Below are 115343 nucleotides of genomic sequence, written 5' to 3'. Positions count from 1 at the left end.
GACGCGCGCCGCCCGACCGGCGGCGAAGCCCGTGGCGATCCCCACCTGGCGGCTGTCGACGCACATGACCGGGATCGACGCCTCGCGCGCGGCGAGCTGCGCCGAGTCGAACGTGCCGGAGATCTCCGCGCTGAGGTGCACCGACACGACGGCGTCGAAGCCCTCCGCCGCGAGCCGCTCGTACACGGCGCCGAACTCGTCGGGCGTGGGCCGCGAGGTGCTGACCGGCACGAACTCCTTGAGCGCGGAGGCGACGTCGTCGGACGTCGCGTCGACACCCTCGGTGAACGTGGACGCGCCGATGACCAGCTTGAGCGGCACCACCGTGATGCCCTCGCGCTCCGCGTCGACAGGGTCCAGCGAGGCGGTGGAGTCGGTCACCACCGCGATGCGACGCCGGCTCCCGGCAGCGCCGCTCATACGACCACGTTCACGAGCTTGGGGGCCCGCACGATGACCTTGCGCACCTCGCGCCCGTCGATCGAGCGCTGCACGTTCTCCTCGGCCAGCGCCAGTGCGGTGAGCTCGTCGTCGGTGACGTCGGGCGAGACGTCGAGCTTGGCCCGCACCTTGCCCTGCACCTGCACGACGCACGTGACGGTGTCCGAGACGAGGAGCGCGGGGTCGGCCTGGGGGAAGGCGGCACGCGTGAGCGAGGTGTCGTGGCCCAGCAACGACCACAGCTCCTCGGCCACGTGCGGTGCGAACGGGGCCAGCATGAGCACGAGCGGCTCCAGCGCCGACCGGCTCGTCACCGAGGCCTTGGTCAGGTGGTTGGTCAGCTCGATCAGCTTGGCGATCCCCGTGTTGAAGCGCAGCGCGTCCATGTCGGCCGAGACGCCGTCGATGGTGCGGTGCAGCACGCGCAGGGTGTCGCGGTCCGGCTCGACGTCGTCGGCCTTGACGTCACCGGACTCCTCGTCGACGACCAGGCGCCACACCCGCTGGAGGAACCGCTGCGAGCCGACGACGGCGCGCGTCTCCCACGGTCGCGACTGGTCGAGCGGGCCCATGCTCATCTCGTAGACCCGGAACGTGTCGGCGCCGAACTCGTCGTACATCTCGTCGGGCGTGACGACGTTCTTCAGGCTCTTGCCCATCTTCCCGTACTCGCGGGAGACCGGGCTGCCCTCGTACGTGTAGGTGGTGGTGCCGTCGTCGGCCACGTGCTCGACCACCGCGTCGGCCGGCACGTAGGTCCCGCGCGCGTCGGTGAAGGCGTACGCCTGGATGTAGCCCTGGTTGAACAGCCGGTGGAACGGCTCCTCGCTGCTCACGTGCCCCAGGTCGAACAGCACCTTGTGCCAGAACCGGGCGTAGAGCAGGTGCAGCACCGCGTGCTCGACCCCGCCGACGTAGAGGTCGACACCGCCCGTGGACTTGGCGTCCGTGGGACCCATCCAGTAGGCCTCGTTGGCCGGGTCGACGAGGGCGTCGGCGTTGTGCGGGTCGAGGTAGCGCAGCTGGTACCAGCTGGAGCCGGCCCAGTTGGGCATGGTGTTGGTGTCGCGGCGGTACCGGCGCGGTCCGTCGCCCAGGTCGAGCTCGACGTCGAGCCAGTCGTGCGCGCGGCCGAGCGGGGGCTCGGGCTCGCTCGTGACGTCGTCGGGCTCGAACGTGCGCGGCGAGTAGTCGGGCACGTCGGGCAGCTCGACGGGCAGGAGGTGGTCGGGCACGGCGTGCGGGTGGCCGTCCTCGTCGAAGACGATCGGGAAGGGCTCGCCCCAGTAGCGCTGGCGCGAGAACAGCCAGTCGCGCAGCCGGTAGGTGGTGGTGCCGGTGCCTCGCCCCTTCTCCTCGAGCCAGGCGATGATGCGCGACTTCGCCTCCGCGACGCCCAGCCCGTCGAGGCTGACCTCGTCGTTGGCCGAGGCCGTGGCGACCCCGTCGCCGGTCCAGGGCAGGTCGTCCCCGCCGGTGACGACCCGAGGGGTCGGCAGGCCGAACGCCGTCGCGAACTCGAAGTCGCGCTCGTCGTGCGCCGGGACGGCCATGATGGCGCCCGTGCCGTAGCCCACGAGCACGTAGTCGGCCACGAAGACCGGCACACGCTCGCCGTTCACCGGGTTGACCGCGAAGGCGCCGGTGAAGACGCCCGTCTTGTCCTTGTTCTCCTGGCGCTCGACGTCGGTCTTGCGGGCCGCCGCGTGGCGGTACGCCGCCACGGCCTCCGACGGGGACGCCGCGCCGGCGGTCCACCGGGGGTCGGTGCCGTCGGGCCACTCGTCGGTCAGGATCGCGTCGACCAGCTCGTGCTCCGGCGCCAGCACCATGTAGGTGGCGCCGAACAGGGTGTCCGGCCGGGTCGTGAACACGCGGATCGTGGCGTTCTCGACCGCGGGGACGTCGAAGTCGACCTCGGCGCCGTGCGAACGACCGATCCAGTTGCGCTGCATGAGCTTGACCGGCTCCGGCCAGTCGACGCGCTCGAGGTCGTCGACGAGGCGGTCGGCGTACGCCGTGATGCGCATCTGCCACTGGCGCAGGTTGCGCTGGAAGACCGGGAAGTTGCCGCGCTCGCTGCGGCCCTCGGCCGTGACCTCCTCGTTGGAGAGCACGGTCCCGAGCGCCGGGCACCAGTTGACCGGCGACTCGCTGACGTACGCCAGACGGTGGGGATCGATGACGGCCGGGTCGTCGGTTCCCAGCTTCTCGCGCAGCTCGGAGATCGGCCGCGCCCGCCCGGCTTCCTCGTCGTACCAGGAGTCGAAGATCTGCAGGAAGATCCACTGCGTCCAGCGCACGAAGTCCGGGTCGATCGTGGCGAACGACCGGCGGGAGTCGTGGGCGAGCCCGAGCCGACGCAGCTGACGTCGCATGTTCGCGATGTTCGCGAGCGTGTTGGCCCTCGGGTGCTCACCGGTCTGGATGGCGTGCAGCTCGGCCGGCAGGCCGAAGGCGTCGTACCCGAGCGTGTGCAGCACGTTGCGGCCCTTCATCCGCTGGTGCCGGCCCACGACGTCGGTGGCGATGTAGCCGAGCGGGTGTCCCACGTGCAGGCCCGCGCCGGAGGGGTACGGGAACATGTCCATCAGGTAGTAGGTGGACTCCGAGACCGTCGTCTCCCCGGCCAGGTCGCCGACCGGGTTGGGCGCGTCGAAGGTGCCGTCGTCGGCCCACCGCTCCTGCCAACGTGCCTCGATCTCGGCGGCCAGCTCGGCGGTGTAGCGGTGCGACGTCACGGGACTGGACGTCGATGGGCGGTCGGTGGTGCTCACCGGACGATGCTACCGACGCACCGCCCACGGCCCGGCACCCGAGCCCGCCGTCGCCCGGGCCACGTCGACTCCTCGACGGTCCCGGCCGAGGCGGACCTCTTGACGCCGCGGTCGGGGGGTGGGCATTCTTTCTGCACACAGAGTGCAACTAGGCGCTCGTCGGGGGAAGGAAACCACCATGGAGCACGTCCGTCCACGCAGGGGTGCGGTCGCGACCGTCGTCGCACTCCTCGCCGTCCTGGCAGGCCTGCTGGCCACGCCGACGACCGCCATCGCGGCCGAGAACCCGTACGAGCGGGGGCCTGCGCCGACCACCGCGTCCGTCGAGGCCGCTCGCGGTCCGTACGCGACGTCCAGCACGACCGTCTCGTCGTTCGCCGCCCGCGGCTTCGGCGGCGGGACGATCTACTACCCGACCTCGACGGCGGACGGCACGTTCGGCGCCGTGGCCGTCTCACCCGGCTACACCGCAGCGCAGAGCTCGATCTCGTGGCTCGGCCCACGACTGGCGTCCCAGGGCTTCGTCGTCTTCACCATCGACACCAACAGCCGCTACGACCAGCCCGGCAGCCGGGCCGACCAGCTGGCGGCCGCCCTGGACTACCTGACCGAGAGCAGCACCGTCCGTTCCCGCGTCGACGCGTCGCGGCTCGCCGTCATGGGCCACTCGATGGGCGGCGGTGGAGCGATCGAGGCCGCCAACGACGACCCGAGCCTCAAGGCCGCCGTCGCGCTGACGCCCTGGCACCTGACCAAGACCTGGTCGCGCGTGAGCACACCGACGATGGTCGTCGGAGCCGAGAACGACAGCGTGGCCTCCACCCGGTCGCACGCCGTCCCGCTCTACTCCGGGATCCCGTCGAGCACGCCGAAGGCATACCTCGAGCTGCGGGGGGCGAGTCACTTCGCGCCGAACACCAGCAACACCACCATCGCGAAGTACTCCCTCGCCTGGCTGAAGCGCTGGGTCGACGACGACACGCGCTACACGCAGTTCATCGCCCCGGGTCCGGGGACGGGCACGGCGATCTCGGACTGGCGGCGCTCGGGCTACTGAGCATCGAGCACGAAGGACGTCGGCGAGGCCGCGGGTGCCACCACCAGGGGTGGGCACCCGCGGCCTTCCTCGTCGCGGCCCTGCCAGGCCCGGTCGCTACGCTCACCGCATGCGTCAACGCCTCGCCCGCTTCGTGATCCGTCGCATGGGTTACACGATGAAGGGGAAGACACCGCCCTCGGGGATCCTGGTCGGTGCCCCGCACACCTCGAACTGGGACTTCGTCACGATGCTGCTCGTCATGTGGCACGACGGCGCGCACCCGCGCGTCCTGGTCAAGAAGGAGCTGTTCAAGGGCCCGCTCGGCTGGCTGCTCAAGCGCCTGGGTGGGGTGCCGCTCGATCGCGACAACGCGGCCACGGTCGTCTCCGACCTGGCTGCCGAGGCCAGTTCCGGCGAACCCTTCCGGCTCGTGATCGCGGCCGAGGGAACCCGCTCCAGGAGCGAGTACTGGAAGTCGGGGTTCTACCGGCTCTCGCAGCAGACCGGCCTGCCGATCACGCTCGCGTTCTTCGACCCGCCGACGAAGACGATGGGCTACGGCCCGACGTTCAGCCCGAGCGGCGACGTCAAGGCCGACATGGACCTCGTGCGTGCCTTCTACGCCGACAAGCTCGGCATCAAGCCCGCCGACGCCACCGTCCCGCGCCTGCGCGAGGAGTAGGCCCTACGACCCGTCGGAGGTGCCGGCGGACTCGTCGGCGGGCGTCGGGACCACGAGTGGCTTGAGGCGCACCCAGGCGAGGAAGATCGCCGCGACCACGAGCATGCCGATCCCGGCCCAGAGGTTGATGTTGAGCCCGTCGCCCTTGGCCAGCTCCTCCTCCGTCGCCCGGAACAGACCGAGACAGGTGAGGATCAGCCCGTACAGGCCGAGCAGGCCGCCGATGAGGGTGCGGATGTCGAACGCGCCCGCGGTGTGCTTCTCGCTCATGCTTCGCTCCTACCGGAAGACCACGTTGAGGACGACGACGATGGCGAGCCCGATGCCCGCCAGCTTGACCGGCGACTGGTACCAGGGAAGCACGCCCTCGTCGGGGTCGACGAGGTCCTCCTTCGGCGTCAGCGAGTAGACGAGGCCCACCAGCTCCTTCTCGGGCCGGGCCGCGGTCACCATCGTCACGGCCACGCTGACCACGATGTCGACGGCGAACGCCGCTCCGGCCGCCACGAAGGACGCGCCCTGGCCCGACAGCCCGATCACGCCGAGGCTCATCGGCCCGAGGGCGTCCTCGCTGAGGACGGCCACCAGCACCGCTGCGCCAGTGCCGGCCACCAGTCCGGACCAGCCGGCCGCCGCCGACATCCGCTTCCAGAACATGCCGAGGATGAACGTGGCGAACAGCGGGGCGTTGAAGAACCCGAAGAGGGTCTGCAGGTAGTCCATCAGGTTGTCGTAGTTGGACGCGATCAGCGCGGTGCCGATGGCGGTCACCGTCGCGCCGACGGTCGCCAGTCGGCCGACCCGGAGGTAGTAGCCGTCCTCGCGGTCCTTGACCACGTACTGCTGCCACAGGTCGTAGCTGAAGACCGTGTTGAAGGCCGAGATGTTGGCCGCCATGCCCGCCATGAACGACGCGAGAAGGCCGGCCAGCGCGACGCCGAGCATGCCGTTGGGCAGCAGGTCGCGCATCAGCAGGAGGATCGCGTCGTTGTAGGTGGCGCCCTGGGCGTCTCCCCCGGCCTTCAGCGAGGCCAGCTCGGGCACCACGATCGCCGCGATGATGCCCGGGATGATGACGATGAACGGGATGAACATCTTCGGGAAGGCGCCGATGATCGGTGCCCGCCGCGCGGCCGACATCGACGACGAGGCCATCGCGCGCTGGACCTCCACGAAGTTCGTGGTCCAGTAGCCGAACGACAGCACGAAGCCGAGCCCGAGCACCAGGCCGACGACCGACCAGAACGGGTCGTCGATGCCGGTGAGGTCGGTGCCGGGCCACGACGACAGCTGCTCCGGGCCGGGCTGCACCTGGTCGACGATGCCCTGCCAGCCGCCCACCTTGTGCAGCGCGATGATCGTCAGCGGAACGAGCGCCGCGACGATGACGAAGAACTGCAGGACCTCGTTGTAGATCGCCGCCGAGAGGCCGCCGAGCGCGGTGTAGCTGAGCACGACGGCGGCTGCCGCGACGAGCGAGACCCACAGCGGCCAGCCGAGCAGCCGGTTCACGATCGTCGCCAGGAGGTAGAGGTTGATGCCGGCGATCAGCAGCTGGGCGATCGAGAAGCTGAGCGCGTTGACCAGGTGGGCGCCCGTGCCGAAGCGGCGGCGCATGAACTCGGGGACGCTGCGCACGCCGGAGCCGTAGTAGAACGGCATCATCACGACGCCGAGGAAGAGCATCGCGGGCACGGCGCCGATCCAGAAGTAGTGCACGGTCGCCATGCCGTACTCGGCGCCGTTGGCGCTCATGCCCATGATCTCGACCGCGCCGAGGTTGGCCGCGATGAACGCCAGCCCCGTCACCCAGGCGGGAAGCGACCTGCCGGAGAGGAAGAAGTCGATGCTCGTCGAGACCTGGCGCCGCGCCAGCACCCCGATGCCGAGCACGACGGCGAAGTAGATCGCCACGATCGTGTAGTCGAAGAAGTCCGCGTCGAGCCGGAACGAACCGTCCGCGGCCGCCAAGGATGGTCCTGCGAGTGCGTGCACCACTCCCCCTCTCATGGTTCATCCCTGCAACGAGATGGACCAGCAGCACCGTACGCCCGCCCGGGCTTGCGCGCGCGTCGGGGCCAGCCACCTCGGGCGACGACTCTCGACCGTGAACCGCTCCCCTGGGGTGGCGCGGTGCACGTTCCACCGTCCCAGCGCCGAGACGGTGGAGAACTCACCGGACGTCGTCGCTCGGTGGAGAAGTCACCGCTCGGGGGGCTAGCTGAGGGCGCAGTAGGCCTCGACCTTGGGGGTCGGGCCCGAGACGATGAGCTCGTCGCCGGTGGTGACGAAGGTGTCGGCCTTGGCGTAGGTGAAGTCCTCGCCACGAGTCTTGAGTCCGACGACCGTCACGCCGTACTTCTGCCGGACGTCGGAGTCCGTGAGCGTCCGGTCGACGGTGCACTCGGGGGCCCGCGTGCGCGCGATCGCGAAGCCGTCGTCGAACTCGATGAAGTCGGTCATGGTGCCGGTGACCAGGTGCGCCACCCGCTTGCCCATCTGCGACTCCGGACGGATCACGTGCGTGGCTCCGACCCGCTCGAGGATCGCCGCGTGCTTGCCGCTGATCGCCTTGGCCCACACCTCCGTGACCCCGAGGTCCAGCAGGCCGAGCACCGTGAGCACGCTCGCCTCGATGTCGGTGCCGATGCCCACGACGGCGACGCCGAACTGCTCGGCGCCGATCTGGCGCAACGCCTCGGTGTCGGTGGTGTCGGCCGCCACGACGTGGGTGAAGTCGCTCGCGTACCTCTGGACGATCTCGGGACGCTCGTCGACGGCCAGCACGTCGTGTCCGAGCTGCACCAACGATCGCGCCACGGCGGAGCCGAAGCGACCGAGCCCAAGGACGATGACGGGCGCGTTGGCGGGGGTGTCCTTTGCCTTAGCCAATGATCGGTTGCTCCTCGGGAAGGTGGTAGCGCGGCGCTCGCCGCCTCAGGATGAAGGCGGACGCAGCCGCAATGGTGCCCACTCGGCCCACGAACATCAAGACCGCGAGTACCAGCTTGGCACTGTCGGGCAGCTGTGGAGTGAGTCCGGTGCTGAGTCCGACCGTGGCGAACGCCGACGTGCACTCGAACAGGACCTGCTCGAACGAGAAGTCCGTGAGGATCATGACGAGCAGGGTCGTCGACATCACGAGCATCACCGAGATGAGCGCGATGCTCAGCGCGGTGCGCACGACCGCCGGCCCGACCGAGCGGTTGCCGACCGTCACCTCCGGGTCGCCGCGCAGCTCGGCGAGGATCACGAAGGCCAGCAGCAGGAAGGTGGTCACCTTGATGCCGCCGGCGGTGCTGGCACTGCCGCCACCGATGAACATGAGGATGGTGCCGATGGACAGGGTCTCCCCCGACACCGCACCCCAGTCGAAGCTGTTGAGCCCACCCGACCTCGGCATGATGCCGCCCTCGATGCCCGTCACGAGCTTGTCGTGCAGCGACATCGGAGCGAGGGTGTCCGGATTGGCCCACTCGAGGGCCAGGAAGGCCGCGGCGCCGAAGGCCAGCAGACCGATCGACCCCCAGACCGTGAGTCGCGTGTGGATGGTCCAGCGGGCGGGCGTCCGCCACTCCTTGAAGAGCTCGGCGAGCACCGGGAACCCCATGGCCCCCACGAACACGCCTACGCAGATCGGGATGATGACGAGGCCGTCGCCCGCGTAGCCGATCAGGCTGTCGCTGTTGAGGGAGAAGCCGGCGTTGTTGAACGCCATGACCGAGTCGAAGACGCCGTGCCACAGCGCCGTCGGCAGGTCGTCGAAGTAGGTCAGGCGGTACCGAACGGTCAGGAACGCCGCGATCGCACCCTGGAAGCCGAGCATCATCACCGCGACGCGGCGGAACAGGGGACGGACCTCGCCGATGTTGACGACGTGCATGTCGGCCTGCGCGACCAGACGGGTGCGCAGCCCCAGACGTCCGCCGATGAACAGGCCGAGCACCGTGGCCAGGGCGACGATGCCGAGGCCGCCGATCTCGACGAGGACGAGGATGATCGCCTGGCCGGCAGGGCTCCAGTAGGTCGACGTGTCGACGCTCGCCAGACCCGTGACGGTGACGGCCGACGCGGACGTGAAGAAGGCGTCGACGACGTCGGCACGCCCCTGTGCGCTGCGGGCGACCGGCATCAGCAGGAGGGCGGTGCCGAGGAGGATCAGGGCGAAGAACGTGAGTGGCAGCAGCCGCACTGGGTGCGCGATGGCAGCCGGGATCCTCGGACGTGGCACGCCACGACCGTACCCCTACCGGAGGCTTCGGGGGGCCGTACGTGGCTGCTACGGTCTCCTGATGCCTTCCAGCCCCTCTGCCGTCGTCGGCCGGTTGGCCCGAGTGGCCGTCTCGCGCTCCGGCGTGGCGCTCCTGCTGAGCCTCGCCCTCCCCGCCGTCGCCCTCCTGCTCGTGCTGGGCGCCGACTCCGTGGGCACCGAGCGGGTCGCGCTCGCCCTCGTGGCGGTCTCGCTCGTCGGCGAGTACCTGCTGCTCTCCGGCCCGCCGGCGGTGCGGACGGGCCTGCACCAGGCGTCGCTCGGCATCCCGGTCCGCTTCGTGGTGCGGCTCCTCGCCGTGCTCACGCTCCTGAACCTGCCCGACGACCGCACGGCCCACACGTCGACGGCCTTCGTCGGTCTCGCGATGCTGGTGGCCCTGTGCGGACGCGCCCTGCACCACGAGTACCGCCGGGTCGGCTCGCTGCGCCCCCTTCGCACCCGCAACATCCCGGGTGACCCGTCCATCGCGGTCGAGCCCCCGGCACGCGTGCTCGAGGTGTGCCTCGCCCAGGCGGCGGTGCTCGTCGTCGGACCCCTCGGCGCGCCCTTCTGGCTGGTCCTGCTCGTCGGCGTGCTCGCCGTCGCCGCCCTGGCCTACGTCACCGTTCCCGACGCCCGGACCTCGTGGCGGATGCGCCAGGCCAAGCGCGCGACGGGGTTCACCCCTGCCCTGCGCCAGGTGCAGGACTTCCTCGACGAGTACCAGCCCGAGGTGGTGCTGCACCTCAGCGGTCCGCTCGGCTCGGCCTACCAGGTCAACACCTGGCTCGAGTCGCTCGAGGCCCTCGACCGCCGGGTGCTCGTGGTGCTGCGCGACGCGCCGCTCTTCGACACCATCCGCGACACCGACCTGCCGACCCTGCAGCTGGCCAACGCCGGCGAGCTGCTCATGCTCGACTTCGCCAGCGTCAAGGTCGCCCTGTACCCGTCGAACACGGGCAACAACATCCACCTGCTGCGCCTGCCGCACATCATGAGTGCGTTCGTGGGCCACGGCGACAGCGACAAGTCGGCCTCGGCCAACCCGTTCTCGCGGGTCTACGACGAGCTGTGGGTGGCCGGGGAGGCCGGTGCCGACCGCTACCGCAAGTCCGGGCTCGGCATCCACGAGAGCCAGTTCCGGTTCGTCGGCCGCCCCCAGGTGCACTCCATCTCCTCGAGCCCGCGGGTGGGCGAGGAGGACGTGCCGACGATCCTGTACGCCCCCACCTGGGAGGGCGTGAACACCCTGCAGGAGTACTCGTCGATCTCCGCCGTCGGCGCGAGGATCGTCGAGGCCGTGCTCGGCTCCCCCACCCCGGCACGCCTCGTCTACAAGCCGCACCCCTTCACCGGCCAGCGCGACGCCAAGTACCGCGCCGTCGACGCCGCGATCGCGGCACGCGTCCGCGAGGCCGCCGCCTCCTCCGGCATCGACCACAAGGTGGTGCGCAGCGGTCCCATCGAGCCCTGGTTCAACCGCGCCACGGCACTGTTCACCGACGTCTCGAGCGTGGTCTCGGACTTCCTGGCCAGCGAGAAGCCGATCGCCGTGTTCAACCACACCGGGCACGGCGGCACCCCGCTCGACGAGACGACGTTCCGCGCCGAGTACCCCTCCGCGTCGGCCGCCACCATCGTGGGCCCCGACGGCTCGGGCATCGAGGAGCTCGTGCAGGTCGCCACCGGCCAGGTCCCCGACGCGCGCGCGGCCGAGCGGACCCGCCTCGCCACCTACCTCCTGGGGGCACCGGAGAAGCGCACCCTCGAGTCCTTCCGCGCCAGCGTCGAGGCGTTCATCGCCCGCGCGGAGGGCGAGCGCGAGCAGTACTTCGGCCAGACCCAGTCACATGACCCGAGCGACTCCGACGACAGCCTCGGCGACGTCGAGTAGGCAGCGTCAGGGCCTCCCGGTGGCGGGCGTCCCGGACGGTAGGGTGGCCCGGTGACCGAGGCACCCGACAAGATCGCGATCGCGATCGTCACGTTCAACCGGTCCGCGTTCCTCGCCGACCTCCTGCAGAGCGCCGCGGCGATGACGACGCCGGCGTGGCGCATCGTCGTCGTCGACAACGCCAGCACCGACGACACCCAGCAGGTGCTCGCCGACGCCCAGGCCTGGTTCCCCGACGGCGTGCTCGTGAACCGACTGCTCGACACGAACACGGGCGGCTCGGGCGGGTTCAGCGAAGGCACCCGCGTGGCGCTCGAGCTGGGGGCCGACTGGGTGTGGCTCATGGACGACGACGTCGAGATCCTGCCCGACGCGCTCGAGCGCTTCGCCCCCTGGATGGAGCGGTTCGGCTGCATCCACGGCCGGCGCTACGACTTCGACGGCTCACCCTTCTACTGGCAGGCCAAGTTCAACCAGTTCCTCGGCGTCCCGCTCCCCTACAGCGTCAAGGACTTCGACCGCGGCGGCTACGCCGTCACGAACTCGGGCACCTTCGAGGGGATGCTGGTCAGCGCCGACGTCGTGCGCCTCATCGGCCTGCCCGACCCGCGCTTCTTCATCTCCTGGGACGACGCCGCCTACGCCTGGCTGGCCGCCCAGCACACCACGGTCGTGTACGTCGACGAGTTCGTGCTCAAGCGCAAGCGGGAGCAGCAGCAGGTCAACCTGGGCATCCGGCACCTCAACGACGGCTCGCCCCTGTTCCGCTTCCACGTGATCCGCAACCGCGCCTACGTCGGCAAGTACTTCCGCGAGTACGGCAAGCTCAACCGCCTCGGCTTCGGCCTCGGCACCGCGCTGACCCTCGCCAAGGAGGTGTTCCGGCTCGTCGTCGTGCAGCACACCCTCAAGGGTGTCGGCGACCTCGTGCGGGGGTTCCGCGCCAACCGGGCGATCTGGCGCGACGACACGTGGCGGCCGATGGACCCGTCCGACGTCCCGCCGGCGCTCCCCCCGGCCACCGAGCCGGAGGTGCGGCGATGACCGACCTCGTGGTGGTGGGTGCGGGCTTCTTCGGGCTGACGGTCGCCGAGCGGATGGCCGAGCAGGGTCGCCAGGTGCACGTCATCGACCGCCGCGACCACATCGGCGGCAACGCGTACTCCGAGGCCGAGCCGCGGACCGGCATCGAGGTCCACCGGTACGGGGCGCACCTGTTCCACACCTCCAACGAGCGGGTGTGGGAGTACGTCAACCGGTTCACCGCGTTCACGCCCTACCAGCACCGCGTGTACTCCACGTACCGCGACGAGGTGTTCCCGCTGCCCATCAACCTGGGCACCATCAACCAGTTCACCCGCTCGTCGATGACCCCCTCCGAGGCGCGCGCCTGGGTGGTCGAGCACGCCGCCCGGCAGACCGGGACCCCGGCGAACCTCGAGGAGAAGGCGATCAGCCTGATCGGCGAGCCGCTGTACGAGGCGTTCATCAAGGGCTACACGGCCAAGCAGTGGCAGACCGACCCCACCGAGCTGGGTGCCGACATCATCAGCCGGCTGCCGGTCCGGTACACCTACGACAACCGGTACTTCAACGACACCCACGAGGGTCTGCCGGTCGACGGGTACACGGCCTGGCTGGAGCGGATGGCCGACCACCCGAACATCACGGTCACCCTCGACGTCGACTTCCTCGATCCCGCGTCGGTCGTCTCCAAGGACGCCACGGTGGGCCAGGTGCCGGTCGTCTACACCGGCCCCGTCGACCGCTACTTCGACGACGCGCACGGTCCGCTGTCGTGGCGCACCCTCGACTTCGAGACCGAGGTGCTCGGCGTCGGGGACTTCCAGGGCACGTCGGTGATGAACTACGCCGACGACGACGTCCCGTACACGCGCATCCTGGAGTTCCGGCACTTCCACCCCGAGCGCACGCACTACCCCGACGACGCCACGGTGATCGTCCGGGAGTTCTCGCGATTCGCCGACGGCGCCACCGACGAGCCGTACTACCCGGTCAACACGCCCGCCGACCGCGAACGTCTCCTCGCCTACCGCGCCCTGATGGCCGACGAGCCCGACGTGCACTTCGGTGGCCGTCTGGGCACCTACCAGTACCTCGACATGCACATGGCCATCGGCTCGGCGCTGTCGATGGTCGACAACGCGCTGACCCGATGACCCCCGCACGAACGCCGGGGTCCAGGTGAGCGCCGCACGGGCGGGTCTCGCGGTCCGCGTGCGGCTCTGGCTGATCGGCCGGATCCGACGCTCCCGGTTCCTGCCCACCGGCATGCCCGACAAGCGGGTCGACGTCGCCGCGCTCGAGCAGCCGCTCGCCGCAGACGTGATCGTCTTCCACCCCACGGGCCAGGACACGCTGTACCAGCTGCTGCCGTGGCTCTCGGCGTTCCGTGCCCTCGGCACCACGCACCCGGTCACCATCGTGTTCCGCGACTCCCGCACGGCCGCAGCCGTGCGCACCGCGCTGGCCGAGAGCGGCGACGACGCCGGCGTGACGTGCCTGACGCTCGCCACCTACGGGCAGCTGGACGCCATCCTGAGCCGCAGCCGGGTGCGGCTCGCGCTCTACGTGAACCACGACCCGATCAACTTCGAGTGCCTGCGCTTCACCTCGCTCGCCCACGTCTACCTCGGCCACGGCGACAGCGACAAGGGCGTGTCGGTCTCGAACCAGGTCAAGGCCTACGACCACTGCTTCCTCGCCGGCCGAGCCGCGCTGGAGCGCACGGCCACGCACGTGATGGACTACGACGCCGAGGAGCGCAGCATCCTCATCGGCCAGCCACAGCTCGACGGCTCCCCCGACGTGGTGCCGGCGCCGGACCCGGCCGGGCGACCCACGGTGCTGTACGCCCCCACGTGGGAGGCCTCGCAGCCGTCGGTGTCGTACGGATCGGTCGACGCCCTGGGCCTCGAGCTCGTCCGGGCCCTGCAGCCGACCTACCGCGTCGTCTACCGTCCGCACCCGCTCAACGGCGTGGTGCGGGCCGAGTACGGCGCGGCCGACGCGGCGGTCCGCGAGGCGGCCGACCGGGTCGACCTGCGCGTCCCGCTCGAGCAGTCCTTCGCCGACGCCGACCTGCTCGTCACCGACGTGTCGGCGGTGCCCCTCAACTGGCTCCCCACCGGCAAGCCGATGCTCGTGACCGTGCCGGGGGTGCCGACGCCGGCGAGCCGCATGCTGGAGCTGCTCCCCCGCGTCCGCCGCGGCGACGACCACGCCGCCCTCGTGGCGCACCACCTGGCGGACGACCCCACCCGCCAGGCGCGGACGGCCCTCGTGTCCCACTACCTGACCGACGTCACCCCGGGCGCTGCCACGCAGAGGTTCGTCGACGCGTGCGAGCAGGTCATGGCCCGACGCGACCGGCTCTGGGCCGAGAAGCAGGCCCTGGGCGCCACCGGCCCGTAGCGCGGGCTCGCTCAGCGGGCGAGGCCGACGCGACGCAGCAGGCGGGTCAGGTGCCACCGGCGACGGTTCACCCACTGCGCGGCCACGAGGAAGCGACGCTCCAGCTCGCGCAGCCGCCCCGGGTTCTCGGGGCTGAACGCGAAGTGGCGGTACATGAGCCGCCGCAGCCGGTTCATCCAGCCGGCCGGGACCTCCCGGTACGGCAGCAGGCCGAGCGTCGACCGCTGGTCGAGCAGCTCCTGCACCCGCGCGACCCACGTGTCGTCGTCGGGGTCGTGGAAGTAGTTGTCCGCGAGCCACGCCGGGTCGGGGTGGCGGAAGCGTCCGGCCACCAGCTCGTCCGAGCCGACCAGCAGGCCGCTGCCCTTCAGCACGACGTTGATCTGCGCGGCGCCCACCCCATAGTCGTCGAGGGCGATGACCGGGACGTCCGCGGCGACGGCCTCGAGCACCGCGGTGGAGCTCACGGTCACCAGACCCACGGCCCGGCGGAGCTGGGCGCGCATGGAGCCGCTCTCCACCACGAGGTTGCCCGGGAGGTCGTCACCTGCGGCCACCCGCTCGGCCATCAGGTCGGGGTAGGAGTCCTGCTCGTGGTGGGTCTGGGACTCGCCCTCCTGTGCCCGGACCTTCACCACCACCTCGAGGTGCGGATGGGCACGAGCGGTCTCCACGAGCCGGTCCAGCAGGTGCGCACGGTCACGGCGGCCCGACGGGACCTGGGCCTGGGCGGCGAAGACGATGCGGTCCCGCGGCACCTCCGACGGGTCCGCGCGCATCGCGTCCGCGCCCGCGACGACCGGGACACGGTCGATGAAGGGCATGGTCGCCAGCTCGAAGCCCAGCGGCACGGCCAGACGTCGGCTCGCGATGGCGAACTCGCGCAGCTCGCGTCTGCTGTGCACGACGAACACGTCGACCGAGCGCCGGAACCCCAGCCCGTAGGGCAGCACGGGCACGGCGATGCCGGCGAGCCCGCTCACCAGCACCGGTCGATCGGGCGTGTTCGCGACCAGGGAGACGGTGGCCTGCACCGTGTAGCCGCGGGCGGCGAGCAGCAGCACGTCGGGGCGCCACCGCTCGAGCAGCCGCTTCAGGTCCCCCAGCCCGACCACCTCGACGGTGTCGTCCTCGAACCGGGTGCCCTCCAGCGCGTCCGTCAGCTGACGCGGGCTGGGCAGGGCGCTGCTGCGCGCGACGACGAGCAGCGCCCCCCAGTCCTTCGGAAGCCGTCCTGCGAGGGCGGCGCCGTACTTGACGTAGGAGTCCGAGTCGGTGACGACCAGGACCCTCGGCCGCGGACGGTCGTCGACGTCCGCGGCCGTGCCGTCGGTGTGGGGGCGGGACCCCGTCACGCACCCACCGTCGACGTGTCCCGACGCAGTCGCTGCATCGGCTTGTGCTCGCCGGGCATGACCCGCTTCACGCCGTCGCCCATGGCCTTCTCGAGCACGCGGATGTCGCGCGTCAGGCTCATGAAGCCGTGCGGCTCCAGGCTGGCGGCCTGGTCCGAGCCCCACATCGTGCGGTCGAGCGTGATGTGCCGCTCGACCGCCACGGCACCGAGCGCCACCGCGGCGAGCGAGATCTGCAGGCCGCGCTCGTGGCCCGAGTAGCCGACCGGGACGCCGTAGCGCTCCGCGAGCACCGGGATGGTGCGCAGGTTGGCCTCCTCCGGGGGGAGGGGGTAGGTCGACGTGGCGTGCAGGACGATCAGCTTCTCCGTGCCGAGGATCTCCACGGCCGCGTCGATCTGCTCCAGCGTGCTCATGCCGGTCGACAGGATGATCGGCTTGCCGGTCGAGGCCAGCTCGCGCAGCAGCTCGTGGTCGGTCACCGAGGCCGAGGCGACCTTGTGCGTCGAGACGCCCATGTCCTCGAGGAACTGCACCGAGGGGACGTCCCACGGCGAGGCGAACCAGTCGACGCCCTGCGCCGCGGCGTGGGCCGCGATCTCGGTGTACTGCTCGGTCTCGAACTCGACCTTGTAGCGGTACTCGAGGTAGCTCATCTCGCCCCACGGCGTCTCGCGACGCGTGTGCTTCATGTCCTCGGGCGTCGCGATGTCGGGGGTGCGCTTCTGGAACTTGACCGCCTGCGCACCCGCGAGGGCAGCCACGTCGATGAGCTTCTTGGCGACGGCGACGTCGCCGTTGTGGTTGATGCCGATCTCTCCGATGACGTACGTCGGGCGGTGACGCCCCACGATCTCCTCACCGATCTGTACCCATTCACTCATGGTCGGGCCCTTCTTCTCCGTGGATGTTCGGATGGTCCTGCGTGATGCGATCGTGCGGGTCGGCGAGCACGCGGTCGGCGAGCTCGCGGACGGCTCCGTCGCCACCTCGGCGGCGGAGCACGTAGGGGGCCGCCACGCGGGCGGCGGAGTGGGCGCCGGCGGGCACGACCGGCCAGCCGACGGCGCGCAGGCACTCGACGTCGTTGACGTCGTTGCCGAGGTAGGCGACGTCGGCGAGCGGGATGTCCAGGTCGCGCGCCCAGGCGGTGAGGGCGGCGATCTTGTCGGTGCACCCGGTCACCGCGTCGACACCGAGCTTCTCGGCCCGGGCGCGGACGACCGGGTTGGTCTCGGTGGAGAGCACCAGCACCGGGATCCCGGCCTCGCGCAGACGTCCGATGCCCAGGCCGTCCGAACGGCTGACCACCACGGACTCGACACCGTGGGAGTCCAGACGGAGGCTGTCGTCGGTGTGCACGCCGTCGAAGTCCGTCACGACGGCGCGCGCACGCAGCGGGCACGAGGCCGGGTCGCTGTTCTCGGCCTCGCGCCTCGTGAACAGCTCCTCGGCCAGCCGCAGGTCGTGCTCGGTGTCGATCTCGAGCGCGTCGCGCGGGGAGACCTCCACCATCTCGAGGCGGCCGAAGAACCGGTGCCCGTGCTCGAGGAACCCGTGGGTCCGCATGGCGTAGAAGGCACCCGTCTCGGTGAACTCCGGGGCCCGGTCCTGGCGACGCTGGCGGCGACGCTTGTCGTGGTTCACGCCCTCGGGGCCGTCGGGCCCGAGCCGCCACACGTGCTGCTCGGTGCGGACCACGCTGAAGGCCACGTCCGAGCCACCGGTCGTCACGCAGGCCACGGCGCGGTCGACGTCGTCGGGGTCGATGAAGGGGCTGGTCGCCTGGACGAAGACCGTGACCTCGGGGACGGCGCCACGGGTGCCGAGAGCAGCGAGGGCGTGGCGCAGGGCCGACTCCGAGGACGCCTCGTCGCCGGCCAGCCGCGCCGGACGGTCGATCACGAGCGCGCCGGCCGCGCGGGCGGCGTAGGCGATCTCGTGGTCGTCGGTGGAGACGACCACCTGGTCGACCGACGACACGGCACGCAGCGACCGGACGGCACGCACGACCAGCGGCTCGCCACCGAGGGGCCGCAGGTTCTTGCGCGGCACGCCCTTGGAGCCACCGCGTGCGGGGATCACGGCCACCACGCCGCCGCGGCGCACGGCGGGACGCGACGAGGACGGGGTGGGGAGCGTCCCGACGCCGACGGACGTCGGGTCGAGGTTGCGCTCGAGGAGCTCGGTCATGTCGGTGACGCTAGGGAGGCCGTCCGTCCGTCAGGTGAACGCCACGGCACCCGCCGACGAACGTCGATCGACCACCTCGAGGGGTCCGTGGGCCACGAGTCGAACCGTGGACCAACAGTGGGTGAACCACCCCGCGCCACGGCTGGATCGCGCGAGGATCGTGGCTACCGTGGCGCCGTGAACGCCATGGAGCAGACCCGCCGGACGAGCCCGGCCGCCGCCACGACCGCCCGTGCGGAGGCGCCGGTGCGCGTGGTGGCGATCGCCGGGTTCGACTCGCAGCTCAAGTGGTCCGTGGGCATCTGCCGCGAGCTGGAGAGCCGCGGCGCGCAGGTCGAGGTGCTGGCGCCGCGAGGTCGCAGCGCGCTCTCGGACCAGCAGGTCCGCGACATCGGCTTCAGCGCGGTGCGCACGGTCGACTGGGACGACGTCGTCGAGGCGGCCGCCGCCGCGGACGTGGTGGTCTGTGCGCTGGCGGGACCGCTGGTCCGGCGGCTCACCATCGCGTTGGCCGAGCGCCCTCTGCAGCCCGGTCCGGTCGTCGTCGCCGGCTGGGTCGGGATCATCATCGAGAAGATCACGGCCGGCTACCTCGACCGCTGCGGCGCGGACGTCGTGGCGGTGAACGCTCGGCACGAGCTCGACCAGTTCCGCTTCACCGCCCAGCGGCTCGCCGTCCCGGACGAGAACCTCGTGCTGAGCGGCCTGCCCTTCCTCTCGTCGCGGCCTCGGCCCCAGCGGGACACGCCGGTGCGGACGGTGCTGTTCGCCGACCAGCCCACGGTGCCGTCCGGCGCCGGGGACCGCAGCTACCTGTACCGCCGGCTCGTCGAGCACGCCCGTCGACACCCCGACCGCGAGGTCCTGCTCAAGCCGCGACACCGCCTCGGCGAGGACACCTTCCACCGGATGCACCACCACCCGGAGCAGCTGCTGGCCGACGTCGACCTGCCGCCGAACTTCCGGATCGTCTACACCTCCATCCCCGAGCTGCTCCCCCGCACCGACCTGCTGCTCACGGTCTCCTCGACCGCGTGCCTCGAGGCGGTCGACGCGGGTTGTCGCGTCGCCCTGGTGCTCGACCTGGGCGTGCACGAGCGGCTGGGCAACCACGTCTTCCTCGACAGCGACCTGCTGCGCACGTTCGACCAGATCGACGACGACGACCTCGGCACGCCCGCCGCGGCCTGGGTCGACAGCTACTTCGGTGGCCGCACCTCGTCCTCGGCCGGCACGATCGTGGACCGGGTCGAGAAGCTGCTGGCCAGTGGCGAGCGGCCCTCGCGCCTGGTCCGCTCGTCACCGTACTTCCGCGCGGCCGTCGAGCTCGAGGCGGCACGTGCCGCCGGGTCGCTCACCCGGGCACCGGGCCCGTGGGCACGGCGTCGCCATCGGTACGGCGTCGTGCGGGGCACCGTGGTGCACGCCGGCACCCAGCTGCTCCCCCCGGCCCTCATGCGGCCGGTGCGGCACCTCTACCGGCGCGCCCTGGGTCGGGTCTGAGCGTCAGCTGCCGCCGCCGATGGCGGCCGGACCGTCCTCGCGGCGGATGTCGATGATGTGCCCGGTCTGCGGCGACAGGAGCACGTCGAGCGACCGCAGGGCGACGACCTCGGACTCCAGCAGGGTGCCCTCGGGCTCGGCCCCGAAGGCCTTGGTGCGCATGGGCGTGCCGGTGCGCTCGGGGTTCACGCAGTTCACCCGCACCTCACCGGCCCACTCGTCCGCGAGGGCCTGGGTGAGGTTCACGGTGGCGGCCTTCGCCGAGGAGTACAGGGAGTAGCCCTTGCGGCCGCGCGTGTACGACGACGACGTGAACAGCAGCAGCGAGCCGTGGTGCTTGGCCAGGTGCGGGTAGAACTCCTGGGCGATGAAGATCGGGGCGAGGTAGTTGATCTCGGTGGCGGCCCAGATGGTCTCCTCCGACGTCTCGGCGAGGTCGCCGATCGGCAGGACGCCGGCGGTGTTGACCACGAGGTCGATCCGGCCCGACTCGGCCAGCACCTTCTTCGCGGCCGCGGCGACGTCCTCACGACGGTCGACGTGGGTGTTCGTCGAGGACCGGGAGAACGTGTGCACCGTGGCGCCGTGCGCACGCGCCAGCGCGGCGATGTCGCCACCGATGCCGTAGGAGCCGCCGAAGACGACCATGACCTTCCCCGCCAGCGCCTCGCGGTACTGGTTCTCGTCGAGCTCGTCGGGCGCGTCGGCCGAGGCCAGCTGGAACAGCTTGTCGGCGATGTAGACGTCGATCGGCTCGGTGACCTTCATGTTGCGCTCGTGCCCGGCGACGACGGTGATCGGCACCTCCGGCAGGTAGCGCAGCACCACGGTGCAGTCGTCGGTGGCCGTGAAGTCGGGGTCCTGCCAGGCACGGTCGTAGGCGCGGCGGATGACGGAGGACCGGAAGGCCTGGGGCGTCTGGCCGCGGCGCAGCAGGTGGCGCGGGAGGACGTCCTCGATGCAGCCCGAGGTCGCGTCGACCTGCACCACGGTGTCGGCCGACGGGATGGCGGTGTCGACCGCCTCGTACTCCTGCAGGGCTGCCACGCAGTCGTCGATGATCGTCTGGGAGACGAGCGGGCGGACCGCGTCGTGGAACAGCACGTTGCACTCGTCGTCGCCCAGCGCGGCCAGCGCGCGGCTGGTGGTCTCGTTGCGGGTCTCGCCGCCCTCGAGGATCTGGGTCACCTTGTCGTAGCCGCCCGCGTCGACGATGGCGCGCACCGGGTCGAGGTGGCCGGGCGTCATGAGGATGACGATCTCGTCGATGTTCCTCGACGCCTGGAAGGCGGCGACGGTGTGCTCGAGGATCGTCTTCCCGGCGATCTTGATGAGCTGCTTGGGGATGGAGAGCCCCACCCGGGTCCCGGTTCCACCGGCGAGGATCACGGCCACGTTGCGCAGTTCGGTCACCCGAGGAAGGGTACCTGCGTTCATGTCGGCGTCGCCCACCGTCCTCCTGCCGCTCGCTCCGCTGCGCCAGGCTGGCCGCCATGAGCGTGCGTGCCCTCGTCCTGGCGGACACCGACTCCTACGTGAAGTGGGGTGCGACGCTCGCCGCGACCACGCCGTGGACGTCGCGCCTCGCCGTGCTCGACGGCCACGCCGCACCGAGCCGACGCCAGGTCGCCGACGCGGTCGCCGGCTCGGGGTTCGACGTCGAGCAGGTCACCTGGACCGACGCCGACGCCCTGCGCGAGCTGCTCACGGCCTGGCGCCCGGACGTGCTGGTCCTCGCCGTCCGCGCCCACGCCGTGCCACCGGTGCTGCGTCTGCTCGACGACGCCCCTGGCCGGCCGGTCGTGCTCACGGGCGTGGCCGGCGTCTGCGTCCCGGTGCAGTGGTACGACGTGAACCTGCGCCGCGGCGCCGACGTCTTCGTCGTGCACTCGCGCCGCGAGCGACGCGACCTGGTGGCGGTCGCCGCCCGGCACGACGTGCCGCACCGGGTGGCGCTGGCGACGCTGCCGTTCCTGCGCGTGGCCGCTTGCCGTCCGGTCGAGGTCGGGGCCGGTCGTGGCGCCGTGGCCGCGCCGCCCGCACCCGACGGGCCGGTGGTCTTCGCACCTCAGTCGCTCGTGCCGCACGACGACGCCGGGCGCGAGAGGGTCCTGCGCGGGCTCGCCACCGCCGTGAGGCCGGGGCGCGAGGTGCACGTGAAGGTGCGCTCGCGGGCCGGCGAGGTCGAGGCGCACCGCGGAGCCGGCGACTACGCCGCACTGCTCGCACGCCTGCACGCCGACGGCGCCACGCCTGAGGGACTGCGCGTGGTCGACGGCCCCATGAGCCAGCACCTGCGCGGCGCCTCGGGCTTCGTCACGGTCGGCTCCTCGGCGGCGCTCGAGGCCGTGGCCGCAGGCGTCCCCGCCGTCGTGCTCACCGACCTGGGCGTGGACGACGCTCACCTCAACAGCGTGTTCGTGGGGAGCGGGCTGCTGGGCACGCTCGCCGACGTCGCGCACGGTCGGTTCCGGAGCGTGGACCGCGGCTGGGCGCACGACAACTACTTCCACGACCCCGCTGCCGACGACTGGCAGACCCAGGTCGAGCACCTCCTGGCCGAGCGGGCCCGGCACGGGCTCCCTGCGCCCGCCCGCGTGCCCACCACGCTCGGCAACCGGGTGCGGGGCGTCTACTACCGGCTGGACGCCCTCGCGCCGTGGCGCGGCACGGCGCTCGAGCCGCTCGAGCGCCTGCTCCTGGCCGCGGCCCGCCGGCTCAACCGCGCCGTGCTGCACCTGCGCTGAGTGGCCTTGGGGGGCCGCGAGGGTGGCGGGAGGTAGGTGGCGCGCGCTTCCCGCGGAGGAGCGGTAGGTGGCACGCGGATACGAGCCCGCTTTCCGCGCGCCGCCTACCTCCGAGTTCCGAGATACGCGCGCCACCTACCGCCCACCCAGGCCGCAGCCCGAGAGCCGAGCCAGCGACGTCGCCGCCGCTCGGTCGAAGGCCCTTTCGGAGGCCACACCCAGCGCGAGCCGCAGCATCGCACCGGCAAGGTCGCGCGCCCCCAGCTGCAGCGCACCAGCAGGCCGCGACGGCCCCCTCAGCCGCCGGGCCGGATGATCGCCTCGTCCTGGCTGCTCTTCCAGCGCCGGAAGCCCTCCTCGGTCTCGCCCCGACGCCAGTACGCGGAGACCGAGAGGTCGGCCCGCTCCACCCGCTCGCGCACGTAGGGGCGCACGGTCTTGAGCAGACCTGACTCGCCGTGGACGAAGGCCTGGACACGGCCCTCGGGCCAGTCCCACGCGCGGACCGCGTCGTCGAGGAGCGAGGTGCTGCCGGCCGGGGCATCGCCGCGGTGCAGCCAGTGCACCGTGACCTCCCCCGCCGTGGGCAGGTCGATCTCGTCGCGGGCGTCGTCGACCTCGCAGAACAGCGTGGCCCGCGCACCCTCGGGCAGGTGCTCCAGCGTCACGGCCAGGGCAGGCAGGGCCGACTCGTCACCCACGAGCAGGTGGTGGTCGACGTCCTCGCGCGGCGAGTAGGCACCGCCGGGTCCGCGCACGTGGATCGTGGCCCCCGGTCGCACCTGCGCCGCCCACGGCCCGGCCACGCCCTCGTCGCCGTGCACGACGACGTCGATCCAGAGCTCGCGGGCCTCGAGGTCCAGGCGTCGCACCGTGTAGGTGCGCAGCACCGGCCACACCTCGTTCGGCAACGTCGCCCTGACGTCGTCGAGGTCGAGCGGATCGGGGTAGTCGACGCCGTCGGCCAGGAACACCAGCTTGACGTAGGAGTCGGCCCAGCCGGACCAGCGTCCGGCGAGCTCGTCGAAGCCCCGGGCGACCTCACCGTCACCGAGCACCAGCCGCTTCAGGTGGGGCGTGACCTCCCGGACGTCGAGCACGGTCAGGTGAGCGGGGCGCGACGTCGACACGATGGGTAGCCTAACCAGGTGAGCCACGAGACCCCGACGACCGCAGCCACCCCCTCCTCCGACGGCCCCTCTCCCCATGGCCCCTCTCCCCATGGCACAGCGCCTGCCATCGACACCGCCGCCTTCGACCCAGGCGTCCGCCCTCAGGACGACCTCTTCCGGCACGTGAACGGTCCGTGGCTCCGGGACGCGGCGATCGAGCCGGACCGCGCCACCGCCGGAGCGTTCGTGACCCTCGTCGACGAGGCCGAGAAGACCGTCCGGGGCATCGTCGAGGGCTGTCGCGACGCTCTCGACGGCGCCGGCCAGGACGGCGTCGACCACGATGGGGACTCCCGCAAGATCGGCGAGCTCTACGCCAGCTTCATGGACACCGACCGGATCGACGCCCTCGGCACCGAGCCGCTGCAGGAGGACTTCGCCCTGGTCGACGGGATCGCCGACGTCCCGACCTTCGTCCACGTGCTCGGGCGGCTCGAACGGTCCGGCGTCGGGAGCGTGCTGGGCATGTACATCGCTCCCGACCGCGGCAACCCCGACCGCTACGTCACGCACCTGGTGCAGAGCGGCATCGGCCTGCCCGACGAGTCCTACTACTCCGACGACGACTTCGCCGAGGTGCGCGAGGCCTACCTCTCCCACCTCGAGACGATGTTCACGCTCGGCGGGTTCGAGTCGCCGGCGGAGCGCGCGGCGCGGGTGCTCGACCTCGAGACCGCCATCGCGTCCCACCACTGGGACCGGGTGGCCTGCCGTGACGCGCAGAAGACCTACAACCTCATGGACCTCGACGCGCTGCAGACGCTGGTCGGTCCCCTGGACCTCGCCACGTGGTCCCAGGCCGCCGGCATCGGACGCGACGTGCTCGCGGAGGTCGTCGTGTCGCAGCCGTCGTTCCTCGAGGGCGTCGCCGGGCTCGTCACGGCCGACCGGCTGCCCGCCTGGCGCGACTGGCTGCGCTGGCAGGTCCTGCACGCCGCCGCGCCGTACCTGCCCGCGGCCTTCGTCGAGGAGAACTTCTCCTTCTACGGACGCACGCTGAGCGGGACCGACGAGCTGCGCCCGCGCTGGAAGCGTGGCGTCGGCTTCGTCGAGTCGGCCATGGGTGAGGCGATCGGCAAGATCTACGTCCGCACCGAGTACCCGCCGACGTCCAAGGACCGCATGGACGACCTCATCGAGCACCTCGTCGAGGCGTACCGGCGCAGCATCACCGCCCTGCCCTGGATGAGTGACACCACGAAGGCCGAGGCTCTCGAGAAGCTCGCGGCCTTCACCCCGAAGGTCGGCCACCCCGACGCCTTCAAGGACTACTCGGCGCTCGAGACCGACCCGACCGACCTGCTGGGCAACGCCCGACGTGGGCTGTCGGTGGCGATGGACCGCGAGCTGGCCAAGATCGGGCGACCGATCGACCGCGACGAGTGGTACATGACGCCGCAGACCGTGAACGCGTACTACAACCCCACCATGAACGAGATCGTCTTCCCTGCGGCCATCCTGCAGCCGCCGTTCTTCCACGCCGACGCCGACGACGCCGTCAACTACGGCGCCATCGGCGCGGTGATCGGGCACGAGATCGGGCACGGGTTCGACGACCAGGGCAGCCACTTCGACGGCACGGGGGCCCTGCGCAACTGGTGGACCGACGACGACCGGGTGGCCTTCGAGAAGCTCACGGCCGCCCTCGTCGAGCAGTACGCGGCGCTGTCGCCCGAGGGTGCCGACGGGCACACCGTCAACGGCGAGCTCACGATCGGCGAGAACATCGGCGACCTGGGTGGTCTCGGCATCGCCTACCAGGCGTACCGGATCGCCACCGGCGGTGAGGCACCCACGATCGACGGGCTGACGGGTGACCAGCGGTTCTTCATCTCGTGGGCCCAGGCCTGGCAGGCCAAGGTGCGACCGGCCGAGACGGTCCGCCGCCTCACCGTCGACCCGCACTCGCCGCCGGAGTTCCGCTGCAACCAGGTCGTGCGCAACATCGACGCCTTCCACGAGGCGTTCGGCGTCACGCCCGACGACGAGCTGTGGCTCGCGCCCGAGGACCGTGTGACCATCTGGGCGTCGTGACCGAGCAGGCGCGCCTGCAGCGCCGGATCCTGCGGACCCTCGTGGCCGTGCAGGTGGTCGGCGGCGTCGGCAACGGAGCCGGTCTGGCCGTGGGCGTGCTGCTCCTGCGGGAGGTCTCCGGCTCGTCGGGCTGGGCCGGGATGTCGACGGTCATGCTCACCCTGGGTGCGGCGCTCGCGACCGTCCCGCTCGCGACGCTGGCGGTCCGTGCCGGGCGCAGGCCGGCCCTGGCCACCGGCTGGTTCCTCGGTGCGGTCGGGGCCGCCGTGGTGGTGCTCGGTGCCGACGCCGACAGCCTGCCGCTCGTCCTGGTCGGACTGTTCCTCTGCGGTGTCAGCACGGCCTCCAACCTGCAGTCGCGCTTCGCGGCGGTCGACCGCGCCGAGCCGCGGCACGTCGGACGGTCCCTCGCGCTCGTCACGTGGGCCACGACCGTCGGCGCCGTGCTCGGGCCCAACCTGATCGGGCCGGGCACCACCACGGCTCGGGCCCTCGGCGTGCCCGACCTCGCCGGTCCCCTCGTCTTCTCGTGCGTGGCCTTCGCGGTGGCCGGCACCGTGGTCCTCGTGCTCCTGCGGCCCGACCCGCTGCCGCCGGCCCGGCGCGGCGGGATCGACGTCCCGGTGCCCCGGGTCCGCGCCGCCCTGCCGCACGTGCGGGGCGAGACGCGCACGGCCGTGGTCACCATCGCGCTCGCCCACGCCGTGATGGTGTCCGTCATGGCCCTCACCCCGGTCCACATGCAGGACCACGGTGCCGGGGTGGAGGTGATCGGATTGACCATCAGCCTGCACATCGCCGGCATGTACGCACTGTCACCGGTCATGGGGTGGCTGGCGGACCGCTGGGGTCCGGCTCGCACCATCCTCGCCGGTCAGCTCGTGCTGGTCGCCGCCGTCGTGGTCGCCGGGACGTCCGGTACCTCGGAGGTGCGGATCACGGTCGGCCTGGTGCTCCTGGGCCTGGGCTGGTCGGCCGCCACCATCGCCGGGGCGGCGCTGCTCACCCGGTCCACCGATCCCGCGGTGCGCCCGCTGGTGCAGGGGCTCGGCGACCTGACGATGAACTTGGCCGGGGCCGCGGGAGGCCTCCTGGCGGGCGTGCTCGTGGCGTGGCAGGGCTTCGGCACGCTCAACGCGGCCGCCGGCACGCTCGTGGTGCCCGTCGTGCTGCTGGTGGTCGCCGGACGGCGGGCCGCCCAGCAGGTCAGCGTCGGAACACGCTGAAGCGAATCCGGTCGACGACGCTCAGGACGCGGTCGTACCACCAGTCGGCCACGCGGTCGGCCACCGCGTAGCGGGCGTCCGCCGTCCGGTCCAGGACGGGCCAGAACAGGTCCGCCACGCGCTCCCCCAGCTCGGCCCACCGGTCGTCGCTCACGAACAGCCCCGTCACCGCGATGACCGCCAGCGACGACCACGGCGTGCCGAGCACCACGGCGAAGAGCAGGTTGACGACGATCGCGACGGTCGCCACCAGGTCGCGGCTCCCCCGCCGCAGCAGCATCGGTGCGAAGAACAGCTGCACGCCGAGCACGGTCCACGTGAGGACCGCCAGGAGGACGTCACCGTTGGAGATGAGGTCCGAGAGCCACGGGAACGGTCGGAACTCCGGCAGCTGCAGCGTCGTGTAGAGGGCGGTGCCGTCCTGCCAGGCGGGCTGGGAGACCTTGTCGAGGCCGCCGGCGAAGTACGCGAGGATCGTCTGGGTGCCCAGGCCCACCAGGCCGACGTTGTGCATCCCGGTGCGCAGCCACTCCGGCGCGACGTCGTCGCTGTCGCGCGGCTCGACCCGGTTCGCGTCGAGCGACCAGACCTCGGAGGTCCGCATGAGCAGCATCCACAGCAGCGCGAGCCGGACGAGGTTGTCGCCGATCGACCCCAGCACCGGGTTCTGCGCGGTGACGGCGATGAACCCGACGAGCACCACGATGGTCATCGCCTTGGCGTGCCATCCCAGCACGAGTCCCACGGCCCCCAGGATCACCGCCACGTAGATGGCGGTGAGCAGGTCACCGCTCACCCCGTCGAGCAGCGCGATCTCGGGGAACCGACTCACGGCGCGGGCGGGCTCGGCCCACGCGGAGGCGTCGCCGACCCACACCTGTCGGGTGGAGAAGTTCGTCAGCAGCAGCCCCAGCACGCACAGGCCGATGAGGATCCGTGCTGCCGCCACGGCGTGCAGGGCGTGGCGCTCCGACGTGAGCCACCGCTCCGCCGACCTGCGCGTGCTGCCGATCGCGTCCCTGACGCGCCAGATCGTGCTCATGCGTCCGCCAGGTAGGAGTCGAAGGCGGACTGTGCCTCGGCGGAACCGCGCACCGCACGTCGCCACCCGGCGTCGAACCACTCGAAGTCCACGGCGGTGATCCGTTCGGCGTCGCGCTGCTCGTGCGGCGGCACGATCCGGCGGCCCACCCGGTACTGGACCTGGACGACCCTCTGGTCGGAGTAGGCCTGGGTGTAGAGCGAGGCGAAGCGGGTCACCATCGTGTCGAGGTCCAGGTAGCCGCGCACGGCGTCGGCCGGCACTCCCGCACCCTGCAGGGCCCCGCGCAGCTCCGCGACGGGGCGGCCGGCGTAGGAACCGAGGACGACGCGACGACCGGACGATCCCAGACCGAACATCGCGTTGTTCAGGTTGGTGGCGAGCCGGCGGCCGGCGAGGTGCACGCGCGCGGGGGCGACGTCGTTGCGCGTCCGCGTCAGGTCGGCACGGGTGACGTCGAGCCAGGGGGTCTGTCTCACCTCGTCCTTCCCCACACGCACACGGGCCCGGACCCAGAGCGACTCGTCGACCCGCTGGGAGCTGGGCTCGAGCAGGTCCCACGACTGCCGGAAGTACGGGTCGACGTACCTGGCGAGCAAGGATCCTCCAGCCACCTCGCGGACCGGGCCCGACGGGGCGAGCCACAGGGCGAGCAGCACCGAGTGGACGAGAGCGAGCGAGGCGAGCACCAGGACGAGGGTCGTGCGCCAGTCGTGCCGAGGGACGTCGGCCCGCCGCGATCCGCCACTGCCACCTCCCTCCACCGACATGCCTTCCATCGTAGGTCGTGACAGACGCCTGCCCGGTGACCGAGACCGGTCACCGGGCAGGCGTCGTGCTACGTCGTCAGATCTTCAGACGACGACGCTCGTTGATCAGCACCGCGGCTCCGAAGAGCACCAGGCCGAGACCCAGCAGCCAGAACGGCAGCAGGTTCGGGGCACCGGTGGCCGGCAGCGTGGTCGTGACGTCGGCGTCGGCCTGCGCGTCAGCGTCCGCAGCAGCGTCGGCCTGGGCGTCGGAGTCGGCGTCGGCCACCGCGTCGGCGTCAGCGTCAGCGTCGGCGTCGGCGTCAGCGTCGGCATCGGCGTCGGCGTCGACGTCGGCCTGCGTGTCGGCGTCGTCGGCCTGCGTGGCCAGGGCGTTCGGGCCACAGCTCGTGCGAGCCAGGTCCAGGGCCACGGCCGGGTTGTCGCCGATGCCGAGCGCGGTCAGGCTCAGCGCGGTGACCTCGATCGCCTCGCCGTCGGCGTCGACGACCTGCTTGTTGATCGTGCCGTTCACGACGGGCTTCAGGGCCTCGCCCAGCTGGTTCAGCAGGCTGGTCTCGACGGCGTCGAGGATCGGCGTGACCAGCTGCTGCTGGACCGTGGCGACGAGAGCGGCCAGCGGGCCGAGAACGGCGCCGAGGCTGTCGTTGAGCGACTGCTCGAGCGTGGCGATGATGCCGTCGACCACACCGTTGACCAGGTCCTGGACACCGGGACCGACGAGCGCGGTGTTGGGCTCGCCCGCGCCGAGCTCGACCGGGATGATCACGTCGTTGCCCTCGGGCAGGTCGACGATCAGGTTGATGCTGGCGACCTGCGAGGTGCCGGTGGCGTCGGCGCCGGCCTCGGCGGTGCACTGGCTGGTGACGGCACCGATCTCGGCGCGGACGTCGATGACGCCGGTGACGGCGTCGAGGACGGGGTCGAGCGCGGCCTCCTGGATCGCGGTCAGCAGCGGCGTCAGGGCGGCCTCGAAGAGCGGGCCGGTGACCGGGTCGAGCCCGTCGAGGATCCCGTCGAGGATCGTGCCGGTGTTCACGGCACCGGGCGCGATGTCGGCGCCGATGGTCGAGAGGTCGATCGACGCGAGCGTCGGGATGGCGATGGGCGCGACGGCGGCCGCAGCCTCGGAGGTGCCCCGGTCGCCGTCCAGACCGGTGGAAGCCGTCTGGTCGAAGGCGCTGACGCCCTGCGTCGAGAGGCCGGTGCCGCACAGGCCCGTGCCGTTGCTGGGAGCACCCTCACCGGTCGAGACCGCAGCGCACTCCTGCGAGTCGACGATGCCGGTGATGCCGGAGGCGGTGACGGCGCTGGCGTTGGACTGCGCCACGGTCTCGTCGGCGCCGCTGGCGGAGAAAGAGACCGCGGTCGTGATGAGCAGGGTGCCCAACCCGAGCGCGAGGGTGTTTCTGCCGAGCTTGTTCATGTGGAAAGACTCCCGTGTCGCTGTTGTTGCGGCGCGAGAAGATTATTCCCTCGACGTGTGCCGCGTGCCAGTGACGACCACCACAGGCGGCCGCGGGCAACATCTTACGCAGATCTCAGGCAACCGTGGGTCTTCGGTCCCATCGGGCGGACGCTGAGACGCATCACACACCGATGGACTCGTCCTGCCCGCGAACCTCTCGGCCCCTGCGGTTCCGGGCCGTTCGGGCTCGCCACCAGCGTCCAGCACGCCGCCAGGAAGCGTCGCTCACGAGCATCATGTCGACTGCGATCATGACGAGCGAGAAGTACATGATCCCCATGAACACCCCGATCCCGAGGTGCATGCCGGTGACCACCACGAGGGCCAGGGCTCGCGTGCTGCGGTAGAGCAGCAGCACCGGGAAGAGCAGCTGCACGACGATCGCGGTCCAGGTGGCCAGCAGGACGATCGGCTCCGCGCTGGAGAACGGATGGATGAGGTCGCGCCACGGCGAGTAGGCCTCGGTCTGCAACGGGAAGTAGACCGCTCGCCCGCTCATCCACACGTCGCTCTGCACCTTCCACAGCGCCGAGCCGACGTAGACCATCACCACCTGGTGGATGATCAGGACGACCGCCAGGTTGTGCAGCGTCGTCGAGAGCCACGGCGGCACGATCGGTCGGACCGCCCCCCTGCGCCCACGCAGCCAGGCGTCGACGGAGAAGTGCCGGCCCGAGTCGGTGAAGCACGCGTACAGGAGGACCATGCGCAGGATGGCGTCACCCCCGGAGCCGACGAAGGGGTTGCTCACGTACAGCGACATCCACAGGAACAGGGTGAGGACGGCCGCACCGCGGGTCCACAGACCGACCATGAGGAGGAGGCCTGCCACCACGGTGAGCAGGTAGAGGAGGTCGAACGTCAGTCCGTCGGCCTGCTGGAAGATGCCGAGGACTCCCGGCCACGGCTTCGCGTCGCGCACCGACGACGTCCACGCCGCGCCGTCGCCCCACGTGTAGTGCCGATCGGGCCAGTTGACGAGCATCTGCGTCCAGACGATGAGGCCCAGCACGATGCGCGTCACCGCGAGTCCCCGAGTCGCGTGCGGACGGGCCGTGAGCCAGTCCCAGGCCCGGTCGAGCCCGCCCCCCACCCCGGCCGCCCTCATCGGTGCGACGCCCAGAAGTCGCGGATCGAGGCCCGCTCGGCCTCGTCGCCACGGAGAGGCTCGCGCCACCCGTTGATCCGCTGACGCACGGCGGGCCGCGCCCGCTCGCGGCCGTCCGCATCCTCGCCGCGAGCCTCCCAGGGCGTGACCCCCTGGCTGCGCGTCGCGTAGCGGACGGCGACCAGCCGGCTGTCCGGTCGCTGTGCCTCGAGTGCCTCGGTGGCGAGCCGGGTGGTGGCACGGTCGTACACGAGGTAGAGATCCACCTGGCTGTCGTCGAGCGCGTCGTCGGAGCCGGCACGCAGGTCCTGGGCGAGGCGCTGCCAGGACACGACGTCCTTCGGGTCCGCCACGTCCGCGACCTCGCGCTGGTCGGTGTCGAGGGTGCCGTACCTCGAGCCGAGCGGACCGTAGAGCTTGTTCGTGACGTAGCCCGCCCGCCCGCCGACGAGCCGGTGGCGCACGAGGTCGAGCTCGACGTCGGTCCAGTCGAGCCAGTCGGTGACCACGAGCTCGCCGTCCTGCTCGTAGGCGCCCTGGAACCGGACGGTGCGGTCGGCCGAGACCGGGTTGGGCGCGAAGAGCCGCCAGTTCTGGGCGAAGTAGGCGCCCAGGTAGGAGGTGGCCGGACGCGCGGCCTCGGAGTACGTGTTGGGCGGCAGCGCGGCGAGCGTCACCACGACGAGGTGGCCGGCTGCTGCGACGGCGACCAGGCCGACGACCACCAGACGCCACCACGGCGGGCGCGGTCGCGCGGTCGGCTCCTCTCGCTGCACCTGCACACGGTACTCGGACCCCGGTGTGGATGATGGACTCGTGCGCATCGAGACGGCCTCGCCCCACGACCCCGACGTCGCCGTCCTCCTCGACGAGCACCTCGCGCAGATGCGCGCCACCTCGCCTCCCGGCAGCGTCCACGCGCTTCCGCACGACGCTCTGGCGAGGGACGACGTCGTGCTCGTCGCGGCCAGACGTGCCGGGCCGGACCACGACGGGGACCGGTTGCTGGGCATCGGGGCCCTCAAGCGGCACGCTGGCGGCCTCGGGGAGCTGAAGGCCATGCGCACCACCGAGGATGCACGCGGCGCCGGTGTCGGCGCCGCCGTCCTGGACCATCTGGTCCGGGTCGCGCGTGCGCAGGGGTTGACCCGCGTGAGTCTCGAGACCGGGACCCAGCCCGCGTTCGAGCCGGCCCGCCGGCTCTACGCCCGGCGCGGGTTCGTCGAGTGCGGTCCCTTCGCGTCGTACGTCCTCGACCCGCACAGCGTCTTCATGACGCTCTCGCTCGACTGAGTCAGGACGCGTCGGGCTCCACGTCGAACGTCGCGTTGTAGCGGTGCAGCGAGTCCGCCACGGCCAGCAGGTCGCCCTCCTGCCACCCCGCGAAGCGCTCACCGAGCGCCGTCCGCCGGTCGACGTCGACGTCACGGATCCGTCGTCGACCCTCGTCGCTGGCCGACAGCAGCGTGGCCCGCCCGTCCTCCGGGTCGGGGGTGCGATCGACCAGACCGAGCTCCAGCAGGTGCTGGACGGACCGACTGACGGCGGCCTTGTCGAGCTCCAGGACCCCGCAGAGCGAGCTCCCTCGCACCGGTCCGTCCGCCTCGACCTGCGCCAGGACCAGGTAGCCGACGGGCTGCAGGTCCGGGTGCACCGAGTGGGCCCGCTCCACGACCGCACGGCGCGCCCGCCTCAGCAGCACACCCACCTCGAGCTCGACCAGCCGCAGCGCGCCCAGCGCGCCCGGCTGGGTGCCGCTGTCGTCGTGCGTCGAGGTGGGCGCGGCGGTCATCAGAGGCTCGCCACGGTGTCGGCGGGCTGCCCCTCGGACTCGAGCTCGTCCACGTCCTTCTCGATGGTGGTGCGCAGCGGCACCTCCTTGATGAACAGGATGCAGACCAGGGCCGCGACCGCGAAGGGCGTCGCCACCATGAAGATGTGGCCGAAGGCTTCCCCGAACGAGGCTTCGTAGAGGGTGCGGAACGGGCCCGGCAGCGCCGAGATGTCCGGGATGTGGCCGGTCGACTGCTGAGCGGCCTCGAGATCTGCACGGTCGAGCTGACCGGATGCCGTCAGCTGCTGGACACCGTCGCTGACGTTGCGCTTGACGTCGTGGCTGAGGATCGTCCCGAGCACCGCGACGCCCACCGATCCGCCCATCGAGCGGAAGAAGGCGACGACCGAGCTGGCGGCCCCCATGTCCTCGAGACGCGTGTTGTTCTGCACGGCCAGGACCAGGTTCTGCATGGTGGCACCGAGGCCGAGGCCCACGAGGGCCATGTACAGGCCGACGGTCCACAGCGGCGTCGAGCCGTCGATCGTGCCGAGCAGGGCGAAGCCGGCCGTCACGAGGACCATGCCGCCGACGAGCCAGCGCTTCCACACACCGGTGCGGCTGATGATGCGCCCGGAGGTGATGCTCGAGACGAGCAGGCCGCCGACCATGGCGATCGACATCAGCCCGGCCTCGGTCGGGGACATGCCGCGCGAGAACTGGAAGTACTGGCTCAGGTACACGGTGGCGCCGAACATCGCGATGCCGATCATCACGGAGGCGAGGGTGGCCAACGACGTGGTCCGGTCGCGGAAGAGACGCAGCGGGATGATCGGCTCGGTGGCGAAGCGCGCCTCGACGACGAGCGCGGCGGCGATGAGCACCGCGCCACCGACCACCAGGCCGGCCGACGTGGCCGACGCCCACGCGAAGCTGGAGCCGGCGAGCGAGACCCACACCAGCAGCAGGCTCACGCCGCCCATGATGAGGGTCGCTCCCGCGTAGTCGATCGAGACCTCGCGGCGGACCACGGGCAGGTGCAGGGTGCGCTGCAGCAGCACGAAGGCGGCGAGGGCGAAGGGCAGGCCGACGAAGAAGCAGCCGCGCCAGCCGAGCGGGCTGTCGACGATCAGTCCCCCGATGAGCGGGCCACTGACCGTGGCCAGCGCGAAGACGGCGCCGATGTAGCCGGAGTAGCGGCCCCGCTCACGCGGGGTGACCATCGAGGCGATGACGACCTGCACGAGTGCGGTCAGGCCGCCGACGCCGAGCCCCTGCAGGGCGCGCGCACCGATGAGGACGCCCATGCTGGGCGCGAACGCCGCCACGAGCGAGCCGGCCGAGAAGATCACCAGGGCGATCTGCACGAGCATCTTCTTGCTGAACAGGTCGGCCAGCTTGCCCCAGATCGGGGTGGTGGCGGTCATGGCCAGCAACGTGGCGACGACGACCCACGTGTAGCCGGTCTGGCTGCCCTCGAGGTCGGTGACGATGCGCGGCAGCGCGTTGGTGACCACGGTGCTCGACAGCATCGCGACGAACATCGCGAGCAGCAGGCCACTGAGGGCCTCGAGCACCTGGCGGTGGGTCATCTGGCCCGCGGCCTCGGCTGCGGGCGCCTGGGTGGTGGCACTGGGTTCGGACACGGGGGCTCGCTTCACGGGAGGACGGATTGGTTGACTCCGTCAACTATAGCGAGATGGTTGATCAGCGCAACCAATAGGCGACGTGAGGTGGCTCACCGCCGGGCCAGCCACTCCCCGAACTCCGGCCCCTCCCCCGTCGCGCCCGGGCGGCCGCGCAGCGCACCGGAGGCGATCCCCGTGCCGTAGGCGCCGGGCAGCGAGACCTGCACGACCCGGCCGCGGCGCCCGGTCGCCGCCAACCACTGCCGGGCGAGATCGGCGACCACCTCGTCGCGCGGTCCGACCAGGTCCGGCACCCGACCCTGCGGCCCGGCTTCTACGAGGTCGACCAGGCGCTCGGCCACGGTGTCCCCCGCCACGGGCCGGGCGAGGATCCGCGGCACGAGGGAGACGCTGCCGACGGAGGCGAAGCCCAGAGCCTGCTCGGCGAACTCGTGCACCTGCGTCGCCCTCTGGATCGTCCACGGGACAGGGCCGGTGGCCACCATCCGCTCCTGCGCGAGCTTGCCTGCGTAGTAGCCCGCGTCGATGTCGTCGATGCCGACCACCGAGAGCGCCACGTGGTGCCCCACGCCGGCCCGGGCCCCCGCGGTGAGCAGCCGGCGCGTCACGGTGGTCGTGAAGCGCACCGCCGCACCCGCCGAGAGGGTGACGACGTTGGTGAGGTCCAGCACGGCGTGGGCTCCTGCGAGGGCGTCGTCGAGACCGGCCCTGCTCCGCCGGAGGTCGTGACCGCTGCCTCGGGACAGCACCGTCACGTCGTGGCCCCGCCGGCGAGCACGCTCGACGACCACCCGTCCGATGACCCCCGTACCGCCTGCGACGACGACCTTCACGGCACCTCCTGCTCTCGGTGGACCGTACGCCCGCAGGGGTGCGCGGTGCCAGACCCCCGACCGACACCTCGATCGGCGATGATGTCGCCATGCTCATCGTCGGTCTGGTCCTCGTGGGGCTCGCCGCCCTGCTGCACGTCTACATCTTCTGGCTCGAGTCGTTCGCGTGGACCTCGGCCCGCGGGCGGGCGACCTTCGGCACGACCGTCGAGGAGGCTCAGGCGACGCGGGAGCTGGCCTACAACCAGGGCTTCTACAACCTGTTCCTGGCTCTCGTGGCGGGCGCAGGCGTGATCCTCGTGGCCGTCGACGAGACCGTCGTCGGGGCCACGATGGCGTTCGTCGGCGCGGGCTCGATGCTGGCCGCCGCTGCGGTGCTGCTGCTCTCGAGCCCGGACAAGGCCCGCGCCGCGGTCACCCAGGGAGCGCTACCTCTGCTCGGCGTCGTCGCCCTGGCCGTGGGCCTGGCCTGACGCCTCGACGGAGTACACCAGCCGCGCGAACTGCCCCACGGCCGTGGCGCTGCGCAGCCGCAGGCGGGACGACTCCACACGGCGCGGAAGCAGCGGGGCGCCGCTGCCGAGCGTGACCGGGGCGACGGAGACCGCGATCTCGTCGAGCGCGTCGGCCTCGAGGAACTGGGCGGCGAGGTCCCCTCCCCCGACGACCCACACGTCGCGGCCAGCCGCGGCCTCGCGGATCCGCGGCAGCACGTCGGCGACGGGACCACGCACCAGACGCACGTCGGCGCCGGCGGGCACGGGGAGGTCGCGGGTGGTGAACACGAAGGTGGGGCGGTCGCCGTGGAAGCCCTGCCACTTCTCCGGGTGCTCCAGCACGTCCTCGGTGCGCAGGAGCCACTCGTAGGTGCTGGACCCCTCCACCAGCACCGCCGCGTCGGCCGGCAGGAGCCCCTCCTCGGGCTGCTCGCCGCCGTCGACGGCGAACAGCCAGTCGAGGGAGTGCTGCTCGTCGGCGATCCAGCCGTCGAGGCTCGTGGCCGTGTCGTAGACGATGCGTCCCATGCGGTGAGCGTAGGCGCGAGCTCCGACAGGCCGGATCGACACGACGAGGGGCCCGGACCGTGGTGGTCCGAGCCCCTCGCGGGTCGTGCTCCTCGCTCAGCGCTGCACGTCGAAGCGGTCGGCCTCCATGACCTTGACCCAGGCCCCGACGAACTCGTCGACGAACGCGTCGGCACCGTCGTCGCTCGCGTAGACCTCGGCCACGGCGCGCAGCTCGGAGTTCGAGCCGAACACGAGGTCGGCGCGGCTCCCGGTCCAGCGCACCTCGCCGGAGGCGTCGCGACCCTCGTAGATGCCGGCCTCGGGATCGACCGACGTCCAGGTGACGTCCATGTCGAGCAGGTTCACGAAGAAGTCGTTCGTGAGCGTGCCCGGGCGGTCCGTCAGGACGCCCAGCGTGGACCGGTCGTAGGTGGCGCCGAGGGCGCGCAGACCGCCGACGAGGGCCGTCATCTGCGGGGCGCTGACGCCGAGCAGGTTCGCGCGGTCGACGAGCAGGTGCTCCGCCGGCAGCCGGTTGCCCTTGCCGAGGTAGTTGCGGAACCCGTCGGCACGCGGCTCCAGCCACTCGAAGGACTCGACGTCGGTGTGCTCGAGCGTGGCGTCGACGCGGCCCGGGGTGAACGGGACCGCGATCTCACGGCCGGCCGCCTTGGCGGCCTGCTCGATGCCGACGCCACCGGCGAGGACGATCAGGTCGGCCAGCGACACCGAGGTGCCGGAGTCCGCCTGGATGCCCTCGAGGACGCCGAGCACCCGACGCAGCTCGCCGGGGTTGTTGACCTCCCAGCCGATCTGCGGCTCGAGGCGCACGCGAGCGCCGTTGGCGCCGCCGCGCTTGTCGCTGCTGCGGAACGTCGAGGCCGAGGCCCACGCCGTGCTCACGAGGTCGGTCACGCTCAGGCCGGAGTCGGCGATGCGCTGCTTGAGGTCCGCGACCGCGGCCTCGTCGAGCGGCGCACCGGTGGCCTCGGGCAGCGGGTCCTGCCAGATGAGCGTCTCGGAGGGGACCTCCGGGCCGAGGTAGCGCTGGATCGGACCCATGTCACGGTGTGTCAGCTTGAACCAGGCCCGCGCGAAGGCGTCGGCGAACGCGGCCGGGTCGTCCTTGAAGCGGCGCGAGATCTTCTCGTACGCCGGGTCGACACGCAGCGCCAGGTCGGTGGTCAGCATCGTGGGCTTGCGGTTCGGACCACCGTGGGCGTCGGGGATGATCGCCTCGGCGTCCTTGGCGACCCACTGCGCCGCGCCGGCCGGGCTCTCGGAGAGCTCCCACTCGTAGCCGAACAGGATCTCCAGGTAGTCGTTCGTCCACTGCGTCGGCTTGGTGGTCCAGGTGACCTCCAGGCCCGACGTGATGGTGTCGTTGCCGTGGCCGGTGCCGAAGGAGTTCTTCCAGCCCAGGCCCTGCTGCTCGATGGGAGCGCCCTCGGGCTCCGCACCGACGTGGGCGTCGGGGTCGGCAGCACCGTGGGTCTTGCCGAAGGTGTGACCTCCCGCGATCAGGGCGACGGTCTCCTCGTCGTTCATCGCCATGCGACCGAACGTCTCGCGGATGTCGCGGGCCGACGCCATCGGGTCGGGGTTGCCGTTGGGGCCCTCGGGGTTGACGTAGATGAGGCCCATCTGGACGGCGGCCAGCGGCTTCTCGAGGTCGCGGTCGCCGGAGTAGCGCTCGTCACCGAGCCACGTGGTCTCCGGGCCCCAGTACACGTCGGCGTCGGGCTCCCACACGTCCTCGCGACCACCGGCGAAGCCGAAGGTCTCGAAGCCCATGGACTCCAGCGCCACGTTGCCGGTGAGGACCATGAGGTCCGCCCAGGAGAGGTTCTTGCCGTACTTCTTCTTGACCGGCCAGAGCAGACGGCGGGCCTTGTCGAGGTTGCCGTTGTCGGGCCAGCTGTTGAGCGGGGCGAAGCGCTGCTGACCGGCACCGGCGCCGCCGCGGCCGTCGTGCACGCGGTACGTGCCGGCACTGTGCCAGGCCATGCGGATCATGAGGCCGCCGTAGTGGCCGAAGTCGGCCGGCCACCAGTCCTGCGAGGTGGTGAGCACCTGCTCGATGTCGCGCTTGACCTCGGCGAGGTCGAGGGACTCGAAGGCGGCGGCGTAGTCGAAGTCCTCGCCGTGCGGGTTCGCGACGGCGGGGTTCTTCGCCAGGACCTTGAGGTTGACGCCCTCGGGCCACCAGACCTTGTTCGCGTCCTGGCGGGTGGGGTGGGGCAGTGACTCGTGCGCGACGGGGCAGCCGCCTCCGGCAGCGCCCTTGGCGTGGTCCGGCTCGTTCATCTCGCCGACTTCGGCGTCGGGCTTGTCGTGCTCGCTCACGTGGGTTCCTCTCACGGGGTTGGACAGGTCGGGCGGTCCGCGTCGATGACGCGGGAGTCAGGCGGTGCAGGAGGGGCAGGTGCCCCAGAAGATGACCTCGGCCTCGTCGATGACGAAGCCGTGGTCGGACGACGGGACGAGGCAGGGAGCCTCGCCCGTGGCGCAGTCGACGTCGGCGATGTCGCCGCAGCCGCGGCACACCACGTGGTGGTGGTTGTCACCCACGCGTCGCTCGTAGCGTGCGGTGTGGCCGTGCGGCTGGATGCGCCGGACGATCCCCACCTGGGTGAGGGCGGCCAGCGTGTCGTAGACCGCCTGGTGCGAGACGTCGGGGACGAGGGTCCGGGCGGCGTCGATGACGGTGGCGGTGTCGGCGTGCGGCGTCCGTTCGAGCGCGTCGAGGACGGCCACCCGGGGGCGCGTGACGCGCAGTCCCGCCTCCCTCAGGAGCTCGGGTGCCTCGATCGACGTCATGCCCCCGACTGTAGCCACTTTCTTGAACGAGTCAAGAAACGACGCGCGAACTTCAGGTGCGCGGCGCGGTGCTCACCGCCGCGCGCGGTCACGTTCGACGCGGGCCCGGTGCAGCGCCTGCATCTCGTCGGCGAGCTCGGGGGCGGGACCGTCGACCACGACTCCCGGCACCACCTGCTCGATGGGCAAGGTGGCCACAGGCGGGGCGGGCTCCCCCCATCCGTCGAGCCACTCGGTGAGCTGCGTGGCTCGCACCGCGACGACGATGCGTCCCAGCCCGACCCAGCCGTGAGCCGCGGAGCACATGGCACAGTGCTCCCCCGTCGTGTACGCGGTCGCGCCGGCTCGCTCAGCCGGCGCCAGGTGCGCCCCGGCCCACGTGGCGAGCGCGAGCTCCGGATGGCGTGTCGCGTCCCCCGCGCCCTCCTGGTTGCGCTCCTCCAGCAGCACGGTGCCGTCGGCGCCGACCAGCAGCGAGCCGAAGGGCATGTCGCCGTGCTCGAGCGCCTCGCGGGCGAGCTCGACGCAGCGGCGCAGGTGGGTGAGGTCCGTGTCGGTCAGCGTCATGCGGCCATCATCGGCCAGGACGTGCGTCCCCGCGCTTCGGGATCGACCCGCTCCACGCCGCGTCCCGCCTCCCCGCCGCGGCACTGGGCCGTCAGAGGTAGGTGGCCCGCGTATCCCGGCCCGTCCAGGTAGGCCCGCCGCGGATACACCGTGCGTATCCGCGGCACATCTACCGCCGCCCCCGCGGGTAGCGCGGCCTACCTACCCCCACGGCCCCGACCCGGGGATGCAGGTGCGTCCTCGGCTCGATCCTGATCCCGGGCCGCCAGCGGTAGGTGGCGCACCGAACGACGCAGTCAGAGGTAGGTGACGCACCTGTCGCGACCGTCGAAAGGTGCGACACCTACCTCCGACACCCACGAAACGTGCGACACCTACCTCTGACCGCCCAGGCCGCGACCCGAGAGCCCGACCGGTCCCCCTACCGGCTGCCCGGTCGGCCCTCTCGGGGCGCAGGCCCACGAGGGGCCGAGGATGCGCAGCCGCAGGTCATGTCCGGGTCAGCCGCCGCGGCAACGACGAAGACCCCCAGTCTCGAGGACTGGGGGCCTTCGCTCGTTCGAGTGGAGCACAGGAGACTCCGTCGCTCGCAGAGCTCGCTCCTCCCCGAATCGCCGGTCCCGATTCGAACGAGAGAAGGCCCCTGCCGGAACGAAGAAGACCCCCAGTCTCGAGGACTGGGGGCCTTCGCTCGTTCGAGTGGAGCATAGGAGATTCGAACTCCTGACCTCTTCCATGCCATGGAAGCGCGCTACCAACTGCGCCAATGCCCCTCGCGGGTGGTACCCGACCGGGTCGAGCACCGAGTGAACACTCTAGACCCTGCCGCGGAGCGACTCAAACCGGGGTCACTCGTCGTCGGACATGACCGGCTCGGGCAGCGTGCCGGCGTTCCACTCCGTGAGCCGCCAGCGCGTCCCGTGCGCCGGCGAGATCTGCTCGAGCGCGATCCAGGAGCAGTTCGAGAGCCCGGCGAACGTCCGCCACGTGGCCTCAGGGAAGCCCAGGAACGTGCAGGCCCCGACCCGCAGCACCGCGCCGTGCGCCACGACCACGAGCGTCTGCTCGTCCTCCAGCGACTCGAGCGCCTCGGTGAGCGCCTCCGACAGGCGCGCGCCGGCCTCGGCGTGCAGCTCCGCCTGCGGGAACCGCTCCTCGCGGTCCTCCAGCATCGCCTTCATGAGCTCGGGGAAGCGGTCCCACGACTCGCGCCACGTGAGGCCCTCGCGCTCGCCGAAGTTCATCTCGCGCAGACGCTCGTCGAGCTCGACGGGCACGCCGGTCACCCGCGACAGCTCCTCGGCCGTGTCGCGCGCCCGCTCGAGGTCGGAGCTGAGGATCCGCACCGGCCGGAGCGACGCGAGGCGTGCGGCGGCCGCACGCGCCTGCTCGCGTCCGACGTCGTCGAGCGACGTGTCGGTCTGTCCCTGCACCCGGCCCGCGACGTTCCACTCCGTGCGCCCGTGGCGCCAGAGCACGACCCGACGCGTCATGCCGACGTGAGGCTGATGGTCGGGCAGTCGCTCCACAGACGCTCGAGGGCGTAGAAGGCCCGCTCCTCGCTGTGCTGCACGTGCACCACGAGCTCGGCGAAGTCGATGAGCACCCACCGGCCCTCGCGCTCGCCCTCGCGCCGCACGGGCTTGGCGCCGAGCTCCAGCAGCTTCTCCTCGATGGCGTCCTTCACGGCTCGCACCTGCGGCTGGTTGCTCGCGCTGCACAGCAGGAAGACGTCGGTGATGTAGAGCTGCTCGGAGACGTCGAAGGCGAGGATCTCGGTGGCGAGCTTCTCGTCGGCGGCGGCGGCGGCGGCGCGGGCGAGCTCGATCGCCCGGTCGGACGCGGTCATGGGGAGTCCTCGGAGTCGGGGTCGGTTCCCGGGACGGCCCCTGGGGGCGCCTCGGGGGGCGGGGAGTAGAGACGGTGCTTGCCGATGTACTGGACCACGCCGTCGGGGACGAGGTACCAGACCGGCTCGCCCGACGTGACGCGCACACGGCAGTCGGTCGACGAGATGGCCAGCGCCGGGATCTCGACGAGCGTGATGCGCTCGACGGGGAGTCCCTCCAGCGTCTGCTCGTCCATCTCGTGCCCGGGGCGCGTGCAGCCGACGAAGTGGGCCAGCTCGAAGAGCTCCTCGTGGTCGCGCCAGGTGAGGATCGCCGCCATCGCGTCGGCGCCGGTGATGAAGTACAGGTCGGCGTCGGGCATGTCCGCGGCCAGGTCGCGGAGGGTGTCGATGGTGTAGGTGGGCCCGTCGCGGTCGATGTCGACCCGGCTGACCTCGAAGCGGGGGTTCGCCGCCGTGGCGATCACCGTCATGAGGTACCGGTGCTCGGCGGTCGAGACCTCACGGTCGGCCTTCTGCCAGGGACGACCGGTCGGCACGAAGACGACCTCGTCGAGGTCGAACCACGACTGCACCTCGCTCGCCGCCACGAGGTGGCCGTGGTGGATCGGGTCGAACGTGCCACCCATGACGCCGACGCGACGTCGTCGCGTGGGCAGGGGCTCGGCGACCACGGACCCTGACGTGCTCAGGAGTGCTCGCGACCCTTGCCGAAGGCCAGCAGCGCGAACAGCAGGATCAGCAGGATCGCGAGGGCGACACCGCCGATGATGTACGGGTTGATGTGGCCGCCCTCGGCGGACTCTTCGGCTGCGACCAGGAACTCGAGCATGGTCGCAATCTACCAGCGCGGGCAGGGCGGGCCGACGTGGTGGTGCCCGACCCCGTGATGCTCAGCGCACGTGGCCGTCGCCGGTCACCACGTACGTCGTGGTCGTCATCTCCTGCAGGCCCATCGGGCCGCGTGCGTGCAGCTTCTGGGTGGAGATCCCGATCTCGGCCCCGAAGCCGAACTCGCCTCCGTCGGTGAACCGGGTCGACGCGTTGACCATCACGGCGGCCGAGTCGACCCCCAGGGTGAACCGTCGCGCCGCGTCGATCGACCGCGTGACGATCGCCTCGGTGTGCCCCGACGACCAGGTGCGGATGTGCTCCACCGCGTCGTCGAGCGAGTCGACCACCGCGGCGGCGATGTCGAGCGACAGGTACTCGGTGGCCCAGTCGTGGTCGGACGCCGCCAGCACGCCCGGGACGGCGGCGAAGGCTGCGTCGCCGTGGACGGTCACGCCCGCGGTCTGCAGCGCCTCGGTGACCCGCGGCAGGAACTCCTCGGCCACGTCGCGGTGCACGAGCAGCGACTCCGCGGCGTTGCACACGCTGGTGCGGTGGGTCTTGGCGTTGAGCACGATGTCGAGCGCCATGTCGAGGTCGGCGTCGGCGTCCACGTAGACGTGCACGTTCCCGGTCCCGGTCTCGATGACCGGTACGGTCGACTGCTCGACGACGGTACGGATCAGCCCGGCTCCCCCGCGCGGGATCACCAGGTCGACGAGCCCACGTGCCTGCATCAGCTCCGTGGCGCTGGAGCGGTCGTGGGCGGGAACGGCCTGGACCACGTCGGCGGGCAGACCGGCGGCGGCGATCGCGTCGCGCATGACGTCGACGATCGCGGCGTTGGACCGGGCCGCGGACCGGGACCCCCGCAGCAACGACGCGCTGCCGGCCTTGAGACAGATGGCAGCGGCGTCGGCGGTGACGTTGGGTCGGCCCTCGTAGATCATCGCGATGACGCCCATGGGCACACGCAGCTGCTCGAGCCGCAGGCCGTTGGGCAGCGTGGACCCGCGGACGACCTCGCCGACGGGGTCGGGAAGGGCGGCGACGTCGCGCACGCCCTGTGCGAAGGCCGCCACCCGGTCGGCGTCCAGGAGCAGGCGGTCGATCACGTTCTCGGGGGTGCCGTCGGCGCGGGCGGTCTCGACGTCCGCCGCGTTCTCGGCCACGATCCGCTCGGTGGCGGCGACGAGCGCATCGGCCATCGCGAGCAGGGCAGCGTCCTTCTGCGCCCGCGACGCGAGAGCGAGGGTCCGGGCGGCGGTCCGCGACCGTCGGGCGAGCTCGTGCACCTGTTCCTTCACGCCCCGATCGTAGCGAGGGCGGGGGACGTCACCCGTCGTTCACCCGCGCCTGGAACAGTGCCGCGCATGACTCGGGGACCCTTCAACACGCGCGGCGGGCGCGCACCGGCACGACGCCTCGCCCTCGCACTCGCCCTCGTCCTGGGCGGTACCGTCCTGGCCGTGCCCTCCACGTCGTCGCCCGCCGAGGCCCACGGCGGTGGCCACCACGGTCCCGGCCACGAGCCGTCGGTGCGGTTCGCGACGTTCAACGCCTCGCTCAACCGGCCGGCCGAGGGCGACCTGCGGCGCGACCTGACCACCGACGCGAACGCCCAGGCGCGGGCGGTCGCCGAGACGATCCAGCGCGCCCGGCCCGACGTGCTCGTGCTGCAGGAGGTCGACCACGACCCGGAGGCGCTGCGTCTGCTCGCGCGGAACTACCTGGCACGGGGCTGGAACGGGGCGGAGCCGATCCGTTACCGGTACACGTTCACGGCGCCGGTCAACACGGGCGTCCCGACCGGTCTCGACCTGAACGGCGACGGGACCACGGACGGTTCCGACGACGCGTACGGCTTCGGCGCGTTCCCCGGCCAGTACGGCATGGCGGTGCTGAGCCGCTACCCGATCGACGCGAAGCGGATCCGCACGTTCCAGAAGCAGCTGTGGAAGGACATGCCGGGCAACCGCATGCCGTCCGGCTACTACTCCCCCGAGGCCGTCGACGTCCTGCGCCTGTCGAGCAAGTCCCACTGGGACGTGCCCGTGAAGGTCGGCCGTCGGTCGGTCCACCTGCTCGTCAGCCACCCGACGCCGCCGGTCTTCGACGGCCCCCAGGACCGCAACGGCCGTCGCAACGCCGACGAGATCCGGTTCTGGGCGGACTACGTCGGCTCCCCTCGCCAGGCGCGCTGGATCAGGGACGACAGCGGCCGGCGCGGGGGCCTCTCCCCCGCCGCCCCGTTCGTCGTCGCCGGCGACCTGAACTCCGACCCCGTCGACGGCGACTCCCTCCCCGGTGCCGCGAACCAGCTGCTCGACCTGCCCCGCGTGAACACGTCGGTGACGCCGTCCAGCGAGGGTGCCGTGGAGGCGGCCCGACTGCAGGGCGGGGCGAACGACGCACACCGGGGCGACCCGAGGTTCGACACCGCCGACTTCGCGGAGCCGCCGGGCAACATCCGAGCCGACTACGTGCTGCCGAGCCGGGACCTGCGCATCCGCGACGCCCGCGTCTTCTGGCCCACGCAGGCCGACCCCCTGTCACGGCTCACCGGCACGTTCCCGTTCCCGGCCTCGGACCACCGGCTCGTCTGGGTCGACGTCGACCGGCCCTGACTCCCGGGGACGCAGGATCCTGCGTGCCCAGCAGGTCGGGTCAGAGGACGACGAGGTCGTCACGGTGCACGACCTCGCGCTCGTAGTCGGCGCCCAGCTCGGCGGCCAGCGCGTGCGTCGACCGGCCGATGAGGCTGGGCAGCTCCCCGCTGTCGTAGTTCACGAGCCCGCGGGCCACCGCCTGGCCGTCGGGCCCCACGACGTCGACCGGCTCCCCGGCGCCGAACTCGCCACTGACCCCGACGATGCCGGCCGGCAGCAGGGAGGCCTTGCGCGAGGTCAGGGCGGCGACCGCTCCGGCGTCGACGTGCAGCTGGCCCTTGGTCTCGCTCGCATGCGCGAGCCACAGCAGCCGCGTGGGCCGACGTCGGCCCGTGGGGTGGAAGCGCGTGCCCACCGCCTCGCCCGCGACGGCCGCTCCCGCCCGGTCGGCCCGGGCCAGCACCACCGGGATGCCCGCACCCGTGGCGATCCGCGCGGCCTCGATCTTGGTGACCATGCCGCCGGTACCGACCTTCGACCCCACCCGTGCGACGTCGACCTCGAGGAGGTCCTCGGGTCCGTGCACGTCGGGGATGGGCCGCGACGTGGGCACCGACGGGTGGCCGGTGAAGAGACCGTCGACGTCGGAGAGCAGCACCAGCAGGTCGGCGTGCACGAGGTGCGCCACCAGGGCCGCGAGGCGGTCGTTGTCGCCGAAGCGGATCTCGCTCGTGGCCACCGTGTCGTTCTCGTTGACGACCGGCAGCACACCCAGCTCGTGCAGCTTGGCGAACGTCTGGTGCGCGTTGCGGTAGTGGCTGCGGCGGGTCACGTCGTCGACGGTCAGCAGGACCTGGCCCACCGTGATGCCGTGGGTGGCGAACCTCTCGGAGTAGTGCGCCACGAGGGCACCCTGGCCGACGCTGGCCGCGGCCTGCTGCGTCGGCAGGTCCCTGGGACGGGTCGTGAGCCCGAGCGGCCCCAGTCCGGCCGCGATGGCACCGGAGCTGACCAGCACCACCTCGTCGCCCGCTCGCCGGGCTGCGGCGAGGGCCTCCACCACGACGTCGACCTTGGCCGGGTCGAGGTGGCCGGTCGACGACGTCAGCGACGACGAGCCGACCTTGACGACGACCCTCCGGGTCATGCCCCCGTGCCCTCGGTGTCCGCGTCCTCGTCCTCGGAGGTCCAGTCGGGCTCCTCGCCGCGCTCGCGCAGCTCGCGGAACTCGGCCTCCTGCGCCCGCTTGGCGGCCAGCGCCTCGCGACGCTCGACGTTCGTCCGCCGGTCGTCGCGGTCCAGGCGCTGGTCCTCACCACGACGACCCAGCATCTCGGCACCGGCCTCGATCGTGGGGTCGAAGTCGAAGACGACCGCGTCCTCCCAGCCCAGGTCGGCCGTGCCGCCGATGACGACGTCGTCGCCGGGCTCGGCACCGAGCTTCGCGAGGCTGGCCTCCACACCGAGGCGAGCGAGGCGGTCGGCGAGGTAGCCCACCGCCTCGTCGTTGCTGAAGTCGGTCTGGCCCACCCAGCGGGTGAGCTTGGCGCCACGCACGATCCACTGCTGCTGGCCCTCGGGGCCGCGGCGCTGGTCGACGGTGAACTCCTGGCCCACGCCGGCCTCGGCCTGGGGGCGCAGCACGATGCGGGTGATCTCCTGCGAGGGCGCGTCGGCGCGACGGCGCGCGACGATCTCGGCCATGGCGAACGACAGCTCGCGCAGCCCGGCGTGGCTGGCGGCGGAGACGTCGAACACGTCGTAGCCGCGCTCCTCGAGGTCGGCGCGCACGAACTCGGCGATCTGGGCGGCGTCGGGGACGTCGGTCTTGTTGAGCGCCACCAGCCGCGGGCGCTCGAGCAGGTCCTTGCCGGTGGCACCCTCGGCCAGGCCATCGGCGTAGGCACGCAGCTCGGCCTCGATGACGTCGAGGTCGCTCAACGGGTCGCGGCCGGGCTCCACGGTCGCGCAGTCGACGACGTGCACGAGGGCCGCGCACCGCTCGACGTGGCGCAGGAAGTCGTGACCGAGGCCGCGTCCCTCGCTGGCGCCCTCGATGAGGCCGGGCACGTCGGCCACGGTGAAGGTGGTCGACCCCGCGGTGACGACCCCCAGGTTCGGGACCAGGGTGGTGAACGGGTAGTCGGCGATCTTGGGCCGCGCGCGTGACAGGGCGGCGATGAGGCTGGACTTGCCGGCGCTGGGGAACCCGACGAGACCGATGTCGGCCACGACCTTGAGCTCCAGCACGATCGTGCGCTCCTGGCCGGGCTCACCCTTGAGGGCGAAGCCGGGCGCCTTGCGCTTGGCCGACGCCAGGGCCGCGTTGCCGAGACCACCTCGGCCGCCCGCGGCGATGACGAGCTCGGTGCCGGGGCCCACGAGGTCGGCGAGCACCTCGCCGGTGCCGTGCTCACCGCCGGAGCGCACCACCGTTCCGTCGGGGACCTTCAGCACGAGGTCGCCACCATGACCACCACTGCGGTTGCCGCCCTCGCCCGGCGCACCGTTGCCGGCCTTGCGCTTCGGCTCGTGGTGGTAGTCCACGAGCGTGGTCACGTCGGCCGAGACCCGCAGGATGACGTCGCCACCGTGACCGCCGTTGCCGCCGTCGGGCCCGCCGAGCGGCTTGAACTTCTCGCGGTGCACCGACGCGATGCCGTGCCCGCCGTTGCCGCCGACGACGTGCAGCGTCACGCGGTCGACGAAGGTGGGGACGGCCATCGGGTGCTCCTGGGAACGGGGGTGGGAGGGAGGTGCAGGGACGTCGAAGGGGTGGCCGCATGCGCGGACCACCCCTTCGACGGATGTTCTGCCGGCTACTCGCCCGGAACGATGTTCACGACCTTGCGGCCGCGACGCGTCCCGAACTCGACCGAGCCGGCCGACAGCGCGAAGAGCGTGTCGTCGCCGCCACGGCCGACGTTGGTGCCGGGGTGGAAGTGGGTGCCGCGCTGGCGGACGATGATCTCGCCCGCGTTGACCAGCTGGCCGCCGAAGCGCTTGACGCCGAGGCGCTGGCTGTTGGAGTCGCGGCCGTTCTTGGTGGAGGCTGCGCCCTTCTTGTGTGCCATGAGTTCAGTCCTCTACTTCGCGATGCCGGTGATCTTGACCTGGGTGTACTTCTGACGGTGCCCCTGGCGCTTCTTGTAGCCGGTCTTGTTCTTGTACTTCTGGATGGTGATCTTGGGGCCCTTGGTGCCACCGATGGCCTCGGCGGTCACGGAGACCTGGGAGAGCGAGTCGGCGTCGGCCGTGACGGTGTCACCGTCGACGTACAGGACGGCCGGCAGCGAGACCGCCTCGCCCTGGGCCAGGCCGAGCTGGTCGATCTCGATGACGTCGCCGACGGCGACCTTCTGCTGCGTGCCGCCACTGCGCACGATTGCGTAGACCACGGGATTCCTCACTCGGTTCTTGCTGGAAGCTGTGCTTGCCAAGGCTTGGGGCTGTGCGGGGCCGGGCGAACGCAGCGGGCTGGTTCGGCGACCGGTGCCGGGCTCTCGCCCGGGCATGCGGATCGGCGCGCAGGGCACGCCGACACATCATTCTACGGACCGTCACCCGGCTCGGTCAAAACGGGGGCGTCCTCGCTGGTGGAGGCCCGGTCGCCATCCGTCTCCGACACCTCGGGAGCGGAGTCCTGCTCGGCCTCGGGCAGAGGGTCCTGCACGGGCTCGGCAGCGGTCTCGGCCTCCGGCGCGACGGCGTCCTCGACAGGCTGGTCGCCCGTCTCGGGTGCGGGGCTCTCGGGCTCGAGCGCGGCGTCGACGGCGGGTGCAGGAGTCTCCTGCTCCGACGGCTCCGACGGCTCGGCAGGCGCCGAAGCGCCGTCCTCGGGCGTCGGCACGTCCTTCGGGGGCCCCGAACGGCGGGAGGACCGGCCCGAGGACGACGAGGTCGTCCTCGACGTCGTCGACTCCGAGGAGTCGGCCTCGTCCGTCGCCGGCTTCTGCTGCCCGCGACGCGAGCCACCGTTGCCGTTGCTCGACCCGTTGCCGTTGCCGTTGCTCGACCCGTTGCCGTTGCCGCCGTTGTTGCCGCCGCCGTTCGACCCACCGTTGTCGTTGCCACCGTTGCCGCCACGACCACGACGCTGGCGTCCGCCGCCTCGCGGCTCGTCCTTCTTCGGCTCGACCGGCTCGGCCGTGATGACCACACCGCGCCCGTTGCAGTGGTCGCAGTCGGTGCTGAACGACTCGAGCAGGCCGGTGCCGATCCGCTTGCGGGTCATCTGCACGAGCCCGAGCGACGTCACCTCGGCCACCTGGTGGCGGGTGCGGTCGCGGCCCAGGCACTCGACCAGGCGACGCAGCACCAGGTCACGGTTGCTCTCGAGCACCATGTCGATGAAGTCGATGACGATGATGCCGCCGATGTCGCGCAGCCGGAGCTGGCGGACGATCTCCTCGGCGGCCTCGAGGTTGTTCTTGGTGACCGTCTCCTCGAGGTTGCCCCCGGAGCCGGTGAACTTGCCGGTGTTGACGTCGACCACGGTCATGGCCTCGGTCCGGTCGATCACGAGCGAGCCGCCCGAGGGCAGCCAGACCTTGCGGTCCAGCGCCTTGTGGATCTGCTCGTCGATGCGCAGCACGTCGAAGGAGTCGCGGCCGTCGTGCTCGGCGGGCGACCACTCCTGCAGTCGCTCGGCGAGGTCGGGTGCGACGTGACGCAGGTAGCCGGAGATGTTGTCCCAGGCGTCGGAGCCCTCGACGACGAGCGAGGCGAAGTCCTCGTTGAACAGGTCGCGCACGACCTTGATCACGAGGTCGGGCTCGGCGTACAGGAGCTGGGGGCCCTTCGCGGAGGGCGTCCCGTCCTCGCCGATGCCGGCCTTGGCCTTGATGTCGTCCCAGCGCGCCGTGAGCGCGGTGACGTCGCGGGTCAGCTGGTCCTCGCTGGCGCCCTCGGCGGCCGTGCGCACGATGACGCCGGCGTCCTCGGGGAGCACCTCCTTGAGGAGGGCCTTGAGCCGGGCGCGCTCGGTGTCGGGCAGCTTGCGGGAGATACCGTTGGACTGGCCTCCCGGGACGTAGACCAGGAAGCGGCCCGGCAGGCTGATCTGGCTCGTGAGCCGCGCGCCCTTCTGGCCGATCGGGTCCTTCGAGACCTGCACGAGGATCTGCTGCCCGGGGGTCAACGCCTCCTCGATCTTGCGGGCCTTGCCGTTCTGCACACCGCTCCAGTCGACCTCGCCGGCGTAGATGACGGCGTTGCGACCGGCACCGATGTCGACGAAGGCGGCCTCCATGCTGGGCAGGACGTTCTGGACCTTGCCGAGGTAGACGTTGCCGATGAGCGACGTCTGGGACTCGCGGGCCACGTAGTGCTCGACGAGCACGGAGTCCTCGAGCACGGCGATCTGGGTGTAGGCGTCGCTCTCGGCGCCGGAGCCCTTCGACACGTGCTGGCGGACGACCATCTGACGGTCGACGGCCTCGCGTCGGGCCAGGAACTCGGCCTCGGACACGATCGGCGCGCGGCGCCGTCCGGCCTCGCGGCCCTCGCGGCGGCGCTGCTTCTTGGCCTCCAGGCGCGTGGAGCCGGCCACGCCGGTGATCTCGTCCTCGGGGTTGCGACCCTCGCGGACCCGCACGACGGTGTTCTCCGGATCGTCGGGCGAGGCGGACGCACGCTCGCCCGAGCGGGCGCGACGCCGGCGGCGGCGGGTGTTGGTGCTCTGGCCCTCGCCGTCTCCCCCGTCACCGGAGTCGTCCTGGTTCGACGAGCCGCCGGCTCCGTCGTCCTGGCCCTTGGCCTCTCCGGACTCGGCACCGTCGGAGGAGTCCGAGCCGTCGCGGGTGTCGTCACTCTTGTTGCGGCGACGTCCGCCGCGGCTGCGGCGACGACGCTTGGGACCGCCACCGGATCCGTCACCGGAGTCGTCGCCCTGCTCGTCGGAGTCCGTGCCGTCGGAGGAACGCCCCTCGGAGGACCGGTCGTCGCGAGCGGGCGCCGTCACGGGCTCGGGAGCCTGGAACGCCACGGCTGCGGTCCCGGCATCGTCACCGGATGCCGCGGGCTTGCGACCGCTGCGCTTCCTGGCGGGCCGGTCACCGCTGCTCGCGCGGTCGTCGCTCGCCGTCGACGCCTCCTGGCCGGACGCGGTCGCGTCGGCCTCCTCAGGAGCAGCGTCGTCCTTGACCGCGGTCTTCTTCGCCGCGGTCTTCTTGGTGGCCGAGCCCGCGGAGGTGCTCTTCTTGGCCGACTTCTTGGCCGCTGCCTTCTTCGCCGGGGCGTCGGGGGACCCGGTGTCGCCGTCGGACCCGCCCGAGGGGGCCGCCTTCTTGGCGGTCCGTCTGGCCGGGGCCTCCTGCGTCGCGCCGGCGTCGGACGCATCGGAGTCCTTCGTGGCGGGGTCCTTGCCGGACGCGGCACGCGCCGGAGCCTTCTTCGCCGGGGCCTCGGGCGGGGCGAAGATGTCGGTGCTCACGGCCGCGGGGGGTCCCGCCGGTCGGGCGGCGGCCCGTCGTCTCGTCCGCGAGGTGGTGCTGGTCTCGGTGGTGGGTGTGTTCTTGTCGTCGTCGAGCATGTGCTCTCCTCAGGCCCCGTGAGCGCCTACGTGAGGCCGGGGTTCTGCGTCTGCGGCTCCTCGCCCGGGGGCTCGGTCACCGAAAGTCTTCTGGCGGCGCCGGGGCGCTGGGGCGTCCCGGGTGGTCGACGTCCGGCCTGTCACACGGCTCCCCGTCCGTCCCGCCGCGGTCAGCACCTGTCAGGATGCGTCGCGGTCGAGGGCGAGTGGATCGCCGACCGTCCCGTTCTCCACGTCCAGAGGACCCTGGGCCGAGCGTGTCGCCAGGGGCGTCTGCTCGAGCTCGAGGCCCCCGCGGTTGCGGAGTCCGGTGAGTACGTCGTCCGGTCGGACCGACGGGTTCTGGTGTCGGACGACCACCGTCAGTATCGCATACGCCACACCCGAGGTGTCGGACGAACCAACGGAGAGTGACTGGACGGCGGCACGGGCGTCGAACGTCCGCAGACCTCGTTTGGTCATCCGCTCGACGTCGACCTGCTCGGCCGCGAGGAACGCGTCGGCCGCCTCCCGGACCTGCTCCGGCGCGGTTCCGCGCAGCTCGATCACCCACTCGCTCGCCTCGAGCCGGTCCGCCAGCGAGCCCCCGCCCTCGCGTGCAGGAACCACCTCCAGCACGTCGATGCCGGGCGGCAGGGCGTCGTCCAGCGCCACGCGGACGGACTCGGGATCACGCTGCTGCGTGAGCCCGATCTCGAGGAACTCGGCCTCGCTCGCCGCGCCGGTGGGAGCCGCTCCGGCGTAGGAGATCTTCGGGTGGGGCGTGTAGCCCGACGAGAACGCGATCGGCACCTGGGCGCGGCGGACCGCGCGCTCGAAGGCACGACCGAAGTCGCGGTGGCTGGTGAACCGCAGCCGGCCGCGCTTGGCGTACCGGATGCGCAGCCGCTGGACGATGGGCAGCTGCGGGTTGGGCGCCTCCGGGTTGGGGGTGCCACGCAGGGTCGTGCTGCCGTCGGACATGGGTCCGACCCTACCGAGGTCGGCGTCCGCAGGCTCTCGCCGAGGGCCGCGTGCGGACGCCTCCCGACGGTGGCGTTGGATGTCTCGGTGAGCTCCTCGTCATCCGTCCGTCGCGGGGGTCCCGCCTGGCTCGTGGGGGCCGCGATCGTGCTGCTCGCGCTCAACCTGCGCGTGGCGATCGGCAGCGTCGGGGTGGTCATCGACCCCCTGCGCGACGACCTCGGCATGAGCGCCACGGTCGCGGGCGTCCTGACCACGCTGCCCGTGCTGTGCTTCGCCGTCTTCGGGACGACGGCAGCGCGCGTGGTCCGTCTGCTCGGTCTCGACCGCACCGCCGCCGCACTGCTGGCCGTGCTGGCCCTCGGGCTCCTCGCCCGGTCGGTCGTCGACTCCACCGCGCTCTTCCTCGTGCTGTCGGTCGTGGCGCTCGCCGCGTGCGCGGTGGGCAACGTGGTGCTGCCCGCCCTCGCGAAGGAGCACTTCCCCGACCGGCTCCCCCTCGTCGGCTCGCTCTACGGCGCCGCGCTCATGGCCGGCGGCGCCGTGAGCTCGGTCGTCACGGTGCCGGCCGCGGACGCGCTCGGTGGCTGGCGGCCCGGCATCGCGGTGTGGGCCGTGCTGAGCGTGGCCGCCCTGCTGCCGTGGCTGCCGATCGCGGCCCGTGCCGGGCGCGCGGGGCGCGACGTCCGACCGGTCGGACCGTCGCTGACCCGGCTCGCCCGCAGCCGACTCGCCTGGGCCTGCGCCCTCTGCTTCGGCGCGCAGTCGGCCCAGGCCTACGCCCAGTTCGGCTGGTTCCCGACGATCCTGGCCGACGCCGGGCTCGCGCAGGGCACCGCGGGTGCGATGCAGGGACTCCTCGGGGCCGTCGGCATCCCGATGACCCTCCTCCTGCCGCCGTTGGTGGCACGCCTCGGAGGCCGCGGCATCCTCCCGTGGATCTTCGCCGCCCTCACCGCGAGCGGCTGGGCCGGGGTCCTGTGGGCCCCGACCGCGGCTCCGTGGCTCTGGGCGATCCTGCTCGGGCTCGGGGGGTGCGCGTTCACCTGGGTGCTGATCATGTTCGGCCGTCGCGCCTCGACGACGGAGGGCACGGCCTCGCTGTCGGCGTTCGCACAGTCCGTCGGCTATCTCGTGGCCGGGCTCGGCCCGTTCGGCACCGGCCTGCTGCACGACGTGACCGGCTCGTGGACCGCACCGGTCACGGTGCTCATGCTGGGCGCCGTGCTCATCGGGGTGTTCGGCACCCTCGTGGACCGCGGCGGGACGATCGAGGACGAGCTCGAGCGCCCCGCCGCCTGAGTCCGCTCAGACCACCGAGAGCGGCAGCAGCTTCTGGCCCGTCGGGCCGATCTGGATGTCGGTGCCCATCTGCGGGCACACGCCGCAGTCGTAGCAGGGCGTCCAGCGGCAGTCCTCGATCTCGAGGGCGTCGGGGTCGAGCGCGTCCTGCCAGTCCTCCCAGAGCCACTCCTTGTCGAGACCGGCGTCGAGGTGGTCCCACGGGAGCACCTCGTCGTGGTCGCGCTCACGGGTCGTGTACCAGTCGAGGTCGACCGGCTCGTCGGCCAGGACCTCGGCGGTCGCGGACTCCCAGCGCTCGAACGAGAAGTGCTCGCTCCAGCCGTCGAACCGACCGCCGTCACGCCACACCGCCTCGACGATCCGCCCGACCCGTCGGTCACCGCGCGACAGCAGTCCCTCGACGATCCCGGGGCGTCCGTCGTGGTACCGGAAGCCGATGGCACGACCGAAGCGCTTGTCCGACTGCACGGACTCACGCAGCTTGCGCAGGCGCTCGTCGGTGGTCTCGTGGTCGAGCTGCGCGGCCCACTGGAACGGGGTCTGCGGCTTGGGCACGAAGCCGCCGATGCTCACGGTGCAGCGGATGTCGCGGCGACCCGACGCCTCGCGTCCGGCCTCGATGACCCGCTTGGCGAGCTCACCGATCTGCAGCACGTCCTCGTCGGTCTCGGTGGGCAGGCCGCACATGAAGTAGAGCTTCACCTGGCGCCAGCCGTGCGAGTAGGCGGCGGTGACGGTGCGGATGAGGTCGTCCTCGGTGACCGCCTTGTTGATGACCTTGCGCAGACGCTCGCTGCCGCCCTCGGGCGCGAACGTGAGCCCCGAGCGTCGGCCGTTGCGGCTGAACTCGTTGGCCAGCGTGATGTTGAAGGCGTCGACGCGGGTCGACGGCAGCGACAGCGACGTGTTGGTGCCCTCGTAGCGGTCGCCGAGCTGCTTGGCGAGGTCGCCGATCTCGGTGTGGTCGGCGCTGGAGAGGCTGAGGAGGCCGACCTCCTGGTAGCCCGACTCCTTCAGACCGGTGTCGATCATGTCGCCGATGGTCTGCAGCGAGCGTTCGCGCACGGGGCGCGTGATCATGCCCGCCTGGCAGAACCGGCAGCCACGCGTGCAGCCACGGAAGATCTCGACGGAGTACCGCTCGTGCACCGTCTCGGCCAGCGGCACCAGCGGCTTGCGCGGGTACGGCCACTGGTCGAGGTCCATGACGGTGTGCTTGGCCACGCGCCACGGCACGCCGTCGCGGTTGGGCCGGACCGACGCGATGCGGCCGTCGTCGCGGTAGTCGACGTCGTAGAACTTCGGCACGTACACGCCCCCTGAGGCCGCGAGCCTCAGCAGCAGCTCGTCGCGGCCGCCGGGACGCCCCTCGTCCTTCCACTCGCGCACGACCTCGCTGATGGCGAGCGCGATCTCCTCGCCGTCGCCGAGCACGGCGGCGTCGAGGAAGTCGGCGACCGGCTCGGGGTTGAAGGCGCTGTGGCCGCCCGCGAGCACGATCGGGTCGTCGTCGGTGCGGTCGACGGCGTGCAGCGGGATGCCGGCCAGGTCGAGCGCCGTGAGCATGTTGGTGTAGCCGAGCTCGGTGGCGAAGGAGATGCCCAACACGTCGAACGCGCGCACGGGACGGTGCGCGTCGACCGTGAACTGCGGGATGCCGTGCTCCCGCATGACGGCCTCCATGTCGGCCTGCACCGCGTACGTGCGCTCGGCCAGCAGCCAGTCACGCTCGTTCAGCACCTCGTAGAGGATCTGGACGCCCTGGTTCGGCAGCCCGACCTCGTAGGCGTCGGGGTACATGAGCGCCCAGCGCACGCTGACGTCGTCCCACTCCTTGACGGTGGCGTTGAGCTCGCCGCCGACGTACTGGATGGGCTTGCCCACCGTCGGCAGGAGCGGCTCGAGACGGGGGAAGACGGACTCGACGGACATGGCCCCAGGCTACGCGGCGTCCGGGACCTGAGAGAACGCCTGCGCCGTCTCAGCAACGTTGCCTAGGATGGTGGCTTCGTCCTGGGCCCTTCCCCGCCCTCTTTCCGTCGAGCTGGACAGGAGTGCGTGTGCGTCACGACGACCTCGTCGACCGGTCGGGCGGTCGGCACCGGATGGCACGCCACCGCGCACCATCGGCCTTCGAACGCCGGCGCGACCGCACCCTCGACCTGCTGGCCGACGTCGCCGACGCCCTGCCGAGCGGCCGCACGCTCACGACCTTCGCCGTCGGCGGGGTCGTCGTGGCCGCCGGTCTGACCGCCGGCGCCCAGGCCGTGGGAGCCGGTGACAGCGCCGCCGCCGCGACCGGGCTGCGCCCCGTGTCGGCCATCGCGACGCCGCTCGTCCAGGCCCAGCGCGTGTCCGACGCCGTGATCGTCGACCAGGGCGCCCAGCGCCGGGTCGAGGAGGTCCAGGCCAAGGCCGACGGACAGCAGCGTGCCACCGCGCAGGCGAAGAAGGAGGCCGCCGAGCGCAAGGAGGCCGCCGCGAAGGCGAAGCGCGAGAAGGAGCGGCAGGCGGCGCTGGAGGCCGCCGACCCCAAGGTCGTCGCACGCGCCATGCTCGCCGACTACGGCTGGGACGAGGGCCAGTTCTCCTGCCTCGACAACATCTGGAGCCAGGAGAGCGGCTGGCGCGTGGACGCCGAGAACCCGTCCTCGGGCGCCTACGGCATCCCGCAGTCCCTGCCGGGCACCAAGATGGCCAGCGCCGGCAGCGACTGGCGCACCAACCCGGCGACCCAGATCGAGTGGGGCCTCGGCTACATCGAGGGTCGCTACGGATCACCGTGCGCGGCGTGGGACTTCAAGAAGGGCGCCGGCTGGTACTGAGCGCGACTCCGTACGCTTGCCTGCCATGGGTCTGTTCAATCGACGCAAGCCGCCGATCTCGGTCTCCTACGTGCCGAAGGCGTCCGATCCGGACGCGCCCGACCAGACGGTCACGCTGAGCAACGGCTCCGAGGTGGGCCTGCGCCCGATCCTGCGGTTCGTGCCCCGCGACCAGTACGGTCGCGAGCTGCCGAACGTCGAGGTCGGCACGGTGCTGGGCATCGACCGGGGCGCCGTGGTGGCGCCCCCCGGTTCCGCCGCCACCGACGTGCTGCACTTCCACGGCCAGGGCGCCCGCAACGTGCGCGGCGTCGAGGTGCACGTCGAGGGCATGGAGCAGGTGGACCTCGACGGCATCGTGGCCCCGGTCGAGGCGCTCATGGTCGACCTCGAGGAGCACGCCACCCTCGACCCGCAGGACTTCTGGGGCATCGGCCTGGTCAATCGCAACGAGGTGCCGATCAGCGTCGGCGTGACGCTCGTGGAGTACGAGGATCGGGTGGGCGACGCCCCCCGCCAGGCCGTCGACGCCGTGACCCTCGACGGCACCGTCGACCTCGCCTCGCAGTCCCACGAGGTCGTCTGGCTCCCCGAGGAGGTCCGCGGCCGCTTCCACGGCGTCCTCGCCCACGTCGTCGTCCCCTGGACCGGCCCCACCGAGCCCCCTCCCCTCGACCCCGCCTGACCCCTCTGGAGGACGCAAGATTCTGCCTTCGTGAGCGAGAGTCCGAACGATGCTGCGTTGACGACGGGATCCGGACGCGAACGCAGCATCGATCGGGACGCCGGTACTGAACGCAGAATCTTGCGTCGCCCCGTCCACAGGGCTCTCGCGCCCGCGTGCCTCCGTCCACAGCCTTCGGCCGCGCCCTTCGTCCGGGGCCGGACGGCCGACACGGTGGAGGCATGCAGACCGTCATGTCCGTCCGCCAGGCCGTCGAGCTGTTCGGGGCCTGGCCTGTGCGTCAGCGCCTCCGCGCCGGTGTCTGGCAGCGCCCGTGCCGAGGTGTCGTCGTCACGCACAACGGTGTCCTGACCCTGCACGAACGAGACCTGGTCGCGCTCGCCTCCTCTCCCCCGCGTGCGGCCCTCGCCGGCTCCTCGGCGCTCCGACAGGACGGCTTCGACGCGCGCGACCCCCGCCATCTCGTCGTCCTGCCGGCGGGAGCACGGGCGCCGTCGTGGGACCGCGCCACCGCGCACTGGTCGCACGAGCTAACCGATGTCGACGTGCATCCCACGCACCGGCCGAGACGGACCAGACCGGCGCGGTCGATCCTCGACACCGCCTCATGGAGCAGCAACGAACGATATGCACGCTGGATCGTGATCAGCGCCCTGCAAGCCGGTCTCGTCACCACCCGGCACCTGCGTGAGGCCCTGACCCGCCGCGGTCGGTGTCGGCATCGCAGCGTGATCGTCTCGTCGATCCTCGACGCGGCCGGCGGGATCCAGTCGGTCCCCGAGCGAGACTTCGCGGCCATCTGGCGAGCCACCGGGCTCCCCGTCGCCACACGGCAGGAGGCGGTGCGTGGTCCGGCTGGTCGCTTCTACCTCGACGTGTGGAGCGAGCGCCTCGGGTTCGGCGTCGAGGTGCACGGGATTCCGCACCTCGCCATCGAGCAGTGGGACGAGGACCTGGTCCGAGCCAACGAGATCGTGATCACCGGCCGACACGGGCTGACCTTCTCGTCGTACTCGGTTCGCCACCACCCCCACACCGTGATGGACCAGCTCGACCGGATGGCACGGGCCCACGGGTGGGAAGGCGCCCTGGCCCCCGAGCTCCTTCCCCGGTCACCATCCTGGGACCCAGAGCAACGCAAGATTCTGCGTTCGGGTGCGAGGAGCTCAAGCGTTCTGCGTTCGTGACGGGATTCGGACACGAAGGCAGAACCCTTCGGCCTTCCACTCATGAACGCAGAATCTTGCGTCCGCCGGAGGCGTCAGGCGAGGGAGGGGAACCAGAGGGCGATCTCGCGGGCCGCGGACTCCTCGGAGTCGGAGGCGTGGACGAGGTTCTCGCGGTTGGACAGGGAGAGGTCACCGCGCACGGTGCCGGGGGCGGCGGCCCGGCCGTCGGTGGCGCCGTTCAGGGCGCGGACGACCGCGATCGCCTCGTCGCCCTCGAGCACGAGCGCCACGAGCGGGCCCGTCGTCGCGAAGTCGCGCAGCGGCGGGTACCAGGGCTGCTCGACGTGCTCGGCGTAGTGCGCGTCGGCCTGGGCGGCGTCGATGGCGCGGTGCTCCATGGCCACGATCGTGAGGCCCTTCGCCTCGTAGCGGCCGAGGACCTCACCGACGAGACCACGACGGACGGCGTCGGGCTTGAGCAGGACGAGCGTGCGCTGGGACATGGCCTCAACCTAGCGAAGGCCCCCGCTCGTCCGTCCGGTGGTGCGCCCGTCGGTAGCGTGGTCCGTGCCGACCCCCAGCGAGCCCGACCCCGAGGAATCCATGAGCAACCAGCCCTGGTGGCGCCACGCCGTCATCTACCAGGTGTACCCCCGGTCGTGGGCCGACGCCGACGGCGACGGCATCGGCGACCTCCCCGGCATCACCTCCCGGCTCGAGCACCTCGCCGACCTCGGCGTCGACGCCCTGTGGCTGTCGCCGTTCTACGTGTCCCCGCAGAACGACGCCGGCTACGACGTCGCCGACTTCCGCGACGTCGACCCGCTGTTCGGCACCCTCGACGACTTCGACGCCCTCGTCGAGCGGGCCCACGGACTCGGGCTGCGGGTGATCGTCGACGTCGTGCCGAACCACTCCTCGAGCGAGCACCCCTGGTTCCAGGCGGCCCTCGCCGCCGGCCCCGGCAGCGCCGAGCGCGCGCGGTACGTCTTCCGACCCGGGCAGGGCCCCGACCGCTCGGAGCCGCCCAACAACTGGATCTCGAACTTCGGAGGTTCGGCCTGGACGCGCGTCACCGAGGCCGACGGCACCCCCGGCGAGTGGTACCTGCACCTGTTCGACGTCACGCAGCCTGACTTCGACTGGACCAATCCCGAGGTCCGCGAGGAGCTGCACTCGGTGCTGCGCTTCTGGCTCGACCGCGGCGTCGACGGGTTCCGCATCGACGTCGCGCACGGCCTGATCAAGGCCGACGGCCTTCCCGACGCCGACCTGCTGCTCGACACCGTCGGCAGCCACACGCGCCTGCTGCCGATGTGGGACCAGCCGGAGGTGCACGACGTCTACCGCAGCTGGCGCACCCTCGTCGAGGGCTACGCCGGGTCGCTCGCCGACCTGTGGGGCCAGGACGACGACCGGATGCTCTGCGGCGAGGCGTGGGTGGAACCCGCGCACGCGCTCGCGCAGTACGTGCGTCCCGACGAGCTGCACCAGACGTTCAACTTCTCGTTCCTGCTGACGCCGTGGGACGCCCCCGCCCTGCGCGACGCGATCGGCCGGTCCCTCGAGAGCGCCGCCGACGTCGGCGCCCCGCAGACCTGGGTGCTCTCGAACCACGACGTCGTGCGGCACGCCACGCGGCTGGGTCGCTCCGACGCCACCCGTGTCGTCGACACGGAGGGCATCGGCCCCGACGACGAGCAGCCCGACGCGGAGCTGGGCCTGCGCCGGGCCCGCGCGGCGACCACCCTCATGCTCGCCCTCCCGGGGTCGGCCTACCTGTACCAGGGCGAGGAGCTGGGCCTGCCCGACGCCACCGAGCTCCCCACCGACGTGCTGCAGGACCCCACCTGGGAGCTCTCGGGCCACGAGCGACGAGGGCGCGACGGCTGCCGCGTGCCCGTCCCGTGGGAGTCCACCGGCCCGTCGCTCGGCTTCGGCCCCGAGGGCGAGCCGTGGCTGCCGCAGCCGTCGGCCTACGCGGACCTGGCGCCTGCCCGCCAGCGCGGCGTCGAGGGCTCGACGCTCGAGCTGTACCGCACGCTGCTGCGACTGCGGCGCGAGCTCGACCTGGGCACGCGGTCGCTCGCGTGGATCGAGGACGGTGACGACCACGGCGTGGAGCACGTCGACGGACTGCTGTCGTTCGCGCTCGTCGCCAGCGGCGGCGACGTGGTGGCGACCGTCCACACCAACGTGTCGTCGGTGCCGGTCCCACGGCCTCCGGGTGAGCTGCTCGTCTCCAGCGGCGAGGTCGCCGACGACCACCTGCCCGCCGACACCACGGTCTGGCTCCGCCCCCACCCGGCCTGATCGCGACCGGGGCGACCCCGGGGTTGCGCCCCCGACGGCACCGTCCTACGTTGATGACTCCCGTGTGGCACCGGTCACGTCGGGGACGGAGGGAAAGGGGACCCGACCCATGGCGACCACGCGACGTCGGACGGCGGTGATGGTCGCGAGTCTCGCCCTCGGTTCCTCGCTCCTCGCCGCCTGTGGCGGATCCGAGGGCAAGCCCACGCTCAACTGGTACATCAACCCGGACGGCCAGGACACCCTGAACAAGCTGGCCGAGGACTGCAGCACCGACGAGTACGACATCGCCATCCAGCTGCTCCCGGCCAGCGCCACCGACCAGCGCACCCAGCTCGCGCGCCGGCTCGCCGCGGGTGACAGCTCCACCGACCTCATGAGTCTCGACCCGGTGTTCGTCCCCGAGTTCGCCAACGCCAAGTGGCTGAAGCCGTTCGAGGGCGACCTCGCCGACCAGGTGCTCGACGACGACGTCCTCAAGGGTGCGGCCGAGACCGTCACCTGGAACGACCAGGTCGTCGCCGCGCCACAGTGGGCCAACACGCAGGTCGTGTGGTTCCGCAAGTCCCTCGCCGAGGCCGCCGGGCTCGACATGAGCCAGCCGGTCACCTGGGACCAGGTCATCGACGCGGCCTCCGAGGAGGGCGGCACCGTCGGCGTGCAGGCCAACCGCTACGAGGCGTACGTCGTGTGGATCAACTCGCTCATCCAGGGCGCCGGAGGCAACATCCTCGACCCCGACACCGTCGAGGACGGCCGCGACGCGAAGGTCACGATCGACTCGGCGGCCGGCAAGGACGCCGCTGCGGTCATCGAGAAGCTCGCCGACTCCCCCGCCGCCCAGCCCGACCTCACCACCTCGAACGAGGGCACGAGCCTCGGCCAGATGTTCCCCGAGAACGGCCCCGGCGAGTTCATGACCAACTGGACCTTCGTCTACAAGAACTACGAGGGACTCATCGACAAGCCCGGTGGCCCGGCGGACGAGCAGGCGTTCGAGGACCTCGGCTGGGCCCGGTACCCGCAGACCGTCGAGGGCGAGGAGTCCCGGCCCCCGATCGGCGGCATCGACATCGGCGTCGGCGCGTTCTCCAAGCACCCCGACTTCGCGCAGGAGGCTGCCGTCTGCGTCACGAACGCCGAGGCGCAGTCGGCCCTGGCCGTCAACGAGGGCCTCATGCCGTCGCGCCAGTCGGTCTACGACTCCGCCGAGCTCAAGGAGGCCTACCCGGCCGACCTGCTGCAGCTCTACAGCGAGAGCGTCGACACCGGCGGCCCGCGCCCCAAGAGCGCCTTCTACAGCCAGGTCTCGAGCGCCATCCAGTCCCGCTGGCACTCGCCCCGCTCGGTGAGCCCGGACTCGACGCCGAAGCAGTCGGCCGACTTCCTGACCGCGATCCTCCGAGGGGAGGCACTCCTGTGAGCACCGCCACCGCCCCCAAGAAGGCCCCGAAGAAGTCCGCGAGCAAGCCCGTCGCGTCGGACCGCGCCAAGGCGGAGAGCCGCCTCGCGTTGTACCTCGTGGCCCCGGCCGTCGCACTGATGCTGCTGGTCACCGCGTTCCCGATGCTGCGCGCGCTCTACCTGTCGCTGTTCAGCTACTCGCTCACCGCTCCCGATGACCGTGAGTTCGTGGGCCTGGCCAACTACGGGACCGCCCTGACCGACCGGCTGTTCTGGATCGACACGGCCAACACGGTCGGCATCATGATCATCACCGTGGCGTTCGAGCTCGTCATCGGCTTCGTCTTCGCCATGGTCATGCACCGGCTGATCTTCGCCCGCGGCCTCGTCCGCACGTCGATCCTCATCCCCTACGGCATCATCACCGTCGTCTCGGGCTTCGCGTGGCAGTTCGCGTTCTCCAACACGAACGGCTTCGTGAACGGCTGGATCCCCTTCCTCGGCGACGACTTCACGTGGTTCGCGGAGTACCAGACGTCGATGGTGGCGATCATGGTCTCGGAGATCTGGAAGACGACGCCGTTCATGGCGCTGCTCCTGCTCGCCGGCCTCGCGCAGGTCCCCGAGGACATGCTGGAGGCGGCCAAGGTCGACGGGGCCACGTGGTGGCAGCGGCTCTGGAAGGTGATCCTGCCGAACATGCGGGCGGCGATCATGGTGGCCGTGCTGTTCCGCGCGCTCGACGCCTACCGCATCTTCGACAACATCTTCGTCATGACCGCCGGTGCCAACAACACCGAGTCGATCTCGTTCCTCACCTACCGGCAGGTGATCGAGCAGTTCCAGCTCGGCATCGGCTCGGCCCTCTCGGTGCTGCTGTTCCTGTCGGTGCTCGTGGTGGCGTTCGTGATCGTCAAGGTGTTCCGGGTCAACCTCGCGGACGCACGGCAGGAGGGCTGACATGAACAAGAACGCTGCGACCCGCATCGGCACGCTCGTCGGCTTCGTCGCCATCATGATCTGGTGCCTCCTCCCGGTGGCCTGGATCATCTCGCTGTCCTTCAAGAGCCAGGAGGCGGTCACCAACGGCAGCCCCGGCTTCTTCCCCTCCAGCGGAGGTGGCGCAGGCTGGCAGAACTACGCCGACGTCATCGCCGACGAGCAGTTCCGTCGGGCGATCTTCAACTCGATCGGCATCTCGCTCATCGCGACCCTGCTCTCCGTCGCCCTGGCCACGCTCACCGCCTACGCGGTCGCGCGGCTGGAGTTCAAGGGCAAGCGGTTCGTGCTCACCACCGCCCTCGTCATCGCCATGTTCCCCGTGGTCTCGCTCGTCGGGCCGCTGTTCGACATGTGGCGCACGCTCGGGATCTACGACACGTGGCCCGGCCTCATCATCCCCTACATGAGCTTCACCCTCCCCCTCGCGATCTGGACGCTCTCGGCGTTCTTCCGCGAGATCCCGTGGGAGATGGAGCAGGCCGCGCAGGTCGACGGGGCGACCTCGTGGCAGGCCTTCCGCAAGGTCATCGTCCCGCTCGCGGCACCCGGTGTGTTCACCGCCGCGATCCTGACGTTCTTCTTCGCGTGGAACGACTTCGTGTTCGGCATCTCGCTGACGTCCACCGAGAACGCACGACCCATCCCCGCGGCACTGTCGTTCTTCGTCGGTGCCGACCCGTTCAACCGGCCGGCGTCCCTGCTGGCCGCGGGTGCCGTGGTCGCGACGATCCCGGTCATCCTCCTCGTCCTCTTCTTCCAGCGAAAGATCGTCGCGGGCCTCACCGCCGGCGCAGTGAAGGGTTGATCCCATGGCCACCATCGAGATGAAGAACATCGTCAAGAAGTACGGGGACGGCTTCCCCGCCGTGAACGACATCAGCATCGACGTCGAGGACGGGGAGTTCCTGATCCTGGTCGGCCCGTCGGGCTGCGGGAAGTCGACCCTGCTGCGCATGATCGTGGGTCTGGAGGACATCAGCTCCGGCGACATGATCATCGACGGCGACCGGGTCAACGACCTGGCACCGCGCGACCGCAACCTGGCCATGGTCTTCCAGAACTACGCGCTCTACCCGCACCTGACGGTCTACGAGAACATCGCCTTCCCGCTGCGCCTGAAGAAGGTGCCGGAGAAGGAGATCGACGAGAAGGTCCGCCAGGCCAGCAAGACGCTCGACCTCGACGAGCACCTCGAGCGCAAGCCCGGCAACCTCTCCGGCGGCCAGCGCCAGCGCGTGGCCATGGGTCGTGCCATCGTGCGCGACGCCAAGGCGTTCCTGTTCGACGAGCCGCTGTCGAACCTCGACGCCAAGCTGCGTGGCCAGATGCGCACCGAGATCGCGCGCCTGCAGAAGCAGCTCGGCATCACGACCGTGTACGTGACGCACGACCAGACCGAGGCGATGACGCTCGGCGACCGCGTCGCGGTCATGAAGCGCGGGATCCTGCAGCAGCTCGCCTCCCCGCGTGAGCTGTACGAGCAGCCGGTCAACCTCTTCGTCGCCGGCTTCATCGGCTCGCCGCCGATGAACTTCCTGCCGGCCACTGTGGAGGACGGGAAGATCACCTTGCCGTTCGGCACCTTCCCGCTGCCCGCCGACAAGGCCGCGCGCGCCGAGGGCAAGGGCCTCATGCTGGCCGGCATCCGCCCCGAGCACTTCGAGGACGTGTCAGTGCTGAAGGACGAGGCCGACTCCTCGCGCACGTTCGAGGCGCACATCGACGTGCGGGAGTGGCTCGGCGACCAGCAGTACGCCTACGTGCCCTACGACGCCGACGCCACCACGCAGGACCAGCTGCGCGAGCTCGCCCGCGAGGCCGACAGCGAGTCGCTGCGCACGCAGCTGGTCGTCTCGCTCGACGCCGCCAGCAAGATCACCGACGACGACAACACGGTGCTGTTCATCGACACCGACAAGCTGCACCTGTTCGACCCGACGAGCGGGGAGAACCTCACCGTCGGTCTCTAGCCCCGTGCCGCGTCCGGCCGGTCACGACCGGTCGGACGGGCGGGGAGGCTGGGCCTTCCGGCGGCGCTTGCGCACGGCCTCGAGCACCTCGGCGTTCCACTCGTGCTCGCGGATGAGCCGGTACCGCTCCCCCGCGACCCGCAGGTAGGCCGCGGCGGGGCGCTCGTCGGGCCCGCGGACGCCGGCCTCCTCGATCATGTCGACGACCGGCCTGAACTCCTCGGCGTACCAGCGGCTCGCCATGGTCGCCTTGTCCATGTAGGCACCCTCGGCGTGCATGGTGCGGGTGGCCCAAGCCTCCACCGTCTCGGCCAGGTAGCCGTAGTCGAAGGGGTCGTCGAAGGCCACCGCGGCGCGCGCCTCGCCGGTGAACGGCACCCGCTCCAGCATCAGTCGGCGCCAGTGCTTGAGCTCGAGGTCGCTGCGTCCCTCGACCCCCACCGGCCTCAGGAACGTGTCGACGACGGTCACCCGCGCCTCGATCAGCTTCAGGCCGAGGCTGCGGGCCACCGAGACGCGGTGGTGGCCGTCGCGCACGTAGTACTGGTCACCCACCTGGTAGACCTCGATCGGTGGGATCACCTCGCCGGTGCGGCTCGCGCGGGCCAGGCGCTCCCAGCGCTCACGGCTGCGCGCCGACGTCGGCCGGAACCGGCGGTCGAAGTCGCGCACCTTGTCGACGGAGCCGACGATGCAGTCCAGCGGGATCACCCGCGTGCCCGCGTAGTGCTCCCCGCGCCGACCGAGCGCCTCAACGACCTCGTCGAACGACATCGACTGCGCGACGTCGTCGTGGTCGTTGCGCAGCCGTGCCGCCAGCGCCGACAGCACCTGGTGCCGCCGCGCACGCATGAAGTCGCTCTCGGCGTCCACGCGGGGCGATCCGGAGTCACCGACCACGGCGCCCACCCCCGGCGACCGCGGCGCGGGGTGCGTCGAGCGGCTCGACGTCGATGACCTGCCACGGGATCACGTTGCGCAGCGTGGTGCGGCCGACGTGGCGGTCGCTCTTCTGCAGACCGTAGGGGTGGATGTGGCCGTGCAGGTGCCAGGTGGGCTGCAGCCGGCCGATCACGTCGTGCAGCGCCTCGAAGCCCCGGTGCGGCGGGTCGTCCTCGTCGCCGAGGCCGAACGGCGGGGAGTGCGTGAGCAGGACGTCGACCGGTCGGTCACCGGCCCGTCGCACCAGTCGTCGGGCCCGACGCGCCAGCTGGCGCTGGGTGTACTGGTTGGCCCCCGCGTTGTAGCGGATGCTGCCGCCCAGACCCGCGATGCGCAGACCCGCCGCCTCGACCACCGCGCCGTCGGCGCTGGTGCAGCCGAGGGGCCGGGGGTCGGCCGACGGCATGCCGTCGCCGGTCAGGACGCCCATGAGACCGCTGCGCTGGGTCACGACCTGCGGGTCGTGGTTGCCCGGCACGAACACGACCGGGACGTCGAGGCAGGAGGAGAGGAACTCGAGGTAGTCCCACGGCAGGTCCCCGGCGGCCAGCACGAGGTCCGGCCGCAGCCGTCGCACCTGCGGGTGGTGGATCGACTCCACCACCTCGTCCGCGACCGCGAGCACCTTGACCATGGGTCCACCGTAGGCCGCGCTCCCCCGGGACGCGAGGGTCAGTCGGGGTCGGGACCCTCGGCGGCCCACCGGGCCTTGTCGGCCTCGATGCGTCGGCCGAGCAGGAAGGCGCTGGCCCAGAGCAGGGCGAACATGCCGCCGACGAAGAACATGACCGGCACGAGGAAGCCCAGGGCGACGACCGCCGCCTGCAGGACGTGGCCGACGACGTAGCCCGACGGCTTGCGCAGCATGCCGGCCGTCAGGATGCACAGCACCGCGAGCCCCAGGCCGAGCGTGAGCGCCAGTCCGGCCGGCACGTCCTCCACGGAGATCATCACCGGGACGCTGAGTCCGAGGAGGATCGCCTCGAACGTCAGCATCGCCGCACACATGCCCCTCATGCCCCACCTCCGACTGCCCCGGCACCCAGCAGCACCCGCGCCTCGCCGGCGGTGACGACCGACCCGATCACGATGACGCCGCCGCTGCCGATCGCCTCCTCCATGCCCGCACCGGTCTCGGCCATCGAGATCGCGCGGACGAGGGCGTCGTCCAGGCCCCGCTCCACGGTCACCCGGTCCTCGCCGAAGACCTCCTCGGCCAGCTCGCCGAGCTCGTCGGCCCGCATGGCACGCGGCAGGCTGTTCTGGGTGCACACCACGTGGGCCAGCACGGGCTCGAGCTCACGGAGCATCTCCTCGACGTCCTTGTCGGCCATGACGCTGACGACACCGACGAGCGGGCTGAAGGTGAAGGAGTCCTGGACCGCCTCGAGCGCAGCGCGGACGCCGTGCGGGTTGTGCGCGGAGTCGACCAGCACGGTCGGGCTGCGCCGCACGACCTCCAGCCGACCGGGCGAGGTGACCTCGCCGAACGCCGACCGCACCAGGTCGCCGTCGAGCTCGGCACCGACGAACGCCTCGACCGAGGCCAGCGCCACGGCGGCGTTCTGCGCCTGGTGCGCACCGTGCAGCTGCAGGAGGACGTCGTCGTAGCGGGCGTTGAGGCCCTGCAGGCTGATCTGCTGCCCGCCGACGGCGTTGAGCCGGTCGGCGACCCCGAAGTCGACGCCCTCGCGCAGCGCCGTGGCCCCGACCTCCATGCTGCGGCGCATGAGGACGTCGAGCACCTCGGGCTCCTGGGCGGCGAGCACGGCGTGGGCGCCCGGCTTGATGATGCCGGACTTCTCCAGCGCGATGTCGACCGCGCGGTCGCCGAGGTAGGCGGTGTGGTCGACGGCCACGGGCGTGACCACGGCGACGCGGCCGGTCGCCACGTTGGTGGCGTCCCACGCACCCCCCATGCCGACCTCCACCACCGCGGCGTCGACCGGCGCGTCGGCGAAGGCCGCGTACGCCATGGCGACGGTGAGCTCGAAGAACGAGATCGGGTGCGGCTGGCTGTCGTCGACGACCTGGGCGTAGGCGGCCACGTCGGCGAAGGCCTCGACGAACTGCTCCTCGGTGAGCGGCTCGCCGTCGAGGCTGATCCGCTCGGTCATGCTCTGCAGGTGCGGGCTGGTGAACCGCCCGGTGCGCAGGTCGAGCGCCCGCAGCAGCGCGTCGATCATCCGCGCCGTCGACGACTTGCCGTTCGTGCCGGTGAGGTGGACGACGGGGTAGGCGTCCTGCGGGTCGCCGAGCAGACGGCACAGGGCGGTGATGCGCTCGAGCGACGGCTCGAGCCTGGTCTCGGGCCAGCGGCCCAGCAGGGCGGCCTCGACCTCGGCGTAGGTGGGGTTCATCCCCGCCAGTATCCCAGGCCGTGCCGCGCGTGCCGACCGCGTGGACCCAGTCGGCCCGGGTGAGCGGATCGGGGATCTCCCTGATTCCACGCGCCCCCCTCTGTCCGCCATGATGAGAGGGCTGCGGCGCCGGTCGTGCACCCCACCCCCCAGGAGCATGCGCATGAACCACCGGATCAGTGGTTGGATCGCCCACCGTCGAGCCAAGTGGCTCGTGCTGGTCGTCATGCTCGTCGCCCTGGGCGGTCTGGGCTCGTTCGGCTCGAAGCTCGCCGACGTGCAGGAGAACGACGTCGCCTCCTTCCTGCCGGCGGAGGCTGAGTCGACGCAGGTCATCGCGAAGGCGACCCAGTTCGCCGACCCCGACGTGATCCCGGCCATCGTCCTGCTCGTGCGGGAGGACGGCCCCCAGCCCGACGACCTCGCGCGGCTCGAGACCCTGAAGACCGATATCGCGGCGATCCCCGAGGTGACCGGCGACATCGTGGGCCCGATCCCGTCCGAGGACGGTGTCGCCGCGCAGCTGGTGGTCAGCCTCAGGATCGACCCCGACACCGGCTGGGAGCGCCTGCCCGACGTCGTCGACGAGCTGCGCACCGCCGCGGAGGACGGCGCCGGCGGGGCCGACGTCTACGTGGCCGGCCCTGCGGCGCTCGGCGCGGACCAGGCGAAGGCCTTCGCCGGGATCGACGGCATCCTCCTCCTCGCGGCGATCTCGGTCGTGGTCGTCATGCTGCTGCTGACCTATCGCAGCCCGATCCTGTGGATCATCCCGCTCGTGTGCGGCGTGCTCAGCGTGTTCGCCGCCCAGGGCGTCGTGTACCTGCTGGCGAGGTACGCGGACCTCACGGTCAACGGCCAGAGCGCGGGCATCCTGTCCGTGCTCGTGCTCGGCGCCGGGATCGACTACGCGCTGCTGCTCGTGGCCCGCTACCGCGAGGAGCTGCGCAACACCGAGGACCGTCACGAGGCCATGGCGCATGCCCTGCACCGCGCCGCCCCGGCCATCCTCGCGAGCGGCAGCACCGTGGTCGTCGGCCTGCTGTGCCTGCTGCTCGCCCAGATGAGCTCGACGTCCGGGCTGGGACCGGTCGCCGCCGCGGGCATCGTCGTCTCCCTCGTCGTCATGCTCATCCTCCTCCCCGTGCTGCTCGTGGTGTTCGGCCGCTGGGTCTTCTGGCCCTTCGTGCCGCGCTTCGGCGACCCGCAGCCCGCCGAGCGCGGCATCTGGGGTCGGGTGGGTCGGCGCATCGCGCACCGCCCGCGCACCGTGTGGGTGGTGACGACCCTCGTCCTGGGCGCCTTCACCCTCGGCGTGGTCCAGCTCGACGCCGACGGACTCTCGAACGCCGAGTCGTTCACCACCGAGCAGCCGTCCATCGTGGCCGAGGAGAAGCTGGCAGAGCACTTCCCGGGTGGGGCCGGCGACCCGGTGCAGGTCGTGGCCGACGCCGGCGCGGGCGAGGCGGCCGCTGCGGCGCTCCAGGACGTGCAGGGCATCTCGCCGGACACCGTGACCGAGCCGGTCGTGCAGGGCGACATCGCCTACGTCGAGGGCACCCTCGAGGCGGCGCCGGACTCCACGAGCGCGTTCGAGACGATCGACCGGGCACGCGACGCGCTGGCCGACGTGCCGGGAGCCCTCGTCGGCGGCACCACGGCGATCAACCACGACGTGCAGGAGGCCTCGGCGGCCGACAACCGGCTCATCATCCCGATCATCCTGGTGGCCGTGCTCCTGATCCTGGCCCTGCTGCTGCGGGCGCTGGTCGCGCCCCTGGTGCTGCTGGCCACGGTGGTGCTCTCGTTCGGCGCGGCCCTGGGCATCAGCGCCCTCGTGTTCCGCCACGTCCTGGGCTTCGAGGGGGCGGACTCGTCGCTCCCGCTGTACGCCTTCGTCTTCCTCGTGGCGCTGGGCATCGACTACAACATCTTCCTCATGACCCGCGTCCGGGAGGAGGCGCTCCTGCACGGCACCCGGCGGGGTGCGCTCATCGGGCTGGCCGCCACCGGAGGCGTCATCACGTCGGCCGGCCTCGTGCTGGCCGGCACGTTCGCCGCCCTCGGGTCCCTGCCGATCGTGTTCCTCGCCGAGCTCGGGTTCGCGGTGGCCCTCGGCGTGCTGCTCGACACGATCATCGTGCGGTCGGTGCTGGTGACGGCCCTGAACCTCGACCTCGGCCGCTGGATGTGGTGGCCGAGCGCGCTGTTCCGCACCGACGGCGGGCACATGAGCGGCGCCCCCGACCACGCGGTCGCCCACCACGCCGCTGACCCGGCCCATCCAGCGGACCCCCTGGCCGAGGGGCACCCCGCCCCCGAGCACCGCGCCTAGGCGTAACCGCCCTCCGCTGCTCGCGCACCGGTCGCAGCGAGCAACAATCGACGGCATGGACCTCTGGCACGACCTGGCCGAGCAGTATCGGGAGTTCGCGGCCCAGGCCGCCGACTCCCCCACCTTCGCCACGTGGTCCGCGGCCGTCGCCGAGGACCCCGAGGTGCTGGGGTGGCTCACCACCCTCCCCCGTCTGAAGCAGCAGCCGAACCTGGTGTTCGCCGCCGCCCGCGTGCACGGCGTGATCGCCCCGGGCCCGTACGGCGGGCTCCGCGACGCGCTCCTGGCGGACGGCCCGGAGGGACCCGTCCGCGCGACGATCCTCGAGCGCGCCACCCAGACCAACGAGGTCGGACGACTCGCCACGCTGGTCCCGGCGTTCGGCCTCCTCGCCGAGCACCACGACGGCGCGCCGCTCTCGCTGGTCGAGGTCGGTGCCAGCGCGGGCCTGTGCCTCTACCCCGACCGCTACGCCTACCGGTGGCGCACCGACGACGGCGACGTGACCCTCGGCGTCGGGCCCGAGCTGCCGTGCCGGGTGACCGGACGCGTCTCGCTCCCCACCCGGGTCCCGTCCGTGGCAGCCAGACGAGGCGTCGACCTCAACCCGCTCGACGTCACGTCCGGCGACGACGCCGCCTGGCTGGAGGCCTTGGTCTGGCCCGAGCACCAGGACCGTCGCGACCGACTGCGTGCGGCGCTCGACGTGGCCCGGGCCGATCCACCGGACCTCGTCGCCGGCGACCTGCTCACCGAGCTGCCGCGCCTCGTCGAGGCTGCGTCGGCCGACGGACCGGTCGTCGTGTTCCACAGCGCCGTGATCGCCTACCTCGACGACGAGCAGCGGGACGCCTACGACGTCCTCGTCCGTGGCCTCGTGGCCGAGGGCGCCTGCCACTGGGTCAGCAACGAGTCGAAGAACGTCCTGCCGTCGGTCACCTCCGGAAGTCCTGCGCCTCCCCCGGACCACCCCACCTTCGTGCTGGGCGTCGACGGGCAGGCCGTGGCCTGGACGCACGGACACGGTCGGACCCTGCGCTGGCTCGTCTGACGGGCACGCCCCGGGTCAGTCGTCGGGCGCCTCGGAGACGAGGCCGGCACCGGTGGCCGGGTCGAAGGGCACCGACTCGTGCTGGTGGACGATGCGCCACGCGCCGTCCACGCGCCGACAGACCAGGGTGCTGCGCACCCACATGTCCACCTCGGCACCGTCGTGCAGGCGGCCGCTCACGTGGTACCGGAAGGCGCAGTACCCGACGTCGTCGGCCCCACCCACGTGCAGGTGGTGCACCTCGTACTCGGGACCGACGGCGTAGGACGCCAGCCACGCGCCGAGGCCGTCCGCCACGGCCGCGGTCCCCCGCGTCTCGGCCGGCGGGAGGACCGGGTAGCTGACCACCTCGGGATCGTGGGCGTCGACCAACGTCCTGCTGTCACGCTCGGCCACCGCGCGCACGCGGTCGGCGATGAGCTGGCGGAGCTCGTCCTCGATCGATGTCAGGGCCATGCCACCACCGTGCGCCCTCCCGCCCTGCGCCACAACCCGACGCCGCGCAGACCCCCGGCGGGCCGTTCGCCGCCCACGGCCGGGCACCCCCGCCATGTCACTCGCCGCCCACGGCCCGGCACCCCCGCCGGGGCCCGGGCTCCTAGACTGTCCTCTCGTGACCACTGCAGCGAACCGCGTCCCGGCCAAGCCCGCCCTCGAAGGACTCGAGGAGCGCTGGAGCCAGGTATGGGCCGAGCAGGGCACCTACACGTTCGACCGCTCCGCCGAGCGCGCCGACGTGTACTCCATCGACACGCCTCCCCCGACCGTGTCGGGCTCGCTGCACGTGGGTCACGTGTTCAGCTACACCCACACCGACGTGGTGGCGCGCTTCCAGCGGATGCGCGGCAAGGAGGTCTTCTACCCGATGGGGTGGGACGACAACGGCCTCCCCACCGAGCGTCGCGTGCAGAACTTCTACGGCGTCCGCTGCGACCCGTCCCTGCCCTACGACGCCGACTTCACGCCGCCTGCGAAGCCCGATCCCAAGAAGCAGGTGCCGATCAGCCGACGCAACTTCATCGAGCTGTGCAACGAGCTCGTGGAGGAGGACGAGAAGGTCTTCGAGAAGCTGTGGCGCACGCTCGGCCTGAGCGTCGACTGGTCGCACCAGTACACGACCATCGGCGCCGACGCCCAGACCGCCAGCCAGCGCGCGTTCCTGCGCAACGTGGGTCGCGGCGAGGCCTACCTGCAGGACGCCCCGACCCTGTGGGACGTCACGTACCAGACCGCCGTCGCGCAGGCCGAGCTCGAGGCCCGCGACTACCCCGGCGCCTACCACCGCGTGACCTACCAGCACGCGTCCGGCCCGATCGTCGTCGAGACCACGCGGCCGGAGCTCACGGCCGCCGCGGTCGCGATCATCGCCCACCCCGACGACGAGCGCTACGCGCACCTCTTCGGCAGCACCGCGGTCTCACCGCTGTTCGGCGTCGAGGTGCCGATCATCGCCAGCCCGCTCGCCGACCCCGAGAAGGGGTCCGGCATCGTGCACTGCTGCACGTTCGGCGACCTGACCGACGTCCAGTGGTGGCGCGAGTTCCAGCTGCCCAACCGCACCGTGATCGGCCGCGACGGCCGGTTCCTGCGCGAGACCCCGGAGTGGGTCGCCGGCGGCCCCGGCGAGACGTTGTGGACCGAGCTGGCCGGCAAGACCGTGTTCTCGGCCCGCGAGCTCGTCGTGCAGGCGCTGCGCGACAGCGGCGACCTCGACGGCGAGCCGCAGCCCACCCAGCGCGTGGCCAACTTCTACGAGCGTGGCGACAAGCCGCTCGAGATCGTCTCGACCCGACAGTGGTACATCCGCAACGGAGGCCGCGACGCCGACCTGCGCGCCGCGCTGATCGCCCGGGGTGACGAGATCGACTGGACGCCCGGCTACATGCAGTCGCGCCTCACCAACTGGATCGAGGGCCTCAACGGCGACTGGCTGGTCAGCCGTCAGCGGTTCTTCGGCATCCCGTTCCCCGTCTGGTACCGCCTCGACGCCGACGGCGAGCCCGACTACGACGACCCGATCTTCGCGGCCGAGGACACGCTGCCCGTCGACCCGGCGTCGCAGGCCCCTCCCGGCTTCGAGGAGTCGCAGCGCGGTGCGGCCGGCGGGTTCGTCGGCGACCCCGACGTGCTCGACACCTGGGCGACGTCGTCGCTGACCCCCCAGATCGCCTGCGGGTGGGAGCGCGACGCCGACCTGTTCGCACGGACCTTCCCGATGGACCTGCGCCCTCAGGCCCACGACATCATCCGCACGTGGCTGTTCGCCACCGTCGTGCGCTCGCACCAGGAGTTCGGCTCCGTGCCGTGGACGCACACGGCGATCTCGGGCTTCGTGGTCGACCCCGACCGCAAGAAGATGAGCAAGTCCAAGGGCAACGTCGTCGTGCCTGACGAGATCCTCGACAAGTACGGCGCGGACGCCGTCCGTTGGCGTGCCGCGCTGGCGCGTCCCGGCTCGGACTCCCCCTTCGACGAGACCCAGATGAAGGTCGGCCGGCGCCTGGCCATGAAGGTGCTCAACGCGAGCAAGTTCGTCCTCGCCGCGCCCGAGGACTACGGCCTCGGTGCCACCGCGGCCGACCTCGACTTCGCGCGCGTGACCGAGCCCCTCGACCGCTCCGTGCTCGCCGGGCTCCGAGGCGTCGTGGAGCAGGCCACTGCCCACTTCGAGGCCTACGACTACTCCTCGGCCCTCGAGGTCGCCGAGAAGTTCTTCTGGGACTTCTGCGACGACTACCTCGAGCTGGTCAAGGAGCGCGCCCGCCAGGAGTCACCGGCCGGGGAGTCCGCCCGCGCCACGTTCGTGCTGGCGCTGTCGACGCAGCTGCGTCTCCTCGCGCCGTTCCTGCCCTACGTGACCGAGGAGGTCTGGAGCTGGTGGCAGGAGGGCTCGGTGCACCGTGCGGCGTGGCCGACCACCGACGACGTGACCGTCGACGGCGACCCGGCGCTGCTGCCGGCCGCCGCCCAGGCGCTGGCCGGCATCCGCGGGGCGAAGTCGACCGCGAAGGTCAGCCAGCGCACCGAGGTGACGGCCGTGACCGTCCGCGGGCCCCAGGCCTCGCTCGACCTGGTGCTGCAGGCCGTCGACGACGTGAAGGCGGCCGGTCGGGTGACCGGCGAGCTCGCCACGGAGGCCGCCGACGGCACCACCGAGATCGTGGCCGACGCCACCCTCGCCGAGACCGAGTAGCGCGCCGACTCCGCTCCTTCCCATCCCGGGTGGGCATTCCACCGTCCAGCGCTGGGACGGTGGAATCCTCACCGCCCCACCCTGCACCGCGTCGTTCGGTGGAGAGCCCACCGCGGGTGGGGGCGGTGCCGGTGAGGGTGGGGCCGGTGAGGGTGGGGCGGGCGTGGGTCAGCGCGACTCGAGCGTCTCGAAGGCGATGCCGTTGCGCTGGAGGCGCTCGATGAGCGGGCGGCCCATCGCCACGGCGGTCGTGGTCTGGCCGGCGACCTTCGGAACGTCGTCGAACGCCAGGCACAGCGCCGACTCGCTCAGCATCTTGGCGGTCTCGTCGTAGCCCGGGTCGCCGCCGCTGACCTGCGTGACCACCCGCTTGCCACCACCCTCGCCGACGAGACGGAGCTTGAACCAGGACGAGGCGCGCTTCTCGGGGCTGGGGCCGTCACCCTGGGCACGCAGCTTCAGCAGCGCCTTGCGGGTGGGTGCCAGCTGCGCGCCGGCGAGCAGGACGCCCGCGCCGGCGACCGTGCCGGCCAGCATCGGCAGCCGCTTGAACTGGGCGAAGTGGGAGTAGGAGAACTCCGGGCCGTAGCGCTCCAGGGCTCGCGCCGAGCGCAGCACGACCTGCGGGTCGATGGTGGGCAGCGGCAGGGCCCAGCCCTTGCCGTCGGCCCCGCGGCCGATCTTCCCTCCGCCGCGGATCTTGCGGCCCTGGGGCCGGGCCTCCGCTGCCTTGCGCTGCTTGGCGGTGGCGCCGGCCTGGCGGATCCGCGCGAAGGCCCCGAGCGCCGAGTGGTAGGTGCCGCCCGAGGCCGTGCCGCCGGCCCGGATGTAGCCCTTGACGTCGAGGGGAACGCCCTCGGGAAGCTGCTCGACCGTGAAGAGCACGCCGAGGTCGTACGGGATGGAGTCGAAGCCGCACGCGTGCACGAGCGTCGCGCCGGTCCTCACGGCGGTCTCGTGGTGCGCCAGCCAGGTGCGGTCGACGAACTCCGGCTCCCCGGTCAGGTCGACGTAGGCGATGCCCGCCTCCGCCGCGGCCTTCACCGCCGGGTCGCCGTGCTGCACGTAGGGGCCGACCGTCGAGATGAGCACGCGGGTGCCCTCGGCCATCGCCCGCATCGAGGCGGGGTCGGACACGTCGGCCAGGACCACCTCGGGTGCGACACCGCCCGCCGCCTCGACGTCGTCGACGACGGCCTGCAGCTTGGCGGCGCTGCGACCCGCCACGGCCCAGGTCCCACCCTCGGGCAGGTGCGTGCCGAGGTAGACGGCGGTGAGCGTGCCGGTGAACCCGGTCGCCCCGAACAGGGTGATGTCGACGGTCATGCCCCGACCCTAGCCACCGTCGCGTACCGGCGGTACGCGAGCGGTCAGGAGCGGACCGTCAGGAGGCCTTCTTCGCGACCTCGTCGCGGCTGAGGACCGTGGGGCCCTCCTCGCCGCGCACCGTGGCGCCGGTGACGACGACCTTGGCGACGTCGTCGCGGGAGGGGATGTCGTACATGACCGGCTGCAGCACGTGCTCGATGATCGAGCGCAGACCACGGGCACCGGTGTCGCGGGCCAGCGCCAGGTCGGCCATGGCCTCGCACGCCTCCTCGGTGAACTCGAGCTCGACGTCGTCGATCTCGAACAGCCGGACGAACTGCTTGGTGAGCGCGTTGCGCGGCTCGGTGAGGATGGACACGAGGGCCGGCTTGTCGAGCTTGTCGACCGCGGCGATGACCGGCAGACGACCGATGAACTCGGGGATGAGGCCGAACTTGAGCAGGTCCTCGGGCAGCACCTGGGAGTAGACCTTCTCCGGCTCGGCCGGCGTCTTCTCGGGCATGCCGCCGACGTTGAAGCCCAGCCCGACCTTGCCGCTGCGCTGCTCGATGATCTCCTCGAGGCCCGCGAAGGCGCCGCCGACGATGAACAGCACGTTGGTGGTGTCGATCTGGATGAACTCCTGGTGCGGGTGCTTGCGACCGCCCTGCGGGGGCACCGAGGCCGTGGTCCCCTCGAGGATCTTGAGCAGCGCCTGCTGCACGCCCTCGCCCGACACGTCGCGCGTGATGGACGGGTTCTCCGCCTTGCGCGAGATCTTGTCGACCTCGTCGATGTAGATGATCCCCGTCTCGGCCTTCTTGACGTCGTAGTCGGCGGCCTGGATGAGCTTGAGCAGGATGTTCTCGACGTCCTCACCCACGTAGCCGGCCTCGGTGAGGGCGGTGGCGTCCGCGATGGCGAACGGGACGTTCAGCATGCGAGCGAGCGTCTGCGCGAGGTAGGTCTTGCCGCAGCCGGTGGGCCCGACCATGAGGATGTTGGACTTGGCCAGCTCGACGGTGTCGTCCTTGGGACGACCGGTCGCGGCCTGCGCCTGGACCCGCTTGTAGTGGTTGTACACCGCCACCGCGAGGTTCTTCTTGGCGTTGTCCTGGCCCACGACGTAGCCGTTGAGGAACTCGAAGATCTCCTGCGGCTTGGGCAGCTCACCGAGGCTCAGCTCGGCACCCTCGGCCAGCTCCTCCTCGATGATCTCGTTGCAGAGGTCGATGCACTCGTCGCAGATGTACACGCCGGGTCCGGCGATGAGCTTCTTGACCTGCTTCTGGCTCTTGCCGCAGAACGAGCACTTCAGCAGGTCAGCGGTCTCACCGATGCGTGCCACAGGTGCACTCCTCTTCCGTCACGACGTCGGGGACGAGCTGGTGTCGTCGCCCTCACACTACAAGCCCGGCGGACCGTCCACCGGGGGTTCGGCCGACGCCGCCGCGTGTCGTCCACGGGTGGCGGCGTCGGCCGGAGCCTCAGGCGGCGGGGACCTTGAGGGTCTCGAAGATCCCGTCGATGATGCCGTACTCCTTGGCCTGGTCGGCCGTGAGGATCTTGTCGCGCTCGACGTCCTTGCTGACCTCCTCGGGCGTCTTGCCCGTGGCGTCGGAGATCATCTTCTCCATCAGCTCACGCATGCGGAGGATCTCGTTGGCCTGGATCTCCAGGTCGGAGATCTGGCCGCCCGTGCCCTCGGTGTAGGGCTGGTGGATGAGGATGCGGCTGTTCGGCAGGGCGTAGCGCTTGCCGGGGGTGCCGGCGGCGAGCAGCACGGCGGCGGCCGAGGCGGCCTGGCCGAGGCAGACGGTCATCACGTCGGACTTGAGGTACTGCATCGTGTCGTAGATGGCCGTCATGGCCGTGAAGGAGCCGCCCGGGCTGTTGATGTACAGCTGGATGTCGCGGTCGGCGTCCATCTGCTGCAGGCAGAGCAGCTGCGCCATGACGGCGTTGGCGACGTCGTCGCTGATGGGCGTGCCCACGAAGATGATGCGGTCCTCGAAGAGCTTGGCGTAGGGGTCGATGCGGCGGAACCCGTAGGAGGTCCGCTCCTCCCACTGCGGGATGTAGTAGCTCATGCCTTCTTACCCACTTCCTGGGCGCTCTTGATGACCTGGTCGATGAAGCCGTAGTCCTTGGCCTGGTCGGGGGTGAACCAACGGTCGCGGTCGGCGTCGGCCTCGATCTGCTCGATCGTCTGGCCGGTGTGGACCGACTGCAGCTCGTTGAGCTGCTTCTTGAGCAGGATCGACTGCTGGGCCTGGATCTTGATGTCCGAGGCCGAGCCGCCGATGCCGCCGGAGGGCTGGTGCATCATGATCCGCGCGTGCGGGAGCGCGTAGCGCTTGCCCGGTGCACCGGCCGCGAGCAGGAACTGCCCCATCGACGCGGCGAGGCCCATGGCCACGGTGGCGACGTCGTTGGAGATGAACTGCATCGTGTCGTAGATGGCCATGCCCGAGTCGACCGAGCCGCCCGGGCTGTTGATGTAGAGGAAGATGTCGGCGCCCGGGTCCTCGGCGTTGAGCAGCAGCATCTGCGCGCAGATCGCGTTGGCGTTCTGGTCGCGCACCTCCGAACCGAGGAAGATGATGCGCTCGCGCAGCAGGCGCTGGTAGATGTGGCCGTCGAGGTCGGACGGGCCGACGTCGGTGCCGGCCATGCCCTGCACCGACTGAGCCTGGCCCGTCGGGCCCTGGGTGGTGGCGTCTGGTGTGTTCACGTTGTCGACCCTAGAGGGCGAGCGGTCGCGAGACACGCGTGAACACGCCCTGTTCGCTGACAGCGTGACGCATCCGGAGCCCCGGACCTCAGTCCGAGGCGCCGGGCACGGTCTGGTCCCAGTCCACGACCGAGCCCGTGACGACGCCGCTCTCGTCGCTCAGCAGGAGCACCACGATGCCGGCCGCGTCCTCCGGCGACGCGAGCCGACCGGCCGGCAGCCGTTCGGCGGCACGCTCCCGCCAGTCGTCGCCCGCGTCGTGGAACCGGCGCTGGATCGCGTCCTCGCCGTCGGAGTCGGTCCACCCGATGTTGACCCCGTTGACGCGCACGCGGTCGAAGCGGTGGGCGTGGGCGGCGTTCCTGGTCAGGCCGGCGAGCCCGGCCTTCGTGGCGGCGTAGGGCGCCAGGTACGGCTGGCCGCCGTGCGCGCTCATGGTGAGCACGTTGACCACCGCTCCGGGCTGCCCGCGTCGGACCATGTCGCCGATCGCGGCCTGCATGAGGAAGAAGGGACCGCGCAGGTTCACCGCCACGTGCTGCTCGAACATCTCCGGCGTCGTGTCGAGCACGCTGCCGCGCTCGGTGAAGCCCGCCGCGTTCACGAGACCGTCCACCCGGCCGTGCAGGGCGACGGTCTCGGCCACCGCCGCGCGGCAGGCCTCGACGTCGGCGACGTCGCACGCCACGAAGCGCGCGTCACCGAGTGCCGACAGCTCCTCGGCGGCGCGGGCCCCGACGTCGGGACGACGCCCGGTCACGACCACCCGCGCGCCCTCGCGCAGGGCGAGTCGCGCGATGGCCAGCCCGACGCCCTGCGTGCCACCGGAGACGAGGACCACCCGGTCGTCGAGGCGCCCCATGTCAGAGACCCTCGATCGGCGCGGTCCTGCGGCGGTCGGCGTACGCACCGAGCGACGTCGCGACCTGGTCGGCGGACCATCGGGCCGCGAGCGCCTGCTCGAGCACCTCGGTCTGCGCGAGCGGGGTCATGCCGTCGACCGGCTGGTCGAGGTCGAGGTTGGTCGGGAACGGGTAGCCCTCCGCGACCGCCGCGACGACGTGGTGCAGCGCCTCGGTCGGCCAGCCGGCGTCCTGGCGCTCGCGCAGCGTCGGGTAGACGGCGGTGGCGGCCCTCGCCCGGTCGACAGCCTCCATCGCCCGGCCGAACGCCGACGAGACCTGCAGCAGGTTCGCGACCCGCTGCACGTCCGCGGACACGTTGGTCCCGGCTCCGTGGAACAGCGCCGGGTTGAAGAACACCGCGTCCCCCTTGGCCAGGGGCAGCTGGACGTGGTGCTCCTCGAAGTAGGCGCGGAACTCCGGACGTCGGTAGGCCAGGTAGCCGGGACCGTACTTCTGGGAGTGCGGCAGGTAGAGGGTGGGGCCGCTCTCGACGGGCATGTCGACGTGGGCGACGGCGCCCTGCAGCGTCAGCACCGGCGACAGCAGGTGCACGTGCGCGGGGTAGCGCGCCGTGAGCTCGTCGGAGAGGAACCCCAGGTGGTAGTCGCGGTGCGGGTCCTGTGCCACGCCGCCGGGGCGGACGACGTTGACCTGCGAGGTCACCTGGTAGCCCGGTCCGAGCCACGCGGTGGAGACGAGGGCCAGGAGGTCGTTGGCGTAGTAGTCGACGAAGGTGCCCGGGTCGCTCACGGCGAGCTTCTCCAGCGCGTTCCAGATCCGGTCGTTGGCCCCGGGCTTGGCGAAGTGGTCGCCGGCGGCCACGCCCGACGCCTTCTCCGCCGCGATGACGGACTCGAACGCGGCGGTGGCCCGGTCGACGACGGACAGGTCGTCCCAGGCCCCCTCGAGCACGACGATGCCCGGCCCGTCGGCGAGTGCGTGGACGATCTCGGCGCGGACGGCGTCCTCGCCGTCGGGGGTCGACGCCGCCGCACGCAGGTCGGCGGCGGCGTACACGACGACACCCTGCTCCACCCGGTCGGCGTGGCGGTAGGCGTGGGGATCGGTGGGCGCGGTGACGAGCGCGACGAAGTCGTCGAGGCTCACGTCGTCGGGCGTGAAGCGGGCTCGGCGGCCGGGCGGGGCGGGGTGCGTGGCGGTCATGGCGGACTCCTGGGTGCGGGGTGGTCGGCAGGTCTCGACGTGTCCGACGCTAGTCCTGGTACGCGTCCGCGCGGGGGCCTAGAGTCCCTCAAGAAACCCTCAGCACGATCCGATCGACCCGCCCGGAGGAGCCGTGCCCCACCGCCACAAGGTGCGCGAGATCGCGCAGCAGAGCGGCCTCAGCGAGGCCACGGTCGACCGCGTCCTGCACCGACGCCCCGGCGTCCGCGCCGCGACGGTGGCGGAGGTCGAGCGGGCGATCGAGGAGCTGGACCGCCAGGCCACCCAGCTGCGCCTCGTCGGCCGGACCTTCCTGCTGGACCTCGTGATGCAGGCACCCACGCGGTTCAGCGCCGCCGTGCGGACCGCGCTCGAGGCCGAGCTGCCCGCCCTGCGCCCGGCGGCGGTCCGTGCGCGCTTCCACCTGGGCGAGGAGGCCGACGTGGCGACCATGGTCGAGACGCTGCGCGCGATCGGTCGCCGACGCTCGCACGGCGTGCTGCTCAAGGCGCCCGACCACCCCGACGTGGCTGCGGAGGTCGGGGCGCTCGCCGAGTCCGGGATCCCCGTGGTGACCCTGGTGACCGACCTGACCGGCAGCAGGCGCCTCGCGTACGTCGGCATCGACAACGCGGCAGCCGGACGCACCGCGGCCTACCTGGTCGCCCGGTCCACACCCGGCGCCGGCACGGTCCTCGTGACGCTCAGCGCCAGCGACTTCCGCGGCGAGGGGCAGCGCGTGGAGTCCTTCACCGAGGCCCTCGCCGAGCTCGCTCCCGGCCGACGGGTGCTGCGGGTCAGCGACACCGGCGGCCTGGACCCCTCCACCGGCACGGCCGTCGGCGCCACGCTCACGGAGCACCCCGACGTCGACGCCGTGTACTCCGTCGGTGGTGGCAACCGCGCCACGCTGGCGGCGTTCGCCGAGGTGGGGCGGGCGCCGCAGGTCTTCGTCGCGCACGACCTCGACGCCGACAACTCCGAGCTGCTGCGCACCCGGCGCGTGCACTTCGCGCTCCACCACGACCTGCGTGCCGACGCGCGGCACGCCTGCCGCCTCCTGCTCCGTCACCACGGAGCCGTCCCGGGGCCCCCGACGTCGGTGCCGTCCCAGGTCCAGGTCGTGACGCCGTTCAACCTGCCCCGCGCGTTCGGACGGTGAGCCTGGCGCCCGGCAGGGCAGGGGACGGCCGAGGCGTCAGACCGTGAAGGCCTCGCGGAACGCCTCGAGGGCGCGGTCGCTGCCGTCGACCGAGGGGTCGCTCGCCCACGCCTCCATGGCCACCACGCCGTCGTAGCCGGCGTCGGCGAGGGCCTGGGCCACGAAGGGCCAGCGGACCTCGCCCGTGCCGGGCTCGCAGCGGCCCGGAACGTCGGCCACCTGCACCTCGCCGAGGTACGGGGCGGCCCGACGCACGAGCTCCACGAGGTTCCCCTCGCCGATCTGGGCGTGGTAGAGGTCGAGGTTCATCCGCAGGTGCGGACTGCCGACCGCCTTCACCAGGGCCAGCGTGTCGGCGGCCCGCGCGAACGGCGTGCCGGGGTGGTCGACCTCGAGGTTGAGGTTCTCGATCACGTAGGTGACGTCGTGCTGCTCGGCGAGCTCGGCCACCCGCGAGAGCGTCCTCACCGCCGCGAGCCACATGTCGCCGGTGACGACCTCGACCGGCCGGACCGGGATGCCGCCCTCCCCCAGGCCCGTGCCGTGGATGTTCAGCGACGGGCAGCTGATCCGCCGGGCGAAACCGATGGACTCCTCCGCCGTCCGGAGGAGGTCGTCGGCCCCGTCCTCGGTGACGAGGTCGCCGGTCACGTAGCCCGTCATCGACGTGAACCGGGCGCCGGTCGCGACGAGGGCGTCGGCGTCCTTGGCCGTCCAGTCCCAGATCTCGGCGGCGAACCCGCGCTCGTGGATGCGCTCCACGCGCTCCAGGTGCGGCAGCTCCGTGTAGACCATCTCGGAGCAGATCGCGAGGGTGAACGTCATCTCAGGCCTCCTGCGGCACGGCGGTGGCGACGGCCGCACGGCCGCCGGTGGTGAACGAGTCGATGCAGGCCTGGGCGATCGCGAACGCGGCGAAGGCGTCGTCCGCGCCGACCGAGGGAGCACGGCCCTCCCGCACGGCGGCGACGAGCTCCTCGAGCTCGCCGGTGTACGCGTCCAGGAGCAGCTCCGTGTCGCTGTGGGCGGTCGTGGCCAGGCGGCCGGACCCGTCGTGCAGGCGCAGCGACGACTGGGCGCCCTCACCCATCGTCACCATCGCCTCGGAGCCCAGCACCTCGGCGCGCACGTCGTAGCCGTAGGTCGCGGCGAAGCTCGCCTCGGCCGTGGCGATCGCGCCGTTGGAGTAGGACACGACGACGGTGGCGTGGTCCAGCAACGTGGGGTGGCCCGGCGCCGTGAGCGAGCCGGCGGTCGCGACGACGTCGACGGCGTGAGCGCCCGGGTTCAGCCAGTTCAGCGTGTCGAAGTCGTGGATCAGGGTCTGCGTGAAGATCGTCCACGGCGGCACGCCGTCGGGGTCGGAGGGACCCCGGCCCGGGTCGCGGGTGAGCGAGCGGAGCTGGCGGACGTCCCCCAGACGCCCGGCCACGATCGCCTCGTGGGCCGCCGCGAACTCGCGGGCGAACCGCCGGTTGAAGCCGACCTGGAACGCGACCCCGGCCTTCGCCGTCGCCGTGCGCACGTCGTCGATCTCCGCGAGCGACATGCCGGCCGGCTTCTCGCAGAACACGTGCTTGCCGGCCTCGGCCGCGGCCACCACGAGGTCGCGGTGGGCGACCGACGACGCGGCCACGACCACGGCGTCGACGTCGTCGGCCCGCAGGACGGCCTCGACCGACGTCTCGGCGCGTGCGTCGAGCGGCCCGGCCACCTCGGCCGCGGCGCCGGGACGAGGATCGGCGACGGCCACGAGGGAAGCCCCGTGGACGCGTCGGGCGACGACGGCGGCGTGGGAGGCGCCGATGCGGCCGGCGCCGATCAGGCCGATGCGGACGGGAGCGGACATGGTTCCTCCGAGTGCGGGGTGAGGTGGGCGGGGCGGGGGCGACGTGGGCTGCGAGTTCGGACGACCGGACGAGGCCTGGACTAGAACGTTCTAGTAGAACGATGCAGACTGAGGATATGATGCGGACGCCCCATCGTCAAAGCCCCTCGTCCAAGCCCCGCCGTCGACGAGCCCCCAGGAGGACGCGTGACCCGCACGACGCTCGCCGACGTGGCGCGCGAGGCCGGGGTCTCGGTCGCCCTCGTGTCGATCGTGATGCGCGACGCCCCCGGGGCGAGCGCGGCGACCCGGGAGCGGGTCCGCGGCGTCGCCGAGCGTCTCGGCTACGTGCCCGACCAGCGCGCCCGCCAGCTGCGGCGCACGGACACGCGGCTGCTGGGCGTCACGTTCGACCTGCACCAGCCCTTCCACGGCGACCTCGTCGAGCACCTCTACGAAGCGGCCGCCGCGCAGGGCTACGACGTCGCGATCAGCGCCGTGGCGCCCTCGCGCGACGAGGACGCGGCGATCCAGGCCCTCATGCGGGAACGGTGCGACGCCCTGGTGCTGCTCGGTCCCGACCTCTCCCCCGACGCCCTCGGCTCGCTCGGCACGCGGGTCCCGACGCTCGTCGTGGCCCGCCGGAGCGACGCCGACGGCGTGGCCTCGGTGCGGGGTGACGACGAGGCCGGCGTCGGACTCGCGGTCGACCACCTGGCCGAGCTCGGTCACGTGCGGGTGGTGCACGTCGACGGCGGGTCCGCGCCCGGCGCCGAGGACCGCCGCCGGGGCTTCCACGCAGCGGCGGTGCGCCGTGGCGTGGAGCCGTGGGTCGTCCCCGGCGGACCAACCGAGCAGGCGGGCGTCGAGGCGGCGCGACGCCTGCTCGACCAGCGCCCGACGCCGACGGCCGTGGTCGCCTTCAACGACCACTGCGCCTCCGGCGTGCTCGACGTCCTGCTGCGAGCCCACGTCGACGTCCCGGCCGACGTGTCGGTCGTGGGCTACGACGACTCCCGGCTCGCCGTCGCCCGGCAGGACCGGATGACGACGGTGGCGCAGAGCGCCCTCGAGATGGCGGAGCGAGCCGTGTCCGGAGCGCTCGACCTGCTCGCGGGACGGAACCCGACCGAGGTCGTGCTCACGCCACGACTCGTGGTCCGCAGCACCAGCGGGCCCGCCCCCCGCCTGGCCGACCCCGCCTGACCGACCCCGTCAGGCGTAGAGCGCCGGGCGCTCGGGGACGACGACCGGCTCGCGTGCGCCCGAGTCCAGGGCCGCGACGCCGGAGGCCGCGACCAGGTTGGCCGCGAAGCCGTCCCACGCCGATGCGCCCACGACCTCGCCGCGCAGCGACGCGTCGACCCAGGCGGAGAGCTCGAGCCGGTAGGACTCGATGAAGTGCTCCACGAAGTCGCTACCGATCGCGGTGCTGCTCTCCCCCGCGACGCGGCGCACCACCGGGGGCCGGGGCTCGAGCATCGCCGACCCGCCGTCGCCGACCACCTCGACACGCACGTCGTACCCGTAGGCGGCGTTGCAGTAGACCTCGGCCGTGATCATCTGGCCGGCCGCCATCCAGATCGTGGCGACCTGCGGGTCCTTGAAGCCCTCGGCGATCGGCGACTCGACGCGGATGGCCGCGATCTCGTCGTCGAGCAACCACCGGAAGGTGTCGAACTCGTGGATCATCGAGCCGGTCACCAGCGTGGACGAGTCGGTGCTCGTCGCGTTCGTGGCGTTGCGGTGGATCCCGTGCACGAGCTTCACCTGGCCGAGCGACCCGTCGGCGACCGAACCCTTGAGACTCACGAAGCCCGGGTCGAAGCGCCGGTTGAAGCCGACCTGCACGAACCGGCGACCCGCCGCGACCTCGGCGTCCACGACGCGCCGCGCGTCGTCGGCGGTGACCGCGAGCGGCTTCTCGCACAGGACGTGCTTGCCGGCCTCGATGCCCGCGATCGCCAGGTCGGCGTGGGTGAAGTCGGGCGACGCGATCACGAACGCGTCGACGTCGGCGACCAGCGCCTCGGGCGAGGCCGCGGCCTCACCGCCCACCTCGGCCGCGACGGCCTGGGCGCGGGCGGTGTCCATGTCGAAGACCCGGGTCACCTCGGCGCCGGGGACGCTCGTCGAGAGCGTGCGCACGTGCGCCGCCCCCATCGCACCGGCGCCCACGACGCCGACTTTCAGTCGCTTGCTCACAGGGAGACCCACTTTCGTTCGTCGGAGGACAGGATCATGGCGTCGAGCACCCGTGCCGCGACGAGCGCGTCGTGGATGGTCGCGCCGACGGGCGTGCCGGTGGCGATCGACTCGACGAGACGTCGGGCCTCCACCACCTTCAGGTCGTCGAAGCCGACCGGGTTGTTGGTGCCGGGCTGGAAGGCACCGATCTCCCCGTCGCCCGGGCCGGCGTACTCGGTGGCGTAGAACGTGTCGGTGAAGGCGTCGTCGCGCGCCGACGCGACGCGCAGCTCGTTCATGCGACGGAAGTCCCACGCGACGGCCCCGCGGGTGCCGTGGACCTCGAAGCCGTAGGTGTTCTGCTCCCCCACGGCCACGCGACTCGACTCCAGCACGGCTCGTGAGCCGTCGGCGAGGCGCAGCAGGGCGCTCACGTAGTCCTCGTTCTCGACGTCGCCCAGCGCGCCGGCACCCTTCTCGTAGTGCATCGCACCCGGCACGGCCTCGCGACGCTGCGCGATGAAGGTCGCACGGTCCACGACCAGCTCGGCGACCGGCGCCACCACGTACCCGAGCAGGTCCGTCGCGTGGCTCACGAGGTCGCCCAGCACGCCCGAGCCGGAGAACTCGGTCCGGAAGCGCCAGGACAGTGCCGCGTCGGGATCGGCGGAGTAGTCGGCGAGGAACCGGACGGTGGAGTGCTCGATCTGGCCGATGGCCCCCGACGCGACGATGCGCCGGGCCCGTTCCACGGCCGGAACGTTGCGGTAGTTGAACCCCGCGGCGGCCTGCACGCCGGCAGCCTCGACCGCAGCCACGATCTCGGCGGTCTCCCCGGCGTCGCGGCCGGCGGGCTTCTCGACCCAGAGGTGCTTGCCCGCCTGCGCCGCGGCGACCGCGACGTCGCGGTGGATGAAGTTGGGACCGGTCACGCAGACGAGGTCGACCTCCGGGTGCTCGACCAGCTCGCGCCAGTCCGAGAGCAGGTGCTCGAACCCGTACGCGGCGGCGGCTCGCGCCGTCCGGTCGTCGGGGGCGTTGTCGGCCACCGCCACGAGGCGGGGGCGCAGCGCCGTGTCGGGGTAGTGCTGGACGAGCCGCGTCAGGGCTCGGGCGTGCACCTGGCCCATCCAGCCGAAGCCGACGACGCCGACGCGCAGCTCGGGTGTGCTCACGGGTCCTGCCTCTCCGCCGTCGCGACGGCGATCGTTCGTGGGTGCCGGGTGGGGCCCGGCATGGGGCGCGCCGGGCGCGGACAGCGCGACACGGTCGGCCGGGTCCCCCTGGCTCCCGGCCGACCGCGCGGTCGAGGGTCAGGCCTCGGCGGCCATCTCCTGCGCGATCTCGCTGTCGTCGCCCATCGTGCGGGCCAGCTCGTGCGCCAGGGACTCCAGCTCGGCGCCACCGGCCATCATCGAGGTCAGCTCGTCGAGCGTGATCTCGGACTTGGCGTAGTCACCCATGCTCTTGCCGCGACGCAGCAGCATGAAGCGGTCGCCGACCGGGTAGGCGTGGTGCGGGTTGTGGGTGATGAACACGACCCCCAGACCACGCTCGCGGGCCTTGGCGATGTACTTCAGCACCACACCGGACTGCTTGACGCCCAGGGCGGCCGTCGGCTCGTCGAGGATCAGGACCCGGGCGCCGAAGTACACCGCGCGGGCGATGGCCACGCACTGGCGCTCTCCACCGGAGAGCGTGCCGATCGGCTGCTCCACGTCGCGCAGGTCGATGCCCATCGCCGCGAGCTCGTCGCGCGTGGTGCTCTTCATGAACTCGACGTCGAGCTTCTTGAACGGTGCGACGCCCTTGCGGACCTCGCTGCCGAGGAAGAAGTTGCGCCACACCGGCATGAGCGGCACGACGGCGAGGTCCTGGTAGACCGTCGCGATGCCGGCGTCGAGCGCCTGCCGCGGGTTCGAGAACGACGTGGACTCGCCGTCGACGACCAGCGTCCCGTCGGTGTGCTGGTGCGCACCGGCCAGGATCTTGATGAACGTCGACTTGCCCGCGCCGTTGTCACCCAGCACGCAGGTGACCTCGCCGGCCTTGACCGTGGTGGAGACGTCGGACAGCGCGATGATGTTGCCGTAGCGCTTGCCGATGTCCTGGACCTCGACGATCGTCGTGCCGCGCGCCGGCGGCTCGGTGGTCGTGACGGTGGACTCCGTGGACTTCTTGCTCATCGGGACAGCTCCGCTCGCTTGCGTACCCATTCGTTGAGGAGGACCGCTCCCAGCAGCATGATGCCGAGGAACGCCCGGAGCCAGTTGTTGTCCCAGCCCGAGTAGACGATGCCCTGGTTCGCCATGCCGTAGATCAGCGCGCCGAAGGCAGCGCCGATCGCCGAGCCGTAGCCGCCCGTGAGCAAGCACCCGCCGACGACGGCACAGATGATGTAGATGAACTCCTGGCCGACACCCGTGTTGGACTGCACGGTCGACGTCGTGAACAGCAGCAGCATGCCGACGAGCCAGCCGGCACCGGCCGTGGTCATGAAGAGCCCGACCTTGGTCTTGAAGACCGGCACACCGACCTGGCGTGCGGAGACCTGGGCGCCTCCGACCGCGAAGATCCAGTTGCCGACGCGCGTGCGCAGCAGAACCCAGGTGGCCACGGCGGTGATGGCCAGCCACCACCAGACGGACGCGAAGACCGCACCGCCCGCGATGTCGACCGACGAGCCGAAGATCGCCTTCGGCTGGTCGTAGAACGGCACCTGCGCCATGCCCTGGATCGCCACCTGACCCGTGAGGGCCTTCGTGAGGGCGAGGTTGATGCCCTGGAGGACGAAGAACGTGCCGAGCGTGACGATGAAGCTCGGCAGCCCCGTCCGCATGACGATCACGCCGTTGAAGAAGCCGACCGCCAGCGCGAGGGCCAGCGAGACGACGATCGCGGCCCAGATGTTGAGGCCGTACTCCGTGCAGAGGATGCCGACCGCGAGCCCGGTGAACCCGGTCATCGCGCCGGCCGAGAGGTCGAACTCCCCGCCGATCATGAGCAGGGCCACGGCGACGGCCATGATGCCGATCGTGGAGGCCGAGCGCAGCCAGGTGCTGGCTCCGCTGGAGGTGGCGAAGGCGCTGGTGGTCAGCGCGAAGAAGCTGAAGATGACGATGACGGCGACCAGCGCGCCGATCTCGGGTCGCTTGAGGAGCTTGGTCAGCGTCGACGTCTTCGCGACGCGTTCATCGGCGACGGAGGCTGTCGTCATGGTGTGGATGCCTTTCGTGGAGGGTGGGCGGCGGGGGCCCGGACGACGTCGGTGCGTCCTCTCGGGCCCCCGCCCGTGACCGCTGCGTCAGCGCGTGCCGTCCTCGGCGAACTTCGCGACGTCGGCCGCGTTGTCCTTCGTGACGAAGGCGGGGCCGGAGTTGATCGGCTGGCCGCCGCCGACGTCGTTGCCGTTGATGCTCTTGAGGTAGAGCGTCGTGACACCCAGGAAGCCCTGGACGTAGGGCTGCTGGTCGACGGCGAACAGGATCTTGCCGTCCTCGATGTTCTTCACCACGTCGGCCGAGAGGTCGAACGTCGCGACGGTGGCGTCGCTGCCGGCCGCATCGACGGCCGAGACGGCGTCGATCGCGTACTGGCCACCGAGCGTCAGGACGACGTCGATGTCGGAGTCGGCCTGCAGCTTGGAGGTGATGGTCGAGGTGACCGCGTTGTCGTCGGTGCCGTCGACCTGGAGGTTCTCCATGTCGCCGCCGAACGTGCCGGCCGCAGCCTTGCAGCGCTCCTCCAGACCGACGTTGCCGGCCTCCTGCACGACGCAGATGCCCTTCTTCAGGCCCTCGCTCTTGAGACGCTCGCCGACGGCCTCGCCGGCGATGGACTCGGACTGGCCGATGTGGGTGATGGCGCCGAACTCCTGCCAGCGGTCGATGCCGGAGTTGATCGAGACGACCGGGACCCCCGCGGCGACGGCCTTCTTGATGCTGCTCTCGAGACCGTCCGGGTTGGCCATGGAGACCACGATGCCGTCGACCTTGTCGGCGACCGCGCCGTCGATCAGCTGCGACTGCTTGGCCGGGTCGGGGTCGTTGCTGTAGTTGATCTCGACGCCGTAGTCCTTGCCGGCCTGCTCGGCACCGCTCTTCACCCGGTCCCAGAACGCGTCACCGGGGCTCGAGTGCGTGATGACCGCGTACGTGAGGTCCTTGGACTCGGCCGTGTCGTCCTCCTGGCCGGTGCCGCTGCACGCCGCCAGGAGGGCGCCGGCGACGATGACCGCGCCGGCGAGCTTGAGCTTCTTCATGCGGGGGTTCTCCTGTTCTCGGGGCCTGCGGGTCAGGCCCTCCGTGACCTCGTCTGGTGCGACGCGTCACAGTGTGCCCCACTTCACAGCAGGGACGGGTTCATTGTCAAGACATATTGACGAAACGTTTCACGCCGTGTTGCATGGCCTCACAAAGGAAGGACTTTGACGTGTCGGACACAGCCCAGCACATCCAGCTCGACCGCTCCAGCCCGGTTCCCCTGTACTTCCAGGTGGCCGCGCAGCTCGAGCGCGCCATCCTGGACGGCCACCTGGGTGCCGGCGCCAGGATCAGCGACGAGATCAGCCTCGCCGGCCACCTCGGCCTCTCGCGGCCCACCGTGCGCCAGGCGATCCAGGTGCTCGTCGACAAGGGCATGCTGGTGCGCAAGCGCGGCGTCGGCACCCAGGTCGTGCACGGCAAGATCAGCCGCTCCGTCGAGCTGACGAGCCTGCACGACGACCTGCGGGCGGCCGGCCAGGAGCCCCACACCAAGGTCGAGTCCTACGAGCGCATCCCGGCCACCGAGGAGCTCGCCAACGAGCTGCGGGTGGACGTCGGCGCCGAGATCTGGTCGCTCGAGAGGGTCCGGTTCGTCGGGTCCGCCCCGCTCGCGCTCATGCACAACTACCTGCCGGTCGAGGTGCTCGACCTCGACACCGTCGACCTCGAGCGGGAGGGGTTGTACGAGTCCCTGCGCAACGCCGGCGTGCTCATGCGCGTGGCCAAGCAGCGCATCGGCGCGCGCAAGGGCGATGCTCGGGAGTGCCGCCTGCTCGAGGAGCGGCGCTCGGCCCCCCTTCTCACGATGCAGCGCACCTCCTACGACGACGCCGGCAACGCGGTGGAGTTCGGCACCCACCTGTACCGGCCGGACCGCTACTCCTTCGAGATGACGCTGGTCGACCGCTGATCGCCGACGCGCTCGCAGCGCGATACATGTCCTGACATTTGTTTGTCATGACAAACAGTTGACATGGTCGCCGTGACGAACGTAACGTCGTCCACGTCGCACCCCGCCCGGCAGAGAGGCCGCCATGAGCACCATCCCCGAGGTCCTGACCTACGGCAGGGCAGGCGTCGACGTCTACCCGCTGCAGATCGGCGTGGGTCTCGAGGACGTCGAGAGCTTCGGCAAGTTCCTCGGCGGGACCACGGCCAACGTCGCGGTTGCCGCGGCGCGGCTGGGTCACCGGGTGGCTGCGCTCACCGGTGTCGGCGACGACCCCTTCGGACGGTTCGTCCGGCGGGCGTTCCGCGACCTGGGCGTCGACGACTCGCACGTCGTGGTCGTGCCCGAGCTGGCCACGCCCGTGACGTTCTGCGAGATCTTCCCGCCCGACGACTTCCCGCTGTACTTCTACCGCAAGCCCAGCGCCCCGGACATGAACCTGACCGTCGACCAGGTCGACCTCGAGCTCGTGCGTGCCGTGGACCTGCTCTGGGTGACCACGAGCGGCATGAGCGAGGAGCCGAGCCGCTCGACGCAGCTCGCGATGCTCGAGGCCCGCTCCTCGGCACGGTCGGCGGGCTCCGGGCGGCGGCACCACACGGTGCTCGACCTCGACTACCGCCCCATGTTCTGGTCCGACCCCGCGGACGCCACGGTCCAGGTGCAGAAGATGCTGCCCCACGTGAGCGTCGCGGTCGGCAACCGCGAGGAGTGCGAGGTCGCCGTCGGCGAGACCGATCCCGACCGCGCCGCCGACGCCCTGCTCGACGCGGGCGTGGAGCTCGCCGTGGTCAAGCAGGGCCCGAAGGGCGTGCTCGCCAAGACCCGCCACGAGCGGGTCGAGTCCCCGCCGATCCTCATCGAGCCGGTCAACGGCCTCGGCGCCGGCGACAGCTTCGGCGGCTCCCTCGTGCACGGCCTGCTGGCGGGCCTCCCGCTGGAGCAGCTGCTGCGCAACGCCAACGCCGCCGGCGCGATCGTCGCGTCGCGCCTCGAGTGCTCGACCGCCATGCCCACCCAGGACGAGATCGACGAGCTCGTCCGAGAGCGCTTCCCGCAGGAGTCGTGACCCGCATGTCCCCCACCCCCCAGGACCCGACGACCCCCTTCGTCGCCGACATCGCCGCGCTGCGCGAGGTCCGGGCGCACGATCCCCAACGCGTCACGAAGCTGCTGAGCTCGCGCCGTCGTCGGCCGCTGCTGCCGGCCGACGGACGCCTGATGATCGTCGCGTGCGACCACCCCGCCCGCGGTGCCCTCGCCGCGACGGGCAACCCGACGGCGATGGCCGACCGTCACGAGGTGCTCGCCCGTCTGGTCACCGCGCTCGGCCGTCCCGGCGTCGACGGCGTGCTCGCGACGGCCGACGTGCTCGAGGACCTGCTGCTGCTCGGCGCGCTCGAGGACAAGGTGGTCTTCACCTCCATGAACCGTGGGGGCCTCGCCGGCTCGTCCTACGAGATGGACGACCGCATGACGGGCTACGACGTGCGGGGCACGATCGACGCCGGGTTCGAGGGCGCCAAGATGCTGACCCGCATCGACCTGGACGACCCGGGCACCCTGCGCACGCTGGAGACCCAGGCGGCCGCCATCACCGAGCTCAACCGCGCCGAGGTCGTGGCCATGGTCGAGCCGTTCATGTCGAGCCGGCGCGACGGCAAGGTCGTGAACGACCTCTCCCCCGACGCCGTCATCAAGTCCGTGGCCATCGCCCAGGGGCTCGGAGCCGCGAGCGCCTTCACGTGGCTCAAGCTGCCCGTGGTGGAGGAGATGGAGCGCGTCATGCGGTCCACGACGCTGCCCACGCTGCTGCTGGGCGGCGACCCGACCGGCCACCCCGAGACGGTCTACCGCAGCTGGGAGCAGGCCCTGGCCCAGCCCGGGGTCCGTGGCCTGATGGTCGGTCGCACCATGCTCTTCCCCCACGACGACGACGTCGCCGGCGCCGTCGACACGGCCGTGGGACTCGTCCGGTGACCACCTCGGACACCGGCGGGGGTGCCGGGCCGCGGGCGGCGACCGACTGGGTCGTACCCGCCGGCGAGGGCGGCGGCGACGGATTCGACCTCGCCGTCGTCGCGGGCGAGCGGGAGGGCTGGTCGCACACCAGCCTGTGGACCGTGACGCTGGCCGCCGGCGAGAGCCGCACCGTGGCCGCACCCGGCCAGGAGCTGCTGGTCGTGCCGCTGTCCGGCAGCACCGAGGTGACCGTCGGCAGCACCGCCGACGGGGAGACCTTCACCCTCACCGGGCGCTCCGACGTGTTCGCCGGACCCACCGACGTGCTCTACGCACCGCTCGACGCCGCCGTCACGCTGACGTCGGCCGACGGTGGTCGCTTCGCGGTCTGCGGTGCCACGACCGACGTGGTCCTGCCCGCCCGGCTCCTGCCGGCGGCCGAGGTCCCCGTCGAGCTGCGCGGGGCCGGGCAGAGCAGCCGCCAGGTGCGGAACTTCGGCACCGTGGGCGTCCTCGACGCCGGGTCGATCATCGCCTGCGAGGTCATCACCCCGGGCGGCAACTGGTCCAGCTACCCGGCGCACAAGCACGACGAGGAGTCCGAGCACGAGTCCGCCCTCGAGGAGATCTACTACTTCGAGGTGCAGGACGGGCCGCAGGGCCAGCCCGGTCTCGGCTTCCACCGCACCAGCTCGACGCCCGCGGGCGAGATCGACGTGCTGCACGAGGTGCGCGACCGCGACACCGTGCTCGTCCCCCACGGGTGGCACGGACCGTGCACCGCGGCCCCCGGCCACGACATGTACTACCTGAACGTCATGGCCGGACCGGGCGCCGAGCGCGCGTGGCTCATCAGCGACCACCCCGACCAGACCTGGGTCAGGTCCACCTGGGAGCACCAGGAGATCGACCCCCGACTCACCGAAGGCGACTGACATGACGCAGACCCGACGGCTCACCGTCGCGCAGGCCACCATCGCGTTCCTGGGCGCGCAGTACTCCGAGCGCGACGGCGTGGAGCACAAGCTGTTCGCCGGGGCGTTCGGCATCTTCGGCCACGGGAACGTGGCCGGCCTCGGTCAGGCACTGCTCCAGGCCGAGCTCGAGGACCCCGACCTGCTCCCCTACGTGCTCGGCCGCAACGAGCAGGCCATGGTGCACTCGGCCGTGGCGTACGCCCGGCAGAAGGACCGGCTGCAGACCTGGGCCGTGACGACGAGCGTCGGGCCGGGCGCGACGAACATGGTCACCGGCGCCGCGCTGGCGACGATCAACCGGCTCCCCGTGCTGCTGCTCCCCGCCGACACGTTCGCCGACCGCAGCGCCTCGCCCCTGCTGCAGGAGCTCGAGCTCCCCCAGTCCGGCGACGTCACCGTCAACGACACCTTCCGCGCCGTGTCGCGCTACTTCGACCGTGTGTGGCGCCCCGAGCAGCTGCCGTCGGCGCTGCTGGCGGCCATGCGGGTGCTCACCGACCCGGCCGAGACCGGAGCCGTCACGATCTGCTTCCCGCAGGACGTGCAGGCACAGGCCCACGACTGGCCGGTCGAGCTGTTCGAGAAGCGCGTGTGGCACGTGGCTCGCCCGGTGCCCGAGCGCTCGCTGGTCGACGTCGCCGCCGAGGCGATCCGCTCGGCGCGGCGTCCGGTGCTCGTCGCCGGCGGCGGCGTGCACTACAGCCAGGCCACCGAGGCGCTGGCGGCCTTCAGCGAGGCCACCGGGATCCCCGTCGGCCAGAGCCAGGCCGGCAAGGGCACCCTCGTGTACGACCACCCGCAGTGCCTGGGTGCCATCGGCTCCACCGGCACGACGGCCGCGAACGCGATCGCCCGCGACGCCGACCTGGTCATCGGCGTCGGCACCCGCTACTCCGACTTCACCACCGCCAGCCGCACGGCGTTCCAGGCCGAGGGCGTGCGCTTCGTGAACGTGAACGTCGCGGCGATCGACTCGGTGAAGCAGTCCGGCCTCGCGATCACGGCCGACGCCCGCGAGACGCTCGACGCCCTGCGCGTGGCGCTCGACGGCCACCGCGTCGACGACGCCTACGTCGAGGAGTACCAGCGCCTCGCGGCCGACTGGGACGCCACCGTCGAGGCCACCTACGTGCCCGAGACGCCCGACCGCGGTGCGGGCGGCCTGCCCACGCAGGGCGAGGTGCTCGGCCTGGTGAACGAGCTGTCCGACCCGCGCGACGTGGTGCTCTGCGCCGCCGGCTCGATGCCCGGCGACCTGCACAAGCTGTGGCGCACGCGCGACAGCAAGGGCTACCACGTGGAGTACGGCTACTCCTGCATGGGCTACGAGGTGGCCGGCGGGATCGGCGCCGCGATGGCCGAGCGGGGTGACCGCGACGTCTTCGTCATGGTCGGCGACGGCTCGTACCTGATGATGGCCACCGAGCTCGTGACCGCGGTGCAGGAGGGCGTGAAGATCATCGTCGTGCTCGTGCAGAACCACGGCTACGCCTCGATCGGCTCGCTGTCGGAGAGCCTCGGCTCGCAGCGCTTCGGCACCCGCTACCGCTACCGCGCGGAGGGATCCGGCCGGCTCGACGGGGAGAAGCTCCCCGTCGACCTCGCGGCGAACGCCGAGAGCCTCGGCGTCGAGGTCGTGCGCGTGGACTCGGCCGGGGCGTTCGGCAAGGCCGTCACCGCGGCCAAGGAGTCGCCGACGAGCACCGTCATCCACGTCGAGACCGACCCGCTCGTCCCTGCACCGAGCAGCGAGTCGTGGTGGGACGTCCCGGTCAGCGAGACCTCCACCCTCGAGTCCACCCAGCAGGCCTACGAGACCTACCGGTCCGCCAAGGCCGACCAGCACCTGCACCTCACCCCGCCGCCCACGCCGGGCGCCTAGGCACGACGCCGCCCACATCCCGGCACCCCCGCCGGAGGCGACCGCCCCACCCCACCAGCACCTGCACCACCGAGGAGAAGAGCCACCATGGCCACCACCGTCACCCACTGGATCAACGGCGCCCCCGTCGAGGGCACGAGCGGACGCTTCGGCGACGTCACCAACCCCGCCACGGGCGAGGTCACGTCGAGCGTGTCGTTCGCGTCCGAGGACGACGTCGCCGCAGCCGTCGCCGCCGCGAAGGCAGCGTTCCCGGCCTGGCGCGACACGTCGCTGGCCCGCCGCACCCAGGTCATGTTCGCGTTCCGTGAGCTGCTGAACGCCCGCGCCGACGAGCTGGCCGCGATCATCACCTCCGAGCACGGCAAGGTGCTCTCCGACGCCGCCGGCGAGGTCGCCCGCGGCCAGGAGGTCGTGGAGTTCGCGTGCGGCATGCCGCACCTGCTCAAGGGCGGCTTCACCGAGAACGCGTCCACCAACGTCGATGTGCACTCGGTGCGTCAGCCCCTCGGCCCGGTCGCGATCATCAGTCCCTTCAACTTCCCGGCGATGGTGCCGATGTGGTTCTTCCCCGTCGCGATCGCCGCCGGCAACACCGTCGTGCTGAAGCCGTCGGAGAAGGTCCCGACGGCCGCGGTCTGGATGGCGGAGCTGTGGAAGGAGGCCGGTCTGCCCGACGGCGTGTTCAACGTGCTGCACGGCGACAAGGTCGCCGTCGACGGGCTGCTCACCAGCCCCGACATCAAGAGCGTCTCGTTCGTCGGCTCCACCCCCATCGCGCAGTACGTCTACGAGACCGGCACCGCGCACGGCAAGCGGGTCCAGGCCCTGGGCGGCGCGAAGAACCACATGATCGTGCTGCCCGACGCCGACCTCGACCTCGCCGCCGACCAGGCCATCAACGCCGGGTTCGGCTCCGCGGGCGAGCGCTGCATGGCGATCTCCGCCGCCGTGGTGGTCGGGGACGTCGCCGACACGTTCGTGGCGAAGGTCAAGGAGCGCGCCGAGGCGCTGCGCACCGGTGACGGCACCCGCGGCTGCGACATGGGCCCGCTCGTCACGTCGCAGTCACGCGACCGCGTGGCCGGGTTCGTCGACGCGGGCGAGGCCGCCGGCGCGACGCTGGTGGTCGACGGCCGCAACCCCGAGGTCGACGCTGCCGGTGAGGGCTTCTTCGTCGGCCCCACCCTGTTCGACCACGTGAGCCGCGACATGAGCATCTACACCGAGGAGATCTTCGGCCCCGTGCTCTCGGTGCTGCGCGTCGACTCCTACGAGGAGGCCCTGGAGCTCATCAACAGCAACCCCTACGGCAACGGGACCGCGATCTTCACCAACGACGGCGGCGCCGCCCGGCGCTTCCAGAACGAGGTCGAGGTCGGCATGATCGGCATCAACGTGCCGGTCCCCGTGCCCATGGCGTACTACTCCTTCGGCGGCTGGAAGAACAGCCTGTTCGGCGACACCCACGCCCACGGCACCGAGGGCGTGCACTTCTTCACCCGCGGCAAGGTCGTCACGTCGCGCTGGCTCGACCCCAGCCACGGGGGCATCAACCTGGGCTTCCCCCAGAACGCGTGACGCTGAACGCGTGACACCGCGCGCCTGACACAGCGCTCGACACGGCGCGCCTGACGCTCCACCGACCTGCGGCTGCCACCGCACGGCGAAGGGCTCCGACCTCACGGTCGGGGCCCTTCGTCGGTGGTGGGAGCACCTCCCGGGCTCGCGCCGGCTCGACGGAGGATGCGCCGCCGCGGTTCTCGCTCGGGGTCGTGCTGCGCTGCCGCTGCTCCCGCCTGGGGTGGTGCTGCGCCGCCGCGGCTCTCGCTCGGGGTCGTGCTGCGCCGCCGCGGCTCTCGTCGGACCTGGTCTCCGAAAGGGCCTCGACGGAGCGGACGCGCCCGGGCCACCCCGAGATCGCCGGGTGCGGCCGGGCGACGCAAGATTCTGCGTTCGTGCACGGTTGGCTCGAGGATTCTGCGTTCGTGTCCGGATCCAGCCACGAACGCAGCATCGTTCGGGCTCGCGCCCACGAAGGCAGAATCCTGCGTCCCACCGCTCGCGCGCTCGGGGCGCCCGAGGTCGCCGGGTGCGGCCGAGCGACGCAAGGTTCTGCGTTCCTCCAGGGAACGCCCGAGGATGCTGCGTTCGTGTCCGGATCCCGCCTCGAACGCAGCATCGTTCGGGCTCGCACTCACGAAGGCAGAATCTTGCGTCCCCCGGCCCCGCCGCGGCGGTCCCACCACGACGGACGGGCCCCGCGCAGCTGCGCGGGGCCCGTCCGTCAGGGGGTCGGGGCGGGTCAGGCCAGCAGGCCCTCCACGTAGGCGAGGCAGCGGCGCACGTCGGCGACCGGACCTTCGCCCTCGGGCTCGCCGTCGGTGAGCATGAGGTCCTGCTCGAGCACGTACCAGCCGGTGTAGCCGTGACCCTCGAGGGCGCTCACCATGGCGGCGACGTCGACCGAGCCGCGGCCCAGGACCTGCCACATGCCGTCGGCGACGGCGTCGGAGAAGGTGACCTCGCCGGCCACGACGCGGGCGGCCTTCTCGGCATCGACGTCCTTGAGGTGGACGTGGCCCACGCGGTCGAGGTTGGCGAGGGTGATGGCGACGGGGTCGGCGCCGGCGGCGGCCAGGTGACCGGTGTCGACGCACAGGCCGATGTGCGAGCCGTCGAGGACCTGCTGCACGTCGGCGGCGTTCTCGACGATGGTGCCCATGTGCGGGTGGATCACGGCCACGACGCCGCGCGAGACGGCGTGGTCGGCGATGCGGTCGAGGTTCGCGTTCAGCGTCTTCCACTGCACGTCGTCGAGCACGGGACGTGCGTCGTAGCCCTCCTGGCCGGTGGCCGCGGCCAGCACCACGACGCCCGCACCGGACGCGAGACAGGCGTCGATGAAGCGGTCGACCTCGGGCAGCGGGTCGTGGTCGGCGTCGAACAGCACGACGGGCAGGAACCCGCCGACGGCGGCGAGGCCGTACTGCTCGAGGAAGGCCGCCTTCTCGACGGGCTCGTCCGGCAGGAAGCCGTCGGGACCGAACTCGGTGGCGGTCAGGCCCAGCTCGCGCATCTCGCCGAGGACTCGGTCGGCGGGCAGCTGCAGGCCCCAACCGGGAACCTCGCAGACGCCCCACGAGATGGGAGCGCCCGCGACACGCGTGCGGACGGAAGCGGTGGTCGACATCGGGCGATGTCCTTTCAACAGGGGCGTCATTTGTCGTGACAAAGAGGGACGTCCCTAGTGTGGGCGCGCTCACAGGCCTACGTCAAGCCCATGTCCTGACATACTGACGTGGATTTCCTCGCACGCCCATGCCACTGACACCGACCCGGGCGGATCGGTGTCAGTGGGCCTCGATCAGCCCAGCGCCTCCGCGTCGCGACGTAGGGCCTCGAGGGTGCGGTGCATGCCGTCGAGCAGGTCGACGTCGTGGTTCTCGGCGCCGCCCATGAACCACTTCCCCGCCAGCCGCACGGTCAGGCCTGCGCGCGGCAGGGCCGTGCGACGCTCGACGACGCGCGTGACGGCACCCTCGGGCGTCAGCTCGTAGGACCACTCCACGTCGGTCGGGCCCACGTGGAACGCCAGGGCTGCCGAGCCGTCGTGGGTCGGCGGCTTCCACCGGGTGATGCGGGTCGTCGTGGGCCAGACGACGGCACCCTTGCGGTTGACGTTCAGGCCGCGCGAGCCGACCTTCGGCGCAGCAGCGATGAACATCCGTACGGTCTCGGGACTGCGCTCGCTCATCGAGCGCAGGTCCGAGAGCAGGGTCCACACCGTCTCGACCGGAGCGGCGACGACGACCTCCGCCTCGAGGGGCGGCAGACCCTGGCTCGGGAACTCAGGCGGCACGGGAGGTCCGCTCGACCTCGGACTTGATCCGCTGGAGCGTGTGCGCGATGCCCTGCTCGAGCTCGGTCTCGAACGCGTCGGTGCCACCGAGGACGTGCTTGGTGAGCAGGTTCGAGAGGTTCGAGACACCGTTCGGGGCGGTGCGCGACTCCGTCAGCCGGGTGCGTCCACCGTCGAGCGCCTCCAGGCGGTACGTCCAGACCGTGCCGTTCTCGGCGACCTTGAGCGCCAGCTCACGCTCGGGCTCGAAGACCTTCACGTACGAGCGCGTGGGCCACACCTTCCAGCCCTGGCGGTTGACGTTGATGGTGCGGGCGCCCTGCTTGACCTCGCCTCCGCGGATGATCATCTTCTTGCACTGCGGGCTCCACTCCCCCATGCGCTTGAGGTCGGACACGACGGCCCAGACGGCGGCGGGCGTCGCGTCGATCTCGACGGAGTCCTCGATCAGGCTGCGGTTCGGCACGGTGGTCCTCCAGAGGGTGGTGCGGGGGCGGGGTGGGTCGTTCGAAGAGGGACGAGGGGCCCGGGCCTAGGCGCGACCGGAGGCGGAGAGGGCACGCACGGGACGGTGACCGGCGCGCACCCACTCGACGATCCAGTCGCCGACCGTCGGGTGGTTCAGCAGGGCGAAGTGGTGGGCGCTCGGGACGTACTCGAAACGGGCGCCTTCGACGACCGGGCCGGTGCGTCCGACACCGGTGGCCGAGGAGAAGTGCACCAGCAGGTCTCCGAGCACCGCGCTCACGGCGTGCCGCTGCGTGGCACCGAGCGTGCCGGCCACGAAGTGGTACTCGGCGTGCGGGAGCGGCGCCGCGGCGATGCGGTCGAGGCCCCAGGCGCGGGTGAGGTCCTGACCCTCCCACTCGTCGGCGGAGATGTAGCCGTGGCGCAGGTCGACGATGCCCGCGGACCGGGTGTCGAGGATGGTGCTGAACGGACGCGACTCCGGCAGGAACCGGAGCACGGACGACCCGAGGTGGGCGACCTTCTCGAGGTTGGCGCCGGCGTGCGGCGTGCCCAGGCAGACGACGTCTCGCACGAGGTGCTGCCACGTCTTGCCGCCCGCGGTGGCGTGGTTGGTCGCGGCCCGCACGACCAGGCCACCCATGGAGTGGCCGACCAGGGTGATGCGCGAGACGGCGGTGGGCCAGACGTCGACGAGCTGGGTGAGCAGTGCGTCGAGGTGCTTGCCGTTCTCGGAGATGTGCAGGCCGGTGTTGTACCGGACCATGACCGGCGTCGCGTCGGTCTCGGTGGTGAGCCGCGACGCGTAGGTGGAGCCGCTGGCCTTCGAGCCCAGGTCCCACGACTCGTCGTCCTCGCACAGACCGTGCAGGAACACCACCAGGTGGCTGGAGGCACCCCGGAAGGCCTCGGCGACCTGCCACTCGGTGACCGGGAGGTCCGCACCGTCGACGCGCACCGACATGACGATCGCCTGGGGGTCGTCGAGCATGCGCAGCTCGTCGCCGATGAGCCCGTTGACGGCGGCGACGACGCTGCGGCCGAACCGGCTGGACTCGACCGGCGACCCCACGCCCCGCGCGGAGAGCGCGCGCACCGTGCCGCTGCCGACCCTCAGCACGCCCGACACCGCGCCGTAGACCGAGGTCACGACCGCGTCGTGCAACGACTCCGGGACCCGTCCGCCCACGACCCGCGTGGCGCGGAACGCCCGCGCCGCGGCCGCCTGGTGCACCTCGCGGACCGTGCCCACGACCAACCGGTCGAGGTGGTCGAGCGCGAGCGCTGCCACGTCGGTGGTGCGTGCAGGTGTGCCGGGCATGTCTACATACTGCCGGTATCCAGACACGATGGGAACCGGAGGTGGCGAGGTTCTCAGGGATTTCCCGGCCGGGGGCCTCGACGACCCACCCGGACGCACGACGGCCCGGCACCCACAGGGGCGCCGGGCCGTCGTCGGACGACGTCGCGTCAGGCCTTGTCGGACTCCTCGGAGACCTCGGGCTCGGCGGCGTCGGCGGACTCGTCGTTCGTCTCGACCTCGTCGTCGGCGATCGAGCCGTCGGCGCGCAGCTTGCCGAGCTCGAGCACGGTGCCGGACGCGTCCTTGACCGTGGCCTGCTGCATGAGGGTGGCGAGCGCCTTGCCGCGCAGCACCTCGCTCACCATCTCGGGCACGTGGTTGTGCTCCATGATGTGCTGGATGTAGGAGTTCGGGTCCTCGCCCGACTCCTGGGCGCGACGCATGATGTGCTGCGTCAGCTCGTCGTTCTCGATGCCGATCTCGGAGTCGGCGACGACCTGGTCGAGCACGAACTGGGCGACGATCGAGTCGCGGACCCGACGCTCCAGCTCGGCCTCGAACTCCTCGGCCGTCTGGCCCTCGTCCTCGAGGTAGGTGTCGAAGGAGATGCCGGCGTACGAGAGCTGCTGCATGATCTGCTCGCGGCGGCCCTGGAGCTCCTCGGCGACGACGGTCTCGGGCAGCGGCGCCTCGACCGTGCCGACGACCTCCTCGAGCACGAGGTCGCGGGCCTCCGCGGCCTGCTCCATGCGCTTGCCGCGCACGAGACGCTCGCGGACGTCGGCCTTGAGCTCATCGACGGTGTCGAACTCCGACGCCGTCTGGACGAACTCCTCGTCCAGGTCGGCGACCTGGCGCTCCTTGACGTCGTTGAGGGTGACGGTGACGTCGACCGGCGTGCCCTTCAGCTCACCGCCCACCAGCTCGGTGGAGAACGTCGTCGTCGCGCCCTTCTCGAGGCCGATGAGCGCCTCGTCGAGGCCGTCGAGCAGCGTGCCCGAGCCGATCGTGTAGGGCAGGCCCTTGGCGTCGGCGCCCTCGATGTCGGCACCGTCCTTGTCGCGCGCGACGAGGTCGATGGTCACGGCGTCGCCGTCGGCGGCCGCACGGTCGACGTCCAGCGTGACGGCGAAGCGGTCGCGCAGGGCGTCGATCTGCTCGTCGACGTCGGCGTCGGTGACCTCGGCGTCGGCGACCTGGACCTCGATGGCGGCGAGGTCGGGCAGCTCGATCGTCGGGCGCACGTCGAGCTCGGCGGTGATCTCGATGTCCTCACCGTCGGAGAACTTGGTGAGGTCGATCTCGGGCTGGCTCAGCGGCTGGATCTCGGCCTGCTGCAGCGCCTCGCTGTACCAGCCGGGCAGTGCGCCGTTGATGGCCTCGTCGAGGACGGCGCTGCGGCCGATCCGCTGGTCGACGATGGCCGCCGGCACCTTGCCCTTGCGGAAGCCGGGGATGGTGATCTGCGCGCCGATCGTCTTGTAGGCCTTGTCGAGGCTGGGCTGGAACTCCTCGAACGGCACCTCGATCGTGAGCTTGACGCGGGTGGGGCTCAGGGACTCGGTGGTGCTCTTCACGTCGTGCTGCTCCTGCGGTGATGGGGGTCGGGGTGCGTGCCGCATCCGCACGTGACGTGCTGCGGGCACGGGAGGTCGCGCTGGCTCTCCGAGCCTGCGGCAGGACCTCCGGCCAGTCTCTCACGGCCCACCAGTCCAGGGCGAACCCGCACTGCCCCCGACCGCAGGGGCTTCATGAGAGAGCCCTCATGACCGGCTCATCACCGCCTCATGGTGCGTCGCTGTGATGAGGGCAGTCGAGCGGCGACGCTCCCCACCCCATCCCACTCCTGGAGGACCACCATGAAGCGCACCACCTTCGCAGCAGCAGCGGCCGCCGTCATCGGCGTCGTCCCGCTCGCCCTCGTCGTCACCTCCCCCGCCCAGGCCGCGTCCTCGTACTCCTGCGGCGGCTACAAGGCCACCATCGTCGGCACGAACGGGGCCGACGAGATCGAGGGGACGCGCGGACGTGACGTGATCGTGTCCCTCGGTGGCAGCGACGAGATCGACGGCAACGGCGGCAACGACGTCATCTGCTCCGGCTACGGCAACGACGAGGTCGAGGGCGGCACGGGCGCCGACCTGGTCTACGCCGGGTACGGCAACGACGACGTGGACGGCGACTCCGGCAACGACCGTCTGCACGGTGGTCCCGGGCGCGACGAGCTCGACGGTGGCGCGAGCCGCGACAAGGTCTACGGCCAGGACGGCAACGACCTCGTCGAGGGCGGAGCTGCGAAGGACGTCGTGAGCGGCGGCAAGGGCGACGACCGCGTCTACCAGGGCAGCGAGCCCGACGACGACTGACCGCCAGGCGGTGCGGAGGGGTCGGGCTCCCGAGGCCCGGCCCCTTCACGCGTGGTCCTCGCCGTGGGGTCGCCGTCAGACGGGGAGCACGCGCGCGGAGCCCGACCGGACGCGACGCGCGGCGAGCAACCGCGACGACGCGTCGGGATCGCGACGGTCGCTGACGGCGTGCCACTCCCACCTCGCCTCCGAGGGCGTCAGCTCCACCACGCTGTAGCCGTGGTCGTCGAGGTTGACGAACCGCACGTGCGGGTTGAGCGCACCGATCGCCTCCTCCATCGCTAGAGAGACGGTGCGTGGCGCCGTGCCCATGAAGTCGTCGACGTTGTTGCTGGTGATCGAGCTGCACACGAGCTCCGTGGCCACCGGCCGGCCGTCGAGCTCCACCTCGTTGGCCCACGCCGTGTGGACGTCGCCGCTGAGGAACACCACGTCGCCGACGCCGGCGTCGGCCAGACCCTGCAGCAGCCGCCGACGCTCGGCGGGATAGCCGTCCCACGTGTCGGTGTTCGGCTCCGGGGAGCCCCAGGTCATGGGGTCGGTCGTGTCGCGCAGCGCCAGCTCCTCCCCGCGCGGCCGCGGCGGCATGAGCATCGGCGCCACCATCACCGGGTTCCCGACGAGCTTCCACCGGGCGGTCGAGGCCTCGAGCCCCTGCGCCAGCCAGGACTCCTGGTCCGTGCCGGTGAGCGTGCGCCGCTCGTCGGCGAGGGCGACGTCGCGCGGCTCGACCCGCTCGTCTCGGCGGCTGCGCAGGTCGAGCATCGTCAGCTCGACGAGGCTGCCGAAGCGGAAGCGGCGCTGGATCGTCGTGCCGTCGCCGACCGTCGCCGTGCCCGACAGTCGCACGGGCATCCACTCGTCGTAGGCCCTCAGCGCGGCGTCGCGTCGGCGGGTCCAGGGGCCCTCGGCCGCGGGGTCGTGCTCGTACGCACCCTCGGGGAACCAGCCGTCCGCGACCTCGTGGTCGTCCCACGTGGCGATCATCGGCAGCGCGGCGTGCAGGCGGCTCAGGTCGGGGTCGGTCTTGTACTGCGCGTGCCGGCGCCGGTAGTCCTCGAGCGTGACGGTCTCGTGCGGAGGGTCGTGGCGTCTCACGTCGGTCCAGTCCGCTCCGTGGGAGTAGCGACCGGGCTCGTACTCGTAGAGGTAGTCGCCGAGGTGCACGACGGCGTCGAGGTCGTGGTCGAGCAGGTGGCGGTAGGCGCCGAAGTGGCCGGCCTGCCAGTTGGCGCAGCACACCACGCCGAGCCGGAGCCGGTCCACGGCCGCGTCGACGGCCGGGGCGGTCCGGGTGCGACCGGTGACCGTGTCCGGTCCGTGGGTGAACCGGTACCAGTAGGTCGTGGCGGGTCGGAGCGCGCGGACGTCGAGCTTCACGGTGTGATCTCGTCCGGCGTCGGTGCTCGCCGTGCCCTCCGCCACCACATCGGCGAAGCCGTCGTCGAGCGCCACCTGCCAGGCCACGTCGGCCGGTCCCCCGCGTCCCGAGCCGGGCGTGGCGTCGGGCGCGGGCGAGACGCGGGTCCACAGCACGAAGCCGTCGGGCAGCGGGTCCCCGGACGCCAGTCCGTGCTGGAAGTGCTGGTGCCGACTGGCCGGCGCGGCCGAGGGCCGCAGGGTGGAGGCGACGACCCCGGCGCCGACGGTGAGTCCGAGACCGCTGACCACGAGGTCACGTCGGCTCATCGGGGCTCGGCGGCGGGTGGGGGGCTGGCGGGGTGTCCCGGTCCTCACCCCTCCAGTCAGGCAGGGGCGGGGTACGGGACGGCGATGCCGCGGTGAACGGGGCGGGACGACCAGGAGACGGTCCGGCCGCGGAAGCCATCGGCCCCCTCCGGTGTTGACGACGACGTGAGGCTCTCGCTGCTCGACCGCTCCCGGACCCGCGTCGGCCGCCCCGACGGCGAGGGGCTGACGGGAAGCGTGGAACGTGCCGTCTGGGCCGAGCAGCTCGGCTACGAGCGCTTCTGGGTGGCCGAGCACCACGGCGTCCCCGGCATCGCCAGCGGGTCACCGCCCGTGCTCATGGCGGCGATCGGGGCGGCGACGTCACGCATCCGGATCGGGTCGGGCGGCATCATGCTCCCCCACCACCAGCCGTTCGTGGTGGCCGAGCAGCTGCGGATGCTCGAGGCGCTGAACCCGGGTCGCGTCGACGTCGGGCTCGGCCGGTCGTCCGGCTTCACCCCGCCCGTCCGTGCCGCCCTGCGGGAGGCCGCGGACGCCCCGGACCGCTTCGCCGACGACGTGCGCGAGCTTCGCGACCACCTGACCGGCGCGGGCACGGTGACGGTGCGGCCGCAGGGCGGCCCCGTCCCGATGTTCCTGCTCGCCACCGGCCGGGGCATCGCCCTGGCCGCCGAGCTGGGTCTGCCCGTGGTCGTCGGTGGACCGGTGCTGTGGTCCGACGAGCTGCCGAAGGCCCTCGCGGGCTACCGTCGCAGCTTCGTGCCCTCGTCGGAGCAGGACCGACCGTCGGTCGTGGTGTCGGCCGACGTGCACGTGGCCGACGACGTCGAGACGGCCCGCGAGCTGGCGCTGCCCGAGGCGTGGGCCATGGCGGTCTCGCGCCGGACGGGCGAGTTCCCACCGCTGGAGTCACCCGCGTCGATCCGCGCCCAGGACTGGCCCGACCAGGTGCGCAGGCGGGTGGAGACGTCGCTGGACCGCGCGATCGCCGGGGACGCGGCCACCGTGCGGCGCACCCTCGAGCGCCTGGCCGACCGCACCGGAGCCGACGAGCTGCTGGCCTCCACCTCCACGTGGGACCGCGAGGCCCTGCGCGCCGCCGACACCGCCCTCCGCGCCCTCGTCTGACTCCCCCCATCGGTGGATCCGCAACATCAGCGCCCGCATCGGTGGATCGTCAACCGCAGACGTCCGCCTGCGGTTGAGGATCCACCGATGGGGGTCGGGCATGGGGGTGGAACACCCGGTCGGTCCGTCGTGTTGACCCGTGCATGACCACCATCGGACTCATCGGCAGCGGACACATCGGCAGCACGGTCGCACAGCTGGCCGTCGACGCGGGCTACGACGTCGTGCTCAGCAACCGTCGCGGCCCCGACACCTTGACCGAGCTCGTCGACCGCCTCGGGCCGCGCGCCCGCGCGGCCACACCCCTCGAGGCAGCGGAGGCCGCCGACATCGCGGTCGTCACGGTGCCGTTGAAGGCGCTGTCCGACGTCCCCGTCGAGCCGTTGCGGGGCAAGGTCGTCATCGACACCAACAACTACTACCCGCAGCGCGACGGCCAGGTGGCGCGGCTCGACGACGAGTCGACCACCACGAGCGAGCTCACGCAGGAGCACCTGCCCGAGTCGCACGTCGTGAAGGCGTTCAACAACATCTACTTCAAGCACCTCGGGACGCTGCAGCGCCCCAGCGGTGACCCGGAGCGCTCCGTCCTGGCCATCGCCGGGGACCACGACGACGCCAAGCGCACGGTCACGGAGGTCCTCGACGCCCTCGGCTACGACGCGTACGACGTCGGCCCGCTCTCGGAGGGCTGGCGCTACCAGCGCGACACCGCCGCCTACGCCGGGCTCTACATCGACCCCGAGACCGGCGACGTCGACGCTCCGCCGCGCCAGGTCACCGCTGACCTGCTCCGCGAGAAGCTCGACGCGGCGCAGCGCTACCGCGACATGTAAGGCCATCCTCGGCGTTCGGCAGGCAAGACCGGGGGGAACGTCCTAGATTTCGGTCATGAAGCACCCGCGTCGTCTCGTCGCCGTCCTGCTGGCGACGGTGCTCGGGACCACCCTCCTGGCTGCCCCGGCCGCGGCGACCGCGCGCGGCACGCTCGTGATCGCGCGTGCCCCCGCCGAGGTGATCGAGCTCTTCGTCGAGAAGCGCGAGGGCGACGCCTGGCGCCGGGTCGACTGGACGTGGGGCAATGACTACACCGCACGGGTCCTCGAGGACACCATCGAGTTCGACGTGCCTCCGGGCGACTACCGCGTCTCGTTCCAGCGCAACGTCTCGAGCCTCCACCGGCACGACGCACCCGACCTGACCACGACCTTCTACCCCGGGGTGGAGCGCGCGGAGCAGGCGACGGCGGTCGCGATCGTGGGCGGGCAGACCCGCGACCTGACCTCTCTCCGGCCTCTGCCGGGTGGCCACGTCACCGGCACCGCGAAGCGAGAGGACCGGACGCCGCTGCCGGCCAACGCGGGGGTCGAGGCGCTGCAAGAGCGCGCCGGTCACTGGCAGACGGCCGGTGTCTCTCTCCTCGCTCCAGACGGCTCCTACGACGTGGGCGGGCTCGGGTCCGCGCCGACGGTCCTGCGCGTCTTCGCGGGCGGGTCGACCACCACCGGGGGCACATGGCAAGGCCCCGACGCCGAGACGTTCTCCGGCAGCGCGACGGACCTCGCGTCGGCCGAACGCATCGACGTCTCGTCCGGCCGCGTGACCTCGGTCGACCCGATCGCCGTGGCGCCGAACGGGACACTCTCGGGGACAGCGCGGGACGCCGACGGCCGGCCTCTCGCGGGAGTCGAGGTCGAGGTCGACCACCTGAGGGGGGTCGTCCGGACCGCGCCCGACGGGAGCTGGGACGTCGGGCCGGTGCGTGCAGGCTCCTACGACGTCTTGCTTCGCGACCCGCAGGACCGCGTCGAGTTCCAGAGGCGCGACGCCGTCGTGGAGCTGCGCCGGGACACCGTCGTGGACACGACCCACGCGCACCACCGCCCGGTGTGGACCGAGGCTCCATCCTTCGTCCCGGTCGACCGCCTCGGCATGATGGGGCAGACGATCACCGTCGATCCGGGCGTCCTGAAGCAGGACGACGCCGTGGTCACCTCGATCGACTGGTACGTCGGCCCGGAGGACTCCCCGCCGCGGATCGCCACCGGCCCGACCTACACACCCCCGATGGACTCGGAGGTGGACCAGGTCCACGTGATCGTCACGGCCCGACGTCGAGGTGTCGAGGCGACGGCACGAACCGTCAGGGACGTCATGCTCCGTTATCCGGAGTACTTCACCGGCAGACCGACCACGTCGACGACGGCGCCCGTCGCTCACGAGCTGCTCACCGCCCGCACCGGCACGCTGTCCCCCACGCCGAGCACCACCAGCTGGCAGTGGCTCCGCGACGGGAAGGCGATCAAGGGCGCCACCGGAGCCCGGTACCGGCCCACCGCGTCCGACGTCGGGCGCAACGTCGTCGCGCAGGCGACGGTCCAGCGTCCGGGATACGCCCGTGCAGTCGTGCGGAGCACGTCGCGCGACGTCACGTCGGCCCGCAGCAGCGTGAAGGCCACGCTGACGCCGCGCGGTGGCCGTCGCGTCGCGGTGTCGGCGAGGGTGAGCGTCGCGAAGGTCAGCGCCGCCTACGTCGACGGCTCACTGGACCTCTACCGGTCGAGGAAGGGTTCGGACCGCATCGGGACGATCCGCGTCGTGGACGGTCGGGCGACCACGACCCTCGCCCGCCAGCCGAAGGGGAAGCGGACGTACTGGGTCCGCTTCCGACCCTCGCGGGACGGGATGACGACGTCACAGGGTGCACGGACGAGCACACGGGTGCGCTGACCGCCACGCCCACGGTCGAGCAGGGTCGGGATGACAGGATTTGAACCTGCGACCCTCCGCTCCCAAAGCGGATGCGCTACCAAGCTGCGCTACATCCCGGTGCCGTCGGACCCGCACCAGCGGCGACGGCGGACGTCAGCCTACGCCAGCGGGTGAGACCCCCCACAGTCGCCGCGATTCGGAATGCGTCATCGTGCAGATGGTTGAACAGTGAAGGAGATGGGCCGCCCGCGGCCCCACCCGGACAGCGTCCGGGACACCCGAGCTGAAGGAGAGACATGACCACCGTCTTCGACCCGATCACCGTCGGCGCCTGGGAGCTGCCGCAGCGCTTCGTCATGGCGCCGCTGACCCGCAACCGCGCCGAGGCCGGAGGCGTGCCCGGAGCCCTCGCCGCCGAGTACTACGGCCAGCGCGCCGGTGCCGGACTGATCGTCACCGAGGGGACGCAGCCGTCGGCCGTCGGCCAGGGCTACCTCGCCACCCCGGGCCTCCACTCCGCCGAGCAGGTCGAGGGCTGGCGCGGCGTCGCCGAGGCCGTGCACGCCGACGGCGGTCGCGTCGTCGCGCAGCTCATGCACGTGGGTCGCATCGCCCACCCCGACAACAAGGACGGCCTCGAGACGGTCGCGCCCAGCGCCATCGCCGCGCCGAACCAGATGGTGACCGCCGAGGGACAGAAGCCGCACGTGGAGCCCCGCGCCCTCGAGACGTCGGAGATCCCCGGCATCGTCGAGGAGTTCGTCCGGGCCTCGCGCAACGCCGTGGAGGCCGGGCTCGACGGCGTGGAGGTGCACGGCGCCAACGGCTACCTGCTCCACCAGTTCCTCGCGCCGTCCACGAACGAGCGCAGCGACGAGTACGGCGGCACCCCGGAGAACCGCGCACGCCTGACAGTCGAGGTCGTCCGGGCCGTGGCCGAGGCCATCGGCGCCGACAAGGTCGGCCTGCGCATCTCGCCCGCCCACAACATCCAGGGCGTGCTCGAGGAGGACGCCGACGACACGCGCGCCACCTACCTCGCGCTCGTCGACGGCATCGCCGACCTGGGCCTGGCCTACCTGAGCATCCTCGGCGACCCCGGGAGCGACCTCTTCCGCGAGCTGCGCAGCCACTTCGGTGGCGTCGTGATCGCGAACACCGGGTTCACCGAGGTCACGGACCTCGACGAGGTCAAGCACATCGTCGACGGCGACCTCGCCGACCTCGTGGCCGTGGGCCGTCCGTTCCTGGCCAACCCCGACCTCGTCGAGCGCTGGCGCGACGGCGACGAGCTCAACGAGCCGAACCCGGACACCTTCTACGGTGGCGGCGCCGAGGGGTACACCGACTACCCCACGCGCGACGCGGCCTGAACCGACGCGCTCCGACGAGCCCCCGACCCGCCCGGGTCGGGGGCTCGTCTCGTCCTGCCTGGTGCGCCGGTGAGTGCGACTATCGGGGCATGGCAGACGTCGTGGTGGTGGGAGCCGGCGTGTCCGGCGTCGCGTGCGCCCGTGAGCTGGAGGCCGCAGGACACACGGTGGTGCTGCGCGACACCGGCCGTCGACCCGGCGGCCGCATGGCCCTGCGCCGCCACGGCGACCGTGTGGTCGACATCGGCGCCAGCTACTTCACGGTCCGCGGCGACGCCTTCGCCGCCGTCGTGGACGACTGGGAGCGCCGAGGGCTCGCGCGACCGTGGACCGACACGTTCACGGCGTGGTCCGACGGCGAGCGGGAGCCGAAGCCTGGCCCCGTCCGGTGGTCCGCGCCCCACGGGCTCCGTTCCCTCGTCCAGGACCTGGCCGAGGGTCTCGACATCCGCAGCGCGGACCCCGTGGAGCACGTGACCGTCGGGGAGCGGCCGAGCGTCGACGGGCAGCAGACCGACGCCGTCGTGCTCGCCATGCCGGACCCCCAGGCCCGCAGGCTCGTGGCGACCGGCACCGCCGCCCACGACGCCCTCGACGATCCCTACGAGCCGGCCCTCGCCCTCACCGTCGGCTGGGAACGGCGCACCTGGCCCGAGGAGGACGGCGTCTTCGTCGGTGACCACCCCGACCTCACGTGGGTCGCCGACGACGGGCTGCGCCGTGGCGACCGGGCCCCGGTCCTCGTCGCGCACAGCACCGCCGAGCGCGCCCGCCGGCACCTGGCCGACCCCGCCTCGGCCGCCGACCCGATGCTCGCCGCGCTGCGCGAGGTGGTCGACGTGCCGGGCGACGAGCCCTCGCTCGTCCACGTGCAGCGGTGGACCTTCGCCCGCCCCGCACAGGAGCGCGAGGCGCCCTTCCACCTCGACGACGACGGCATCGGCGCGTGCGGCGACTCCTGGGGCCCGTCATCGTCCGTCGAGGCGGCCTTCGTGTCGGGCCGCGCCCTCGGTCGCGCGCTCGTCGAGCGACTCGCCTGACCGAACCGACCGCCGGACGATCTCTGCGCCGCGCACGAACCTACGCTGGCCGCATGGACGCCGTGGTCGAGCTGGTGCGCGGACGACTGCCGGCGTGCGGCTCCACCACGGTGGTGGCGATCGACGGTCCGAGCGGGTCCGGCAAGTCGTCGCTCGCGGACGAGCTGGCGGGACGGACCGACGCGGTGGTGCTGCGGACCGACACCTTCGTGCCGGGATGGCGAGGGTTGTCGCAGATGCCCCCCGCTCTGGCCCGCGACCTGCTGGCCCCCCTCGCACGTGACGAGGTCGCACGGCCCCGACGGTGGAGCTGGGTGCGCGACACCTGGCTGCCCGGCCTGCCGGTCGAGCCCGCACCGCTGCTCGTGCTCGACGGCTGCGGCAGCGGCTCGCGACCGCTCCGCCCCTTCCTGAGCGCGCTCGTCTGGGTCGAGGCCGACGTCGAGACCCGCAGGACCCGCGCCCTGGCACGCGACGGTGAGGCGTACGAGCCGTGGTGGGACGTGTGGGCCGGGCAGGAGCGCGCCCTGTTCGCCGCGGAAGGGACCCGCAGCGCAGCCGATCTGGTGCTCCGGACCGATCGCCCCTGATCGGTCGGGACCTTGGTCACGTATTCGAACATGTGCTTGTTTGTTGTCTCATTCTATCTCTAGAATGGGGGTAGACCAGCAGGAGGAAGCATGAGCGTCGCCGCACTCGACACCCACCCGGTGCCGTCGTGCGTGCACGGCCTCCACGCCCTGCTCGACACGGTCCCCACCGCGGCGTGGGACGGCCTGGACCCCGCCGAGGTCCGACGACTCCTCGCCGAGATCGGTCGCGCCGAAGCACGGCTCTCGGCCCACAAGATGGCCGCCGCCCGGGTGCTGGAGAAGGCCCGCAAGGCCGAGGCGAACGGTGACGGACCACGCCCCGGGGCGGGCACCTCGACCGGCGCGACCATCAGCTTCGACTTCGGTGGGGACCGCAGCGGCGCCGACGCGCTCGTGAACACCGCGCAGCGGATCGAGGAGCAGACCACCCTCATCGAGAACGCGCTCGCCGCCGGAGTGATCAGCACCAAGCAGGCCGACCTCATCTCCCGCGCGTTGGCCAAGCTGCCCGACGACGTGACCGCAGAGCAGCGTGAGCGGTGCGAAGAGACTTTGCTGAAGGATGCGCAGAAGCTGACGCTCAAGGACCTGCGCCGCAGGGCCGCCCGGATCACCGAGACCTACCGCAAGACGACCGATGAGGTCGACGCCGACGAGGACGAGATCCTCCGTCGCCGCGAAGACGAAGCCCGCAAGAAGACGTCGTTCTCCATGTGGGACAACAACGACGGCACCGTCACCGGACGCTTTACCCTCCCCGAAGCCCAGGGCGCCATGCTCAAGACCGCGCTCGACGCGCTCGCCGCACCACACCAGAAGGTCGGGACCGTCAACGCCGCCACCGGCGAGCACGACGAAGTGGGGTTCGGGCAGACCTACCCCCAGCGCCTCGGTCACGCCTTCGCCACCCTCGTCGAGCACCTCCCCGCCGACCAGCTCCCGTCCAACGGTGGTGTGAGTGCCGTCGTGACCGTGAACCTGGACCTCGACACCCTCGTCGGAGGTGTGAAGGCCGCCGGCCTCTCCGACGGAACCCGGATCAGTGCCGGTGAGGCGAGGCGACTGGCCTGCAGCGCCCAGATCGTCCCGATGGTCCTCAACGGCACCTCACTCCCGATCGACCTCGGCAGCGCGAACCGCTACTTCAACAGGTCGTCCCGACGAGCGATGGAGAAGAGAGACGGCGGCTGCACCGCACCCGGATGCGACCGCGACTCACGGTGGACCGAAGCCCACCACCTGAATCCCTACGCCATCTCCAAGACCACCGACATCAGAGACGGCGCCCTCCTCTGTTCGTTCCACCACCACCGAGTTCACGACCAACAGTGGTCAGGCCGGATCAATCCCGATGACGGCCACGTCGAGTGGAAGCTCCCCGGCTCCGACACCTGGCAACGAAACCAGCGCTGGCGACCCTGACGAATCCACCACGGCACCCCGACCCGTCGGTCGGGGCACTCGTGCTGCCCGGCCAGCACTGACCCATGTTGCTCGACCACGCCCCGCGGCTGGGAACAGGCTTCGGCCCCGAGAGCGGACGACGAGACTCGAACTCGCAACATTCTGCTTGGAAGGCAGAGACTCTAACCAATTGAGCTACGTCCGCTCTCGGGGCCGAAGCGACTCCAGGATGCCACATGCGCGTGGCCGGTGATGCTGCGGCCCGCGGGTCAGTCGCGACGTGCGAGCAGGAGCACCGCTCGGTCGTCGTCCTTGGTCTTCACCCGTCCGATGATGCGGCCGGCGGCGCCCTCGAAGCCGGGTCGCACGGCACGCGCGGCCACGGACCGGAGCCACTCGACGCCTTCCTCCACGCCCTGTTCACGGGACTCCACCACGCCGTCGGTGAAGAACAGCAGGGCCTCCCCCGACGCGAGGGTCCCTCGAGTCTCGTGGAAGTCGGGGTGCTGCAGGATGCCGAGCGCCGTGCCGCGGGCGTGGTCGGTCTTCCAGTCCGATGCGCCGGGGTGCCAGTGCAGCGCCGGCGGGTGGCCGGCGTTGATGATCCCGTAGTCCCCGCTGCGCAGGTCGATCGTCACGTGCACCGCCGTGGCGAAGCCCTCGTCCCAGTCCTGCCGCATGAGGAAGTCGTTGGCGGCCGCGAACAGGGCGAGCGGCGGCAGCGCCCCGATCAGACCACCGAGGGCCCCGGCGAGCTGCAACGACTGGGTCCCCGCGGCCACGCCCTTCCCACAGACGTCGACGAGCACCATCTCGAGCTTCCGCTCGTCCTCGCTCAGGTTGGCGACCATGAAGTCACCGGAGAAGTGCACCCCGCCCGCGGTCAGCATCGCGGACTCCGCGTGCCACGGAGCCGGCAGGGGCGGGACCTTGCCCTGAGCCTGCAGCCGGTC

The 115343-nt window shown here is 71.7% G+C and carries 101 protein-coding genes, 3 tRNA genes and 1 pseudogene (2 of these 105 only partly in view); 41 read left to right on the top strand and 64 right to left on the bottom strand.

What is annotated here, in order from left to right:
• Together NBW76_RS07755 and leuS are read right to left on the bottom strand one after the other, a co-directional pair.
• Positions 1-381, bottom strand: partial view of a DegV family protein gene (locus NBW76_RS07755; RefSeq protein WP_369796994.1) — the 5' portion only. Its footprint begins 447 nt before the window's first position; only the first 381 of its 828 coding nucleotides appear in the window; the start codon lies at positions 379-381; its stop codon lies beyond the left edge, outside the window.
• 35 nt (positions 382-416) lie between these two features.
• Positions 417-3218: a leucine--tRNA ligase gene (gene leuS, locus NBW76_RS07750; protein WP_056555302.1), complete on the bottom strand. Its 2802-nt coding sequence runs from the start codon at positions 3216-3218 to the stop codon at positions 417-419.
• A gap of 178 nt (positions 3219-3396) precedes the next feature.
• Here leuS and NBW76_RS07745 point away from each other — a divergent pair, with 178 nt between their 5' ends.
• Both NBW76_RS07745 and NBW76_RS07740 read left to right on the top strand, forming a co-directional pair.
• On the top strand, positions 3397-4275 hold the full coding sequence (locus NBW76_RS07745; protein ID WP_056555299.1) for a serine aminopeptidase domain-containing protein: 879 nt from the start codon (positions 3397-3399) through the stop codon (positions 4273-4275).
• Between the two features lie 109 nt (positions 4276-4384).
• Complete coding sequence (locus tag NBW76_RS07740) at positions 4385-4939, top strand: 1-acyl-sn-glycerol-3-phosphate acyltransferase (RefSeq protein ID WP_055965236.1); 555 nt, start codon at positions 4385-4387, stop codon at positions 4937-4939.
• Between the two features lie 3 nt (positions 4940-4942).
• Here NBW76_RS07740 and NBW76_RS07735 read toward each other — a convergent pair whose 3' ends face one another.
• The 4 genes from NBW76_RS07735 to NBW76_RS07720 form a co-directional block, all read right to left on the bottom strand.
• A complete protein-coding gene (locus NBW76_RS07735; protein WP_056555297.1) occupies positions 4943-5209 on the bottom strand; it encodes a hypothetical protein in 267 nt (88 codons plus the stop codon).
• Positions 5210-5218: 9 nt separating this feature from the next.
• Entirely contained in the window at positions 5219-6910 is a 1692-nt protein-coding gene (locus tag NBW76_RS07730; protein WP_055965230.1) for a sodium:solute symporter family protein, read from the bottom strand.
• Positions 6911-7156: 246 nt separating this feature from the next.
• Positions 7157-7831, bottom strand: a complete 675-nt coding sequence (locus NBW76_RS07725; RefSeq protein WP_056555295.1) for a TrkA family potassium uptake protein — start codon at positions 7829-7831, stop codon at positions 7157-7159.
• Positions 7824-9170 carry a TrkH family potassium uptake protein gene (locus NBW76_RS07720; RefSeq protein WP_055965224.1) on the bottom strand — a complete coding sequence of 449 codons (1347 nt, stop codon included), beginning with the start codon at positions 9168-9170 and terminating at the stop codon, positions 7824-7826. The genes NBW76_RS07725 and NBW76_RS07720 overlap by 8 nt, the downstream gene beginning before the upstream one ends.
• 61 nt (positions 9171-9231) lie before the next feature.
• Here NBW76_RS07720 and NBW76_RS07715 point away from each other — a divergent pair, with 61 nt between their 5' ends.
• The 4 genes from NBW76_RS07715 to NBW76_RS07700 are packed head-to-tail and all read left to right on the top strand — an operon-like array spanning position 9232 to position 14520.
• Complete coding sequence (locus NBW76_RS07715; RefSeq protein WP_156364824.1) at positions 9232-11085, top strand: CDP-glycerol glycerophosphotransferase family protein; 1854 nt, start codon at positions 9232-9234, stop codon at positions 11083-11085.
• Positions 11086-11136: 51 nt separating this feature from the next.
• A complete protein-coding gene (locus tag NBW76_RS07710) occupies positions 11137-12129 on the top strand; it encodes a glycosyltransferase (RefSeq protein WP_056555289.1) in 993 nt (330 codons plus the stop codon).
• Positions 12126-13265 (top strand): UDP-galactopyranose mutase, encoded by a 1140-nt coding sequence (gene glf, locus NBW76_RS07705; protein WP_055966391.1) that lies wholly within the window; start codon positions 12126-12128, stop codon positions 13263-13265. Before NBW76_RS07710 ends, glf begins: the two co-directional genes overlap by 4 nt.
• Before the next feature lie 25 nt (positions 13266-13290).
• On the top strand, positions 13291-14520 hold the full coding sequence (locus NBW76_RS07700; RefSeq protein ID WP_056555287.1) for a CDP-glycerol glycerophosphotransferase family protein: 1230 nt from the start codon (positions 13291-13293) through the stop codon (positions 14518-14520).
• Positions 14521-14531: 11 nt separating this feature from the next.
• Here the strand turns inward: NBW76_RS07700 and NBW76_RS07695 are convergent, their stop codons facing one another.
• From NBW76_RS07695 to NBW76_RS07685, 3 genes are read right to left on the bottom strand one after another with little or no spacing between them, the layout of a single operon-like run.
• On the bottom strand, positions 14532-15875 hold the full coding sequence (locus tag NBW76_RS07695; RefSeq protein WP_056555284.1) for a DUF6716 putative glycosyltransferase: 1344 nt from the start codon (positions 15873-15875) through the stop codon (positions 14532-14534).
• Complete coding sequence (locus tag NBW76_RS07690) at positions 15872-16759, bottom strand: N-acetylneuraminate synthase family protein (protein WP_055965209.1); 888 nt, start codon at positions 16757-16759, stop codon at positions 15872-15874. The genes NBW76_RS07695 and NBW76_RS07690 overlap by 4 nt, the downstream gene beginning before the upstream one ends.
• Positions 16752-18068 carry an acylneuraminate cytidylyltransferase gene (locus tag NBW76_RS07685; protein ID WP_082480696.1) on the bottom strand — a complete coding sequence of 439 codons (1317 nt, stop codon included), beginning with the start codon at positions 18066-18068 and terminating at the stop codon, positions 16752-16754. Before NBW76_RS07685 ends, NBW76_RS07690 begins: the two co-directional genes overlap by 8 nt.
• A gap of 186 nt (positions 18069-18254) precedes the next feature.
• Here NBW76_RS07685 and NBW76_RS07680 point away from each other — a divergent pair, with 186 nt between their 5' ends.
• Positions 18255-19571, top strand: coding sequence for a DUF6716 putative glycosyltransferase (locus NBW76_RS07680; protein ID WP_235493029.1), 1317 nt, complete (start codon positions 18255-18257; stop codon positions 19569-19571).
• A 3-nt stretch (positions 19572-19574) separates the two neighbouring features.
• On the opposite strand, the gene NBW76_RS07675 is transcribed toward NBW76_RS07680, so the two are convergent.
• Positions 19575-20984 carry a bifunctional cytidylyltransferase/SDR family oxidoreductase gene (locus NBW76_RS07675; RefSeq protein ID WP_200914505.1) on the bottom strand — a complete coding sequence of 470 codons (1410 nt, stop codon included), beginning with the start codon at positions 20982-20984 and terminating at the stop codon, positions 19575-19577.
• Between the two features lie 80 nt (positions 20985-21064).
• Here NBW76_RS07675 and NBW76_RS07670 point away from each other — a divergent pair, with 80 nt between their 5' ends.
• Positions 21065-22318 carry a DUF6716 putative glycosyltransferase gene (locus tag NBW76_RS07670; protein WP_156364823.1) on the top strand — a complete coding sequence of 418 codons (1254 nt, stop codon included), beginning with the start codon at positions 21065-21067 and terminating at the stop codon, positions 22316-22318.
• Between the two features lie 296 nt (positions 22319-22614).
• Here NBW76_RS07670 and NBW76_RS07665 read toward each other — a convergent pair whose 3' ends face one another.
• Complete coding sequence (locus NBW76_RS07665) at positions 22615-23448, bottom strand: siderophore-interacting protein (protein WP_056555279.1); 834 nt, start codon at positions 23446-23448, stop codon at positions 22615-22617.
• 108 nt (positions 23449-23556) lie between these two features.
• Here NBW76_RS07665 and NBW76_RS07660 point away from each other — a divergent pair, with 108 nt between their 5' ends.
• Complete coding sequence (locus NBW76_RS07660) at positions 23557-25524, top strand: M13 family metallopeptidase (protein ID WP_056555742.1); 1968 nt, start codon at positions 23557-23559, stop codon at positions 25522-25524.
• Positions 25521-26750 carry an MFS transporter gene (locus tag NBW76_RS07655; protein WP_200931732.1) on the top strand — a complete coding sequence of 410 codons (1230 nt, stop codon included), beginning with the start codon at positions 25521-25523 and terminating at the stop codon, positions 26748-26750. Before NBW76_RS07660 ends, NBW76_RS07655 begins: the two co-directional genes overlap by 4 nt.
• On the opposite strand, the gene NBW76_RS07650 is transcribed toward NBW76_RS07655, so the two are convergent.
• The 5 genes from NBW76_RS07650 to NBW76_RS07630 form a co-directional block, all read right to left on the bottom strand.
• Positions 26731-27792: an HTTM domain-containing protein gene (locus tag NBW76_RS07650; protein WP_055965197.1), complete on the bottom strand. Its 1062-nt coding sequence runs from the start codon at positions 27790-27792 to the stop codon at positions 26731-26733. The two genes, NBW76_RS07655 and NBW76_RS07650, sit on opposite strands and share 20 nt — an antisense overlap.
• The gene (locus NBW76_RS07645) at positions 27789-28562 is read right to left on the bottom strand and encodes a DUF5819 family protein (protein WP_056555277.1); all 774 of its coding nucleotides are present in this window, start codon (positions 28560-28562) and stop codon (positions 27789-27791) included. Before NBW76_RS07645 ends, NBW76_RS07650 begins: the two co-directional genes overlap by 4 nt.
• A 76-nt stretch (positions 28563-28638) precedes the next feature.
• Entirely contained in the window at positions 28639-29988 is a 1350-nt protein-coding gene (locus NBW76_RS07640) for a hypothetical protein (protein ID WP_056555273.1), read from the bottom strand.
• 163 nt (positions 29989-30151) lie between these two features.
• The gene (locus NBW76_RS07635) at positions 30152-31138 is read right to left on the bottom strand and encodes an HTTM domain-containing protein (protein ID WP_082480695.1); all 987 of its coding nucleotides are present in this window, start codon (positions 31136-31138) and stop codon (positions 30152-30154) included.
• Positions 31135-31914 (bottom strand): DUF5819 family protein, encoded by a 780-nt coding sequence (locus NBW76_RS07630; RefSeq protein WP_156364822.1) that lies wholly within the window; start codon positions 31912-31914, stop codon positions 31135-31137. Before NBW76_RS07630 ends, NBW76_RS07635 begins: the two co-directional genes overlap by 4 nt.
• A 40-nt stretch (positions 31915-31954) precedes the next feature.
• On the opposite strand from NBW76_RS07630, the gene NBW76_RS07625 reads away from it, so the two are divergent.
• The gene (locus tag NBW76_RS07625; protein WP_235493004.1) at positions 31955-32431 is read left to right on the top strand and encodes a GNAT family N-acetyltransferase; all 477 of its coding nucleotides are present in this window, start codon (positions 31955-31957) and stop codon (positions 32429-32431) included.
• Between the two features lies 1 nt (position 32432).
• Here NBW76_RS07625 and NBW76_RS07620 read toward each other — a convergent pair whose 3' ends face one another.
• From NBW76_RS07620 to NBW76_RS07610, 3 genes are all read right to left on the bottom strand, one after another.
• Positions 32433-32930 (bottom strand): MarR family winged helix-turn-helix transcriptional regulator, encoded by a 498-nt coding sequence (locus NBW76_RS07620; protein ID WP_082480694.1) that lies wholly within the window; start codon positions 32928-32930, stop codon positions 32433-32435.
• Positions 32930-34558, bottom strand: coding sequence for an MDR family MFS transporter (locus NBW76_RS07615; protein ID WP_369796993.1), 1629 nt, complete (start codon positions 34556-34558; stop codon positions 32930-32932). The genes NBW76_RS07620 and NBW76_RS07615 overlap by 1 nt, the downstream gene beginning before the upstream one ends.
• 92 nt (positions 34559-34650) lie before the next feature.
• Complete coding sequence (locus NBW76_RS07610; RefSeq protein WP_055965176.1) at positions 34651-35394, bottom strand: SDR family oxidoreductase; 744 nt, start codon at positions 35392-35394, stop codon at positions 34651-34653.
• Positions 35395-35483: 89 nt separating this feature from the next.
• Here NBW76_RS07610 and NBW76_RS07605 point away from each other — a divergent pair, with 89 nt between their 5' ends.
• Positions 35484-35867 (top strand): DUF1304 domain-containing protein, encoded by a 384-nt coding sequence (locus NBW76_RS07605; RefSeq protein WP_056555265.1) that lies wholly within the window; start codon positions 35484-35486, stop codon positions 35865-35867.
• Here NBW76_RS07605 and NBW76_RS07600 read toward each other — a convergent pair.
• From NBW76_RS07600 to NBW76_RS07555, 10 genes are all read right to left on the bottom strand, one after another.
• On the bottom strand, positions 35823-36419 hold the full coding sequence (locus NBW76_RS07600) for a dihydrofolate reductase family protein (protein WP_056555262.1): 597 nt from the start codon (positions 36417-36419) through the stop codon (positions 35823-35825). The genes NBW76_RS07605 and NBW76_RS07600 overlap by 45 nt on opposite strands.
• A 96-nt stretch (positions 36420-36515) precedes the next feature.
• Positions 36516-38708 carry a catalase/peroxidase HPI gene (gene katG / locus NBW76_RS07595; RefSeq protein ID WP_156364845.1) on the bottom strand — a complete coding sequence of 731 codons (2193 nt, stop codon included), beginning with the start codon at positions 38706-38708 and terminating at the stop codon, positions 36516-36518.
• A gap of 96 nt (positions 38709-38804) precedes the next feature.
• Positions 38805-39221, bottom strand: coding sequence for a Fur family transcriptional regulator (locus NBW76_RS07590; protein WP_055965165.1), 417 nt, complete (start codon positions 39219-39221; stop codon positions 38805-38807).
• Positions 39222-39293: 72 nt separating this feature from the next.
• Entirely contained in the window at positions 39294-39788 is a 495-nt protein-coding gene (locus NBW76_RS07585; RefSeq protein ID WP_055965161.1) for a nucleoside deaminase, read from the bottom strand.
• 700 nt (positions 39789-40488) lie between these two features.
• A tRNA-Ala gene (locus tag NBW76_RS07580) sits at positions 40489-40561 on the bottom strand.
• 75 nt (positions 40562-40636) lie between these two features.
• A complete protein-coding gene (locus NBW76_RS07575) occupies positions 40637-41281 on the bottom strand; it encodes a histidine phosphatase family protein (RefSeq protein ID WP_055965158.1) in 645 nt (214 codons plus the stop codon).
• Entirely contained in the window at positions 41278-41637 is a 360-nt protein-coding gene (gene rsfS, locus NBW76_RS07570; RefSeq protein ID WP_055965155.1) for a ribosome silencing factor, read from the bottom strand. The genes NBW76_RS07575 and rsfS overlap by 4 nt, the downstream gene beginning before the upstream one ends.
• The gene (gene nadD, locus NBW76_RS07565; RefSeq protein WP_200914502.1) at positions 41634-42311 is read right to left on the bottom strand and encodes a nicotinate-nucleotide adenylyltransferase; all 678 of its coding nucleotides are present in this window, start codon (positions 42309-42311) and stop codon (positions 41634-41636) included. The genes rsfS and nadD overlap by 4 nt, the downstream gene beginning before the upstream one ends.
• A 14-nt stretch (positions 42312-42325) precedes the next feature.
• A complete protein-coding gene (locus NBW76_RS07560) occupies positions 42326-42469 on the bottom strand; it encodes a hypothetical protein (RefSeq protein ID WP_164468780.1) in 144 nt (47 codons plus the stop codon).
• Positions 42470-42530: 61 nt separating this feature from the next.
• Positions 42531-43775, bottom strand: a complete 1245-nt coding sequence (locus NBW76_RS07555) for a glutamate-5-semialdehyde dehydrogenase (protein WP_056555259.1) — start codon at positions 43773-43775, stop codon at positions 42531-42533.
• Between the two features lie 66 nt (positions 43776-43841).
• Here NBW76_RS07555 and NBW76_RS07550 point away from each other — a divergent pair, with 66 nt between their 5' ends.
• On the top strand, positions 43842-45095 hold the full coding sequence (locus NBW76_RS07550) for an endonuclease/exonuclease/phosphatase family protein (RefSeq protein ID WP_056555256.1): 1254 nt from the start codon (positions 43842-43844) through the stop codon (positions 45093-45095).
• A gap of 40 nt (positions 45096-45135) precedes the next feature.
• On the opposite strand, the gene proB is transcribed toward NBW76_RS07550, so the two are convergent.
• From proB to NBW76_RS07520, 6 genes are all read right to left on the bottom strand, one after another.
• On the bottom strand, positions 45136-46224 hold the full coding sequence (proB, locus tag NBW76_RS07545; RefSeq protein ID WP_056555253.1) for a glutamate 5-kinase: 1089 nt from the start codon (positions 46222-46224) through the stop codon (positions 45136-45138).
• Complete coding sequence (gene obgE / locus NBW76_RS07540; RefSeq protein WP_055965143.1) at positions 46221-47801, bottom strand: GTPase ObgE; 1581 nt, start codon at positions 47799-47801, stop codon at positions 46221-46223. Before obgE ends, proB begins: the two co-directional genes overlap by 4 nt.
• A gap of 95 nt (positions 47802-47896) precedes the next feature.
• Positions 47897-48151, bottom strand: a complete 255-nt coding sequence (rpmA, locus tag NBW76_RS07535; RefSeq protein WP_055965140.1) for a 50S ribosomal protein L27 — start codon at positions 48149-48151, stop codon at positions 47897-47899.
• Positions 48152-48163: 12 nt separating this feature from the next.
• Positions 48164-48475, bottom strand: coding sequence for a 50S ribosomal protein L21 (rplU, locus tag NBW76_RS07530; RefSeq protein WP_055965138.1), 312 nt, complete (start codon positions 48473-48475; stop codon positions 48164-48166).
• Between the two features lie 152 nt (positions 48476-48627).
• On the bottom strand, positions 48628-51609 hold the full coding sequence (locus NBW76_RS07525) for an Rne/Rng family ribonuclease (RefSeq protein WP_082481969.1): 2982 nt from the start codon (positions 51607-51609) through the stop codon (positions 48628-48630).
• 180 nt (positions 51610-51789) lie between these two features.
• Complete coding sequence (locus tag NBW76_RS07520) at positions 51790-52572, bottom strand: TIGR03936 family radical SAM-associated protein (RefSeq protein WP_156364821.1); 783 nt, start codon at positions 52570-52572, stop codon at positions 51790-51792.
• A gap of 87 nt (positions 52573-52659) precedes the next feature.
• Between NBW76_RS07520 and NBW76_RS07515 the strand changes: the two genes are divergently transcribed.
• Positions 52660-53874 (top strand): MFS transporter, encoded by a 1215-nt coding sequence (locus NBW76_RS07515; RefSeq protein WP_162239223.1) that lies wholly within the window; start codon positions 52660-52662, stop codon positions 53872-53874.
• A gap of 6 nt (positions 53875-53880) precedes the next feature.
• Here NBW76_RS07515 and NBW76_RS07510 read toward each other — a convergent pair whose 3' ends face one another.
• Positions 53881-55809, bottom strand: coding sequence for a TIGR03960 family B12-binding radical SAM protein (locus tag NBW76_RS07510; protein ID WP_056555247.1), 1929 nt, complete (start codon positions 55807-55809; stop codon positions 53881-53883).
• 128 nt (positions 55810-55937) lie between these two features.
• Here NBW76_RS07510 and NBW76_RS07505 point away from each other — a divergent pair, with 128 nt between their 5' ends.
• The 3 genes from NBW76_RS07505 to NBW76_RS07495 all read left to right on the top strand — a co-directional run bounded on the left by NBW76_RS07505 (position 55938) and on the right by NBW76_RS07495 (position 58574).
• Positions 55938-56702, top strand: a complete 765-nt coding sequence (locus NBW76_RS07505) for a lytic transglycosylase domain-containing protein (protein ID WP_055965124.1) — start codon at positions 55938-55940, stop codon at positions 56700-56702.
• A 25-nt stretch (positions 56703-56727) separates the two neighbouring features.
• Positions 56728-57387 (top strand): hypothetical protein, encoded by a 660-nt coding sequence (locus NBW76_RS07500; protein WP_056555244.1) that lies wholly within the window; start codon positions 56728-56730, stop codon positions 57385-57387.
• Between the two features lie 221 nt (positions 57388-57608).
• Positions 57609-58574: a hypothetical protein gene (locus NBW76_RS07495; protein ID WP_056555242.1), complete on the top strand. Its 966-nt coding sequence runs from the start codon at positions 57609-57611 to the stop codon at positions 58572-58574.
• Between the two features lie 74 nt (positions 58575-58648).
• On the opposite strand, the gene ndk is transcribed toward NBW76_RS07495, so the two are convergent.
• Positions 58649-59059, bottom strand: a complete 411-nt coding sequence (gene ndk, locus NBW76_RS07490) for a nucleoside-diphosphate kinase (protein WP_056555239.1) — start codon at positions 59057-59059, stop codon at positions 58649-58651.
• Between the two features lie 64 nt (positions 59060-59123).
• Here ndk and NBW76_RS07485 point away from each other — a divergent pair, with 64 nt between their 5' ends.
• From NBW76_RS07485 to NBW76_RS07465, 5 genes are all read left to right on the top strand, one after another.
• Positions 59124-60869 carry a glycoside hydrolase family 13 protein gene (locus tag NBW76_RS07485; RefSeq protein ID WP_369815004.1) on the top strand — a complete coding sequence of 582 codons (1746 nt, stop codon included), beginning with the start codon at positions 59124-59126 and terminating at the stop codon, positions 60867-60869.
• A gap of 109 nt (positions 60870-60978) precedes the next feature.
• The gene (locus NBW76_RS07480) at positions 60979-62292 is read left to right on the top strand and encodes an extracellular solute-binding protein (RefSeq protein ID WP_056555233.1); all 1314 of its coding nucleotides are present in this window, start codon (positions 60979-60981) and stop codon (positions 62290-62292) included.
• Complete coding sequence (locus tag NBW76_RS07475; RefSeq protein ID WP_055965104.1) at positions 62289-63233, top strand: carbohydrate ABC transporter permease; 945 nt, start codon at positions 62289-62291, stop codon at positions 63231-63233. Before NBW76_RS07480 ends, NBW76_RS07475 begins: the two co-directional genes overlap by 4 nt.
• 1 nt (position 63234) lies before the next feature.
• Complete coding sequence (locus NBW76_RS07470; RefSeq protein WP_055965099.1) at positions 63235-64080, top strand: carbohydrate ABC transporter permease; 846 nt, start codon at positions 63235-63237, stop codon at positions 64078-64080.
• 4 nt (positions 64081-64084) lie between these two features.
• Positions 64085-65245, top strand: a complete 1161-nt coding sequence (locus NBW76_RS07465) for an ABC transporter ATP-binding protein (RefSeq protein ID WP_082481966.1) — start codon at positions 64085-64087, stop codon at positions 65243-65245.
• A gap of 21 nt (positions 65246-65266) precedes the next feature.
• Here NBW76_RS07465 and NBW76_RS07460 read toward each other — a convergent pair whose 3' ends face one another.
• The 4 genes from NBW76_RS07460 to NBW76_RS07445 are packed head-to-tail and all read right to left on the bottom strand — an operon-like array spanning position 65267 to position 68547.
• Positions 65267-66118 carry a ParB N-terminal domain-containing protein gene (locus NBW76_RS07460; protein ID WP_235493003.1) on the bottom strand — a complete coding sequence of 284 codons (852 nt, stop codon included), beginning with the start codon at positions 66116-66118 and terminating at the stop codon, positions 65267-65269.
• Between the two features lie 16 nt (positions 66119-66134).
• Positions 66135-66821, bottom strand: coding sequence for a metallophosphoesterase (locus NBW76_RS07455; protein WP_056555230.1), 687 nt, complete (start codon positions 66819-66821; stop codon positions 66135-66137).
• A 38-nt stretch (positions 66822-66859) separates the two neighbouring features.
• A complete protein-coding gene (locus NBW76_RS07450) occupies positions 66860-67204 on the bottom strand; it encodes a DUF4233 domain-containing protein (protein ID WP_056555226.1) in 345 nt (114 codons plus the stop codon).
• On the bottom strand, positions 67201-68547 hold the full coding sequence (locus NBW76_RS07445; protein ID WP_055965088.1) for a folylpolyglutamate synthase/dihydrofolate synthase family protein: 1347 nt from the start codon (positions 68545-68547) through the stop codon (positions 67201-67203). The genes NBW76_RS07450 and NBW76_RS07445 overlap by 4 nt, the downstream gene beginning before the upstream one ends.
• 163 nt (positions 68548-68710) lie before the next feature.
• Between NBW76_RS07445 and NBW76_RS07440 the strand changes: the two genes are divergently transcribed.
• Both NBW76_RS07440 and NBW76_RS07435 read left to right on the top strand, forming a co-directional pair.
• Entirely contained in the window at positions 68711-70882 is a 2172-nt protein-coding gene (locus NBW76_RS07440) for an MMPL family transporter (RefSeq protein ID WP_082481965.1), read from the top strand.
• Between the two features lie 55 nt (positions 70883-70937).
• Positions 70938-71933 carry a DUF2332 domain-containing protein gene (locus NBW76_RS07435; RefSeq protein ID WP_056555223.1) on the top strand — a complete coding sequence of 332 codons (996 nt, stop codon included), beginning with the start codon at positions 70938-70940 and terminating at the stop codon, positions 71931-71933.
• A gap of 15 nt (positions 71934-71948) precedes the next feature.
• Here NBW76_RS07435 and NBW76_RS07430 read toward each other — a convergent pair whose 3' ends face one another.
• Positions 71949-72389, bottom strand: coding sequence for a nuclear transport factor 2 family protein (locus tag NBW76_RS07430; RefSeq protein WP_056555220.1), 441 nt, complete (start codon positions 72387-72389; stop codon positions 71949-71951).
• Between the two features lie 94 nt (positions 72390-72483).
• Between NBW76_RS07430 and valS the strand changes: the two genes are divergently transcribed.
• Entirely contained in the window at positions 72484-75126 is a 2643-nt protein-coding gene (gene valS, locus NBW76_RS07425) for a valine--tRNA ligase (protein WP_082481963.1), read from the top strand.
• A gap of 168 nt (positions 75127-75294) precedes the next feature.
• Here the strand turns inward: valS and NBW76_RS07420 are convergent, their stop codons facing one another.
• The 6 genes from NBW76_RS07420 to NBW76_RS07395 form a co-directional block, all read right to left on the bottom strand.
• Positions 75295-76452, bottom strand: a complete 1158-nt coding sequence (locus NBW76_RS07420; RefSeq protein ID WP_056555214.1) for a trans-acting enoyl reductase family protein — start codon at positions 76450-76452, stop codon at positions 75295-75297.
• Between the two features lie 58 nt (positions 76453-76510).
• The gene (gene clpX, locus NBW76_RS07415; RefSeq protein WP_056555211.1) at positions 76511-77782 is read right to left on the bottom strand and encodes an ATP-dependent Clp protease ATP-binding subunit ClpX; all 1272 of its coding nucleotides are present in this window, start codon (positions 77780-77782) and stop codon (positions 76511-76513) included.
• Between the two features lie 139 nt (positions 77783-77921).
• Positions 77922-78524, bottom strand: coding sequence for an ATP-dependent Clp protease proteolytic subunit (locus tag NBW76_RS07410; protein WP_055965072.1), 603 nt, complete (start codon positions 78522-78524; stop codon positions 77922-77924).
• Positions 78521-79108 carry an ATP-dependent Clp protease proteolytic subunit gene (locus NBW76_RS07405; RefSeq protein WP_055966357.1) on the bottom strand — a complete coding sequence of 196 codons (588 nt, stop codon included), beginning with the start codon at positions 79106-79108 and terminating at the stop codon, positions 78521-78523. Before NBW76_RS07405 ends, NBW76_RS07410 begins: the two co-directional genes overlap by 4 nt.
• 148 nt (positions 79109-79256) lie before the next feature.
• Complete coding sequence (locus NBW76_RS07400) at positions 79257-80030, bottom strand: SDR family oxidoreductase (protein WP_056555210.1); 774 nt, start codon at positions 80028-80030, stop codon at positions 79257-79259.
• Between the two features lies 1 nt (position 80031).
• Complete coding sequence (locus tag NBW76_RS07395; RefSeq protein WP_056555209.1) at positions 80032-81237, bottom strand: phytanoyl-CoA dioxygenase family protein; 1206 nt, start codon at positions 81235-81237, stop codon at positions 80032-80034.
• 133 nt (positions 81238-81370) lie between these two features.
• Here NBW76_RS07395 and NBW76_RS07390 point away from each other — a divergent pair, with 133 nt between their 5' ends.
• On the top strand, positions 81371-82399 hold the full coding sequence (locus NBW76_RS07390; protein WP_056555204.1) for a LacI family DNA-binding transcriptional regulator: 1029 nt from the start codon (positions 81371-81373) through the stop codon (positions 82397-82399).
• A 36-nt stretch (positions 82400-82435) separates the two neighbouring features.
• On the opposite strand, the gene NBW76_RS07385 is transcribed toward NBW76_RS07390, so the two are convergent.
• Both NBW76_RS07385 and NBW76_RS07380 read right to left on the bottom strand, forming a co-directional pair.
• Positions 82436-83224, bottom strand: a complete 789-nt coding sequence (locus NBW76_RS07385) for a TIM barrel protein (protein WP_056555192.1) — start codon at positions 83222-83224, stop codon at positions 82436-82438.
• Between the two features lies 1 nt (position 83225).
• Entirely contained in the window at positions 83226-84248 is a 1023-nt protein-coding gene (locus NBW76_RS07380) for a Gfo/Idh/MocA family oxidoreductase (protein ID WP_056555191.1), read from the bottom strand.
• A 186-nt stretch (positions 84249-84434) separates the two neighbouring features.
• Here NBW76_RS07380 and NBW76_RS07375 point away from each other — a divergent pair, with 186 nt between their 5' ends.
• Positions 84435-85433 carry a LacI family DNA-binding transcriptional regulator gene (locus NBW76_RS07375; protein WP_056555190.1) on the top strand — a complete coding sequence of 333 codons (999 nt, stop codon included), beginning with the start codon at positions 84435-84437 and terminating at the stop codon, positions 85431-85433.
• Between the two features lie 9 nt (positions 85434-85442).
• Here NBW76_RS07375 and NBW76_RS07370 read toward each other — a convergent pair whose 3' ends face one another.
• The 5 genes from NBW76_RS07370 to NBW76_RS07350 all read right to left on the bottom strand — a co-directional run bounded on the left by NBW76_RS07370 (position 85443) and on the right by NBW76_RS07350 (position 90675).
• Positions 85443-86432, bottom strand: a complete 990-nt coding sequence (locus NBW76_RS07370) for a Gfo/Idh/MocA family oxidoreductase (protein ID WP_056555189.1) — start codon at positions 86430-86432, stop codon at positions 85443-85445.
• A complete protein-coding gene (locus NBW76_RS07365; RefSeq protein ID WP_235493002.1) occupies positions 86429-87589 on the bottom strand; it encodes a Gfo/Idh/MocA family protein in 1161 nt (386 codons plus the stop codon). Before NBW76_RS07365 ends, NBW76_RS07370 begins: the two co-directional genes overlap by 4 nt.
• Before the next feature lie 138 nt (positions 87590-87727).
• A complete protein-coding gene (locus NBW76_RS07360) occupies positions 87728-88600 on the bottom strand; it encodes an ATP-binding cassette domain-containing protein (RefSeq protein WP_056555188.1) in 873 nt (290 codons plus the stop codon).
• Positions 88597-89631, bottom strand: a complete 1035-nt coding sequence (locus NBW76_RS07355; RefSeq protein ID WP_055965043.1) for an ABC transporter permease — start codon at positions 89629-89631, stop codon at positions 88597-88599. The genes NBW76_RS07360 and NBW76_RS07355 overlap by 4 nt, the downstream gene beginning before the upstream one ends.
• 87 nt (positions 89632-89718) lie before the next feature.
• The gene (locus NBW76_RS07350; protein WP_055965040.1) at positions 89719-90675 is read right to left on the bottom strand and encodes a sugar ABC transporter substrate-binding protein; all 957 of its coding nucleotides are present in this window, start codon (positions 90673-90675) and stop codon (positions 89719-89721) included.
• Positions 90676-90845: 170 nt separating this feature from the next.
• On the opposite strand from NBW76_RS07350, the gene NBW76_RS07345 reads away from it, so the two are divergent.
• From NBW76_RS07345 to NBW76_RS07320, 6 genes are all read left to right on the top strand, one after another.
• Positions 90846-91589 (top strand): GntR family transcriptional regulator, encoded by a 744-nt coding sequence (locus NBW76_RS07345; protein WP_235493001.1) that lies wholly within the window; start codon positions 90846-90848, stop codon positions 91587-91589.
• A gap of 124 nt (positions 91590-91713) precedes the next feature.
• On the top strand, positions 91714-92697 hold the full coding sequence (iolC, locus tag NBW76_RS07340) for a 5-dehydro-2-deoxygluconokinase (protein ID WP_056555187.1): 984 nt from the start codon (positions 91714-91716) through the stop codon (positions 92695-92697).
• A gap of 5 nt (positions 92698-92702) precedes the next feature.
• A complete protein-coding gene (locus NBW76_RS07335; RefSeq protein WP_055966351.1) occupies positions 92703-93608 on the top strand; it encodes a hypothetical protein in 906 nt (301 codons plus the stop codon).
• Positions 93605-94525 (top strand): 5-deoxy-glucuronate isomerase, encoded by a 921-nt coding sequence (gene iolB / locus NBW76_RS07330; RefSeq protein WP_056555186.1) that lies wholly within the window; start codon positions 93605-93607, stop codon positions 94523-94525. The genes NBW76_RS07335 and iolB overlap by 4 nt, the downstream gene beginning before the upstream one ends.
• A 1-nt stretch (position 94526) precedes the next feature.
• On the top strand, positions 94527-96449 hold the full coding sequence (gene iolD / locus NBW76_RS07325) for a 3D-(3,5/4)-trihydroxycyclohexane-1,2-dione acylhydrolase (decyclizing) (RefSeq protein ID WP_055965026.1): 1923 nt from the start codon (positions 94527-94529) through the stop codon (positions 96447-96449).
• 87 nt (positions 96450-96536) lie between these two features.
• The gene (locus NBW76_RS07320) at positions 96537-98030 is read left to right on the top strand and encodes a CoA-acylating methylmalonate-semialdehyde dehydrogenase (protein ID WP_055965023.1); all 1494 of its coding nucleotides are present in this window, start codon (positions 96537-96539) and stop codon (positions 98028-98030) included.
• Positions 98031-98754: 724 nt separating this feature from the next.
• Here NBW76_RS07320 and NBW76_RS07315 read toward each other — a convergent pair.
• From NBW76_RS07315 to tig, 5 genes are all read right to left on the bottom strand, one after another.
• A complete protein-coding gene (locus NBW76_RS07315) occupies positions 98755-99642 on the bottom strand; it encodes a TIM barrel protein (RefSeq protein WP_055965020.1) in 888 nt (295 codons plus the stop codon).
• Between the two features lie 174 nt (positions 99643-99816).
• Positions 99817-100311 (bottom strand): SRPBCC family protein, encoded by a 495-nt coding sequence (locus tag NBW76_RS07310; RefSeq protein WP_056555179.1) that lies wholly within the window; start codon positions 100309-100311, stop codon positions 99817-99819.
• Positions 100301-100777, bottom strand: coding sequence for an SRPBCC family protein (locus tag NBW76_RS07305; RefSeq protein WP_056555178.1), 477 nt, complete (start codon positions 100775-100777; stop codon positions 100301-100303). The genes NBW76_RS07310 and NBW76_RS07305 overlap by 11 nt, the downstream gene beginning before the upstream one ends.
• Before the next feature lie 66 nt (positions 100778-100843).
• Positions 100844-102100 (bottom strand): triacylglycerol lipase, encoded by a 1257-nt coding sequence (locus NBW76_RS07300; protein ID WP_056555175.1) that lies wholly within the window; start codon positions 102098-102100, stop codon positions 100844-100846.
• Positions 102101-102249: 149 nt separating this feature from the next.
• A complete protein-coding gene (tig, locus tag NBW76_RS07295; RefSeq protein WP_056555172.1) occupies positions 102250-103659 on the bottom strand; it encodes a trigger factor in 1410 nt (469 codons plus the stop codon).
• A gap of 282 nt (positions 103660-103941) precedes the next feature.
• On the opposite strand from tig, the gene NBW76_RS07290 reads away from it, so the two are divergent.
• The gene (locus tag NBW76_RS07290; protein ID WP_055965009.1) at positions 103942-104448 is read left to right on the top strand and encodes a calcium-binding protein; all 507 of its coding nucleotides are present in this window, start codon (positions 103942-103944) and stop codon (positions 104446-104448) included.
• 75 nt (positions 104449-104523) lie between these two features.
• Here the strand turns inward: NBW76_RS07290 and NBW76_RS07285 are convergent, their stop codons facing one another.
• Entirely contained in the window at positions 104524-106137 is a 1614-nt protein-coding gene (locus NBW76_RS07285) for an alkaline phosphatase (protein ID WP_056555169.1), read from the bottom strand.
• Positions 106138-106302: 165 nt separating this feature from the next.
• Between NBW76_RS07285 and NBW76_RS07280 the strand changes: the two genes are divergently transcribed.
• The 3 genes and pseudogenes from NBW76_RS07280 to NBW76_RS07270 all read left to right on the top strand — a co-directional run bounded on the left by NBW76_RS07280 (position 106303) and on the right by NBW76_RS07270 (position 109998).
• Positions 106303-107268 carry an MsnO8 family LLM class oxidoreductase gene (locus tag NBW76_RS07280; RefSeq protein WP_056555161.1) on the top strand — a complete coding sequence of 322 codons (966 nt, stop codon included), beginning with the start codon at positions 106303-106305 and terminating at the stop codon, positions 107266-107268.
• A 113-nt stretch (positions 107269-107381) separates the two neighbouring features.
• Positions 107382-108104, top strand: a pseudogene (locus NBW76_RS07275) (NADPH-dependent F420 reductase); the annotation flags it as partial.
• A 55-nt stretch (positions 108105-108159) separates the two neighbouring features.
• Positions 108160-109998, top strand: a complete 1839-nt coding sequence (locus tag NBW76_RS07270; protein WP_056555153.1) for a carboxypeptidase-like regulatory domain-containing protein — start codon at positions 108160-108162, stop codon at positions 109996-109998.
• A gap of 25 nt (positions 109999-110023) precedes the next feature.
• Here the strand turns inward: NBW76_RS07270 and NBW76_RS07265 are convergent.
• Positions 110024-110097: transfer RNA gene (locus NBW76_RS07265), tRNA-Pro, on the bottom strand.
• Positions 110098-110276: 179 nt separating this feature from the next.
• Between NBW76_RS07265 and NBW76_RS07260 the strand changes: the two genes are divergently transcribed.
• The 4 genes from NBW76_RS07260 to NBW76_RS07245 all read left to right on the top strand — a co-directional run bounded on the left by NBW76_RS07260 (position 110277) and on the right by NBW76_RS07245 (position 114408).
• Positions 110277-111353, top strand: coding sequence for an alkene reductase (locus tag NBW76_RS07260; RefSeq protein WP_056555146.1), 1077 nt, complete (start codon positions 110277-110279; stop codon positions 111351-111353).
• Between the two features lie 89 nt (positions 111354-111442).
• A complete protein-coding gene (locus tag NBW76_RS07255) occupies positions 111443-112393 on the top strand; it encodes an NAD(P)/FAD-dependent oxidoreductase (protein WP_056555144.1) in 951 nt (316 codons plus the stop codon).
• A 53-nt stretch (positions 112394-112446) separates the two neighbouring features.
• Positions 112447-112983, top strand: a complete 537-nt coding sequence (locus NBW76_RS07250; protein WP_056555141.1) for an AAA family ATPase — start codon at positions 112447-112449, stop codon at positions 112981-112983.
• A gap of 90 nt (positions 112984-113073) precedes the next feature.
• A complete protein-coding gene (locus tag NBW76_RS07245) occupies positions 113074-114408 on the top strand; it encodes an HNH endonuclease signature motif containing protein (protein WP_250246824.1) in 1335 nt (444 codons plus the stop codon).
• A 113-nt stretch (positions 114409-114521) separates the two neighbouring features.
• Here NBW76_RS07245 and NBW76_RS07240 read toward each other — a convergent pair.
• Positions 114522-114595 (bottom strand) — tRNA-Gly (locus NBW76_RS07240).
• A 64-nt stretch (positions 114596-114659) separates the two neighbouring features.
• A protein-coding gene (locus NBW76_RS07235) for a PP2C family protein-serine/threonine phosphatase (protein WP_156364701.1) crosses the window boundary here: on the bottom strand, positions 114660-115343 show its 3' portion. It continues 429 nt past the right edge of the window; the window shows 684 of its 1113 coding nt (coding positions 430-1113); its start codon lies off the right edge, out of view — the gene reads right to left on this strand; it ends in the stop codon at positions 114660-114662.

It is taken from the genome of Aeromicrobium sp. Leaf245, from assembly GCF_942548115.1.
Lineage (GTDB): Bacteria > Actinomycetota > Actinomycetes > Propionibacteriales > Nocardioidaceae > Aeromicrobium.
Note: the sequence above shows the minus strand (reverse complement) of the source record. Positions and strands in the feature narration are given on the sequence as shown.

Coding starts and splice junctions, on each gene's coding strand:
- NBW76_RS07300 (WP_056555175.1), bottom strand. CDS start 102,100: ATGCCCGGCACACCTGCACGCACCACCGACGTGGCAGCGCTCGCGCTC.
- NBW76_RS07525 (WP_082481969.1), bottom strand. CDS start 51,609: ATGCTCGACGACGACAAGAACACACCCACCACCGAGACCAGCACCACC.
- NBW76_RS07510 (WP_056555247.1), bottom strand. CDS start 55,809: ATGTCCGTCGAGTCCGTCTTCCCCCGTCTCGAGCCGCTCCTGCCGACG.
- NBW76_RS07480 (WP_056555233.1), top strand. CDS start 60,979: ATGGCGACCACGCGACGTCGGACGGCGGTGATGGTCGCGAGTCTCGCC.
- NBW76_RS07715 (WP_156364824.1), top strand. CDS start 9,232: ATGCCTTCCAGCCCCTCTGCCGTCGTCGGCCGGTTGGCCCGAGTGGCC.
- NBW76_RS07640 (WP_056555273.1), bottom strand. CDS start 29,988: ATGAACAAGCTCGGCAGAAACACCCTCGCGCTCGGGTTGGGCACCCTG.
- rsfS (WP_055965155.1), bottom strand. CDS start 41,637: ATGACCGCGTCCGACCGGGCGATCGAGCTCGCCCGCGCCGCCGCCGCC.
- NBW76_RS07650 (WP_055965197.1), bottom strand. CDS start 27,792: ATGAGCACGATCTGGCGCGTCAGGGACGCGATCGGCAGCACGCGCAGG.
- NBW76_RS07685 (WP_082480696.1), bottom strand. CDS start 18,068: ATGACCGAGCTCCTCGAGCGCAACCTCGACCCGACGTCCGTCGGCGTC.
- NBW76_RS07560 (WP_164468780.1), bottom strand. CDS start 42,469: ATGCTCGAGTTCCTGGTCGCAGCCGAAGAGTCCGCCGAGGGCGGCCAC.
- NBW76_RS07355 (WP_055965043.1), bottom strand. CDS start 89,631: ATGACGACAGCCTCCGTCGCCGATGAACGCGTCGCGAAGACGTCGACG.
- NBW76_RS07740 (WP_055965236.1), top strand. CDS start 4,385: ATGCGTCAACGCCTCGCCCGCTTCGTGATCCGTCGCATGGGTTACACG.
- NBW76_RS07455 (WP_056555230.1), bottom strand. CDS start 66,821: ATGGTCAAGGTGCTCGCGGTCGCGGACGAGGTGGTGGAGTCGATCCAC.
- NBW76_RS07410 (WP_055965072.1), bottom strand. CDS start 78,524: ATGAGCTACTACATCCCGCAGTGGGAGGAGCGGACCTCCTACGGGTTC.
- NBW76_RS07245 (WP_250246824.1), top strand. CDS start 113,074: ATGAGCGTCGCCGCACTCGACACCCACCCGGTGCCGTCGTGCGTGCAC.
- NBW76_RS07585 (WP_055965161.1), bottom strand. CDS start 39,788: ATGACGCTGACCGACACGGACCTCACCCACCTGCGCCGCTGCGTCGAG.
- NBW76_RS07645 (WP_056555277.1), bottom strand. CDS start 28,562: ATGTCGGTGGAGGGAGGTGGCAGTGGCGGATCGCGGCGGGCCGACGTC.
- NBW76_RS07400 (WP_056555210.1), bottom strand. CDS start 80,030: ATGGGGCGCCTCGACGACCGGGTGGTCCTCGTCTCCGGTGGCACGCAG.
- NBW76_RS07315 (WP_055965020.1), bottom strand. CDS start 99,642: ATGTCGACCACCGCTTCCGTCCGCACGCGTGTCGCGGGCGCTCCCATC.
- NBW76_RS07550 (WP_056555256.1), top strand. CDS start 43,842: ATGACTCGGGGACCCTTCAACACGCGCGGCGGGCGCGCACCGGCACGA.
- NBW76_RS07290 (WP_055965009.1), top strand. CDS start 103,942: ATGAAGCGCACCACCTTCGCAGCAGCAGCGGCCGCCGTCATCGGCGTC.
- NBW76_RS07420 (WP_056555214.1), bottom strand. CDS start 76,452: ATGACCGTCGACATCACCCTGTTCGGGGCGACCGGGTTCACCGGCACG.
- iolC (WP_056555187.1), top strand. CDS start 91,714: ATGAGCACCATCCCCGAGGTCCTGACCTACGGCAGGGCAGGCGTCGAC.
- NBW76_RS07575 (WP_055965158.1), bottom strand. CDS start 41,281: ATGACGCGTCGGGTCGTGCTCTGGCGCCACGGGCGCACGGAGTGGAAC.
- NBW76_RS07405 (WP_055966357.1), bottom strand. CDS start 79,108: ATGGCCGGCACCGACGTCGGCCCGTCCGACCTCGACGGCCACATCTAC.
- NBW76_RS07745 (WP_056555299.1), top strand. CDS start 3,397: ATGGAGCACGTCCGTCCACGCAGGGGTGCGGTCGCGACCGTCGTCGCA.
- NBW76_RS07335 (WP_055966351.1), top strand. CDS start 92,703: ATGTCCCCCACCCCCCAGGACCCGACGACCCCCTTCGTCGCCGACATC.
- NBW76_RS07670 (WP_156364823.1), top strand. CDS start 21,065: ATGAGCGTGCGTGCCCTCGTCCTGGCGGACACCGACTCCTACGTGAAG.
- NBW76_RS07385 (WP_056555192.1), bottom strand. CDS start 83,224: ATGACGTTCACCCTCGCGATCTGCTCCGAGATGGTCTACACGGAGCTG.
- NBW76_RS07680 (WP_235493029.1), top strand. CDS start 18,255: ATGGAGCAGACCCGCCGGACGAGCCCGGCCGCCGCCACGACCGCCCGT.
- NBW76_RS07430 (WP_056555220.1), bottom strand. CDS start 72,389: ATGGCCCTGACATCGATCGAGGACGAGCTCCGCCAGCTCATCGCCGAC.
- NBW76_RS07435 (WP_056555223.1), top strand. CDS start 70,938: ATGGACCTCTGGCACGACCTGGCCGAGCAGTATCGGGAGTTCGCGGCC.
- NBW76_RS07495 (WP_056555242.1), top strand. CDS start 57,609: ATGCAGACCGTCATGTCCGTCCGCCAGGCCGTCGAGCTGTTCGGGGCC.
- rpmA (WP_055965140.1), bottom strand. CDS start 48,151: ATGGCACACAAGAAGGGCGCAGCCTCCACCAAGAACGGCCGCGACTCC.
- NBW76_RS07500 (WP_056555244.1), top strand. CDS start 56,728: ATGGGTCTGTTCAATCGACGCAAGCCGCCGATCTCGGTCTCCTACGTG.
- NBW76_RS07255 (WP_056555144.1), top strand. CDS start 111,443: ATGGCAGACGTCGTGGTGGTGGGAGCCGGCGTGTCCGGCGTCGCGTGC.
- glf (WP_055966391.1), top strand. CDS start 12,126: ATGACCGACCTCGTGGTGGTGGGTGCGGGCTTCTTCGGGCTGACGGTC.
- NBW76_RS07690 (WP_055965209.1), bottom strand. CDS start 16,759: ATGAGTGAATGGGTACAGATCGGTGAGGAGATCGTGGGGCGTCACCGC.
- NBW76_RS07620 (WP_082480694.1), bottom strand. CDS start 32,930: ATGACCGCCGCGCCCACCTCGACGCACGACGACAGCGGCACCCAGCCG.
- NBW76_RS07320 (WP_055965023.1), top strand. CDS start 96,537: ATGGCCACCACCGTCACCCACTGGATCAACGGCGCCCCCGTCGAGGGC.
- NBW76_RS07270 (WP_056555153.1), top strand. CDS start 108,160: ATGAAGCACCCGCGTCGTCTCGTCGCCGTCCTGCTGGCGACGGTGCTC.
- NBW76_RS07360 (WP_056555188.1), bottom strand. CDS start 88,600: ATGAGCAAGAAGTCCACGGAGTCCACCGTCACGACCACCGAGCCGCCG.
- NBW76_RS07635 (WP_082480695.1), bottom strand. CDS start 31,138: ATGAGGGCGGCCGGGGTGGGGGGCGGGCTCGACCGGGCCTGGGACTGG.
- NBW76_RS07250 (WP_056555141.1), top strand. CDS start 112,447: ATGGACGCCGTGGTCGAGCTGGTGCGCGGACGACTGCCGGCGTGCGGC.
- valS (WP_082481963.1), top strand. CDS start 72,484: ATGTCACTCGCCGCCCACGGCCCGGCACCCCCGCCGGGGCCCGGGCTC.
- NBW76_RS07350 (WP_055965040.1), bottom strand. CDS start 90,675: ATGAAGAAGCTCAAGCTCGCCGGCGCGGTCATCGTCGCCGGCGCCCTC.
- NBW76_RS07520 (WP_156364821.1), bottom strand. CDS start 52,572: ATGTCCGACGGCAGCACGACCCTGCGTGGCACCCCCAACCCGGAGGCG.
- ndk (WP_056555239.1), bottom strand. CDS start 59,059: ATGTCCCAGCGCACGCTCGTCCTGCTCAAGCCCGACGCCGTCCGTCGT.
- NBW76_RS07470 (WP_055965099.1), top strand. CDS start 63,235: ATGAACAAGAACGCTGCGACCCGCATCGGCACGCTCGTCGGCTTCGTC.
- proB (WP_056555253.1), bottom strand. CDS start 46,224: ATGACCCGGAGGGTCGTCGTCAAGGTCGGCTCGTCGTCGCTGACGTCG.
- NBW76_RS07260 (WP_056555146.1), top strand. CDS start 110,277: ATGACCACCGTCTTCGACCCGATCACCGTCGGCGCCTGGGAGCTGCCG.
- NBW76_RS07445 (WP_055965088.1), bottom strand. CDS start 68,547: ATGAACCCCACCTACGCCGAGGTCGAGGCCGCCCTGCTGGGCCGCTGG.
- NBW76_RS07285 (WP_056555169.1), bottom strand. CDS start 106,137: ATGAGCCGACGTGACCTCGTGGTCAGCGGTCTCGGACTCACCGTCGGC.
- NBW76_RS07440 (WP_082481965.1), top strand. CDS start 68,711: ATGAACCACCGGATCAGTGGTTGGATCGCCCACCGTCGAGCCAAGTGG.
- katG (WP_156364845.1), bottom strand. CDS start 38,708: ATGAACGAGCCGGACCACGCCAAGGGCGCTGCCGGAGGCGGCTGCCCC.
- NBW76_RS07395 (WP_056555209.1), bottom strand. CDS start 81,237: ATGACCGCCACGCACCCCGCCCCGCCCGGCCGCCGAGCCCGCTTCACG.
- iolD (WP_055965026.1), top strand. CDS start 94,527: ATGACGCAGACCCGACGGCTCACCGTCGCGCAGGCCACCATCGCGTTC.
- NBW76_RS07600 (WP_056555262.1), bottom strand. CDS start 36,419: ATGGGACGCATCGTCTACGACACGGCCACGAGCCTCGACGGCTGGATC.
- NBW76_RS07605 (WP_056555265.1), top strand. CDS start 35,484: ATGCTCATCGTCGGTCTGGTCCTCGTGGGGCTCGCCGCCCTGCTGCAC.
- NBW76_RS07465 (WP_082481966.1), top strand. CDS start 64,085: ATGGCCACCATCGAGATGAAGAACATCGTCAAGAAGTACGGGGACGGC.
- obgE (WP_055965143.1), bottom strand. CDS start 47,801: ATGGCCGTCCCCACCTTCGTCGACCGCGTGACGCTGCACGTCGTCGGC.
- NBW76_RS07590 (WP_055965165.1), bottom strand. CDS start 39,221: ATGACGTCGATCGAGGCACCCGAGCTCCTGAGGGAGGCGGGACTGCGC.
- NBW76_RS07735 (WP_056555297.1), bottom strand. CDS start 5,209: ATGAGCGAGAAGCACACCGCGGGCGCGTTCGACATCCGCACCCTCATC.
- NBW76_RS07450 (WP_056555226.1), bottom strand. CDS start 67,204: ATGAGGGGCATGTGTGCGGCGATGCTGACGTTCGAGGCGATCCTCCTC.
- NBW76_RS07380 (WP_056555191.1), bottom strand. CDS start 84,248: ATGTCCGCTCCCGTCCGCATCGGCCTGATCGGCGCCGGCCGCATCGGC.